This is a genomic window from Streptomyces sp. NPDC048002 (assembly GCF_040653275.1).
Classification (GTDB): Bacteria; Actinomycetota; Actinomycetes; order Streptomycetales; family Streptomycetaceae; genus Streptomyces.
Genome location: NZ_JBEZNL010000010.1, coordinates 56869 through 145846, shown reverse-complemented (window position 1 = coordinate 145846; position 88978 = coordinate 56869). Strand labels below are relative to the sequence as shown.

The 88978-nt window shown below is 72.0% G+C and carries 78 protein-coding genes, 3 tRNA genes, 2 pseudogenes and 1 riboswitch (1 of these 84 cut by a window edge); of the genes and pseudogenes, 33 read left to right on the top strand and 50 right to left on the bottom strand.

Annotated features, from left to right (window positions below):
• Positions 1–189 precede the first annotated feature (189 nt).
• Positions 190–1383, bottom strand: a complete 1194-nt coding sequence (locus tag AB0E07_RS15945; RefSeq protein WP_362251159.1) for an MBL fold metallo-hydrolase — start codon at positions 1381–1383, stop codon at positions 190–192.
• A 151-nt stretch (positions 1384–1534) separates the two neighbouring features.
• Here AB0E07_RS15945 and AB0E07_RS15940 point away from each other — a divergent pair, with 151 nt between their 5' ends.
• Positions 1535–2713 carry a Glu/Leu/Phe/Val dehydrogenase dimerization domain-containing protein gene (locus tag AB0E07_RS15940; RefSeq protein ID WP_362251156.1) on the top strand — a complete coding sequence of 393 codons (1179 nt, stop codon included), beginning with the start codon at positions 1535–1537 and terminating at the stop codon, positions 2711–2713.
• A 63-nt stretch (positions 2714–2776) separates the two neighbouring features.
• Positions 2777–3397, top strand: a complete 621-nt coding sequence (locus AB0E07_RS15935; RefSeq protein ID WP_362251153.1) for a TetR family transcriptional regulator C-terminal domain-containing protein — start codon at positions 2777–2779, stop codon at positions 3395–3397.
• A gap of 37 nt (positions 3398–3434) precedes the next feature.
• Here AB0E07_RS15935 and AB0E07_RS15930 read toward each other — a convergent pair whose 3' ends face one another.
• Both AB0E07_RS15930 and AB0E07_RS15925 read right to left on the bottom strand, forming a co-directional pair.
• A complete protein-coding gene (locus AB0E07_RS15930) occupies positions 3435–4220 on the bottom strand; it encodes an SGNH/GDSL hydrolase family protein (protein WP_362251401.1) in 786 nt (261 codons plus the stop codon).
• A gap of 283 nt (positions 4221–4503) precedes the next feature.
• Positions 4504–5499, bottom strand: a complete 996-nt coding sequence (locus AB0E07_RS15925; RefSeq protein WP_362251149.1) for a LysM peptidoglycan-binding domain-containing M23 family metallopeptidase — start codon at positions 5497–5499, stop codon at positions 4504–4506.
• A gap of 4 nt (positions 5500–5503) precedes the next feature.
• Positions 5504–5663: riboswitch (cyclic di-AMP (ydaO/yuaA leader) on the bottom strand.
• Between the two features lie 490 nt (positions 5664–6153).
• Between AB0E07_RS15925 and AB0E07_RS15920 the strand changes: the two genes are divergently transcribed.
• Positions 6154–6939 (top strand): tyrosine-protein phosphatase, encoded by a 786-nt coding sequence (locus tag AB0E07_RS15920; protein ID WP_362251146.1) that lies wholly within the window; start codon positions 6154–6156, stop codon positions 6937–6939.
• A 12-nt stretch (positions 6940–6951) separates the two neighbouring features.
• Here the strand turns inward: AB0E07_RS15920 and AB0E07_RS15915 are convergent, their stop codons facing one another.
• From AB0E07_RS15915 to AB0E07_RS15820, 20 genes are all read right to left on the bottom strand, one after another.
• Complete coding sequence (locus AB0E07_RS15915) at positions 6952–7074, bottom strand: DUF6126 family protein (protein ID WP_362251144.1); 123 nt, start codon at positions 7072–7074, stop codon at positions 6952–6954.
• A complete protein-coding gene (locus tag AB0E07_RS15910) occupies positions 7071–7676 on the bottom strand; it encodes an XRE family transcriptional regulator (RefSeq protein ID WP_362251140.1) in 606 nt (201 codons plus the stop codon). Before AB0E07_RS15910 ends, AB0E07_RS15915 begins: the two co-directional genes overlap by 4 nt.
• A gap of 61 nt (positions 7677–7737) precedes the next feature.
• Positions 7738–9126, bottom strand: a complete 1389-nt coding sequence (locus AB0E07_RS15905; RefSeq protein ID WP_362251137.1) for an aspartate aminotransferase family protein — start codon at positions 9124–9126, stop codon at positions 7738–7740.
• Entirely contained in the window at positions 9123–11015 is a 1893-nt protein-coding gene (gene dxs / locus AB0E07_RS15900) for a 1-deoxy-D-xylulose-5-phosphate synthase (RefSeq protein WP_362251134.1), read from the bottom strand. The genes AB0E07_RS15905 and dxs overlap by 4 nt, the downstream gene beginning before the upstream one ends.
• Before the next feature lie 27 nt (positions 11016–11042).
• Positions 11043–12200, bottom strand: coding sequence for a flavodoxin-dependent (E)-4-hydroxy-3-methylbut-2-enyl-diphosphate synthase (gene ispG, locus AB0E07_RS15895; protein WP_362251131.1), 1158 nt, complete (start codon positions 12198–12200; stop codon positions 11043–11045).
• A gap of 4 nt (positions 12201–12204) precedes the next feature.
• On the bottom strand, positions 12205–13227 hold the full coding sequence (hpnH, locus tag AB0E07_RS15890; protein WP_362251128.1) for an adenosyl-hopene transferase HpnH: 1023 nt from the start codon (positions 13225–13227) through the stop codon (positions 12205–12207).
• 5 nt (positions 13228–13232) lie between these two features.
• Entirely contained in the window at positions 13233–13874 is a 642-nt protein-coding gene (locus tag AB0E07_RS15885; protein WP_362251125.1) for a 1-hydroxy-2-methyl-2-butenyl 4-diphosphate reductase, read from the bottom strand.
• Entirely contained in the window at positions 13874–15868 is a 1995-nt protein-coding gene (gene shc, locus AB0E07_RS15880; protein ID WP_362251122.1) for a squalene--hopene cyclase, read from the bottom strand. Before shc ends, AB0E07_RS15885 begins: the two co-directional genes overlap by 1 nt.
• A 115-nt stretch (positions 15869–15983) precedes the next feature.
• Positions 15984–17048: a polyprenyl synthetase family protein gene (locus tag AB0E07_RS15875; RefSeq protein WP_362251397.1), complete on the bottom strand. Its 1065-nt coding sequence runs from the start codon at positions 17046–17048 to the stop codon at positions 15984–15986.
• A gap of 68 nt (positions 17049–17116) precedes the next feature.
• A complete protein-coding gene (gene hpnE, locus AB0E07_RS15870; RefSeq protein ID WP_362251119.1) occupies positions 17117–18511 on the bottom strand; it encodes a hydroxysqualene dehydroxylase HpnE in 1395 nt (464 codons plus the stop codon).
• Positions 18508–18648: a DUF6380 family protein gene (locus AB0E07_RS15865; protein ID WP_362251117.1), complete on the bottom strand. Its 141-nt coding sequence runs from the start codon at positions 18646–18648 to the stop codon at positions 18508–18510. Before AB0E07_RS15865 ends, hpnE begins: the two co-directional genes overlap by 4 nt.
• Entirely contained in the window at positions 18648–19598 is a 951-nt protein-coding gene (gene hpnD, locus AB0E07_RS15860; protein WP_362251113.1) for a presqualene diphosphate synthase HpnD, read from the bottom strand. The genes AB0E07_RS15865 and hpnD overlap by 1 nt, the downstream gene beginning before the upstream one ends.
• Positions 19595–20497, bottom strand: coding sequence for a squalene synthase HpnC (hpnC, locus tag AB0E07_RS15855; protein WP_362251110.1), 903 nt, complete (start codon positions 20495–20497; stop codon positions 19595–19597). Before hpnC ends, hpnD begins: the two co-directional genes overlap by 4 nt.
• A 387-nt stretch (positions 20498–20884) precedes the next feature.
• Positions 20885–21661 carry an ABC transporter ATP-binding protein gene (locus AB0E07_RS15850; protein ID WP_362251107.1) on the bottom strand — a complete coding sequence of 259 codons (777 nt, stop codon included), beginning with the start codon at positions 21659–21661 and terminating at the stop codon, positions 20885–20887.
• Positions 21654–22583, bottom strand: a complete 930-nt coding sequence (locus tag AB0E07_RS15845) for an ABC transporter permease (RefSeq protein ID WP_362251104.1) — start codon at positions 22581–22583, stop codon at positions 21654–21656. The genes AB0E07_RS15850 and AB0E07_RS15845 overlap by 8 nt, the downstream gene beginning before the upstream one ends.
• A gap of 97 nt (positions 22584–22680) precedes the next feature.
• Complete coding sequence (locus AB0E07_RS15840) at positions 22681–23559, bottom strand: glycosyltransferase (RefSeq protein WP_362251394.1); 879 nt, start codon at positions 23557–23559, stop codon at positions 22681–22683.
• Between the two features lie 8 nt (positions 23560–23567).
• The gene (locus tag AB0E07_RS15835; protein WP_362251101.1) at positions 23568–24347 is read right to left on the bottom strand and encodes a CDP-alcohol phosphatidyltransferase family protein; all 780 of its coding nucleotides are present in this window, start codon (positions 24345–24347) and stop codon (positions 23568–23570) included.
• Positions 24325–25386, bottom strand: a complete 1062-nt coding sequence (locus AB0E07_RS15830; RefSeq protein ID WP_362251098.1) for an iron-containing alcohol dehydrogenase family protein — start codon at positions 25384–25386, stop codon at positions 24325–24327. The genes AB0E07_RS15835 and AB0E07_RS15830 overlap by 23 nt, the downstream gene beginning before the upstream one ends.
• Positions 25374–26126 carry a phosphocholine cytidylyltransferase family protein gene (locus AB0E07_RS15825; protein WP_362251095.1) on the bottom strand — a complete coding sequence of 251 codons (753 nt, stop codon included), beginning with the start codon at positions 26124–26126 and terminating at the stop codon, positions 25374–25376. The genes AB0E07_RS15830 and AB0E07_RS15825 overlap by 13 nt, the downstream gene beginning before the upstream one ends.
• Entirely contained in the window at positions 26123–27925 is a 1803-nt protein-coding gene (locus tag AB0E07_RS15820) for a DUF5941 domain-containing protein (protein ID WP_362251092.1), read from the bottom strand. Before AB0E07_RS15820 ends, AB0E07_RS15825 begins: the two co-directional genes overlap by 4 nt.
• A gap of 278 nt (positions 27926–28203) precedes the next feature.
• Here AB0E07_RS15820 and galE point away from each other — a divergent pair, with 278 nt between their 5' ends.
• From galE to idi, 3 genes are all read left to right on the top strand, one after another.
• Positions 28204–29169 carry a UDP-glucose 4-epimerase GalE gene (galE, locus tag AB0E07_RS15815; protein ID WP_362251087.1) on the top strand — a complete coding sequence of 322 codons (966 nt, stop codon included), beginning with the start codon at positions 28204–28206 and terminating at the stop codon, positions 29167–29169.
• Between the two features lie 135 nt (positions 29170–29304).
• Entirely contained in the window at positions 29305–30243 is a 939-nt protein-coding gene (locus AB0E07_RS15810) for a cation diffusion facilitator family transporter (protein WP_362251084.1), read from the top strand.
• A gap of 164 nt (positions 30244–30407) precedes the next feature.
• Positions 30408–31001, top strand: a complete 594-nt coding sequence (gene idi, locus AB0E07_RS15805) for an isopentenyl-diphosphate Delta-isomerase (protein ID WP_362251081.1) — start codon at positions 30408–30410, stop codon at positions 30999–31001.
• Positions 31002–31216: 215 nt separating this feature from the next.
• Here idi and AB0E07_RS15800 read toward each other — a convergent pair whose 3' ends face one another.
• On the bottom strand, positions 31217–31693 hold the full coding sequence (locus tag AB0E07_RS15800) for an ATP-binding protein (RefSeq protein WP_362251392.1): 477 nt from the start codon (positions 31691–31693) through the stop codon (positions 31217–31219).
• Positions 31694–31942: 249 nt separating this feature from the next.
• On the opposite strand from AB0E07_RS15800, the gene AB0E07_RS15795 reads away from it, so the two are divergent.
• On the top strand, positions 31943–32698 hold the full coding sequence (locus tag AB0E07_RS15795; protein ID WP_362251079.1) for an enoyl-CoA hydratase-related protein: 756 nt from the start codon (positions 31943–31945) through the stop codon (positions 32696–32698).
• Here the strand turns inward: AB0E07_RS15795 and AB0E07_RS15790 are convergent.
• Both AB0E07_RS15790 and AB0E07_RS15785 read right to left on the bottom strand, forming a co-directional pair.
• On the bottom strand, positions 32685–33320 hold the full coding sequence (locus tag AB0E07_RS15790) for a DJ-1/PfpI family protein (protein WP_362251076.1): 636 nt from the start codon (positions 33318–33320) through the stop codon (positions 32685–32687). The two genes, AB0E07_RS15795 and AB0E07_RS15790, sit on opposite strands and share 14 nt — an antisense overlap.
• Before the next feature lie 94 nt (positions 33321–33414).
• Positions 33415–34383 (bottom strand): DJ-1/PfpI family protein, encoded by a 969-nt coding sequence (locus AB0E07_RS15785; RefSeq protein WP_362251073.1) that lies wholly within the window; start codon positions 34381–34383, stop codon positions 33415–33417.
• 116 nt (positions 34384–34499) lie between these two features.
• Here AB0E07_RS15785 and AB0E07_RS15780 point away from each other — a divergent pair, with 116 nt between their 5' ends.
• The 4 genes from AB0E07_RS15780 to AB0E07_RS15765 all read left to right on the top strand — a co-directional run bounded on the left by AB0E07_RS15780 (position 34500) and on the right by AB0E07_RS15765 (position 39376).
• On the top strand, positions 34500–35369 hold the full coding sequence (locus tag AB0E07_RS15780; protein WP_362251070.1) for a hypothetical protein: 870 nt from the start codon (positions 34500–34502) through the stop codon (positions 35367–35369).
• A 79-nt stretch (positions 35370–35448) separates the two neighbouring features.
• On the top strand, positions 35449–35580 hold the full coding sequence (locus AB0E07_RS15775; RefSeq protein ID WP_362251067.1) for an LPFR motif small protein: 132 nt from the start codon (positions 35449–35451) through the stop codon (positions 35578–35580).
• 111 nt (positions 35581–35691) lie between these two features.
• Positions 35692–38070 carry a Tex family protein gene (locus tag AB0E07_RS15770; protein WP_362251064.1) on the top strand — a complete coding sequence of 793 codons (2379 nt, stop codon included), beginning with the start codon at positions 35692–35694 and terminating at the stop codon, positions 38068–38070.
• A gap of 127 nt (positions 38071–38197) precedes the next feature.
• A complete protein-coding gene (locus tag AB0E07_RS15765) occupies positions 38198–39376 on the top strand; it encodes a serine hydrolase domain-containing protein (protein ID WP_362251061.1) in 1179 nt (392 codons plus the stop codon).
• On the opposite strand, the gene AB0E07_RS15760 is transcribed toward AB0E07_RS15765, so the two are convergent.
• Positions 39373–41013 carry an ABC-F family ATP-binding cassette domain-containing protein gene (locus AB0E07_RS15760; protein WP_362251058.1) on the bottom strand — a complete coding sequence of 547 codons (1641 nt, stop codon included), beginning with the start codon at positions 41011–41013 and terminating at the stop codon, positions 39373–39375. The two genes, AB0E07_RS15765 and AB0E07_RS15760, sit on opposite strands and share 4 nt — an antisense overlap.
• 44 nt (positions 41014–41057) lie before the next feature.
• On the bottom strand, positions 41058–42080 hold the full coding sequence (locus AB0E07_RS15755) for an oxidoreductase (RefSeq protein WP_362251055.1): 1023 nt from the start codon (positions 42078–42080) through the stop codon (positions 41058–41060).
• A 66-nt stretch (positions 42081–42146) separates the two neighbouring features.
• Between AB0E07_RS15755 and AB0E07_RS15750 the strand changes: the two genes are divergently transcribed.
• A complete protein-coding gene (locus tag AB0E07_RS15750; protein WP_362251052.1) occupies positions 42147–43094 on the top strand; it encodes an FAD-dependent oxidoreductase in 948 nt (315 codons plus the stop codon).
• 4 nt (positions 43095–43098) lie between these two features.
• Here the strand turns inward: AB0E07_RS15750 and AB0E07_RS15745 are convergent, their stop codons facing one another.
• The 3 genes from AB0E07_RS15745 to AB0E07_RS15735 all read right to left on the bottom strand — a co-directional run bounded on the left by AB0E07_RS15745 (position 43099) and on the right by AB0E07_RS15735 (position 48086).
• A complete protein-coding gene (locus AB0E07_RS15745) occupies positions 43099–44802 on the bottom strand; it encodes a BCCT family transporter (protein WP_362251049.1) in 1704 nt (567 codons plus the stop codon).
• Between the two features lie 87 nt (positions 44803–44889).
• Entirely contained in the window at positions 44890–46137 is a 1248-nt protein-coding gene (locus AB0E07_RS15740; RefSeq protein ID WP_362251046.1) for a M14 family metallocarboxypeptidase, read from the bottom strand.
• The gene (locus AB0E07_RS15735) at positions 46134–48086 is read right to left on the bottom strand and encodes a Xaa-Pro dipeptidyl-peptidase (protein WP_362251043.1); all 1953 of its coding nucleotides are present in this window, start codon (positions 48084–48086) and stop codon (positions 46134–46136) included. Before AB0E07_RS15735 ends, AB0E07_RS15740 begins: the two co-directional genes overlap by 4 nt.
• Positions 48087–48377: 291 nt before the next feature.
• Here AB0E07_RS15735 and AB0E07_RS15730 point away from each other — a divergent pair.
• Positions 48378–48630 (top strand): annotated as a pseudogene (locus AB0E07_RS15730) (hypothetical protein).
• A gap of 50 nt (positions 48631–48680) precedes the next feature.
• On the opposite strand, the gene AB0E07_RS15725 reads toward AB0E07_RS15730, so the two are convergent.
• Positions 48681–49259, bottom strand: coding sequence for an HD domain-containing protein (locus AB0E07_RS15725; protein WP_362251040.1), 579 nt, complete (start codon positions 49257–49259; stop codon positions 48681–48683).
• A 13-nt stretch (positions 49260–49272) separates the two neighbouring features.
• On the bottom strand, positions 49273–50385 hold the full coding sequence (locus AB0E07_RS15720) for a helix-turn-helix transcriptional regulator (protein WP_362251037.1): 1113 nt from the start codon (positions 50383–50385) through the stop codon (positions 49273–49275).
• 125 nt (positions 50386–50510) lie between these two features.
• Between AB0E07_RS15720 and AB0E07_RS15715 the strand changes: the two genes are divergently transcribed.
• The 4 genes and pseudogenes from AB0E07_RS15715 to AB0E07_RS15700 all read left to right on the top strand — a co-directional run bounded on the left by AB0E07_RS15715 (position 50511) and on the right by AB0E07_RS15700 (position 53746).
• Positions 50511–51041 carry a DUF6415 family natural product biosynthesis protein gene (locus tag AB0E07_RS15715; RefSeq protein ID WP_362251034.1) on the top strand — a complete coding sequence of 177 codons (531 nt, stop codon included), beginning with the start codon at positions 50511–50513 and terminating at the stop codon, positions 51039–51041.
• A gap of 221 nt (positions 51042–51262) precedes the next feature.
• The gene (locus AB0E07_RS15710) at positions 51263–52435 is read left to right on the top strand and encodes a methyltransferase domain-containing protein (RefSeq protein ID WP_362251031.1); all 1173 of its coding nucleotides are present in this window, start codon (positions 51263–51265) and stop codon (positions 52433–52435) included.
• Between the two features lie 53 nt (positions 52436–52488).
• A pseudogene (locus AB0E07_RS15705) lies at positions 52489–52817 on the top strand (M1 family aminopeptidase); the annotation flags it as partial.
• Between the two features lie 224 nt (positions 52818–53041).
• Complete coding sequence (locus AB0E07_RS15700) at positions 53042–53746, top strand: MerR family transcriptional regulator (RefSeq protein ID WP_362251028.1); 705 nt, start codon at positions 53042–53044, stop codon at positions 53744–53746.
• Between the two features lie 14 nt (positions 53747–53760).
• Here the strand turns inward: AB0E07_RS15700 and AB0E07_RS15695 are convergent, their stop codons facing one another.
• The 6 genes from AB0E07_RS15695 to AB0E07_RS15670 form a co-directional block, all read right to left on the bottom strand.
• The gene (locus tag AB0E07_RS15695) at positions 53761–54165 is read right to left on the bottom strand and encodes a thiamine pyrophosphate-binding protein (protein ID WP_362251024.1); all 405 of its coding nucleotides are present in this window, start codon (positions 54163–54165) and stop codon (positions 53761–53763) included.
• Between the two features lie 182 nt (positions 54166–54347).
• Positions 54348–56516, bottom strand: coding sequence for a 3-hydroxyacyl-CoA dehydrogenase NAD-binding domain-containing protein (locus tag AB0E07_RS15690; RefSeq protein ID WP_362251021.1), 2169 nt, complete (start codon positions 56514–56516; stop codon positions 54348–54350).
• 41 nt (positions 56517–56557) lie between these two features.
• The gene (locus tag AB0E07_RS15685) at positions 56558–57772 is read right to left on the bottom strand and encodes an acetyl-CoA C-acetyltransferase (RefSeq protein WP_362251018.1); all 1215 of its coding nucleotides are present in this window, start codon (positions 57770–57772) and stop codon (positions 56558–56560) included.
• Between the two features lie 21 nt (positions 57773–57793).
• Positions 57794–58936 carry an acyl-CoA dehydrogenase family protein gene (locus AB0E07_RS15680; RefSeq protein WP_362251016.1) on the bottom strand — a complete coding sequence of 381 codons (1143 nt, stop codon included), beginning with the start codon at positions 58934–58936 and terminating at the stop codon, positions 57794–57796.
• On the bottom strand, positions 58933–60063 hold the full coding sequence (locus AB0E07_RS15675) for a CaiB/BaiF CoA-transferase family protein (protein ID WP_362251013.1): 1131 nt from the start codon (positions 60061–60063) through the stop codon (positions 58933–58935). Before AB0E07_RS15675 ends, AB0E07_RS15680 begins: the two co-directional genes overlap by 4 nt.
• Positions 60064–60199: 136 nt before the next feature.
• On the bottom strand, positions 60200–60580 hold the full coding sequence (locus AB0E07_RS15670; protein ID WP_362251010.1) for an MmcQ/YjbR family DNA-binding protein: 381 nt from the start codon (positions 60578–60580) through the stop codon (positions 60200–60202).
• A gap of 92 nt (positions 60581–60672) precedes the next feature.
• On the opposite strand from AB0E07_RS15670, the gene AB0E07_RS15665 reads away from it, so the two are divergent.
• Entirely contained in the window at positions 60673–61851 is a 1179-nt protein-coding gene (locus AB0E07_RS15665; protein WP_362251007.1) for a saccharopine dehydrogenase NADP-binding domain-containing protein, read from the top strand.
• Positions 61852–62049: 198 nt separating this feature from the next.
• Here AB0E07_RS15665 and AB0E07_RS15660 read toward each other — a convergent pair whose 3' ends face one another.
• Together AB0E07_RS15660 and AB0E07_RS15655 are read right to left on the bottom strand one after the other, a co-directional pair.
• Positions 62050–62757, bottom strand: coding sequence for an endonuclease V (locus AB0E07_RS15660; protein WP_362251004.1), 708 nt, complete (start codon positions 62755–62757; stop codon positions 62050–62052).
• Positions 62758–62801: 44 nt separating this feature from the next.
• Positions 62802–63815 carry an oxidoreductase gene (locus AB0E07_RS15655; protein ID WP_362251389.1) on the bottom strand — a complete coding sequence of 338 codons (1014 nt, stop codon included), beginning with the start codon at positions 63813–63815 and terminating at the stop codon, positions 62802–62804.
• Positions 63816–64118: 303 nt separating this feature from the next.
• Here AB0E07_RS15655 and AB0E07_RS15650 point away from each other — a divergent pair, with 303 nt between their 5' ends.
• From AB0E07_RS15650 to AB0E07_RS15630, 5 genes are all read left to right on the top strand, one after another.
• Entirely contained in the window at positions 64119–64535 is a 417-nt protein-coding gene (locus tag AB0E07_RS15650) for an SsgA family sporulation/cell division regulator (protein WP_362251002.1), read from the top strand.
• A gap of 285 nt (positions 64536–64820) precedes the next feature.
• Positions 64821–66443 (top strand): ABC-F family ATP-binding cassette domain-containing protein, encoded by a 1623-nt coding sequence (locus AB0E07_RS15645; protein ID WP_362250999.1) that lies wholly within the window; start codon positions 64821–64823, stop codon positions 66441–66443.
• A 665-nt stretch (positions 66444–67108) separates the two neighbouring features.
• Positions 67109–67885, top strand: a complete 777-nt coding sequence (ddaH, locus tag AB0E07_RS15640) for a dimethylargininase (protein ID WP_362250996.1) — start codon at positions 67109–67111, stop codon at positions 67883–67885.
• 218 nt (positions 67886–68103) lie between these two features.
• Positions 68104–69081 carry an acyl-ACP desaturase gene (locus AB0E07_RS15635; protein WP_362250993.1) on the top strand — a complete coding sequence of 326 codons (978 nt, stop codon included), beginning with the start codon at positions 68104–68106 and terminating at the stop codon, positions 69079–69081.
• A gap of 59 nt (positions 69082–69140) precedes the next feature.
• A complete protein-coding gene (locus AB0E07_RS15630; RefSeq protein ID WP_362250991.1) occupies positions 69141–69980 on the top strand; it encodes a hypothetical protein in 840 nt (279 codons plus the stop codon).
• 19 nt (positions 69981–69999) lie between these two features.
• On the opposite strand, the gene AB0E07_RS15625 is transcribed toward AB0E07_RS15630, so the two are convergent.
• Positions 70000–70073: transfer RNA gene (locus tag AB0E07_RS15625), tRNA-Trp, on the bottom strand.
• Between the two features lie 87 nt (positions 70074–70160).
• Here AB0E07_RS15625 and AB0E07_RS15620 point away from each other — a divergent pair.
• Together AB0E07_RS15620 and AB0E07_RS15615 are read left to right on the top strand one after the other, a co-directional pair.
• The gene (locus AB0E07_RS15620; RefSeq protein ID WP_362250988.1) at positions 70161–71573 is read left to right on the top strand and encodes a hypothetical protein; all 1413 of its coding nucleotides are present in this window, start codon (positions 70161–70163) and stop codon (positions 71571–71573) included.
• Positions 71574–73367 carry an AAA family ATPase gene (locus AB0E07_RS15615; protein ID WP_362250986.1) on the top strand — a complete coding sequence of 598 codons (1794 nt, stop codon included), beginning with the start codon at positions 71574–71576 and terminating at the stop codon, positions 73365–73367.
• Positions 73368–73385: 18 nt separating this feature from the next.
• Here the strand turns inward: AB0E07_RS15615 and AB0E07_RS15610 are convergent, their stop codons facing one another.
• The 6 genes from AB0E07_RS15610 to AB0E07_RS15585 form a co-directional block, all read right to left on the bottom strand.
• Positions 73386–74714, bottom strand: a complete 1329-nt coding sequence (locus AB0E07_RS15610; RefSeq protein ID WP_362250983.1) for an SDR family oxidoreductase — start codon at positions 74712–74714, stop codon at positions 73386–73388.
• 28 nt (positions 74715–74742) lie between these two features.
• Positions 74743–74817 (bottom strand) — tRNA-Glu (locus AB0E07_RS15605).
• Positions 74818–74827: 10 nt separating this feature from the next.
• Positions 74828–74902, bottom strand: a tRNA-Gly gene (locus AB0E07_RS15600).
• 100 nt (positions 74903–75002) lie between these two features.
• Complete coding sequence (locus AB0E07_RS15595) at positions 75003–75248, bottom strand: WhiB family transcriptional regulator (RefSeq protein ID WP_362250980.1); 246 nt, start codon at positions 75246–75248, stop codon at positions 75003–75005.
• A gap of 213 nt (positions 75249–75461) precedes the next feature.
• Positions 75462–76253 (bottom strand): VOC family protein, encoded by a 792-nt coding sequence (locus tag AB0E07_RS15590; protein WP_362250977.1) that lies wholly within the window; start codon positions 76251–76253, stop codon positions 75462–75464.
• A 123-nt stretch (positions 76254–76376) separates the two neighbouring features.
• Complete coding sequence (locus AB0E07_RS15585; RefSeq protein ID WP_362250974.1) at positions 76377–77411, bottom strand: multicopper oxidase domain-containing protein; 1035 nt, start codon at positions 77409–77411, stop codon at positions 76377–76379.
• A 163-nt stretch (positions 77412–77574) separates the two neighbouring features.
• On the opposite strand from AB0E07_RS15585, the gene AB0E07_RS15580 reads away from it, so the two are divergent.
• Both AB0E07_RS15580 and AB0E07_RS15575 read left to right on the top strand, forming a co-directional pair.
• Positions 77575–80052 carry a ThuA domain-containing protein gene (locus AB0E07_RS15580; protein WP_362250971.1) on the top strand — a complete coding sequence of 826 codons (2478 nt, stop codon included), beginning with the start codon at positions 77575–77577 and terminating at the stop codon, positions 80050–80052.
• Positions 80053–80099: 47 nt separating this feature from the next.
• On the top strand, positions 80100–82250 hold the full coding sequence (locus AB0E07_RS15575; RefSeq protein WP_362251386.1) for a family 16 glycoside hydrolase: 2151 nt from the start codon (positions 80100–80102) through the stop codon (positions 82248–82250).
• Positions 82251–82300: 50 nt separating this feature from the next.
• On the opposite strand, the gene ligD is transcribed toward AB0E07_RS15575, so the two are convergent.
• Positions 82301–83317, bottom strand: a complete 1017-nt coding sequence (gene ligD, locus AB0E07_RS15570) for a non-homologous end-joining DNA ligase (protein WP_362250968.1) — start codon at positions 83315–83317, stop codon at positions 82301–82303.
• A gap of 74 nt (positions 83318–83391) precedes the next feature.
• On the opposite strand from ligD, the gene AB0E07_RS15565 reads away from it, so the two are divergent.
• Positions 83392–84456 carry an ATP-dependent DNA ligase gene (locus AB0E07_RS15565; RefSeq protein WP_362250965.1) on the top strand — a complete coding sequence of 355 codons (1065 nt, stop codon included), beginning with the start codon at positions 83392–83394 and terminating at the stop codon, positions 84454–84456.
• A 149-nt stretch (positions 84457–84605) separates the two neighbouring features.
• The gene (locus AB0E07_RS15560) at positions 84606–85595 is read left to right on the top strand and encodes a DUF3048 domain-containing protein (protein ID WP_362250962.1); all 990 of its coding nucleotides are present in this window, start codon (positions 84606–84608) and stop codon (positions 85593–85595) included.
• An 8-nt stretch (positions 85596–85603) separates the two neighbouring features.
• On the opposite strand, the gene AB0E07_RS15555 is transcribed toward AB0E07_RS15560, so the two are convergent.
• The gene (locus AB0E07_RS15555) at positions 85604–86068 is read right to left on the bottom strand and encodes a MarR family transcriptional regulator (protein ID WP_362250959.1); all 465 of its coding nucleotides are present in this window, start codon (positions 86066–86068) and stop codon (positions 85604–85606) included.
• Between the two features lie 190 nt (positions 86069–86258).
• Here AB0E07_RS15555 and pcaH point away from each other — a divergent pair, with 190 nt between their 5' ends.
• The 4 genes in view from pcaH to pcaD are tightly spaced (at most 6 nt apart) and all read left to right on the top strand, a layout consistent with a single transcriptional unit that may run on beyond the window.
• Positions 86259–87032, top strand: a complete 774-nt coding sequence (gene pcaH, locus AB0E07_RS15550) for a protocatechuate 3,4-dioxygenase subunit beta (protein WP_362250956.1) — start codon at positions 86259–86261, stop codon at positions 87030–87032.
• A 6-nt stretch (positions 87033–87038) separates the two neighbouring features.
• Entirely contained in the window at positions 87039–87644 is a 606-nt protein-coding gene (pcaG, locus tag AB0E07_RS15545) for a protocatechuate 3,4-dioxygenase subunit alpha (RefSeq protein WP_362250953.1), read from the top strand.
• Positions 87641–88954 (top strand): 3-carboxy-cis,cis-muconate cycloisomerase, encoded by a 1314-nt coding sequence (gene pcaB, locus AB0E07_RS15540; protein WP_362250949.1) that lies wholly within the window; start codon positions 87641–87643, stop codon positions 88952–88954. Before pcaG ends, pcaB begins: the two co-directional genes overlap by 4 nt.
• Positions 88951–88978 carry the beginning of a 3-oxoadipate enol-lactonase gene (pcaD, locus tag AB0E07_RS15535; protein WP_362250946.1) on the top strand. It continues 1097 nt past the right edge of the window, so only the first 28 of its 1125 coding nucleotides appear in the window; the start codon lies at positions 88951–88953; its stop codon lies beyond the right edge, outside the window. Before pcaB ends, pcaD begins: the two co-directional genes overlap by 4 nt.

The window sequence follows — 88978 nt, the reverse complement described above, 5'->3', positions numbered from 1 at the left end:
CACGTAACACCTAACCGACCTGCCCAGCTGGGGTCTCGCACAGACCGGGGGGGCCGGGGAGCATCGCGCTCCCCGGCCCCCGTCGCCCGCCGCACGCAGGGCCGTCGGTCAACCTGCCGACAACGTTTTCACTCCCCGGAGGGTTCTGGCCCCTACCTCACTCTTCGTGTCGGTGGTCTCCGCCGCCGCTCAGCGGTCGCCCGCCAGGTCGAGGTCGCTCCGCGCGCCGTCCTCGGGCGAGGCGGCGGGCTCCGGACGGTGCCACGGTGTCGAGAGGGGCGCGGAGACCGCACGCCACCAGGGCTGCACGGGCAGCAGCCCGGCCGGCTCGAAAGGCTCGCCGGGACGCGGGAAGGCCGCCGCCTGACCGGCCTCGTCGGCGGCGTCCCGAGTCCACTCCCCCGGCTCCGCCCAGGCGTGCGCGGCGAGGTTGAAGGTGGCCCAGTGGATCGGCAGCAGCACACCGTGCGGCCGGCCGCCCTGCAGGTCGAGGTGGGCCCGCAGGCCCTCCGCGGGCGTCATGTGGATGTCGGGCCAGAATTCGCTGTACGCCCCGATCTGGATCATCGTGGCGTCGAACGGGCCGTACGTGGCGCCGATCTCCTGGAAGCCCTCGAAGTAGCCGGTGTCCCCGCTGTGGAAGATCCGGTGCTCGGATCCGGCCACGGACCAGGAGGCCCACAGGGTGTGCTGGGTGTTGCGCAGGCCGCGGCCGCAGAAGTGCCGGGCCGGGGTGGCGGTCAGGGTGAGGCCGCCGATCCTCGCCGACTCGTGCCAGTCCAGCTCGCGCAGCCGGTCCGGGGATACGCCCCAGCGCTCCAGGTGGGCGCCGACGCCGAGCGGCACGGCGAACACCGTGTCCGTGCCGGCCAGCGCCTTGATCGAGGGCAGGTCGAGGTGGTCGTAGTGGTCGTGGGAGATCACGACGACGTCGACCGGGCCGAGCGCGGCCAGCGGCAGCGGCGCGGGGTGCAGCCGCTTGGGTCCGGCGAAGGAGAAGGGGGAGCAGCGCTCGCCCCACACGGGGTCGAAGAGCACCCGGTGCCCGTCGATCTCCGCGAGCACGCTGGAGTGGCCCATCCAGGTGAGGCGCAGTCCGGTGGCGGGCGGCCGGGCGATGTCGGCGAGCGTGGTGGCGTGCAGGGGGACGGTGCCGCGCGGGGCTCGCCGCGCCCGCTCCTCCTTCGCGAAGAAGACCTTCGCGAACTCCAGCATCGACCCGGACGGCCGGGTCCGGGCCACGCCCCCGGGGTTCTGGAAGACCCCGTCCTTGAAGTGGGGCGATCTACGGATGCGCGCCATGCGCTCGCCGGTCGGGTCCGCACCGAAGGCCGCGGGCTCCAGCGTGCGGAGCACGGAGCTCAGGGAACGGGAACCGGTCACGGTACCTCCAGGTGGAGTCGTAGAGGCATCCCATTATGGTCGGCCCCTGCGACAACGACCGCCGCCGTTTTCCGGCCGAAGATCCGTTGAGCGGATTGACAGCGCCGGGAACCCGTCCCGATACTGAACGGCGATTCAGTAAGGAGCACCCATGACCGCCCCACTTCTGTCGTTGACCTGGACCGATGACATCACCGGCCGCCAGGGCTTCGTCGTGATCGACCGGCTGGTGCGCGGGGTGTGCAGCGGCGGTCTGCGAATGCGTCCGGGCTGCACGCTGGAGGAGGTCACCGGCCTCGCCCGCGGCATGTCCATGAAGGAAGCACTGCACTACGACCCGGACGGCCGCTACGTCCCGCTCGGTGGCGCCAAGGGCGGCATCGACTGCGACCCGCGCGATCCGGCGGCCTACGGCCTGCTGGTGCGCTACCTGAAGGCCGCACGCCCCTACGTCGAGGGCTTCTGGACCACCGGCGAGGACCTCGGGCTCAGCCAGGACCTGGTGGACCGGGCGGCCGCGGAGGCGGGCCTGGTGTCGTCGATCCAGGCCGTGTACCCCCTGCTCGACGACGAGGCCGCGGCCCGGCGCCGGCTGGCCGACGCCTTCGCCGTGGAGGTGGACGGCATCGGCCTCGACGAACTGGTCGGCGGCTGCGGAGTCGCGGAATCGGCGCTCACCGCCCTGGACCGGGCCGGGGTGCCGTACGCGGACACGCGGGTGGCCGTGCAGGGGTTCGGCACGATGGGCGGGGCCACGGCACGCTTCCTCGCCCGCGCGGGGCTGACCGTGGTGGCCGTCGCCGACCTCAAGGGCACCGTCGTCAACCCCGCCGGGCTGGACGTGGAGGCCCTGCTCGCCGCGCGGGACGCCCACGGCACCGTGGACCGCGGCGCGCTGCGCCCCGGGGACCGCGAGCTGCCCGGCGACGCCTGGCTGTCCACCGAGGCGGAGGTCCTGGTGCCCGCGGCCGTGTCGTACGCGATCGACACCACGAACCAGCGGCGGGTGACCGCCCGCTGGATCGTCGAGGCGGCCAACATGCCGGTGCTGCCGGAGGCCGAGGCGCTGCTGGCGGCGCGCGGCGTGACGGTGCTGCCGGACGTGGTGGTGAACTCCGGGACGAACGCCTGGTGGTGGTGGACGCTCTTCGGTGACATCGGGCCCGAGGCGGACGGGGCGTTCGCCCACACCCGCCGTTCGATGCGCGCCCTGACCGAGCTGATGCTCACCCGCGCCGAGGCCGACGGCACGACCCCGCGCGCGGCGGCCCACGCCATCGCCGCCGACCGGCATCCGGTGATCGCCGCGCGGTTCGGCCAGTACCGCTGACGGTGTCCCCGCCGGTCGGGGCGGCCCTGGGTGCTCGCGTACCGAGGGTCTAGGGTGTGCCGCGTGACGAGGGTGCGGTTGAGCGTGGCGGAGCGGCGCGAGGAGTTGCTGCGGGCCGCCGTGGGGCAGATCGAGGCGCGGGGCGTGGCGGCGGTCAGGATCGCCGACGTGGCCGCGGCGCTCGGGGTCAGCAACGCCCTGGTGCTCTACCACTTCTCCACCAAGGAGAAGCTGGTCGCGGCCGCCTTCGCGTACGCCGCCGAGGACGATCTGGCGCATCTGCGCAAGCTGCTGGGCCGCCGTACGACCGCGCTGCGCCGGCTGCGCACGGCGGTGCGCTGGTACGCGCCGACCGGGCAGGCCAAGGGCTGGCGGCTGTGGATCGAGGGCTGGGCGGCGGCCCTGCGCGAGCCCGCGCTCCGCGAGGTCACCCAGGCACTGGACAAGGAGTGGAAGGCCGCGCTGTCGGAGGTCATCGCCGAGGGCGTGGCCGCGGGCGAGTTCCACTGCCCCGACCCCGCCGCGTCGGCCCTGCGCCTGACGGCCCTCCTCGACGGGCTGGCCGTCCAGCTGACCTCCTACCAGGGCGCCCTCTCCCGAGCCCGCGCCCAGGAGTGGGCCGACGAGGCGCTCGCCGGCGAACTGGGCCTGAACCGCGAGGCGTTGACAGCGACGGCCCGCTGACCGGCAGCGGACCGCTCCCGACCGGAGCCCGGCCGCCTCAGACCGCCGTCCCGATGCGCATCTTGATGTCGTCCGGGGACAGCGCGCCCTTGGCCGTCACGTGGTCGCCCGAGGACTCGCCGCGCAGTCGGCGGCCGATCCACGGCACGAGGTACTCGCGCGCCCAGTGCACGTCGTCCCGCCGGACCGCCAGCGTGCCGCGCGGCGGGAGCAGCGGCCAGGGCTGGTCCGGGTCGGCCGGGACCTGGAGACCGAGCACCTGGCCGGCGCGGAGCGCCACACGCGTGTGCCCCTCCGCCGAGAGGTGGAGCCGGTCGCCGTCCCAGGCCCGCCGGTCCTGCACGGTCCGCAGGGACCACAGGTCCAGCACCGGGCAGCCGTACCGGTCGGCGACGGCCCGGACATGCAGGTTGTACGTGGCGATCTTGCCGCGCAGATGCTTGAGCACCGGCACGCCCCGGGTGTCGAAGCCGGTGGTGACCATGACCGTGCCGGCCACCTCGGTGAGCCGGGCCACGCCCCGCTCGAAGCGCTCGGCGACCTCGTCGGGGTCGGTGCCGGGCCGGATGATGTCGTTGCCGCCGGCGCAGAAGGAGACCAGGTCCGGGGCGAGTTCCAGGGCCCGCGGAAGCTGGTCGGCCACGATCTGGTCGAGCAGCTTGCCGCGCACGGCCAGGTTCGCGTAGCTGAAGTCGCCCTCGGGCCGACGGTCCGCGAGGAGTACCGCGAACCGGTCGGCCCAGCCGACGAACGCCCCGTCGGGCCCGGGGTCGCCCACCCCTTCGGTGAAGCTGTCCCCCAGCGCCACGTACGACCCGATCACTGCCCTGTCGTCACTCTTCGCATCGTCTGCCACATCGGCTCATGATTCACCTTCCAATGTGACCTACGCGACCGTAAGGAAGGGTTGACGGGCGGTGAGATAGGCCACTCGCAAAGGGTTGACCAAGCCCGGAATACGTCTCCGATCAGGGATGTTGAGGGCTCAGCCGACTTGCCGCGAGGCGGCGGTCAGCGGTGCGCGGGAACACCGAAGGCCGGACCCGGGGATCGGGGGTCCGGCCTTCGGCGGCGTGTCAGGCAGGTGGTCGTGCGCGGGGGCTCCGTCAGCCGACGGTGACGCCCTTCGCCCGCAGGTAGGCGACCGGGTCCACGTCCGAGCCGTAGTTCGGGGTGGTGCGGATCTCGAAGTGCAGGTGGGGGCCGGTCACGTTGCCGGTGGCACCGGAGAGGCCGACCTGCTGGCCCGCCGTCACCGTCTGACCGCTGGAGACGGACAGCGAGGACAGGTGGGCGTACTGCGCGTAGTGGCCGTCGGCGAGCTGGATGACGACCTGGTTGCCGTAGGCGCCGCCCCAGCCGGCCGAGACGACGGTGCCCGCGCCGACGGCCTTCAGGGAGGTGCCGGTCGGGATCACGAAGTCGACGCCGGTGTGGTAACCGCTGGACCACATGCTGCCCGCGACCTTGTACTGGGTGCCGACACCGGCACCGGAGACCGGCGCGGCGAAGCCCGAGGCGGAGGACTGCGCGGTCTGCGTGGCGGTGGTGGTGGACTCCGAGGAGTCGGCGGACTGCTCGGTCTGCGCGGACTGCGTGGCCTCGGAGGACTTCGCGGTGTCCGACGAGTCCGACTTCGCCGCGTCCGACGAGGACTTGGTGGACGGCTTGGCCGCGGACTTCCCGGCGTCGCCCGTCGCGGCGGCCTTGGCGCCGATCGACAGCTTCAGGCCGGGGTGGATCAGGGACGGGTCGGAGCCGACGGCCTCACGGTTGTCCTGGTACAGCTTCTCCCAGCCACCGCTGACGTTCTGCTCGTCGGCGATCTTCGAGAGATAGTCCCCGGAAACCACGGTGTAGGACTTGGTGGCGGTCTTGGCGGACTTCTTCGCCGCCTTCTTCTCGACCGACTTCTTCTCGACCGACTGAACCGACTGGACCGACTGAACGGCCTTTTCCGAAACCGACTGGGACGGAGCCGCGTGCGCGCCGGTGGCTCCCAGGAGCGGGAGGGCGAGCGCGGCGCCACCGGTTCCGGCGACGGCGATCGATCGGGTGAGACTCAGGGTCTTGGGACGACGGTGCTTACCCTTCGCGGGCATGGCGCATTCCTCTCCGGCGCCTGCGAGGTGAGCTGTCGGGTTCGGACTGGAGATGTCCGGCCGCGCGCTGGGCGCGACTTGACCCCGAGCCTGTTCCGGAGACCGGACCAGGCGGTGATGCCTGTGGGTCCCCCGCTCCTGCCGAGTACGGGTGAGTGTGCGGATTCCGGGCGGTGGCAGGATTCGGCGTCCGCTCGGATTGGTGGCGAACGTAAGCGACCAAGACGCAAACGGACAAGCAGAAGGTTCCGCCCGAAGGCGTCCTTCTTGATCCCTTGCGGGAATTCGCCGTCACTTTCCGTGCATTGGCCGGGCGCGGATTCCCGTAAATCCCCTTGAAAAGCATGCGCATTACGTGAACATGACGGGCGACGCACCGTCACGGTTATGACCCTGCTCACGTGACGTTGCTCCAGACTCCTTTATTCCGCAGCGAGTTGGAATGAAGACAGCAATTCGGACAGAACACCCAGACAGCCCTTAGCGGGGAGAACCGTTACATCACAGCAGGCTCACAAACTCGCTGGAAATCGCGGGACTTTCACCACTCTTAGTCCGTTTTGAGGCATTCCATGGTCGGCCGGACCGGATGTCGTATCGTCAGAGCGTGCCCGCCGGACACCGGAGTCGGCGGGACCGGTGGGAGGAGCCCAAGTGACGCAGCAGGTCCCGTCGACCGAGCCCGAGCTGGCCGGAGTTCGCAATTTCCGTGACGTGGGCGGGCTGCCCACCGTCGACGGACGGCGGGTACGGCACGGTGTGCTGTTCCGCAGCGGCCATCTCGCGCACGCGACCGCCCAGGACGCCGCGTTCCTGGCCGGGCTCGGGCTGCACACGATCTTCGACTTCCGCAACGCGGCGGACCAGAAGCTGGAGGGCCCCGACGTCGAGCTGGCGGGGGTCCGCAATGTGAACCTGCCGCTGAGCGACCCCGCGGACGGCGCGGAGTTCTGGAAGATGGTCCGCGACGGCGAGATCGAGCAGCTGCGGGAGATCCTGGACGACGGCAAGGCCGCGAACCGGATGATCGAGTCGTACCGCACGATCGTGAAGGAGCGCACCGCCGAGCACTCCCGGGTCCTGCACTCCCTCGCCGAGGACAGCGTCCCGGCCCTGATGCACTGCGCGGCGGGCAAGGACCGCGCCGGTCTGTCGGTGGCGGTCACCCTGCTCGCCGTGGGCGTGGAGCGCGAGGCGATCCTCGCCGACTACCTGGAGTCGAACGCCAAGCACCGCCGCTACAAGGTGCAGCGCAACAACGTGTACACGCCCGAGATCATGGAGCTGCTCAGCCCCCTGTTCGACGCCCGCGCCGAGTACCTGAACGCGGCCTTCGAGACCATCGAGGAGACCTGGGGCGACGTGGACTCCTACCTGGCACGCGGGCTGTCCGTCACCCCCGAGACCCGTGAACGCCTCCGCGACCGCCTGCTCGACTGAGCGGGCGCCCGTCTACTGCTTGGCGCCCAGTTCGAAGAGCAGGTAGATGAAGGCGGCGAAGACGTGTCCGACCGCGATGTAGATGAAAAGCCGGACCCACAGCGCGCGGGGGAACTTCTCCTCCATGTCCTTCATGGCATGACTCCAGGGTTCGGGCCCAGGCACAGGGCGGCCGTCGGGCTCTGCAGCAGGGTGTGGACGAAGAGCAGCTCGGCCCCGCCCCGGTCCGCGGCGATCCGGTGCGGGGTGAGCGAGTCGAAGTGGGCACTGTCGCCCGGGGCGAGCAGGTGCGCGGTGTCCCCGAGGCGCAGCCGGAGCCGCCCGGTGAGGACGTGGAGCCACTCCTCGCCGGGGTGGACCCGGACGATGTCGCCCTGGGAGCCGAAGGGGACGTGCAGCCTGAGGGCCTGCATACCCCGGCCGGGGGCGCCGGCCTGCCGGTAGGTCCAGCCGCCGGCCTCGGTCGGTTCCATGTCGGCGGCGCGCACCACGGCGTCCCGGTCGGCGACCGTCTCGCCGAGCAGCTCCGAGACCGTCGTACCGTAGACGCGGGCGAGCGCGAGCAGCATCGGCAGCGAGGGCTGGCGCAGTCCGGTCTCCAGCCGGGAGAGGTGGGCCGGTGACAGGCCGGCCGCCCGGGCGGCGGCCTCCAGGGTGAGGGCGGCCCGGTGGCGCAGGGCGCGCAGCTGGGGCGCCACCACGGGCAGGTCCTCCGGGCCGGTCTCGGGAGAGCTCATGCTCCCCATTCAGCCCGATCGTTGCCTCAGGGGCAAATTTCTTGCCTCTGAGGCAAATGGGCTACTGCCGGTTGGCGACGGCCTGCTTGACCAGGGTCTTTCCGAAGTCCCACATCAGTCCGCCGCCGCTGTGCGCGTCGTCCATCACCTCGGTGAAGGCGTCCAGGAAGCGGTCCACCTCGCGCTCACCGATGGTCAGCGGCGGGATGAGCTTGATCACTTCCAGGTGGTCGCCGGAGACCTGGGTGAGGATGCGGTGCCGCTGGAGCAGCGGCACGACGACCATCTGCGCGAACAGGCCCTTGCGGGCGGCCTGGAGCATGGTCCACCGGCCGCGCAGCTTCAGCGAGGAGGGCCGGCCGAACTCGACGCCGATCATCAGGCCCCGGCCGCGCACGTCGGCGAGCAGCTCGTACTTGCCGACCAGGGCCGCGAGCCGGGACCTCAGCAGCTCGCCCGTGGCGCGGGCGTTCGCGACGATCTGCTCGTCCTCCATGACCGCGAGCACGGCGAGCCCCGCCGCCATGGCCTGGGCGTTGGAGCCGAAGCTCGCCGAGTGGACGAGCACCCGGTCCATCGACGAGTAGACCTTCTTGAAGATCCAGTCCTTGCCGAGGGTGGCGCCGACCGGGACGTAGCCCCCGGAGAGCGCCTTGGCCACGCAGACCAGGTCCGGTTCGACGCCGTCCTCGTGCTGGTAGGCGTAGAAGTCCCCGGTCCGGCCGAGCCCGGTCTGCACCTCGTCGGCGATGAGCAGGGCCTTGTGCCGGTGGAGCAGTTCCTGGGCGGCCCGGAGGTAGCCGGGCGGAGCCTCGTGCACGCCCTTGCCCTGGATCGGCTCGACGATCAGGGCGGCGACGTCCCCCTTCTTCAACTCCCTTGCCAGGGCGTCGAGATCACCGAGGGGTACGGCCGTGTCGGGCAGCAGCGGGGCGAAGCCGTCGCGGAAGCCGTCCTCGCCGTTGACGGAGAGGGAGCCCGTGGTCAGACCGTGGAAGGCGTGGTCGCAGTAGAGGACGCGGGGCCGGCCGGTGGCGCGGCGGGCGAACTTCAGCGCGGTCTCCACCGCCTCGGTGCCGCTGTTGCCGAAGAACACCCGGTCCAGGTGCGGGCTGTGCACGAGGAGCCGCTCGGCGAGCAGGCCCGGCAGGGGCTGGCAGTCGAAGCGGGTGAGGTCGGCGAGCTGTGCGTCGAGGACGTCGTGCAGGGCCTTGCGGACCACGGGGTGGTGGCGGCCCAGGCCCATCACCCCGAACCCGGCGAGCATGTCCAGGTAGTCGGCGCCGTCCGCGTCCCAGAAGTAGGCTCCCTCGGCCCGTTCGTAGACCTTGTCGAAGCCGATGGTGTGCAGCATGCGCGGGAGCTGGTGGTTGAGGTACCTGCCGTGCAGCTCGTAGCGCTCGGCGCCGCGCTCGGCCAGCAGTGCGCCGAGGTCGAACTCCGTGGTCATTCCGCTGTCTCCTTGGCTTGCTCCTGGACGGCCAGGCTCGCGCTGATCCGTCCGGCGACCTCGACGGGGGTGAGGCCGATGTCCGCGAGCACCTCGGCGCGTTTGGCGTGCGCGAGGAACTGCTCGGGGATGCCGAACCGGCGTACGGGCACGTCGACATCGGCGTCACCCAGCGCGAGGGCCACGGCGGCGCCCACCCCGGCGGCCCGGCTGTTGTCCTCCACCACGGCCACCAGCCGGTGCCGCGCGGCCAGGCCGGGCAGCGCCGGGTCGACGGGCTTGATCCAGCGGGGGTCGACGACCGTGCAGGGGATGCCGCGGGCGCGCAGCAGTTCGGCGGCCTGGAGGCAGACCGGCGCCATGACGCCGACGGCGACCAGGAGTACCTCGGGCCACTCGTCGCGGTGCAGCACGTCCATGCCGCCGACCCGGTCGACGGCCGGGACCGCCGGGCCCACCGACTCCTTGGGGAAGCGGATCAGCGTGGGCGCGTCGTCCACCGCGACGGCCTCCCTGAGCTGGGCGCGCAACTGGTCGGCGTCGCGCGGCGCGGCGATCCGCAGTCCGGGGACGACCTGGAGGATCGACAGGTCCCACATGCCGTTGTGGGAGGCGCCGTCGACGCCGGTGACGCCGGCCCGGTCCAGGACGAAGGTGACCCCGCAGCGGTGCAGGGCGACGTCCATCAGGAGCTGGTCGAAGGCCCGGTTGAGGAAGGTGGCGTAGACGGCGACGACGGGATGGACGCCGCCGGTGGCGAGGCCGGCCGCGGAGACGGCCGCGTGCTGTTCGGCGATCCCGACGTCCCAGACCCGGTCGGGGAAGCGGGCGGCGAACGCGCCGAGGCCGACCGGGTGCAGCATGGCCGCCGTGATCGCCACGACGTCCTGGCGCTCCTCCCCGATCCGCACGATCTCCTCGCCGAACACCGAGGTCCAGGAGGGGGCCGCGGAGGGGGCGAGCGGGGCGCAGGTGAGGGGGTCCATCACGCCGACGGTGTGGAAGTGGTCCTCCTCATGGGCGAGGGCGGGTTCGTAGCCGCGGCCCTTCTCGGTGAGGCAGTGGACCAGGACCGGCCCGTGGAACCGTTTGGCGCGGCGCAGCGCGGACTCGACGGCGCCGATGTCGTGTCCGTCGATGGGGCCGACGTACTTCAGTCCCAGGTCCTCGAAGAGTCCCTGCGGGGCGAAGGCGTCCTTGAAGCCCTTCTTGGCGCCGTGCAGGGCCTCGTAGACGGTGTGGCCGACGACCGGGGTGCGCAGCAGGACGTCCTTGCCCCAGGCCAGGACCTTCTCGTAGCTGTCGGTGGTGCGCAGGGTGGCGAGGTGGTTGGCGAGGCCGCCGATGGTGGGCGCGTAGGAGCGCTCGTTGTCGTTGACGACGATGATCAGCGGGCGGTCCTTGGCGGCCGCGATGTTGTTCAGCGCCTCCCAGGCCATGCCGCCGGTCAGCGCGCCGTCCCCCATGACGGCGACGACATGCCCCTTCTCGCCCTGTACCTGGCGGGCCTTGGCGAGTCCGTCGGCCCAGCCCAGCGCGGTGGAGGCGTGGCTGTTCTCGACGATGTCGTGCTCGGACTCCTCGCGCGAGGGGTAGCCGGACAGGCCGCCCTTGCCGCGCAGCTTGGAGAAGTCCTGACGTCCCGTCAAAAGCTTGTGCACATAGCTCTGATGGCCGGTGTCCCAGACGATGCGGTCGACCGGCGACTCGAAGACCCGGTGGAGCGCGATGGAGAGTTCCACCACCCCCAGATTGGGCCCGAGGTGGCCGCCGGTCCTGGCGACCGCGTGCACCAGGAACTCCCTGATCTCGTCGGACAGTTCACCGAGTTCCGGCTCGGACAGCGCCTTCAGGTCGCGTGGTCCTCGGATGTTCTCCAGAATCGTCACGATCGGGCCCCCTTCGGTCCGTGCTGCTCAACTCACGGTGACGGCCGGCTCCCCCGACGCGACGCCGTCCTGCTCCATCTGCTCGGCGATCCTCATCGCCTCCTCGATGAGGGTCTCCACGATCTTCGACTCGGGCACCGTCTTCACGACCTCGCCCTTCACGAAGATCTGCCCCTTGCCGTTGCCGGAGGCGACCCCCAGATCGGCCTCCCGGGCCTCTCCGGGACCGTTCACCACACACCCCATGACGGCGACCCGCAGGGGTACCTCCATGCCCTCCAGGCCCGCCGAGACCTCGTCGGCGAGCTTGTAGACGTCGACCTGGGCCCGCCCGCAGGAGGGGCAGGAGACGATCTCCAGCCGCCGCTCGCGCAGGCCGAGCGACTGGAGGATCTGGAGGCCGACCTTGATCTCCTCGGCGGGCGGGGCGCTGAGCGACACCCGGATCGTGTCGCCGATGCCCCTGCTGAGCAGGGCCCCGAAGGCCACGGCCGACTTGATGGTGCCCTGGAACGCCGGGCCCGCCTCGGTGACGCCGAGGTGCAGCGGGTAGTCGCAGCTCTCGGCGAGCTGCTGATAGGCGTTGACCATGATCACGGGGTCGTTGTGCTTCACGGAGATCTTGATGTCCCTGAAGCCGTGCTCCTCGAAGAGAGACGCCTCCCACAGGGCGCTCTCCACCAGCGCCTCCGGGGTGGCCCGGCCGTGCTTCTTCAGCAGCCGCCGGTCGAGGGAACCCGCGTTGACCCCGATCCGGATCGGCGTGCCGTGGTCGGCGGCGGCCCGCGCGATCTCCCGCACCTTGTCGTCGAACTGCTTGATGTTGCCGGGATTGACGCGTACGGCGGCACAGCCCGCCTCGATCGCGGCGAACACGTACTTGGGCTGGAAGTGGATGTCCGCGATCACCGGGATCCGGGACTTGCGCGCGATGGTGGCGAGCGCGTCCGCGTCGTCCTGCGTGGGACAGGCGACCCGGACGATCTCACAGCCGGACGCGGTGAGTTCGGCGATCTGCTGGAGCGTCGCGCCGATGTCCGAGGTACGGGTCGTGGTCATCGACTGCACCGACACCGGGGCCCCGCCCCCGACCGCCACCGGTCCGACCTGGATCCGGCGCGACACGCGCCGCTCGGCGATGGGCCGGACCGGTACCTCGGGGACGCCCAGGGAGACGGCGGTCATGGCCTCACTCCCGGTTCCCGTTGACCGTCTCGCGCATGGCGCGCAGCGACTCCTTCAGGGAGCCCATGGTGGCGAGGACGGCGGTGGGCTCGTAGCCGCAGTGCGCCATGCAGTTGGCGCAGCGCGGGTCCTTGCCGCGGCCGTACTTGTCCCAGTCGGTCTCCTCGATGAGTTCGCGGTACGTCGGCACGTAGCCGTCGCTCATCAGGTAGCAGGGGCGCTGCCAGCCGAAGAGGGAGTAGTTCGGGATCGCCCACGCGGTGCAGGGGAAGTCGACCTTGCCCTCCAGGAAGTCGAGGAACAGGGGCGAGTGGTTCAGCCGCCACTTGCGGCGGTTGCCGCCGGCGAAGGCCTTCTTGAACAGCTCGCGGGTCTGCTCCACGCCCAGGAAGTGCTCCTGGTCGGGCGCCTTCTCGTAGGCGTAGGCGGGCGAGATCATCATCTCGTCGACCTTCAGGTCGTCGTTGAGGAAGTTCAGCACCTCCACCACGGTCTGCGGGGTGTCAGTGTTGAAGAAGGTGGAGTTGGTGGTGACCCGGAAGCCGCGCCGCTTGGCCTCCTTGATCGCCTCCACGGCCTCGTCGAACACGCCTTCCTTGGCCACCGACTCGTCGTGGCGTTCGCGCAGGCCGTCGATGTGCACGGCGAACGCGAAGTACGGGGAGGGCTTGAACTTGTCCATCTTCTTACGCAGCAGCATGGCGTTGGTGCACAGGAAGACGTACTTCCGCTTGGCCACCAACTGCCTCACGATCTCGTCGATCTGAGGGTGCATCAAGGGCTCGCCCCCGGCGATGGAGACCATCGGCGCCCCGGATTCGAGCACCGCCCCCACGGCCTGTGCGACCGGCATGCGCTGCTTGAGCACCCCCGCCGGGTGCTGGATCTTCCCGCAGCCCTCGCACTTGAGGTTGCACGCGAACAACGGTTCCAGCTCGACGATCAGCGGGAACTTGTCGCGCTTGCGGAGCTTCTGTTCGGCCAAGTAAGTAGCGACCTTGATGGACTGGCGCAGCGGCATGGCCATCTGGCTCACCTCCTGGGGAGCAGCAAAGAACGGTGCCATTCGAAGAAAGCGGGAAGGACCGACCTGAGAACACGGAATGCTGATATTCCCCCGCGCACTGTGCCGATCCGGACCAGTTCATGTTCTGGAGCGTCCACGACCACCCGGACGGCCGCAACGGGGCGCTCGGCCCCGCGCACGGCGCTCAGGAGCGTCGCGGCCGACTCCATGTCGACGGCGATTGCGCCGGTGGAGAGCAGGTCGGACCGTTCCTGGCCCCGGACCACATGATCGGATCCGGTGAGCGGTCCGGTGTGCACGGTCCGCCCGGGGACGGCGCGCACGAGTTCCTTCACGAGCAGTTCGGTGCCCACGCACTCGGTGGTGCCGCGGGGATCCCGGGTCTCCTCCGCGACGACCAGGTCGCCGGGGTGCATCCCGGGCGCGAGCCCCGCGCAGAATCCGGTGGCGAGGACCGCGGCCGAGGCGTACGCCGGGTCGGCCAGGACCCGCCCGACCGAGCGCTCGGCCGCCTTCGGCCCCATGCCGGTGCGCACCACGGTGACCGGCCCGCCGGCCTCCCCGCGCGCGCCGGTGCGCAGCGCGAGGTGCTCGATGCCGAGCGCGCAGGCGATCAGCAGCGGAGCGGGGACCGGCTGGGTGCTCATCAGCCCTCCTCGGCCCGGGTGAAGGGCTCGCCGTGCACGTACCGGCCGAGCGCGGTGAGCGGGAAGACCTGCCGGTAGAGGTGGTAGTTGATGGAGAAGTCCCAGGGGAAGCCGGTGCCGGTGAACTGCTGCTCGTCCCAGGAGCCGTCCTCGCGCTGGGTCGCCGCCAGCCACTCGACCCCGCGCTGCACCGACTTGGCGTCCCGCTCCCCCGCGGCCAGCAGCGCCATCAGCGCCCAGGCGGTCTGCGAGGGGGTGGATTCGCCCCGGCCGCTCCAGCCCTCGGCGTCGCCGTAGGAGCGCAGGTCCTCGCCCCAGCCTCCGTCCTCGTTCTGCACGGACTCCAGCCAGGTCACCGCCCGGCGGATCGCGGGGTGCGAGCCCGGGAAGCCGGCGGCGACGAGGGCGGGGACCACCGACCCGGTGCCGTAGATGTAGTTGACGCCCCAGCGGCCGAACCACGAGCCGTCCGGCTCCTGTTCGGCGAGCAGCCACTGGATGCCCCGCCGGGTGCGCGGGTCGTGGGCGAGGCCCTCGACCGCGAGCATCTCCACGACGTGCGCGGTGACATCGGCCGACGGCGGGTCGATGACCTCGCCGAAGTCGCAGAACGGCAGCCGGTTGGGGAAGGGACTGGTGTTGTCGACGTCGAAGGCTCCCCAGGCCCCGTTGCGGGACTGCATGCCGAGGCTCCAGCGCACCCCGCGCCCGATGGCCTTCTCCACCCGCCCGGGTTCGGGGTGCCGGACCCGGCGCAGGGCCAGCACCACCTCGGCGGTGTCGTCGATGTCGGGGTAGTTGTCGTTGTGGAACTCGAACGCCCAGCCCCCGGGCGGCAGTCCGGGCCGGCGCACGGCCCAGTCCCCGGGGCGGACGATCTCCTCGCCGAGCATCCAGTCGGCGGCCTTGACCAGTTGGGGATGGTCGGCGGGCACCCCCGCGTCGGCCAGCGCGATGGTGGCCAGACAGGTGTCCCAGACCGGTGACTGGCAGGCCTCGATCATCCGGGCGCCGTCCTCGCGCCAGATGGCGAAGCGGTCCAGCGAGGCCAGCCCCTCGCGCATCACCGGGTGTTCGAGGTCGTAGCCGACCAGGTGCAGCGCGATGATCGAGTACACCGCGGGCGGCTGGATACCGCCCCAGCAGCCGTCGTTCTCCTGCCGTTCGATGATCCAGCGGGCGGCGGTGTTCATGGCGGCCCGGCGCAGCCTGCGCGGCGCGACCTTGCGCAGTTGGTGCAGCGCCCTGTCGAGCCGCTGGAAGGCGCCGTCCCAACTCGCCGCGGGGGCGAGGCGCCTGGGCGGGTTGGGGTGCGCGGGATCGGTGTGCAGTTCGTCCAGCGGGAACGGCGCGGGCCGTACCGGGCGCGTGGCGGAGACGATCGTCAGCGGGACGATGGTCTGCCGGGCCCAGCACCCGAAGTCGTAGATGTTGAGCGGCACCCAGGTGGGGAAGTAGATCAGCTCGGGCGGCAGCTCGGGCAGGTCCTCCCACTTCCACCAGCCGAACAGGGCCAGCCAGATCCGGGTGAAGACCCGGGCGGAGGCGATGCCGCCGCGGGCCCGGATCCACGCCGAGGCGCGCGCCATGTGCGGGGCGTCGGGGGCGTCCCCGGCCAGGCGCAGGGCGACGTACGCCTCGATGGTGGTGGAGAGTTCGCCCGGTCCGCCGTGGAAGGTGGCCCAGGTGCCGTCCTCCCGCTGCTCGCCCCGGATGAACAGGGCGGCGGCACGGGTGACGGACTCGTCCTGGATGCCGAGGAACTGGCGGAGCAGGAGATCCTCGGCGTCCATGGTGACGTTCGTCTCGAGGTCGCCCTTCCACCAGCCCTCGGCGTCCTGCCGGGCGAGCAGGTAGTCGGTGGCGCGTCGGACGGCGTGCGCGGCGTGGTCGTGAACCCCCGCCGCCACGGGGGCGGTGCTTGCGGTTTCGCTGGCCGCGGCAGACCGGGGAGGCAGGGCCGCCCCGGTGCTTCCGTCGGTCGTCGCTGTCATGGCTTCCCCTTCGTGCAGTGTGCAAGTGGTGCGTCTGCTGTGGGTCCGCCGTCGGCCGGTGGCGCGTGAGAGCCACCGGCCGGCGACTACGCGAGGGCTATTCGACCGATAGTGATCATCTCTTTCGTACGACGACGAAGTCCGCGAGCGCCGCGAAGCGGTCCCGTACCCGGTCGGGCATGTCGACGGCGTCGAGGGCCTCGATGGCGATGGCGTGCTGACGACGCGCCTCGTCGGCGGTCCACTCCCGTCCGCCGGCCTCCTCGATGAGGGCGGCCCGGACGGCGAACTCCTCCTCGGAGAAGTTCTCGAAGTCGCTGCTGCGGGCGTCGGCGGCGAGCAGTTCGCCGAGCCGTTCGGAGGCGGCGCCGCCCGCCGCGAGCGCGGCCACGACCGGCAGGGACTTCTTGCGCTGGCGCAGGTCGCTCCAGGTCTGCTTGCCGGTGGACTCCGGGTCGCCCCAGATGCCGAGCAGGTCGTCGACCGCCTGGAAGGCGAGGCCGAGGTGATAGCCGTACTTCTCCAGCGTGTCGGCGGTGCGGTCGTCCGCGCCGCCGAGCACGGCGCCGATGGAGCTGGCGCAGGCCAGCAGGGCGCCGGTCTTGTTGCCCTCCATCTCCAGGCACTCCTCGACGCTGACGCGGTCGCGGTGCTCGTAGGAGATGTCCTGGGCCTGTCCGTCGATCAGGGCCCGGGTGGCGGTGGTCAGCCGGCGGGTGGCGCGGCCGGCCTCGACGGTGCCGAGTTCCAGCAGCAGTTCGTTGGCGAGGGCGAACAGGGCGTCGCCGACCAGGATGGCCTGGGCGGGCCCGTGCACCTTCCACACGGTGTCGCGGTGGCGGCGCTGCTCGTCGCCGTCCATCAGGTCGTCGTGCAGGAGCGAGAAGTTGTGGACGAGTTCCACGGCGACCGCGCCGGGGATGCCGGTCTCCGGCGGGGCGCCGGTGACCTCGGCGGAGAGCACCGCGAGGGCGGGGCGCACGGCCTTGCCGCCGTCGCCGGCCGTCGGCCGGCCCTGGGCGTCGATCCAGCCGAAGTGGTAGGCGGAAACGGTGTCCATGGGAGCTGCCAGGCGGTCGATCGCCGCCCTCAGTACCGGAGTGGCCAGGGTCCGGCCGCGCTCCAGGAGCGCGGTGACGTCCACCGCGGTCTCTCGAGCGGCCTTCGAGGCCGGGGGCACAGTGGGCACAGTCTCTCCTCTTGTTGCGGTACCGGGGGTGCGGGAGCCTGCCGCGCGCCGGCCGAGCATCAGGCCGCCTCCTCGACGTCGAAGAGGTGGCGGGGGCGGGGCCGGCCCAGGGCGCTCAGCGCGGCGTCCGCCGCGCTCACACCGCTGCGGACCGCACTCTCCATGGTCGCGGGCCACCCGGTGGCGGTCCACGCTCCGGCCAGGTACAGGCCGGGTGCCTTGGTGCGGGTGCCGGGCCGCAGCCGCCCGACACCGGGGGTGGGGGCGAACGTCGCCGTGCGCTCCCGGGTCACGAAGAAGTCCTTCACCCCGGCCCCGCGGGCCAGGGGAAGCAGCCGGGACAGCTCCGGCAGGTAGCGCTCGCGCAACCGGGCCACGGGCGCGTCGATCTCGTCGTGCGCGGCCGACTGGGAGACCGCGAGGTACTGGCCCTCGCGCAGCCCGGAGGAGTCGGTCCGGTCGAACACCCACTGCACCGGGGTGCCGAGGGCGGCGAAGAAGGGGGCGTCGAGGACCTTGCGGTCGTAGACGACATGGACGTTGAGGATCGGCGCGGTGTGGATGCCGAGCAGCCGTCCGGGGTCGTCCAGGGCGCCGTCGGGCAGCAGGTCGTGGGCCTCGCCCTGCGGTACGGCGAGGACGACGGCGTCCGCCCGGAGGGTCTCCCCGGGAACTTCCACGGTCCAACGGCCGTTGTCGTCCTGGGAGACGGAGGTGACCCGTGTACGGACCTCGGTACGCACGCCCGCGGAGTCGAGCGCCTTGCGGGCCAGCCGGTCGTGCAGGTCGCCCAGCGGGACGTGCGCCCATCCGATGTCGGCCGCGCCCGGGTCGGACAGCAGACCGGTCTTGAACACCATCGCGGCGAGCCCCAGTGAGGAGTCGTCCGCGACCGCGTTGAGCGTGGCGATCCCGACCAGGTTCCACAGCGCCCGGACGGCGCGCGGGGTCTGGCCGTGCGCGGCCAGCCAGCTGCCGAAGTCCTGGTCGTCCAGGGCCGGGTCGTCGAGGTCGAGCCCCTTCAGCGCGAGCGCGGCACGGCCGACGGCGGCCCGCTCGGTGAGGGAGAGGTGCGGATAGGCGGCGAGGCTGCGTCCCAGGTGCAGCGGCACCGGCAGCGGGTCGCGCCGGATCCTGCCCAGCCGTCGCCCCTCGGGCTTCGCCACGTCGAGAACGGGCACGTCGAGACGATCCTGCAGGGGCGCGAGCGCCGTCCCCTCGATGCGGTCGAGGAACCAGCGGTAGGCGGTGCAGCAGCGCAGGTACACATGCTGGCCGTTGTCGACGGTGAGGTCGCCGCGCTGGAAGGAGAAGGCGAGCCCGCCCAGGCGCGGCCGTCCTTCGAGGAGCGTCACCCGCACCCCGGCGTCGGCGAGCGCCAGCGCGGTGGTGATGCCGGCCAGTCCGCCGCCCACCACGACGGCGTCGCCGCCGGTCGTCCTGCCGTCGGTCATCGCGTGCCCTCCCCCGAACGGTCGCCGCGGTGTTCGAACGGTGCGCGGCCGGCCGTCTCAGTCAGGGACGCCGTCCGGGACCGGAGGGTTGCGTGCCGTTTTTCTCCGGTGGCATCACCTTGGACCGGATTGTCCATCAGGCACGCCTCCTGACGGTCCGCCGCGTCATGTGCCGGGTGTCCAGACCCGAGAGCCCGCGCACCGCGACGTACGCCTTCTCCCGGCCGGGCAGCGAGACCCGGCCGCGCAGCACGGCCTCCGGTTCGCGCTCGATGCGGTCCAGCAGCCGCCGGTAGATGCCGGCCATCGCGGCGACGCAGGCGCCGCTGCGCCGGTCGAGCATCGGCAGCAGCCGGTAGCCCTCGGCGAAGAGGGCACGGGCCCGGCGCACCTCGAAGTGCACGAGTCCGGCGAAGTCGGCGCCCTCGGGCACGGTCGGCGAGGCGAACCCCGCCGAGCAGCCGAACTTGGCGAGATCGTCGGCGGGCAGATAGGTACGGCCGCCCTCGGCGTCCTCCCGGACGTCCCGGAGGATGTTGGTGAGCTGGAGCGCGAGCCCGAGCGTGTCGGCGTACTCGGGCGCCCGCTCGACGCCGCGCGCCCCCGGCTCGGTGCCGAACACGCCGAGCGAGAGCCGGCCGATGGCGCCCGCGACGCAGCGGCAGTAGACCTTCAGGTCGTCCCAGGTCTCGTAGGTCTCGCCGCGTACGTCCATCAGCACGCCGTCGATCAGCTCGTCCAGGCCGTCGAGCGGGATCGGGAAGACCTCGGCGGCGTGGGCGAGGGCGACCGCGACCGGGTCGGTGTCGTCCTCGTGGACCTCGCCGGCCCGCACCCGGGCCAGCAGCGCCCGGGTGTCCTCCAGCCGGGCGGCCTTGACCTCGTCGGCCAGCGCCCCGTCCCCGATGTCGTCGACGCGGCGCGAGAACGCGTACAGCGCCGACATCGCGCGGCGCTTCGGTGTGGGCAGCAGCCGGATGCCATAGGCGAAGTTCCGGGCCTGCTGCCCGGTGACGGCCTCGCAGTAGCTGTAGGCGGCGAGTACCGGTGCGGACGCATGTGGTGCGAACTCCACGGTCCGGATCACCCCTTTCCTCGCAGAGTCACGCCCGCCTCGCGCAGCAGCTGAACCTTGCCGGGCTTGGGCGGGCCGGGAAGTACGTCGAAATCGGCGGCGGCGATCGCGCGGATCGCCGCCCTTCCCCCCGCCACGAACCCTGCGAGCAGCAGTCTCAGCCTGCCGTGGACGCTACCCACCAGGGGGGCGCCTTCATTCAGGAGATCGCGGGCGCGTTGGGCTTCGTATGCAACCAGTGCGCGCACCGATGCGCCCGCGGTGTTCGTGGCGAGATCCGCCTCCTGGACATGAAAGCGCTTCATGTCGGCGGCGGGCAGGTAGATGCGGTCGCGGCCGAGGTCCTCGGCGACGTCCTGGAGGTGCTCCACGATCTGGAGCGCGGTGCAGACGGCGTCGGAGCGGCGGATCCGCTCCGGGGTGGCGGTGCCGGTGACGGCGAGGACCAGGCGTCCGACGGGGTTCGCGGAGAGTTCGCAGTAGGCAAGCAGGTCGTCGTAGGTCTCGTAGCGGCTGACGAGCTGGTCCTGGCGGTTGGCGCCGATCAGGCCGAGGAAGGGCTCGGGGGTCAGTCCGCGGCGCCGGACCGTCGGCTGGAGACGGCGCAGCAGGGGGTGGCGCGGGGTCGACGCGAAAACCCGGTGGAGGTCGGCCTCGAAGGCGTCCAGCATCACCAGGCGGTCCTCGGCGTCCTTGGCCGAAACGCCGAGGAAACGGGCGTCGGCGCCGCCGGGGGTCAGATCCCCGTCCCCGATGTCGTCGACGAGGCGGGCGAAGCCGTAGACGGCCATCAGGTCGGTGCGCCAGGCCCCGGGCAGGAAGAAGGGGGCCACGGGGAAGTTCTCATGCGCGGCCTTGTCGAGCGTGCCGCGCTCCGCCTCGGTGGCGTGCGACGTGCTGGTTCGCGTCACCACGGGCCGCCCTGGGCGGGGACGGCGCACGCTCCGCTGAGCTGGGGAGTCTCCGTAGCCATTGCCGTCACATCTCCCGTTCTACACTGCCTACCCAATACGCACTATTTCGGACACGCCGCCCAGCCGTCGGCGCGGACTCCCGGGCAGTGGGTGTGGGGCATTATTGCCCCACTTGCCGCGATTGGGGACCGGAACAGCTTACGTTGTACAACGCACAGCGGTTCGCCGGGGTGTCCCACGCATCACAAGAACACACCGATTGGTCCCAAGATTCCTACGCACAGGCGAAGTTGACGTTTCCTTTGCAGACGCGGAGCCCCGCCGGAAGGGTTCCGGCGGGGCCGTGGGAAGCGGGCTGGGCCGGGTGCACCGGACCGGGGTGGACTACTTGCCCGTGAACTTCTCGTACTCCTTGAGGACCTCGTCCGTGGGGCCGTCCATGCGCAGCTCGCCGCGTTCCAGCCACAGCACCCGGTCGCAGGTGTCCCGGATGGACTTGTTGTTGTGGCTGACCAGGAAGACCGTGCCGGCCTCCTTGCGCAGTTCCCGGATGCGGGCCTCGGAGCGCTTCTGGAACTTGCGGTCGCCGGTGGCCAGGGCCTCGTCGATCATCAGGACGTCGTGGTCCTTGGCGGCGGCGATGGAGAAGCGCAGACGGGCCGCCATGCCGGAGGAGTACGTCCGCATCGGCAGGGTGATGAAGTCGCCCTTCTCGTTGATCCCGGAGAAGTCGACGATGTCCTGGTAGCGGGCCTTGATGTCCTCGCGGGACATGCCCATGGCGAGGCCGCCGAGGATGACGTTCCGCTCGCCGGTCAGGTCGTTCATCAGGGCCGCGTTCACACCCAGCAGCGAGGGCTGACCGTCCGTGTAGACCTTGCCCTCCTCCGCCGGGAGCAGGCCCGCGATGGCCCGCAGCAGCGTCGACTTGCCGGAGCCGTTGGAGCCGATCAGGCCGATGGCCTCACCGCGATAGGCGGTGAAGGAGACCCCGCGGACGGCGTGCACCTTGCGCACGCCCCGGGCCGAGTCGTCGGAGCCCCGCTTGAGCATCCGGCTGAGCGCGGCGGTGGCGCTGCCCTTGCCGGTCTTGGCGCCGTTGACGCGGTAGACGATGTGCAGCTCGTCGGCGATGACGGTGGGAATACGGGTGTCAGCCACGGCCGTACCTCTCCTCCGCCTTCCAGAAGTACACGAAGCCCCCGAGCGCGAACAGCAGGGCCCAGCCGCCCGCGGCCGCCCAGACGTGGTCCGGGAGGTTCTCGGAGCCGTAGCCGTCGATCAGCGCGAAGCGCATCAGGTCCATGTAGATCGCGGCCGGGTTCCACTGGAGGACCGTCGCGATCCACTGCGGCTTGTCCGCCAGCATGATCGGGATGGAGTACATGACACCGGAGGCGTACATCCAGGTACGCATCACGAACGGCATCAGCTGCGCCAGGTCCGGGGTCTTGGCGCCGGCCCGGGCCACGATCAGGGCGAGGCCGGTGTTGAAGAGGAACTGCAAGGCCAGCACCGGCACGATCAGCAGCCAGGACAGATCGGGGTAGCTGCCGAAGACGCAGGTCACCGCGAACAGCACGATCATCGAGAAGAGCAGCTGCTGGAGCTGCTGGAGCGCGAAGGAGACCGGCAGGGAGGCGCGCGGGAAGTGCAGGGCGCGGACCAGGCCGAGGTTGCCGGAGATCGCCCGGACGCCCGCCATCACCGAGCTCTGCGTGAAGGTGAACACGAACACGCCGGTGACCAGGAAGGGGATGTAGACCTCGCGGGACATGCCCCGGTCGGCCTCCAGGATGACGCCGAAGATGAAGAAGTACACGGCCGCGTTGAGCAGCGGCGTCACGACCTGCCAGAGCTGGCCGAGCTTGGCCTGGCTGTACTGGGCGGTCAGCTTCGCCCGGGAGAAGGCGAGGATGAAGTGACGCCGGTCCCAGAGCTGGCGGACGTACTCGACGAGCGAGGGGCGGGCGCCGCTCACGCTGAGCCCGTACTTGGCGGCCAGTTCGGCGGCCGTGAGTCCCTCGTCGGGCGACGGGGGCGCGGTCACCGCGACCTGGCCGTCCTGCGTTGTCTCACTCACTGGTGGAAACTTTCGTCTTCGGGATGCGCAGCCTGTGCGGGCGTGCCGTGAACCATGAGGCCTGGGTGTGGGCCCCCTGTGTGCTGGGTGCAGCTTGTCAGATCACAGGAGGACGGCCCAGCCGGGTCAGCCGCCACACCGTACGCCACTTCATGGGCCGGCGGGGTCCGCACGGGCTCGTCCAGCCTTCCCGGAAACCGCCGAACCATGCCCTGAGGGCGGGCCGGGAGGGGCGGCGCAGCAGGGTGAGCAGCATCCAGACGCCCAGGTAGACGGGGACCAGGGGCGCGGGGAGGTTGCGGCGGGCGAGCCAGACCCGGTTGCGGGCCACCATGCGGTGGTAGACCGCGTGCCGGGAGGGGGCGGTGGTGGGGTGGTACAGCACCATGTCGGACCGGTAGTCGATCATCCAGCCGGCGTCGAGCGCCCGCCAGGCCAGGTCGGTCTCCTCGTGCGCGTAGAAGAACTCGTCCGGCAGCCCGCCGACCTCGACGAGGACCTCGGTGCGCACCGCGTTGGCGCCGCCGAGGAAGGTGGTGACCCGGGAGGAGCGCATCGGGTCCTTGGCGCGCAGCCGGGGGACGTGGCGGCGCTGGGTGACACCGGTCTCCGGGTCGGCGATGCGGAAGCTGATGATGCCGAGCCGGGGGTCGGCGGCGAAGGCCTCGCGGCAGAGCTCGGCGGTGTCGTGCCGGGCGAGGAGCCCGTCGTCGTCCAGGAAGAGCAATATGTCGACATCGCGGCCGCCGGGGCCGAAGGCCTCGATGCCGACGTTGCGGCCGCCGGGGATGCCGAGGTTCTCGGGCAGCTCGACGGTGCGGACGGCCGGGAACTCGGTGACGTCCGGGACGGGCGAGCCGTTGCCGACCACGACCACCTCGACGCGGTCGCCGTCCTGCTTGGCGACCGATTCGAGCAGGGCGCGCAGCTCGTCGGGGCGGTTGCCCATGGTGATGATCACCGCGCCGACCTTCATGGGCGTGCTCACTTGAGCCTGCTCGACGCGAGGATCGACACCAGGTGCAGCAGCGTCTGGAGCAGCGCGATGCCGGCGAGCACGGCCACGCCGAGGCGCGTGAAGAACAGGTCGCCGCGGACCTGGTCGACGACGGCCAGCGCCAGGATCAGCAGCGAGGCCTCGATGCCGAGGATCAGCCGGTGGAACTTGAGCATGGCGGCGGCCCTGCGGGCCAGGGCCATGCCCGAGGAGCGCATCTCGGAGGCGGACTCCTGGACCGGCGGCTTGCCGGCCTGGTGCCGGGCGACGCCGACCAGGTCGGTCTCGGCCTTGATCAGGATGGCGCCGAGGGCGGCCAGGGTGCCGAGGAAGGCCCACAGCCAGTCGATGCGGCCGCTGCCCCACAGGTCGGCGGCGCGCAGTCCGAAGCCGACCAGGACGGCGGCGTCGGTGAGGTAGGCGCCGACCCGGTCGAGGTAGACGCCGTTGAGCGAGTACTGCTTCTTCCAGCGGGCGATCTCGCCGTCCACGCAGTCGAGCAGCAGGTACATCTGGACGCAGACCACGCCGAGCACGGCGCCCCAGATCCCCGGCACGAGCAGTGCCGGGGCCGCCAGGACGCCGAAGACGGTCATCAGGTACGTGAGCTGGTTGGGCGTGACCCTGGTGTTCACCAGGTAGCGGTCGACCCGCAGGGACACCTCACGCATGTAGAGGCGTCCCATCCAGTGCTCACCGCTGCGCCGGTCCTTCACCCCCGCGGGGTGAACGACCGGACGGAGTTCAGCTACTGATGGCCTTGACATAGTCGGCGTAGATGTCCTTGATCTGGTCGGTTGTCAGGTCGAGGTGTTCGAGGATCGTGTAGCGGCCGGGGCGGGTCTGCGGAGCGAACTCCACCGCGCGGACGAATTCGTCCGGGGTGAAGCCGATCTCCTCCGGCAGCACCGGAAGTCCGTGCCGCCGCAGCACCTCGGCCATGTGGGCGGATTCCTCATGGGCCCCGCGCAGGTACATCGCGAAGGCCGCGCCCAGTCCGCACTGCTCGCCGTGGGCGGCGGCACGCCTGGGGTAGAGCAGGTCGAACGCGTGGTTGATCTCGTGGCAGGCGCCGGAGGAGGGGCGGGAGTCGCCCGACACCGACATCGCGATGCCGCTGAGCACGAGCGCCTCGGCGAGCACCTGGAGGAAGTCGGTGTCGCCGATGCCGCCCGGGTGCCGGAGCACGGCCTCGCCGGCCTGCCGGGCGATGGCGGCGGCCAGGCCGTCGATCTTCTCGCCCTTGACCCGGTTGGCCAGCTCCCAGTCCGCGATGGCGGAGATGTTGGAGACGGCGTCCCCGATCCCGGCGCGCACGAAGCGCACCGGGGCCTCGCGGATGACGTCGAGGTCGATGACGACCGCGATCGGGTTGGGCACGCCGTAGGAGCCGCGGCCCGCGTCGTTGTCGAGGGTGGCGACGGGCGAGCAGAGACCGTCGTGCGCGAGGTTCGTGGGCACGGCGACCAGAGGGAGGCCGACCCGTGCCGCGGCGAACTTGGCGCAGTCGATGATCTTCCCGCCGCCGAGGCCCACGACGGCGTCGTAGTGGCCGGCCTTTATGTCGCCGGCCAGCCGGACCGCGTCGTCGAGGGTGCCGCCGCCGACCTCGTACCAGGAGGCGCCGGGCAGTGAGGGGGCGAGCCGCTCGCGCAGCCGGGCGCCCGAGCCGCCGCTGACGGCGACGGCGAGCTTGCCGGAGTGCGAGACGCGCTCGTCGGCGAGCACGCAGCCCAGGTCGTCGAGGGCACCCGGGCGGATGTCCACGACGACCGGCGAGGGGATCAGCCTGGTCAGTACCGGCATGCGATCTCCCGTCCCCGGGCGAGATCGTCGTGGTTGTCGATCTCCACCCAGTCGACGTCACCGATCGGCGCGGTGTCGATCCTGAAGCCGCGGTTCACGAGCTCCTGGTAGCCGTGCTCGTAGAACTGCTGCGGGTCGGTCTCCCAGACCGTCTTCAGCGCGTCGGCCAGCTCCGGGGCGGCGGCGCCCTCGATCAGGGTGACGCCGATGTACTCACCGGTGGCCTCGGCGGGGTCCATCAGCTTGGTGATCCTCGTGACGCCCTTGTCGGGGTCGACGACGACCTTCATCTCCTCGTCCGCGAGGGACTTCACGGTGTCCAGGGCGAGGATGATCCGCTTGCCCTCGCCGCGGGCCGCGAGCAGGGTCCGCTCGACGGAGACCGGGTGGACGGTGTCGCCGTTGGCGAGGATCACGCCGTCCTTGAGGGCGTCACGGCCGCACCACAGGGAGTAGGCGTTGTTCCACTCCTCGGCCTTGTCGTTGTCGATGAGGGTGAGTTTGAGGCCGTACTTCGCCTCCAGCGCCTCCCGGCGCTCGTACACGGCTTCCTTGCGGTAGCCGACGATGATCCCGACCTCGGTCAGGCCGATCTCGGCGAAGTTCGCGAGGGTCAGGTCGAGCACCGTGGGCTCGCCCTCTATGCCCGCGGGGCCCACCGGCACCAGAGCCTTGGGAAGGCTGTCGGTGTAGGGGCGCAGACGCCGTCCGGCGCCGGCCGCGAGCACGAGGCCGATCATGCGGTTTCTCCTTCATCGTGTACGGCAGGGGCTCCAGCGGAGACCCAGAAGCGGATGCTCTCGACGAGCACCACGAGGGCGACGGCCACGGCGAGCACCGTGAGCGCGGCCTTGAACTGCGAGGCGGTGAGCACCGCGGCCAGGACGGTGACGAGCAGCGTCCGTCCTTCGTGCCCCCCGATGACGCGCACCAGCCAGGCCGGGGGCGCTCCGGCGTCACCGCGGATGCGGTACACCGTGTCGTAGTGATGGTAGGCGACGGCGGCCACCAGGCCGAAAGCCGCAGGAAGGGCTCCGTTCACCTCCGCGTTGGCGGCGAGGGCCAGCACGGTGCCGTATTCGGCGGCCCGGAAGAACGGCGGGACCAGCCAGTCGAGGGCGCCCCTGAGCGGGCGGGCCACGGCCAGGGCCGAGGTCGCCGTGTAGAGGAGGGCGGCCAGCACCGGCCAGGGGCCGCCGAAGTCGGTGAGGGCGGCGGTGGCGACCAGCACCGCGCCGCCGAGCAGGGCGAGGGCCGGGGCCGCGAAGCCGGGCAGCCTGCGGGCGGTGCTCCCCAGGGCCCGGGCGAGGTTCTGGGCGAGCGGGCCGGAGTCCGCGAGGTCGGCGAGGGCCTCAGCGGCCCGGTCGGTGCGGGGGGCCTTGCGGGTCAGGGACCGCAGCACCCGGCCGGCCGTGGTGTACGTCGCCGCGAAGGCGCAGCCGACGAGGAGCGCGTAGAAGGTGATGCGGGGGGTGGTGAGGGCGGTGAGGACCGCGATCATCGCCCAGCGTTCACCGATCGGCAGCACGATCATGCGGCGCACCCAGACCGTCCAGCCGACGCTGTCCAGCTTGTCGGAGAGGGCGGCGGTGGGGCTGGTGTTGGCGGTCGCGTCAGTGCCTACGACGTGCGCCTCGTGGAAGGAGAAGTCCACGACATGGCGGCAGGTCTGGAGGACCATCGCGCCCAGGGCGAGGGCCCAGACGTCGTCGCCGCCGCGGGCCGCGCCGAGCGCGAGGCCGGCGTAGTAGGCGTACTCCTTGGCGCGGTCGAAGGTGGCGTCGAGCCAGGCGCCGAGGGTGGAGTACTGGAGGGAGTAGCGGGCGAGCTGGCCGTCGGTGCAGTCCAGCACGAAGGAGAAGAGCAGCAGCAGTCCGGCCGCGACGAAGCCGCCGCGGGTGCCGGTGGCCGCGCAGCCCGCCGCGACGAGCGCGGTGAGCAGGGAGGCGGTGGTGACCTGGTTCGGGGTGAGGCCGCGGCGGGCGCACCAGCGCGCGAGGTAGCGCGAGTAGGGGCTGATGCAGTAGGTCGTGAAGAAGCCGTCGCGGGCCTTCACCGCGGACTTCAGGCGTACGGCCTCGTCGTCGACGGCGGCGACGGCCTGCCGTGCCTCGTTGCGGGTCTGCGGGTCGGTGGGGACCTCGGCGACCAGGCTGCCCAGTTCGGGCCGGTGCACCTCGGTGTCGAGGCCCTCCACGAGCCGGTCGGCGAGGCTGTCCACGAGGGTGCTGCCGGTGCCGGAGGTCTCCCGGGCCAGCGCGCGGGTGAGGGCCTGGCGGGCGGCGGGCTGGGCCGTCACGGCGCCGGGGATCGCGGCGAGCGGGAAGCGGGGGTCGGTGAGGCCGAGGCGCAGCGCGTGGACATGGCCGACGAAGCGGGCGTCGACCACGGCGACCCGCTGCCCGCTGTCCACGGCGGCCAGCAGGGTCTCGGCCTCCGCGGCGTCGGCGGCGGTCCGGACGTCGAAGCCGAGGGAGCGCAGCTCGCCCTCGATCGGCGATCCGGGCACCGGCTGACCGGTGAGGATGGCGGTCGACAACCGAACTCACTCCCTGGGTGCCGACGCGCTGGCGTCGGTCGTTGACACGTGGGGACGCCCCTGGTCCGTGACACCCCGGGCGGCATGTCGGCAGAGGCTATCGGATACCGGGAACGCGGCGTTCACCGCCTGTTTCACGGCCCGATCGGCGCAGTTGGCCCGCGCCGTTTCCGCGATCATCATCAGCTAAACGGGGCCCGGCCCACAAACCGCGTCACCAGAGCGGGCATACGGCACATTTCCTTCGCCTCGGAGGGCTGCGCATAGGGTGGGTGACCATGACTTGGCTGATCACAGGTGGGGCCGGATACATAGGGGCGCACGTGGCCCGCGCCATGGCCGATGCCGGAGAACGGGTGCTGGCGCTGGACGACCTCTCCGCGGGCGTGCCGGCGCGGCTTCCCGCCGGGGTGCCGCTGGTCCAGGGGTCGTCCCTGGACGGCGACCGGCTCAAGAGCGTCCTGGCCGAGCACGGGGTGACGGGTGTGGTGCACCTCGCGGCGCGCAAGCAGGTCGCCGAGTCCGTGGCCCGGCCCACCCACTACTACCGGGAGAACGTCGGCGGTCTCGCCACGCTCCTGGACGCGATGGCGGAGGCCGGGGTGCGCAGACTGGTGTTCTCCTCCTCGGCCGCGGTCTACGGCAACCCCGATGCGGACCTCATCACCGAGGACACCCCCTGCGCGCCGGTGAACCCCTACGGCCAGACCAAGCTCACCGGCGAGTGGCTGGTGCGGGCCGCCGGGCAGGCGCACGGCATCTCCACCGTCTGCCTGCGCTACTTCAACGTGGCCGGAGCGGCCGCGCCCGAGCTGGCCGACACGGGTGTGTTCAACATCGTCCCCATGGTCTTCGACCGGCTCACCCGGGGCGAGGCCCCGCGGATCTTCGGCGACGACTACCCGACACCGGACGGCACCTGCATCCGCGACTACATCCACGTCGCCGACCTCGCCGAGGCGCATCTCGCGGCCGCCCGCCGGCTCGGGGACCTGGACGGCGACCTGACCCTGAACATCGGCCGGGGCGAGGGGGTCTCGGTGCGGGAGCTGATCGACGTCATCGGCGAGGTCACCGGCGACACCCGGCGGCCGGTCGTGGAGGGCCGCCGGCCCGGTGACGCGCCGCGGGCCGTGGCCTCGGCCGCCCTGGCCGGGCGGGAGCTCGGCTGGACCGCCTCCCGCCCGGTGCGCGAGATGGTCGAGTCGGCGTGGCTCGGCTGGCGCCTGCACCACGGCAGCTGACCGCCCGGCGCCCTGACCTGCGGATCGTTTCCGCAGGTCAGGGCATATGACAACGGTGTTCAGTGCCGCGTTGCCCGATACCCCCCACCCGTAGTTCACTGTGATCCCGGAAGCGATGACAGGAGGCGGCTTTCCATGGGGGCTGGGCACGATCACGGTCACGCGCACGGCGGTCACGGCGGCGGCACCGCGACCGCGGCGTACCGCGGCCGACTGCGCGTCGCCCTGGCCATCACGCTCACCGTCATGGTGGTGGAGATCGTCGGCGGTGTGGTCGCCGACTCGCTCGCGCTGGTCGCGGACGCGGCCCACATGGCGACCGACGCGGTGGGGCTCGGCATGGCCCTGCTGGCGATCGGCTTCGCGAGCCGGCCGGCGACCGGCAACCGCACCTTCGGCTACGCCCGCGCCGAGATCCTCGCCGCGCTCGCCAACTGTCTGCTGCTGCTCTGCGTCGGCGGCTATGTGCTGTACGAGGCGATCCAGCGGTTCGTCACCCCCGCCGGCACCGAGGGCGGGCTGACCCTGGTGTTCGGCGCGATCGGCCTGGTCGCGAACATGATCTCGCTCACGCTCCTGATGCGCGGCCAGAAGGAGAGCCTGAACGTGCGGGGCGCGTTCCTGGAGGTGGCGGCGGACGCGCTGGGCTCGGTGGCGGTGCTGATCTCCGCGGTCGTGATCCTCACCACCGGCTGGGAGGCCGCCGACCCGATCGCCTCGCTCGTCATCGGCCTGATGATCGTGCCGCGCACCGTGAAGCTGCTGCGCGAGACCCTCGACGTGCTGCTGGAGGCGGCCCCCAAGGACGTCGACATGACCGAGGTACGGGCCCACATCCTGGCGCTGGACGGCGTCGAGGACGTCCACGATCTGCACGCCTGGACCATCACCTCCGGGATGCCGGTGCTCTCCGCGCACGTGGTGGTCACCTCGGAGGCGCTCAACGCCATAGGGCACGAGAAGATGCTCCACGAACTCCAGGGCTGCCTCGGCGACCACTTCGACGTCGAGCACTGCACCTTCCAGCTGGAGCCCGGCGGGCACGCCGAGCACGAGGCGCGGTTGTGCCACTGACGGGGTCGCGCCGGAGCGCAGCCGTCCGGCGCGCGGGCGCGTCCTCACTCCCGTAGCCGGACGCCGTCAGGGTTCCGCCGTCGCCGCGCCGGGCACGATCAACTGCCGGGAGTGCCGGATTCGTGCGGCACACTTGGGGCGCAAGAACGATGTGAAGGATGGGTATGCCGATCACACCTGCCGCCGCGACGCACACTCCGTCAACCGGCACCGCAGAGGAGATTTTGCTCGAACTGGTCGACGAGAACGGTGTGACGATCGGCACCGCGGAGAAGCTCGCCGCCCACCAGCCGCCGGGCCTGCTGCACCGCGCCTTCTCCGTGTTCCTCTTCGACGAGCGGGGCCGGCTGCTGCTCCAGCAGCGCGCGCTCGGCAAGTACCACTCCCCCGGTGTGTGGTCCAACACCTGCTGCGGCCACCCGTACCCGGGTGAGGCGCCCTTCGCCGCGGCGGCCCGGCGGACCTTCGAGGAGCTCGGGGTCTCCCCGTCGCTGATGGCCGAGGCGGGCACGGTCCGCTACAACCACCCGGACCCGGACTCGGGCCTGGTGGAGCAGGAGTACAACCATCTCTTCGTGGGCATGGTGCAGTCCGCTCCGCGGCCGGACCCGGAGGAGGTCGGCGACACCGCCTTCGTGACGCCCGAGGAACTGGCGGAGCGGCACGCCAAGGAGACCTTCTCGTCCTGGTTCATGACCGTGCTGGACGCGGCCCGCCCCGCGGTGCGCGAGCTGACGGGCCCGTCGGCCGGCTGGTGAGCCGCCTGGCGTACCGCGTCCAGAGGCGCCCAGCGGCGTCTAGGGCGTGTTTTGAAAGTCCCGTCGTCCGCCCGAAGGGTGGGCCCCGCGGCGTCTGGTGCGTGCGATCGCAAGGCGCCGGAGCGCCCTAATAGCGGAGCTATTCGGGCGTTTCGGCAACGCGGCGAGCGTGCGTGCCAGGCGCCGCGGGGCAGGCGGGACTTTCAAAACACGCCCTATAGGACGTGTGCGGGGGTGAGCGGCAGGGCGGCCCAGATCACCTTGCCGCCGCTCGCGGTGTGCTCGACGTCGCACACCCCGCCCGCCTCCCGGGTCACCTCACGCACCAGCAGCAGCCCCCGGCCGCCGGTCTGCCCGTGGTCGGCCTCCAGGGCGGTGGGGCGGTAGGGGTGGTTGTCCTCCACGGACACCCGCACCCACTCGGCGCCGACGGCGACCTCCACGGCGAGCATCGGCGACAGCAGCGCCGCGTGCCGGACGGCGTTGGTCACCAGCTCCGAGACGATCAGCAGCAGGCCGTGCAGCCGGTCGTCGGTCAGCGGAACTCCCTGGCGGTACAGCAGGTCCCGTACGGCGTGCCGCGCCTGCGGGACGGACGCGTCGACGGCCGAGGCGGTGAACCGCCACACTCCCTCGTAGGGCAGTGGGTCGTCGGTTGGGCGTGGGGCGGGCCCGCGCCCGGGATCGTCCATCGTCCGGTCGCCACCCTTGCGCTCGATTGTCACCACGCGTCGAGTGTTGGTAACGAGCCGCTCCGGCCCAGGGAACTGAGCAGAAGTGTGCGCTTTTCGAGCGCTTTCCGACCGGGAGCGTATGACGTCGTCAGATGGGGGACCGCTCCTGTCCCACCTGTGCCGACTTTACGAACTATTCGGGTTGTACGGGTTTGGCGGCCCGGCCCGCCCGCGGCGGCGCGCGGCCCTGCGGATAGCATCCGGCGCATGGAGCCGCAGTTGCTGCACGGCGTCGCCGACTCGGTGGCCACCGTCGTCGTCCACCACCCCGAGAAGCGCAACGCGATGACGTCGGCGATGTGGGCGGCGCTGCCGCCGCTGCTCGACACGCTCGCGGCCGACCCCCGGGTACGGGCCCTGGTGCTGACCGGATCCGGCGCGACCTTCTGCGCGGGCGCCGACATCTCCGCGCTGCGGGACGACCCCGAGCAGGCGCAGCTCCTCGCCCGGCGGGCCGAGGACGCGCTCGCCGCCTTCCCCAAGCCGACCCTGGCCGCCGTACGCGGGCACTGCGTGGGCGGCGGCACCCAGTTGGCGGCCGCCTGCGATCTGCGGTTCGCCGAGGAGGGCGCGCTGTTCGGGGTGACCCCGGCCAACCTGGGCGTGGTGTACGCGGCCTCCTCGACCCGCCGGCTGGTGGCGCTGACCGGCCCTTCCGCCACCAAGTACCTGCTCTTCTCCGGCGAGTTGATCGACTCGGCGCGCGCCCTGCGCACGGGCCTGGTCGACGAGGTGCTGCCCGCGGGCGAACTGGACAAGCGGGTCGTGGAGTTCACCCGCACGCTGGTGAGCCGTTCCCGGCTGACCCAGGCCGCGGCCAAGGAGTTCGCCGACGGCCGACGGGACCGGGACGAGCACTGGAGGGAGCAGGCCCTCGCCAGCGGCGACCTCGCCGAGGGGGTCACCGCCTTCCTCCAGCGCCGCCGGCCGGAGTTCACCTGGAACGTGCCTACGTCAGGATGAACCGGCTGCCGGCGCGGAACTCCTCGACCAGGTGCGCGGGCGCCTTGTCGGGCGAACCGGCGTCGTAGGGCGGCTGCGGGTCGTACTCGGTCAGCAGTTGCACCGCCCGCGCGTGATCGTCGCCCGCGATGCGGCCCAGCAGGGTCAGGCCCATGTCGATGCCGGAGGAGACCCCGGCGGCGGTGACGTACTTGCCGTCGGTGACGACCCGCTCCCCCGTGGGCTCCGCGCCGAACCGGGGCAGGAAGTCCAGGGCGAGCCAGTGGGAGGTCGCCCGCCGCCCCCGGAGCAGTCCGGCGGCGGCCAGCAGCAGGGAGCCGGTGCACACGGACGTCGTCCAGGCGCTGGTGGCGTCGGCGGCGCGCAGCCAGTCCAGCAGCGCGGGGTTCTCCATCTGCGCGGTCTGTCCGGGGCCGCCGGGCACCACCACGATGTCCGGGTGCGGCACCTCGGCCAGGGTGCGGTCGGCGGTGAGCGCGAGGTCCCCGGTCTCGTTGCGCACGGGCCCGGTCCGCTCGGCCACGAAGACGGTCTCGGAGTCCGGGAGGCGGCCGAGGGTCTCGTAGGGGCCGACGGCGTCGAGAGCGGTGAAGCGGTCGAACAGGACGATGGCGATCTGCATCGGGAAGCCCTTCTCGTCGGTCGGACGAACTCAGGTCGGGTCGGTCAAGGTCGGGTCGGATCGGTCAAGGTCGGGTCGGGTCAGGTCGGGGCAGTCAGGCAAGGGGGGCGGGGCGGAAGCGGCGGCGGTACTCCGCGGGGGCCGCGCCGAGCGCCTTCAGGAAGGCGCGGCGCATGGCCTCGGGTGTGCCGTAGCCGCTGGCGCGGGAGATCTCCTCGACGCCGCCCGCGGTGTCCTCCAGCAGCCGCCGGGCGTGTTCGAGGCGGACCCGGTCCACGTAGCGGCCGGGTGTGGTGCCGGTCTCGGCGCGGAAGGCCCGGGTGAAGTGGCGCGCGGAGAGTCCCGCCCGTGCGGCGAGGGCGTCGACACCCAGGTCGGAGGCCGGGTGCTCGGTGATCCACTGCTGAACGTCCCGGAGCGGCTCGCGCCGGGCGGTCTGGGCGGCGAGCTGCGCGCTGAACTGGGCCTGGTTGCCCGGCCGGCGCAGGAAGACCACCAGATGGCGGGCGATGGTCAGGGCGACGTCCCGGCCCAGGTCCTCCTCGACCAGGGCGAGCGCCAGGTCGATGCCGGAGGTGACCCCGGCGGAGGTGGCGACGGTGCCGTCCCGGATGTAGATGGGATCGGGGTCGACCTCCAGCTCCGGGTGGTCATGGGCGAGCCGGGCGCAGTACGCCCAGTGGGTGGTCACCCGGCGGCCGTCGAGCAGGCCGGCCCGGGCGAGCAGGAGGGCGCCGGTGCAGACGGAGACGAGGCGCTCGGCGCGCGGCCCGTGCGCGCGCAGCCAGTCCGTCAGCCGGGGGTCGGGGCTCCGGGTGCCCTGGCCGCCCGGGACCACCAGGGTGTGCGGGGCGGGTGCGTCGGGGGCCGGGTCCAGGGCGGTGTCCGGGGCGATCCGCAGGCCGCTCGACGTGACGACGGGCGCGCCGTCCAGGGAGGCCGTACGGATCCGGTAGGTGCCCGGGACCTGCGCCTCCGCCCCCGTGAAGACCTCCAGGGGGCCGGTGACGTCGAGGCTCTGCACACCGTCGAAGAGGACCAGGAGAACCGTTCGCTGCGCCATGCACACGATTCTTCGCGGGCGGGCGGATGTCCGCAACGACGAGTTCCCCACCTTTTCCGCCCTGTGCCGTCACCCGCCTGGACCTGGGATACCAAGCGGTCGGTAACCTGCCGGGCATGACTACAGCCGCCCTGGACCCGCGCGCGGGCCGCCGCTGCCACAACGCGCTCAACACCCTGCACTCCATGCACTACTTCGCGCCCGAGCTGGGCGCGGAGGCGGGCGCCCTGGGGATCACCCACCCCAAGGCCGTGAACTTCGCGGTGCGGGCCGCCGCGCTCGGCGCCGTCGGGCCGGGCACGGTCGCGGCGACCTTCTACAACTACAAGTACGAGGCCGTCGCCCGGCACGTGCCCGCCGTGTGGCGGACCGCCTCCCCCGAGCAGGTGCTGGCGGCCCGCGCGCGGGCGGTCGACGCGATGCTGCGCCGGCTGCTGGGCGAGGAGGCCCTCGCCTCCGCGGAGATGGCCGAGGCGGCGCGGCTGGCGCTGCGGGCCACCGAGGTCTGCGAGCGGCACGCGCGCCCGCTGTTCGCGGCCCACGCCGACCTGCCGGTTCCCGGGGAACCGCACATGGCGTACTTCCACGCGGCGACCCTGCTGCGCGAGTACCGGGGCGACGGGCATCTCGCCGCGCTGCTCTCCGCCGGTCTCGACGGGCTGGAGGCACTGGTCACGCACACCGCGACCGGCCGGGGCTTCACCCCGAAGTGGCAGCTGATGACGCGCGGCTGGAGCGAGGAGGAGTGGGAGGCGGCCCGCGAGCGGCTGCGCGGACGCGGTCTGCTGGACGACTCCGGTGAACTCACCGAGGAGGGCGTGGCGCTGCGGGCCTCGGTCGAGGCGGACACGGACCGGCTGGACCGGGCGCCGTACGCACACCTCGGCGCGGACGGTGTGGCCCGGCTGACGGAACTCGGCTCGGGTTTCGCGCGCACGGCGCTGGCCGCGGGCGCCTTCCCGGCGGACCTGATCGGCAAGGGCTGATCCCGGCAGGAATGATCGCGCGCTCGGGAGGTACCCGAACCGAACCGGCCGGAGCGGCCGGGGACGAAAGGGGAAGCTAGTGTTCCGCGCCATCGCAGACGTTCTGCGCCAGATAGGTTCCGCCATCGCCACCGTCGTGACGCTGCCGTTCCGGGCCCTGGCCCGCCTCTTCGGCGGCGCGTCCGGCACCGCGCGCGGCCGGCGGGCCTGACTCACGGGCCCGCCCTGATCCCCGCCTGCCGGTGCCACCTGCCACAATTGCCGCGCAACCTCAGTGAGAAGGCGGTACCGGATCGTGACGACACCCGGGTCCAGCGGGTCCATGGCAACAGGGTCCATCGAAGGCAGGATCGCCGAGGAGCTCGGCGTACGGGAGCGGCAGGTGAGGTCCGCCGTGGAGCTGCTCGACGGCGGTTCGACGGTGCCCTTCATCGCCCGCTACCGCAAGGAAGCGACCGAGATGCTCGACGACGCGCAGCTGCGCACGATCGAGGAGCGGCTGCGCTACCTGCGGGAACTGGAGGAGCGCCGGACGGCGATCCTGGAGTCGGTGCGCGAGCAGGGCAAGCTCACCGACGAGCTGCGGGCGCAGATCCTCGGCGCGGAGACCAAGGCGCGCCTGGAGGACATCTACCTGCCCTACAAGCCCAAGCGGCGGACCAAGGCGCAGATCGCGCGCGAGGCGGGCCTCGAACCGCTCGCCGAGGGCCTGCTGGGCGATCCCGGGGTGGATCCCCTCGCCGCCGCTGCCGCGTTCGTCGACGCCGACAAGGGCGTCGCGGACCCGCAGGCCGCCCTCGACGGGGCGCGCGCCATCCTCACCGAGCGGTTCTCGGAGGACGCCGACCTGATCGGCGAGCTGCGGGAGCGGATGTGGGTGCGCGGGCGGCTGGCCGCCAAGGTGCGCGAGGGCAAGGAGGAGGCCGGCGCCAAGTTCGCCGACTACTTCGACTTCGCCGAGCCGTTCACCGAGCTGCCCTCCCACCGGATCCTGGCGATGCTGCGCGGTGAGAAGGAGGAGGTCCTCGACCTGGTCCTGGAGCCGGAGGAGCCGACGGACGGGCCGTCCTCGTACGAGGGGATCGTGGCCTCGAAGTTCGGTGTCGCCGACCGGGGCCGGCCGGGCGACAAGTGGCTGAAGGACACGGTCCGCTGGGCCTGGCGCACCCGGATCCTGGTGCACCTCGGCATCGATCTGCGGCTGCGGCTGCGGACCGCCGCCGAGGACGAGGCCGTGAACGTCTTCGCGGCGAACCTGCGGGACCTGCTGCTCGCCGCGCCGGCCGGGACACGCGCGACGCTGGGCCTGGACCCGGGGTTCCGCACGGGTGTGAAGGTCGCCGTGGTCGACGCGACCGGCAAGGTCGTCGCCACCGACGTCATCCACCCGCACGTCCCGGCCAACCGGTGGGACGAGGCCATCGCGAAGCTCTCCCGGCTGGCGCGGGAGCACGCGGTCGAGCTGATCGCGATCGGCAACGGCACCGCCTCCCGCGAGACCGACAAGCTCGCCGCTGAACTCGTCGCCAAGCACCCGGAGCTGAAGCTCACCAAGGTGATGGTGTCGGAGGCCGGCGCCTCCGTGTACTCGGCCTCCGCGTTCGCCTCGCAGGAGCTGCCCGACATGGACGTGTCGCTGCGCGGCGCCGTGTCCATCGCGCGCCGGCTCCAGGACCCGCTGGCCGAACTGGTGAAGATCGACCCGAAGTCGATCGGCGTCGGCCAGTACCAGCACGACCTGTCCGAGGTGAAGCTGTCGCGGTCGCTGGACGCGGTGGTGGAGGACTGTGTGAACGGCGTCGGCGTCGACGTGAACACCGCCTCGGCGCCGCTGCTCTCCCGGGTCTCCGGCATCACCTCCGGCCTCGCCGAGAACATCGTGGCGCACCGCGACGCCAACGGCCCGTTCCAGTCGCGCTCGGAGCTGAAGAAGGTGTCCAGGCTCGGCCCGAAGGCGTACGAGCAGTGCGCGGGCTTCCTGCGGATCCGGGGCGGCGACGACCCGCTGGACGCCTCCAGCGTGCACCCGGAGGCGTACCCGGTGGTGCGGCGGATGGTGAAGACCTCCGGTCAGGAGGTGGCCTCGCTGATCGGCAACACCGGGGTGCTGCGGTCGCTCAGGCCGCAGGAGTTCGTGGACGAGACCTTCGGTCTGCCGACCGTGTCGGACATCCTGAGGGAACTGGAGAAGCCCGGACGCGACCCGCGGCCCGCCTTCAAAACGGCCACCTTCAAGGAGGGCGTCGAGAAGATCTCCGACCTGTCGTCGGGGATGGTGCTGGAGGGCGTGGTCACCAATGTGGCCGCGTTCGGGGCGTTCGTGGACGTCGGTGTCCACCAGGACGGGCTGGTGCACGTCTCCGCGATGTCGAAGACCTTCGTCAAGGACCCGCGGGACGTCGTCAAGCCCGGTGACATCGTCAAGGTGAAGGTGCTCGACATCGACATCCCGCGCAAGCGGATCTCGCTGACGCTGCGTCTGGACGACGAGGCGACAGCGCAGGGCCAGGGCCAGTCCGGCGGCGGTGAGCGGCGGCAGCAGCGCGGCGGCGGGCGCCCGCCGCAGCAGCGGCAGAGCCGGGGTGGCGGTGGCGGTGGGGCCGGCGGCGGTTCGCGCCAGGCACCGCCCCCGGCGAACAGCGCGATGGCCGACGCACTGCGCCGCGCGGGTCTGGTGGACCCGAAGAAGGGCAGGCGCTGACGCGCGGCCCGGCCCCTTCGCCAGGAGGGGCCGGGCCGTTGGGCCGTGTGCAGCAACACGAGCGGCCCGTGGCAGGCCGGCGGGCGAGGCTGGACGGCGACCAGCCTCGCGCCTCCCGGGAGTGCCCATGCCGATCCGCCGTGCGTCCCGCCGTCCCCGCCTGGGAACGGTCCCGCTCGTAGCCCTCTGCCTGACCAGCCTGTCCCCCGCCGTCGCGGGCGCCGCCACGCACCCCCGGCCGGACGCCGACTCCGCCCTCAAGCGCCGGCTGGCGGAACTGGTCCGCAGTCCGGGCGGTCCACCCGGGGTGATCGCCGTGCTCAAGGACGGCCACCGGACCCGGGTCGTACGGGCCGGGGTGGCCGATCTCGACACCGGGCGCGAGCCCCGGCCGAACGACCACATGCGGATCGCCAGCGCCGCCAAGGCGTTCAGCGGCGCGGTGGCGCTGTCCCTCGTCGACCGCGGCGACCTGAGCCTGGACGACACCCTCGGCGAGCGCCTCCCGGACCTGCCGGACGCCTGGGGCGCCGTGACCCTGCGTCAGCTGCTGAACCACACCAGCGGCCTGCCCGACTACTCGGAGTCGCCCGCTTTCCTGGAGATCCTGTTCGCGGATCCCCGGCACCGCTTCGACTCCCGCAAGCTGCTCGACTTCGTCGCCGACCGCCCCCTGAACTTCCCGCCGGGCAGCCGCTACCGGTACTCCAACTCCGACAACATCGCCGTCGCCCTGATGGCCGAGGCCGCCACCGGCACCCGGTACGAGCGGCTGCTGCGGAAGCTGGTGTACGTGCCGCTCGGCCTGCGCGACACCAGCCTGCCGCAGGGCTACCGCATGCCGAGGCCGTTCCTGCACGGCTACGACGTCTCCCCGCCCGACCCGACCGAGGACGTCAGCGAGCTGATCAGCATGTCCGGGGTCTGGGCCTCGGGCGGCATCGTCTCCACGCCCGCCGACATGACCCGCTTCGTCCGCGGCTACGCCGGCGGCAAGCTCTTCGGCCGCGACGTCGTCCGGGAGCAGCGCGCCTGGATCGACGGCGCGTCCGAACCCGCCGGGCCGGGGAGCAACAAGGCGGGCCTCGCCCTCTTCCGGTACACCACCCGCTGCGGTGTGCTCCTCGGCCACACCGGCAACACCCCCGGCTACACCCAGCTCGTCGCGGCGACCCCGGACGGGAAGAAGTCCCTGACCTTCTCCACCACGACCCAGATCAACCAGACGCTCAAGCCGGATCTCCTGCGGCAACTGCGCGCCGTCCAGGAGGACTTCGCCTGCGCCCTCCTCAAGGGCAAGGGCTAGCGTTCGGTGACCTTGCCGTCGCCGACCTCCAGGCGGCGGTTCACGCGGACCGCGTCCAGCATGCGCCGGTCGTGGGTCACCAGCAGCAGCGTGCCCTCGTAGGCGTCGAGCGCGGACTCCAGTTGCTCGATGGCGGGGAGGTCGAGGTGGTTCGTCGGCTCGTCGAGGACGAGGAGGTTGACGCCCCGGCCCTGGAGCAGGGCCAGGGCGGCCCGGGTGCGCTCGCCGGGTGAGAGGGTGGCCGCCGGGCGCAGGACGTGGTCCGACTTCAGGCCGAACTTGGCCAGCAGGGTGCGTACCTCGACCGGCTCGGTGTCGGGGACCGCCGCGCAGAAGGCGTCCAGCAGGGCCTCCTCGCCGTGGAAGAGCTTGCGAGCCTGGTCGACCTCGCCGATCAGGACGCCGGAGCCGAGCGCCGACTGTCCCGAGGTGAGGGGGACCCGGCCCAGCAGGGCGCCCAGCAGGGTCGACTTGCCCGCGCCGTTGGCGCCGGTGACGGCGATCCGGTCGGCCCAGTCGATCTGGAGCGAGACCGGGCCGAGGGTGAAGCCGCCCCGGCGCACCTCGGCCTCGCGCAAGGTCGCCACCACCGCTCCGGAGCGCGGGGCGGAGGCGATCTCCATGCGCAGGTCCCACTCCTTGCGCGGCTCCTCGACGACCTCCAGGCGCTCGATCATGCGCTGGGTCTGGCGGGCCTTGGCGGCCTGCTTCTCGCTGGCCTCGCTGCGGAACTTGCGGCCGATCTTGTCGTTGTCGTTGCCCGCCTTGCGGCGCGCGTTCTTCACTCCCTTGTCCATCCAGGAGCGCTGGGTCTGGGCCCGGTCCTGGAGGGCGGCCCGCTTGTCGGCGTACTCCTCGTAGTCCTCGCGCGCGTGCCGGCGGGCGACGTCGCGCTCCTCCAGGTAGGACTCGTAGCCGCCGCCGTAGAGGTTGATCCGCTGCTGGGCGAGGTCGAGTTCGAGGACCTTGGTGACGGTGCGGGTGAGGAACTCGCGGTCGTGGCTGACCACCACGGTGCCGGCGCGCAGGCCGGTGACGAAGCGCTCCAGGCGTTCCAGGCCGTCCAGGTCGAGGTCGTTGGTGGGCTCGTCGAGGAGGAAGACGTCGTAGCGGGACAGGAGCAGCGAGGCGAGGCCCGCGCGGGCCGCCTGGCCGCCCGAGAGGGAGGTCATGGGCTGGTCGAGGTCGACGGCGAGGCCGAGGCCGTCGGCGACTTCCTCGGCGCGTTCGTCGAGGTCCGCGCCGCCGAGGTCCAGCCAGCGCTCCAGACTGTTCGCGTAGGCGTCGTCCGCGCCGGGGGCCCCGTCGACCAGGGCCTGGGTGGCCTCGTCCATGGCGCGCTGGGCCTCGGCGACACCGGTGCGCCGGGCGAGGAACGCGCGGACGGTCTCGTCGGGCCTGCGTTCCGGCTCCTGCGGCAGATGGCCGACGGTCGCGCCGGGCGGGGAGAGCCGCAGCTCGCCCTCCTCCGGCGCGAGCAGCCCCGCGAGCAGCCGGAGCAGGGTGGACTTCCCGGCGCCGTTGGCACCGACGAGGCCGATCACGTCCCCGGGCGCGACGACGAGGTCGAGCCCGCTGAACAGGGAGCGGTCGCCGTGTCCGGCGGCGAGGTTCTTCACGACGAGGGTGGCAGTCATCAGGCCCCGATCCTAGTCGGCCGGGTGCGCCGGCCTTCCTCCTCTCATCCGGCCATCGCCTCCACCAGCACGTGGCCCGAGGTCCGGGCCACCACGAAGGACTCGCCCCGCACCGCCTTGGCGTCGAGGGCGATGCGGTGCCGGCCGGCCTCCAGGACGCCGTCGAAGACCTCGTGGGCGTGGGTGCGGTAGAGGCGGTCCAGGCGGTACGCGGTCAGCCGGACCCGGCAGGGCGAGGTGACCTCCACCCCCGCCTCGCCGTCGGCCGCGACCAGCCGGGTCAGCCTGCGCTGCTGGACCGGGCTGCGGTCCAGGGCGTGTTCGATCTGGGCGACCAGGAGCGGGACGATCGGGGCCAGGCCGTCGACATAGGCCACCTCGACGCCGGCGCGGTCGAAGGCCCGGCGTACGGCGGCCCGTTCCCCCTCGCCGACCGCGCGGCCGAAGGCGACGGCGCCGTAGGCGCGCAGTTCGTCCGCGGGGACGCCCTCGGCGTCGCGGGTGATGTCGGCGCCGATGCCGATGGTGCGCAGGGCGGCGGCGAGCTTGGCCAGCACGGCGACGCGGGCGCCGATCAGCAGGACCCGGCGCCGGGAGGCGTCGGGGTCCCGGTCGAGCAGGGCGGCCAGTGCCGCCCGGTACTCGCCGCCCCGGAAGCGGAAGGGGCCTATGCCGTGGTAGCCGTTGAGCTGGAGGTCGGCTCGTTCCTCGGTCTGCCAGGCGAAGTCACGCCAGACGACGTCGTCGCCGTCGGGTTCGATGGCGGCGGTGACCGCCCCGCAGGCGAGGTTCTCGCAGTCGGGGCAGCCGTAGATGACGTAACGCCCGCCCGGAAGGGGCGCGTCCGCCTCCAGCAGCAGGCTGCGGACCTGGGCGGTGAAGATCGCGGGCGGTACGTCGGAGGCCAGGGGGGAGACGGCGTCGAGGTCGGAGAGCTGGAACAGCAGCGGGCGTCCGTCGACGATGAAGTCCACGAAGTCCCGGTGCGCCTGGTAGTCACCGTTGGCGAGGACGCCACCGGCGCGGATCGCCGGTGCCAGGCCGAAGGTCGCGTACTCGGCAGACATGCTGTGAGTATCCCCAGCGCGGGACCGATGTGAGCACGGCATGACATATTCCGCTACCGTCCACGGGTGGAGATCGGGCGGAACGACGAAGTCATCGTGGTCGGCGGCGGGGTCATCGGCCTGACCACGGCGGTGCTGCTGGCCGAACGCGGCCGCCGGGTACGGGTGTGGACGCGCGACCCCGTCGAGCGGACCACCTCGGCGGTCGCGGGCGCGCTGTGGTGGCCGTACAAGATCGAACCGATCGCGCTGGCGCGGGACTGGGCGCTGCGCTCCCTGGAGGTCTACGCGGAACTGGCGGACCGCCCCGAGGCCACCGGCGTACGGATGGTCGAAGGCGTACTGGGCGAGGGGGACCTGGACGGGGCGGACTCCTGGACGGCCGGGCGGGTGCCGGGCCTCCGGCGTGCCACGGCGGAGGAGTCCGGCGGGACGGGGCTGTGGGCCCGGCTGCCGCTGATCGACATGCCGGCCCATCTGCCCTGGCTGCGGGAACGATTCCGCGCCGCGGGCGGCTCGATCGAGACCCGTACGGTGTCCTCGCTCACCGAGGCCGGGGCACCGGTGGTGGTCAACTGCACCGGGCTCGGCGCCCGCACGCTGGTGCCCGATCCGGCGCTGCGGCCCGTGCGCGGACAGCTCGTGGTCGTCGAGAACCCGGGCATCGACACCTGGCTCACCTCCAGTGACGCCTCAGGGGAGATGGCGTACTTCTTTCCGCAGCCGGGCCGGCTGCTGCTGGGCGGGACGGCGGAGGACGGCGCCTGGTCGCTGGAGCCGGACCCGAAGGTGGCCGATGCGATCGTGCGGCGCTGCGCCGAGGTGCGGCCCGAGATCGCCGGGGCGCGGGTGCTGGAGCACCGGGTGGGGTTGCGGCCGGTGCGGGACGCGGTCCGGCTGGAGCGCGAACTCCTGCCGGACGGGCGGGTGCTGGTGCACAACTACGGTCATGGCGGCGCCGGTGTGACGGTGGCCTGGGGCTGCGCTCAGGAGGCGGCCGCCCTCGCCTCCTGAGCCCTCAGGAGTGCTCGTGGCCGAGCGGGTCGCCCTCCGTTCCGGTGCCCGGGCCGGGGCCGACCTTGATCTCGAAATCGCCGTCGTACCTGCGGTGGCCCTCGATCACCGCGAGTTCGACCGCCTCGCTTCCCATCTCACCGCGCACGATGACCGGGTCCTGGCGCAGATCGCGCATGAGTGCGGCGCACATGCCGATCATCACCAGGACGAAGGGCGCCGCGGCGAGGATGGTGAGGTTCTGCAGGCCGGTCAGGGCATCGCCCTGCTCGCTGCCGACCAGCAGCATGATGGCGGCGACCGCGCCGGTCACCACGCCCCAGAACACCACGACGAGCCGGCCGGGTTCGAGCGAGCCCTTCTCGGACAGCGTGCCCATCACGATGGAGGCCGCGTCGGCGCCGGAGACGAAGAAGATGCCGACCAGGATCATCACCAGCAGGCTGGTGGCCGTGGTGATGGGAAACTCCTGCAGCAGGCCGAAGAGTTGTCCTTCCGGAGTGTCCTCGCCGGCCAACCCGCCGCCTTCCCTCAGCTTCATGGCCGAGCCGCCGAAGACCGCGAACCAGACGAGGCTGACCGTGCTGGGCACCAGGATGACCCCGCCGACGAACTGCCGGATGGTGCGGCCGCGGCTGATCCGGGCGATGAACATGCCGACGAAGGGCGTCCAGGAGATCCACCAGGCCCAGTAGAAGACGGTCCAGCTGCCGAGCCAGTCGGCGACGCCCTCGCCGCCGCCGGCCTCGGTGCGGCCGGCCAGCTGGGGCAGGTCGCCGAGGTAGGCGAAGATCGAGGTGGGCAGCAGGTCCAGCACGATGATCGTGGGGCCCGCGACGAACACGAACACCGCGAGCACCAGCGCGAGCACCATGTTGATGTTGGACAGCCACTGGATGCCCCGCTCGACCCCGGAGACGGCGGAGGCGACGAAGGCCAGGGTCAGGACGGCGATGATGGCGACCAGCAGTCCGTCGCTGACGTCGTCCATCCAGTCCAGCTCCTGGAACCCGGAGCCGATCTGGAGCGCGCCGAGGCCGAGGGAGGCCGCCGAGCCGAAGACGGTGGCGATGATGGCGAGGATGTCGATCACCCGGCCCGCGCCGCCGTTGGCCTGCCGCTCGCCGATGAGCGGGGTGAAAACCGCGCTGACGGTCTGGCGGCGGCGCTTGCGGAAGGTGCTGTAGGCGATGGCGAGGCCGACCACCGCGTAGATCGCCCAGGGGTGCAGCGTCCAGTGGAACAGGGTGGTCGCCATGGCCGTCTCCATGGCCTCACCGGAGTCGGCCGGGTCGGTGCCCGGTGGCGGGGTGGTGTAGTGCGCGAGGGGCTCGCTCACCCCGTAGAACATCAGGCCGATGCCCATGCCGGCGCTGAACATCATCGCGATCCAGGACACCGTGCGGAACTCCGGCTTCTCGCCCTCGGCGCCGAGGTGGATGCGGCCGTAGCGGCTGATCGCGAGCCACAGGGCGAAGACGACGAAGCAGGACGCGGCCAGCATGAAGGCCCAACCACCGTTGTGGATCAGTCCGTCGAGCATCCTCGTCGAGACGCTCTCCAGCGAGTCGGTCGCCGTCGAGCCCCAGATCACGAAGGCCACGGTGATGGCGGCGGTCACGCCGAACACCACCCGGTCCGGCGGCCGGTGGCCGGGAACGTCCGAGGGGCCTTCCCGGCCACCCCTCTTCTTCAGGTCGTCCGTCAACTGCGGCACCTTCCATGGAAAGCCGTAGGTTTGCCCCGTTTCGCGGGTTCCTACGGCCTACCACAGGTGCCGCCCTTCCGAGCCGTTTCAGCAGTCGGTGTCGGGCTCCGCGACCGTGAGGCGGTACGGCGCCCGCTCGTCGAGGAGCAGCGGGACGAGGGCGCGCAGGGACTGCCGCAGCGGGACGTAGGTGCCGTGCGTCCGCACTCCGTGCAGCGCCAGTTCGTCCTTGACCTCGGCGTACTGTTCGTCCGTCAGGCGGTAGCCGCAGGGCGGGTCCTGGAGCACCTCGGCGGGTTCGGGCGGGTCGTTGTCGGCGCCGCCGAGGTAGACCGGCCCGGTGTCGCGCAGGCCGGCCAGCCGGGCCGCCGAGGTGGCGCGGTCGACCTTCGCCCCGCGCTCGTCGGCGAAGGCGAACAGGCCCTGCAGTGCGGTGAGTTGGGAGTTCACCCGGCGCAGGTTGTTGACCTGTTCCGGCACTTCGGACAGGGGTTCGACACGGCTCTCGATCAGCAGGCCGACGGTGTGCTTGATTCCGGACATGTTCCGCAGGATGCGCTCCTGCCCGTCCCCGGCGACCTGCCGGATCGGCTCGCCGGTGACGGGATCGGTCCAGATGCCGTACGTGCCGGTGGTGTACCCCTCGGCCTCGGCCGCGGGACGCACGTGGTCCAGGGAGAGCGAGCGGGCCTCGGCGTGCACGGCCGGGGCGGTGTTGAGGTTGCGCGGCCAGAGGTCGAACAGGTCCTTGTCGTAGTACGGGGGCGTCCCGCCGTACTCGTGCAGGTCGTAGACCACGTCCGGCCGGCGGTCGCGGATCACGGCGGCCAGCGCCCGGCCCTCGGCGGTGCGCAGGGCGAGGTGGTCGCGGTTGATGTCGACGCCGTCGCTGTTGCCCCGGGTGTTCGCGGCCCGGCCGTCGGGGTTGGCGGTGGGCACGACCAGCACGGTGGTGGTGGCGAGCAGTTCGCGGGTGCGCGCGTCCCGGCCGAAGGCCAGGTCGCGGACGGTGGTCAGGCACGCCTCGCGGCCGGACGGCTCGTCGCCGTGCTGACTGCACACCAGCAGCACGGTTCGGGTGGTGGGGCGGGTGCCGATCCGCACCAGCTGGAGCGGGCGGCCCTGTGCGGTGGTGCCGATCCGGCTCACCGACACACGGTCGCTGCCCCGGTCGACGGCGGCGAGGAAGTCCTGTTCCTCGGGCTGCGCGGTCCAGCGGGCGCCGCCGGACTCCTCGAACCCGGTGCGGGGCGGGGTGTCCGCCGCGTGCGCCGGGAGGGAGAGCAGGGGGGCGGTCAGGGCGGCCGCGATCAGCGCGGCGATACGGGACTTCACGATGCCTCCGGGACTCGCTGGGCGGTGCGCGGCTCGGACACGCCGTCCAGGACGGCCCCGCCCGGCACCGCGGCCGTGCCCGAGGTCGCCCGGCGGAACGCCTCGGCGCCGCCGACCAGCGGCAGCCGGGCCGAGGTCCGGGCCAGGTCGAGGGTCAGGGTGGGCCGGGTGGACGGCGGTTCGATGAGGTCCCGGTCGGTGCCCGCGACGATCAGCGCGAGCCGGTGACCGGCCGGGACGACGTGGTCGGTGGCGGCCAGGTGGAGGGTGACGGTGTACGGCGTGCCCGGGGTGAGCGGGGTTCCCTCGCGGCCGGAGCCGTGGTGGCCGAGATCGGCCCAGCCGCGGCTGACGACCGTGAAGTCGACGTCGGTGGTCCGGGCGGCGGTCTCCTTGAAGCAGGCGCTGTCGCCCGCGGTGCTCGCGCCCCAGCAGGTGCGCTCGGTGAGGGTGATGATGCCCTCGCCCGCGGCGGCGTAGTCCCGGATGGTGTCCGGGCCCAGGTCCACCAGGACGGCCGAGAGGTGGGCCGTCCCGGTGGTCGGGGTGGCGGTGACGGTGACCGCGGAGGTGCCGGACAGCCGCAGGTCACGGGTGAGCGGGCCGGTCGTGAAGCCGGCCTTGGCGGGGGTGGCCCGGTCGATGTGGGCGGCCCAGTCGGTCTCGTCGAGCGCCGGGTCGTCGGTGAAGGTCTCGGTGCCGGTGCCGCGGGCCTGGCCGAGGCGGCCGACGCCCTCCTCGGCCCCCTCGGCGGGGCGCAGGGTCGCGGTTTCGGTGCCGCGGGGCGGCCACACCTTCGAGGTCTCCCACTGCTCGGGGCCGCGTTCGATGTCGGCCATCGGTTCGTCGTCGATGCCGTTGTCGTAACCGAGGAGTTCGTGGTCGAACCAGCGGTGCAGGGTCTTCACCCATGCGGCGCGCCGGAAGTCGAAGGGGTCGACGTGACCGGCCTGGGTGAGCCAGATCTTGCGGTCCACGCCGTTGCGGGCGAGCGCGTCCCACCACTGGCCGAAGTGCTTGGCGCGGACGTTGAGGTCCTGCATGCCGTGGATGACGAAGACGCTGGCCTCGACGCGGTCGGCGTCCGGCACATGGTTGCGCTCGCTCCACAGGGGTGTCCAGTCGCCGCTGCGCGGGGCGCCGTCGACGAGCTTCTGCTGGACGGCGGCGCAGCGGGCGCGGGCCTCGGGGCTCTCGACGTAGTTCGACAGCCATTCGGGGCCGGAGTCGTAGAGCGGGGCGCCCTGGGCGAAGTAGTAGTCGTACCAGGAGGAGATCGCGCCGATGGGGACGATCGTCTCCAGGCCCTCGACGCCGGTCGCGGCGACGCCGTTGGCGATCGTGCCGTCGTAGCTCTTGCCGATCATGCCGGTCCGGCCGTTGGTCCAGCCGGTGGCCTTGGCGCGGGTGATGCCGGTGCGCGTGGTGTACGCCTTGGCGCGTCCGTTCAGCCAGTCCACGACCGCCTTCGCGGACTGGACGTCGGAGCGTCCGCCGACGTCGACGCAGCCGTCGGAGCGGTTGGTGCCGGCGAGGTCGACGCCGACGAACGCGTAGCCGCGGGGCACGAAGTAGTTGTCGTAGAACAGCGGCATCTGGACGACTTCGCCGTCGGCGTCGTACGTCTTGCGCTGGCTCTCGTTGCCCCGCCCGCAGCAGGCGTAGTAGGGGCTGGCGTCCATGATGACGGGCACCTTGCGGCCCTGGCGGGCGGTTTCGCGCGGGCGGACGATGTCCACGGCGACCCGGTCGGCGCGTCCGTCGCCGTCGCCGTCGAGTCCGGTGTCCACCCATACGGCTTCGCGGATGGCGTCGTCGTAGGAGTAGCGGGGCTCACTCGTGCGTGGGCCCGCCTGGGCGGTCGCGGGGGTGAGAAGGGTGGCCATCAGGGCGGCCGCGGCCGCCGTCGCGAGCGGTCTCCAGATCGTGAAGCGCATGCGTATCGGCATGCGCGGGACGGTACATCGGTCAACTCCCGTGCAGAAGAGGGCAACCGGACGCGTGAGGGGCCGGTGGGAGGGGCGGGGCGGGGTGACTCGTGGCGGCCGAATGGCGATCGTGTGACAGGCGCGGCGGTGGACACCTGCGGTGACACAGGGAGTGAATAGGGTCCGAACAGACTTCGGTCCCCAACGACTTGGAGCTTTCGTGCACCGCAGATTCTTCGCGCCCGGCGCGCTCGCGGCGGCCTCCGTACTGCTGGCACACGACGTGGGCGCGCTGGTCCGCGCGAGTCGCTCGTGACGGTCCCCGAGACCTCCGTAGCTGTCGATCTGGAGCGCCCTCCGGGGGACGGTTGAGACTGGTTTCGCGCGGGTTGACGGCAAGCTCGATCTTCTGTCGCAGCGTGGTGACCAGACGGACCGGAGACTCGACGACCACGAACAGCGCCTGGACGCGATCGAGCGGTCACGCTGGCCGCTTCCCACCATTGCCGCTCTCGCGGGTGTCGCGGGAGCGGCCACGGGCGCTGTTGCACTGTTCACACGATGACTGCGGCCCGCTCTCCTCCGGGAGGGCGGGCCGCTTTCGTGTGTCTGGACTCAGTGAATTTCGCCGAGGCTACTGCGTAGCCAGTCGAGTGGATCCGACGCGAGGAGTTGGTCCGCGAGCGCGATGGCCGTCTTGGTGACAAGGCGGCCGCGGCTGTTGTCGATCCAGCGCTGCGCCAGTTCGTAGCCCTGGGCCTTGTACTCGATGCCCTGCAGCATGCACTCCAGCTTGTCCGCATCGCGGGCGCAGATCGCCTCGGCGGATTCCCGGCCCTCGTACTCTGCCACCAGGTCCCGGACTGTTGATGCCAGGACTTCTGGCCAGCCTGCGACCTGGTCGGCGGTCACGGCCTGCGGATCGGGTTCGTCTGCGTATCGCTTGGCGAGGTGGTTCAGGTCGCCGGTACGTGTCTCCTGCGAGTCGTGCCACACCGCGAGGAACGCCGCGCGCGCCGGATCGGCACCTTCCAACTTGGCGATCACGGAGGCGATCAGCGAGGTTCGCCATGCGTGCTCGGCAACGCTCTCCGGGTCGCGTACGCCGGCCATCCACCAGCCGGTCCGCTTCGACTGCTTCAGCGTTCCCGCTTCGAACAGGAACCGCGCCACCTGGGCCAACTCGTCGGCCACCGTCGGTCTCCTCTCACGCCTCGGCGAGGCGGATTGCGTATGCGATGCTCTCCAGCTCGCGGCGGCCGCGAGCTGACAGCCCACGGCTATCCAACATGATCGGCAGCCGATCGTGCAGGGCCCGGCTAGCAGCTCCGGACGTGAGCAGGTTCGGGCGGATGGCGAGCAGAGACCATAACGAGTGGATGTTCAGGTCCACGTAGCCGTGGTGCGGCGCGAGCCCCTGCGCCAGGTGCAGGAGCAGCTTGTCACCAGGCCACGGCATCGGCGACGACGAGGCGATGAAGTCATCCGACAGCTCCAGGTTCGTGGCCTCGCCCACCCAGTACGCCCAGTAGCGCAGGTTCGCCGACTCGCCGTTGTCGTCCCCGACAAGCTCCGTGTCGATGAAGTGGCCCATGCGGTCCCGGTCCCCGTGCCGGGCCGCGACGGCCGCTACGGAGCGCGCGTTCAGCCAGTCGATGAGCCAGCTGCTAGGCCGTTCCGTGCCCTGCTGGTGCGCGAGCCACTCGGCGGTGTCCGCCTCGTCGTCGTAGCCCGACAGGTACAGGGCCTGACGCCGCAAGAGGAACTGGTCCGCACGGCGGGCCCGTTCGGCGGTCTGCCGCATGCGGTCGAAGAACCGGCGCCGGTCGCCAGCAGCGAGTTCGGGTGCCGACGGCACCGGGCCGCGACGCGGCCGCGGCGGGGCAGGTGCCTCGCGCACGGGCTGAGGCGGGATGCCGTTGAGCGGCCAGGCCAGTACGGCGACCAGGTCGCGCTGCATGACCCAGGCCCCGAGGGGGCTCTCATCGACGGGCATCTCGTCGTCCAGGGCGCTGGCCAGGAGGACATCCGCTTCCATCCCGCGTTCGAGGGCCTGCAGGAGCGTTGGCGCGGTGCCCATCTGCATGAGGCGGTGGCGCAGTACGAGCATCTGCCCGACAGGGATCGCCGTGAGCGGCCGCCGCCCGGACTCCCACCCGGCGACCGTGTCCGGGGACAGCCTGAGCTGGGCCGCGGCTTCCTCCTGGGTGTAGCCGAGTTGCTCTCGGATGACCCGGAACACGTACCCGCTGATGACCCCGATCCGGGGACGCGCCGAACCCCGACTGCCAGTCGGGGTTTCGCTCGGTCTCGACGGCATGAACCCACCAACCCCCGCGCGCTACCACGTGCTTACCCGTACTCGCGGTCACTTCAGGCCGCGATCGCCGCTTCCTACCGTTGAGGTAGTCAGCTAGCCACCGAGCGTATAGGGAAGGCGCGGCCGTGGACTCCCTCGTGCCCAAGACGACCCGACCGGGCGACCCGCCCCCGACCGCCGAGCGGACGACACAGCGGGTTGACGTCTCCGCCGCGCGGAAGACCGTGTCGGCGGTGCTCCCGCCGGATACGACCCCTGCCGATCCGGCCACGCTGGCGGAGATCACCGCGACACTGCGAGGGCACATGCAGCGCCTCATTCCGGCAGTCGAGCAGGCAGCCAGGCAGCAGCCCCCCGATGACGTGCCGCGGCTCGTGGCTCTCGTCTGTGTCCGCGAGGCCCGCGGGAAACTGGGCGCCAGGCCCGGGCTGCTGCCCGGCGACCCCGCGGCGTACGCCCGCAGACTCGGCCGGTCCCTGCTGGCACTGTGCGACCACTACGACGCGCTCACCGGCGTCCGTGCGTGCCTCGCCTGCGACCAGCCCATCCGCGACGGCGAGGACAGCCAGCCCTACAGCCAGGACAGCGCCTCCGGGGGCGCGATCACCCCGGGCCGGATCCACGCGCGGTGTGCCAACACCGTGCGCGTCCACTGAAACGGCCGTACCGCCCAACCTGAAGTTGCGGCGGCACGGGGCCGATCGCCTTCCCACACGAGTGGGTGGCGATGAAGATGAACGAATCGACAAGGAGACCCACATGGACATGATGCGGATGGCCGGCGGTGGCGGGGACGGCGACGGTCTGCCCGGTGAGCCGTGGCCCGGCCCGGAGGAGCCCCCGTCCCCCGACGGTGGCCCGAGGGTCACCGGCTGACATGCCAGTCGACGAGATGTCGGAGGAGCGGTCCGCCCTGGGCCGCTCTCTCCTGGAGCGCAAGGCGTTGGCGTCCGACTGGGCGCCCAGCTTCGCGGCCGTGCCCCGGGCGCAGTTCCTGCCCGAGGTGATCTGGCCCTACGAGATGGTTACCGGCAACTCCGCCACCGTGGACCGCCGCGAGGACCCCGCGGCATGGGCCGGGTACGCGGACTCGGACGTGCCGATCGTGACCCAGTGGGACGACGGAACGTCGGACGAACCGGGCGGTACGGCGACGTCGTCGGCGAGCATGCCGAGCGTGGTGTTCCGCATGCTCGACGACCTGGCGGTGATGCCCGGGCACCGCGTGCTGGAGATCGGCACGGGGACAGGCTGGAACGCGGCCCTCCTCGCCCACCGCCTCGGGAAGGACTCGGTGGTCAGCATTGAGGTGGATCCGGTCGTCGCGGCCGAGGCACGGGCCCGCCTCGCCCGTGCAGACCTGCCGATCGTCGTGCTCACCCGGGACGGCGCCGAGGGCGACCCAAGCGGGGGACCGTATGACCGGATCATCGCCACCGCCGGCGTTCGAAGGATCCCGCCCGCGTGGATCGACCAGACCGTCCCCGGCGGCCTGATCGTCGCCCCCTGGGGCACGCACTACGGGCACCAGGACGCCATCGTGCGCCTGGAGGTAGCCGCCGACGGGGCCACCGCGTCCGGGCGGTTCCGGCGGCCGGCGGAGTTCATGAAGTTGCGCGAGCAGCGGCTGGAGTTCGCCGGGCACCACGCCTACGCGCCAGAGGGCCTGGGCGACGCCGACCGCAGCACGACCGATGTCACCGAGGCCGACCTCCTCGGCGGGGACCAGTTCGCCGCGTGTCGGTTCGCGGTGGGTCTGCGGGTGCGCGACTGCCACCACCGTGCCGCCGAGCGGCGCGACGGGGCACGGCCGGTCTGGTTCTACAGCCTGTCCGACAGCAGTTGGTCGTGCGTCATGTTCCGCGAGGGGAAGGAGCAGGCGCACGTCTGGCAGTCCGGCCCGCGCCGCCTGTGGGACGAGGTGGCGGCCGCGCTGCAGTGGTGGCACGAGCAGGAGCGGCCCGGGCACGAGCGGTTCGGGTTGACGGCCACGGTCGAGGGCGCCCAGCGGGTGTGGCTCGACGAGCCCACGAACAGCTGGGCAGTCTGAGAAACGCCTCGGCCCGCCCGCCCTTTCCTGGCGCGGGCGGGCCGAGGTCAGTCGACCAGTTCCACATCGCCGTCTACGACCGGGGCGCGCTGGCGATCCAGGCGCTGCGCAACGAGATCGGCGACGAGGACTTCTTCGCGATCCTGAAGGGCTGGACGCAGGAGCACGCCTACGGCAACGCGTCCGTGGCCGACTTCCGGTCCTATGCGGAGGAGGTCTCGGGGCAGCCGTTGGGGCGCTCTTCGACACGTGGCTGTACCAGCCGTCGAAGCCGGGGTCAGCCGCGGCGAGGACCGCGTCCGTCGCGCGGGACGCGGGCGTGCCGGTGCGGCCGGAGTCGTGGGTGAAGATCGCGGCGACGAACGGCGTGCACGCGCACTGAGCGCTCCGCCGGGGGTGCGGGGAGGCGTGGGTCGGGTGCGGGTGAGTCGTGGCCGGTCGCGCAGTGCCCCGCGCCCCTGGGTTGCCTCTGGCGGTCGAGGGGGCCGTGCGGGTGCGTCGTGGCCGGTCGCACAGTTCCTCGCGTCCCTCAACGCGCTGTTCGTCGCGGCCCTGAAGGGGGTGCGTGGGTTTCGCAGTGGTGGTGGGACAGTGATACTGCTGCATATGACGACCGACGCCGAGGGCCCGACCCTCACCATCGACGAACTGGCCGCGCGGGCGGGCGTCACGGTTCGTACCGTGCGGTTCTACGGGACCAAGGGCCTGTTGCCGCCGCCGGTGATCGGTCCGCGGCGGGTCGGGCACTACGGGCGGGACCACCTGGCGCGGCTCGCGCTGATCGAGGAGCTTCAGCAGCAGGGGATGACGCTGGCGGCGATCGAGCGGTACATGCAGCGGCTGCCGGCCGGGCTGGGTCCGGAGGACCTGGCCATCCACCGGGCCGTGGTGGCGTCCTGGACCCCGGACGCGGTCGAGACGGTGGACCGGGCCGAGCTGGAGCGGCGGGCGGGGCGGGGGCTGACCGGCGACGACCTGGCCCGGCTGGCCGCGATGGGCATGATCGCGGCGGACGGCGAGGTGTACCGGGTGGACGTCGGGGTGCTGCGGCTCGGGGTGCGGCTGCTCGACATGCCGCTGTCGCAGGAGGCGATCCTGGCCGCGCGCGAGGTGCTGATCGAGCATTCGCGGGCCGCCGCGCGGGAGTTGTCGCTGCTGTTCCGCGGCGAGGTGTCCGAACGGGCCGCGCACGACGTGAAGTCCCTCTCCGCCGACATGCAACCGCTGGTCGTGCAGGCCCTGTTGACTACCTTCCAGCGGTCGCTCAAGGAGGAGCTGCGGGAATGGGTGAAGGTCTCTGAGGTGGACTGACCAGCCTGAGACGTTCAGGGTGTGACCGGTGAGGAAGCCGCTGCCCTCGTCCACGACGTACAGCAGCGTTGACACCAGGTCGGACGGCTCCTGGGTGCGGGCCACCGCCTGTCGTGCCCGGACCTGCTCGAAACCGCCGTGCGGGAGCAACGAACGTTGAGCAGGCCGATGAGACCGTTGGCGAGGCCCGCGGCGATGTGCAGGCTGACGAAGGCGGGGCGGCGGGTGCCGCGGGCGTAGCCGTCGGCCATGGCGACGACGGTGCCCTCGTGGACGCCGAGGACGTACTCGGGGGGTTCCGGGGCGGCCGACAGGGCGGCCAGGAAGGGCAGTTCCGTGGTGCCGGGGTTGCCGAAGACGCGGTCCACGCCCTCGCCTCGGAGGATCTCCAGAAGGGCGAGGGCGGGACGGGTTCCCATACGGGACTCCTCGGAGGCGGGGACGGACCGGTGAGCGGTTCGCCGGTCAGCCTGCGGGGCGGTGGGGCGGGCGGCAAGCCGCCCGTATCGCTCAGCGGTACGCCCCCTTCCCCGGTTCCGAGAGCGCGGTTCCCGGGGCGGTCCGCCGGCCCGTTCTTCCGCCCGCCCCGGTCCCCGTCGCGTCAGGCGTCCCGGAACGTCTCCCCCCGGTCCGCCTTCTCCACCAGCAGGGCCGGCGGCGTGAAGCGGTCGCCGTAGCGTTCGGCGAGTTCCCGGGCGCGGGCCACGAAGCCCGGCAGGCCGCCCTCGTAACCGTTGACGTACTGGAGCACGCCGCCCGTCCAGCCGGGGAAGCCGATGCCGAAGATCGAGCCGATGTTGGCGTCGGCCACCGAGGTCAGCACGCCCTCCTCCAGGAGCCGGACGGTGTCCAGCGCCTCGGCGAAGAGCATCCGCTCCTGCATGTCGCGGAAGGGGATCTCCGCGTCCTCGCGGGTGAAGTGCTCGCGCAGGCCCGGCCAGAGCCCGGCCCGCCTGCCGCTCTCGTCGTAGTCGTAGAAGCCCGCTCCCCCGCTGCGGCCCGGCCGGTCGAACTCGTCGACCATGCGGTCGATGACGGCCTCCGCGGGGTGGGTGTCCCAGGTGCCGCCGGCTTCCTCCACGGCCCGCTTCGACTCGTTGCGGATCTTGCGCGGGAGGGTGAGCGTCAGCTCGTCCATCAGGGACAGGACCTTCGCCGGGTAGCCGGCCTGGGCGGCGGCCTGCTCCACGGACGCGGGCTCCACGCCCTCGCCGACCATCGACACGCCCTCGTTGATGAAGTGGCCGATGACGCGGGAGGTGAAGAAGCCGCGGGAGTCGTTGACGACGATCGGGGTCTTCTTGATCTGGCGGACCAGGTCGAAGGCGCGGGCGAGGGCCTCGTCGCCGGTGCGCTCGCCCTTGATGATCTCCACCAGGGGCATCTTGTCGACCGGCGAGAAGAAGTGCAGTCCGATGAAGTCGGCCTGGCGTTCGACGCCTTCGGCGAGCGCGGTGATCGGCAGCGTGGAGGTGTTGGAGCACAGCAGCGCGTCCGGCTCCACGAGGTGCTGGATCTCCTGGAAGACCTTGTGCTTCAGCTCCGGGTTCTCGAAGACGGCCTCGATGACCGCGTCGCAGCCGGCCACGTCCTGCGGGTCGGCCGTGGGTGTGATCCGGGCGAGCAGCGCGTCCGCCTTCTCCTGGGTGGTGCGGCCCCGGCTCACGGCCTTGGCGCACAGCTGCTCGGAGTAGGCCTTGCCCTTGGCCGCGGCTTCGGCGGTGACGTCCTTGAGGACCACGTCAATGCCGGCACGGGCGCACGAGTAGGCGATGCCGGCGCCCATCATCCCGGCGCCGAGGACGGCGACCCTCCGGACCGGGCGCGACTCGATCCCCCGGGGGCGGTTGGCGCCGGAGTTGACGGCCTGGAGGTCGAAGAAGAACGCCTGGATCATGTTCTTCGAGGTCTGTCCGGCGGCCAGTTCGACGAAGTAGCGCGCCTCGATGACCTGCGCGGTCTCGAAGTCGACCTGGGCGCCCTCGACCGCCGCGGCGAGGATGTTGCGCGGCGCCGGGTAGGGGGCGCCGCCCGTCTGCTTGCGCAGGTTGGCCGGGAAGGCGGGGAGGTTGGCCGCGAACTTGGGGTGGGCGGGGGTGCCGCCGGGGATGCGGTGTCCGGGGCGGTCCCAAGGCTGCTGGGACTCGGGGTTGGCCTCGATGAAGGCCCGCGCCTTGGCGAGCATCTCCTCGTGGGTGGCGGCGACGTCGTCGACGAGGCCGTTGTCCAGGGCGCGCCGCGGGGTGTACTGGGTGCCCTGGAGGAGGACCTTCAGCAGGGCGTCGGCGATGCCGAGCATGCGGACCGTGCGGACGACGCCGCCTCCGCCGGGGAGCAGGCCGAGGGTGACCTCGGGGCAGCCGATCTTGGAACCGGGCGCGTCGAGGGCGACGCGGTGGTGGCAGGCCAGGGCGATCTCGTAACCGCCGCCGAGCGCGGCGCCGTTCAGCGCGGCGACCACGGGCTTGCCGAGGGTCTCGATGCGGCGCAGGTTCCGCTTGATCGCCATCCCGCCGTCGAAGAGCTGCTGGGCGGTGTCGGGGGTGACCCGGATGAGGTCGCGCAGGTCGCCGCCGGCGAAGAAGGTCTTCTTGGCGGAGGTGATGATGACACCGCGGACGGTGTCCTTCTCGGCCTCCAGGCGGTCGGTGACCGCGGCGAGGGAGTCGCGGAACGCCTGGTTCATCGTGTTGGCGGACTGGCTGGGGTCGTCGATGACGAGGGTGACGACGCCGGTGCGGTCCTGTTCCCAGCGGATGGTCGTGGTCATGAGGGGATCTCCGTAGAAGTCGGTGGTGTCCGCTGGGCTGTTCAGATGCGTTCGACGATCGTGGCGATGCCCATGCCGCCGCCGACGCAGAGGGTGGCGAGGCCGTACCGCTTGTCCTGGCGCTCCAATTCGTCGACGAGCGTGCCGAGGATCATCGCGCCGGTGGCGCCGAGCGGGTGGCCCAGCGCGATGGCGCCGCCGTTGACGTTGACCTTGTCCAGCGACAGGCCCATGTCCTTCACGAAGCGCAGGACGACCGCCGCGAACGCCTCGTTGATCTCGACGAGGTCGATGTCGTCGATGGTCAGTCCGGCCTTGGCGAGCGCCTTGCGGGTGGCGGGGGCGGGACCGGTGAGCATGATGGTCGGCTCGGAGCCGGAGACGGCCGCGGAGACGATCCGCGCGCGGGGCGTGAGGCCGCCCCGCTCGCCGGCCTCCTTGGAGCCGATGGCGACCAGCGCCGCGCCGTCGACGATGCCGGAGGAGTTGCCCGCGTGGTGGACGTGGTCGATCTTCTCGACCCAGTGGTACTTCTGGAGCGCCACGGCGTCGAATCCGCCCAGTTCGCCGATGTCGGCGAAGGACGGCTTGAGCTTGGCCAGGGAGTCCGCGGTGGTGCCGGGGCGCATGTACTCGTCGTGGTCGAGGACCACCAGGCCGCCGCGGTCCCGGACGGGCACCACGGACCTCTCGAACCGGCCGTCCTTCCACGCCTCGGCCGCGCGCTCCTGCGACAGCTCCGCGTACTCGTCGACGTCGCGCCGGGAGAAGCCCTCGATCGTGGCGATCAGGTCGGCGCCGATGCCCTGGGGCACGAAGTTGGTCGCGAGGTTGGTCATCGGGTCGTTGAACCAGGCGCCGCCGTCGGAGGCCATCGGCACCCGGGACATGGACTCCACGCCACCCGCGAGGACGAGGTCCTCCCAGCCCGAACGGACCTTCATGGCGGCCATGTTGACCGCTTCCAGACCGGACGCACAGAAGCGGTTCTCCTGCACACCGGCGACGGTGTCCGGGAGCCCGGCGGCGACGGCGGCGATCCGGGCGATGTCCGAGCCCTGGTCGCCGACCGGCCCGACGACGCCGAGCACGATGTCGTCGATCGAGGCGGGGTCCAGGCCGGGGAACCGGTCGCGGAGTTCGTGGATGAGTCCGACGACCAGGTCGATGGGCTTGGTGCCGTGCAGGGCGCCGTTCGCCTTGCCGCGTCCGCGCGGGGTGCGGATCGCGTCGTACACGTACGCTTCGGTGCTCACAGGGAAGCCTTTCGGTGAGGGTCAGCCCAGGAGGGAGCGGCCGATGATCTCCTTCATGATCTCGGTCGTCCCGCCGTAGATGGTCTGGATGCGGCCGTCGGTGAAGGCCCGGGCCACGGGGTACTCGCTCATGTAGCCGTAGCCTCCGTGCAGTTGGAGGCAGCGGTCGGCGACGCGCTTCTGCAGTTCGGTGGCCCACCACTTGGCCATGGAGGCGTCCACGGCGTCGAGTCCGCCGTCCGCGTGCTCCTCCACGCAGCGGTCGAGGAAGGTGCGGGTGACGGCGCACTCGGTGGCCATCTCCGCGATCTCGAACCGGATGTGCTGCTTGGTGGCCAACGGCCGCCCGAACGCCTCGCGTTCCTTGACGTACCGGGTGGTGATCTCCAGCAGGTGCTCGGCGCCCGCTATGGCCGCGACCGCGATGCTCAGCCGCTCCTGGGCGAGGTTGGTCATCAGGTGGACGAAGGCGCCGTTGAGTTCGCCCAGGAGGTTCTCCTTGGGGACCTTCACGTCGCGGAAGAACAACTCGGCGGTGTCCTGGGCCTTCTGGCCGATCTTGTCGAGGTTGCGGCCGCGCTCGAAGCCCTCCGCGCCGCGCTCCACGACCAGCAGGGACAGTCCGTGCGCGCCGCCCTCCGGGGTGGTCCGGGCCACCACGATCACCAGGTCGGCGAGGATGCCGTTGGAGATGAAGGTCTTGGAGCCGTTGAGCAGCCAGTGGTCGCCGCGGTCCTCGGCCCGGGTCCTGATGCCCTGGAGGTCGCTGCCCGCGCCGGGCTCGGTCATGGCGATGGCGGTGATCAGCGAACCGTCGCAGAAGCCGGGCAGCCAGCGGCGCTTCTGCTCCTCGGTGCCCAGGCCGGTGAGGTACGGGCCGATGATGTCGTTGTGCAGTCCGAGGGCCAGCCCGGGGGTGCCGGCGCGGGTGAACTCCTCGGCGAGGACGGCGCTGTGGCGGAAGTCCGGGGTGCCGCCGCCCCCGTACTCCTCGGGGACCGCGAGGCCGAGCAGGCCCTGCCGGCCCGCCGCGAGCCAGGCGTCCCGGGAGACGACGCCGTCCTTCTCCCACTGCTCGTAGTGGGGCAGCACCTCCTTGGCGAGGAAGCCGCGCACGGTCTCCCGGAAGGCGTCGTGCTCGTCGGAGAGGATCCGGCGCTTCATTCGAGGCCCTTCGTCAGTTCGGGTACGTCCCAGTCGCGGGCCACGTCCGCGGTGTCGGCGCCGGGCAGCGCGGGCCCGGTGCGGACGGCGGTGGGGGTGGCGGAGAAGCGGGGCGCGGGGGCGGGCTGGGTGATGCCGTCGTGGTCGGTGAAGGTGCCCCGGGCGGCCAGGTGCGGGTGGCCGGGCGCCTCGCGCAGGGTGAGGACGGGGGCGACGCAGGCGTCGGAGCCCTCGAAGACGGCCGTCCACTCGTCGCGGGTACGGGTCAGGAAGCGGGCGGCGACCGCCTCGCGCAGCTCGCCCCAGCGGGTGAAGTCCCGGCGGGTGTCGGTGTGGCCCTCGATGCCGAGCAGGTGCAGGAACTCCTCGTAGAACCGCGGTTCGAGGGCGCCGACCGCCATGTACGCGCCGTCGGCGGTCTCGTAGGTGCCGTAGTAGGGGCAGCCGCCGTCGAGGAGGTTGGCGCCTCGGCGGTCCTGCCAGCCGCCGGCGGCGAGCATGCCGTGGATCATCGCGGAGAGGTGGGCGGTGCCGTCGACGATGGCGGCGTCGACGGTCTGGCCGGTGCCGGTCGCGCGGGCGTGGTGCAGGGCGGCGAGGACGCCGACGACGAGGTAGAGGGAGCCGCCCGCGTAGTCGCCGAGCAGGTTGGCGGGGGCGGGCGGGGGTTCGCCCGGGGCGCCGATCATGCCGAGGGCGCCGGTGACGGCGATGTAGCCGATGTCGTGTCCGGCGCGCGGGGCGAGCGGGCCGTCCTGGCCCCAGCCGGTCATCCGGCCGTAGACCAGCCGGGCGTTGCGGGCCCGGCAGGCTTCGGGGCCGACGCCGAGCCGCTCGGCGACGCCGGGGCGGTAGCCCTCGATCAGGATGTCGGCGCGGGCGACGAGGTCGAGGACCCGGGCGGGGCCGTCGGGCGCCTTCAGGTCGACGACCACCGAGCGCTTGTTGCGGTTGGTGACGTCGAACGCGGGGTCGATCGCGAGTCCGGGGCCGCCGGGGCGGTCCACGCGGACGACGTCGGCACCGAGGTCGGCGAGGAGCATCGCGGCGAACGGGCCGGGCCCGATGCCGGCCAGCTCCACGACGCGTACGCCGGTGAGCGGGCCGTGTGCTGGCGTCTTTGCCATCCGGTCCCCAGAGTCGGTGTGACACTACTGATGTAACACCAGGGATGTTAGGAAGTTGTCCCAGTGAGCACAAGACCTGAGCGAGCAAGCGCTTAGTCGACCTTACCGGAGGAGTGCCCGGGGGCTCCCGGACGCGTCACCGCCCGTCGAGTTCGGCCAGCAGCCGCTTCGGCGCGATCGTGCGGTAGCTCTCCTCCACCCAGTCGCACAGCAGTTCGGCGGCCGGGGCGCCCTTCCGCTCCAGCGGCACGCTGACCCAGCCCGATCTGCCCAGGCCGTAGCCCGCCGGCTCGGCGCCGGGGCAGGTCAGCGCGTGGGCGTGGGCGGCCTCGTCCTTGAGCTTCACGGTGACGCCGAGCGGATGACTGCCGTCGTCCACGCCGAGGAAGACGAACACCTTCTTGTTGACCTTCGCGACGGTCTCCCCCCAGGGGAACTCCTCCGTCGCGCCGGGCATGCCCAGGGCGAACTGGCGTACTTTCTCCCACTTCTTCAGGGCGTTCCGGTCCACGGCCATCCGCTGCCTCCCAGGTTGGTGGTCGGGCTCCGCACGGCTCACGCTAGCCTCGGCCACCGACAACGGCGCGTGGTGCGGGACCGAGAGGTGTCATGAGCAGGCTGAGCAGGACGGACCGTCCCTACGACATCGTGCTCTTCGGGGCCACCGGCTTCGCCGGCGCGCTCACCGCGGAGTACCTGGCGGCGCACGCGCCCGACGGGCTGCGCTGGGCCGTCGCCGGGCGCGACGAGGCGAAGCTGGAGCGGCTGCGCGGGAGACTGCCCGGCGGGGAGGGCGTCGGCGTGCTGCGCGCGGACGTCGCCGACCCCGCCTCGGTGCGTGAACTCGCCCGGCGGGCACGGGTGGTCGCCACGACGGTGGGCCCCTATGTGCTGCACGGCGAGGAACTCGTCGCCGCGTGCGCGGAGCACGGCACCGACTACCTCGACATCAGCGGGGAGCCGGAGTTCGTGGACCTGATGTACGTCCGGCACGACGCACGCGCGCGGGAGACGGGCGCCCGGCTGGTGCACGCGGCGGGCTTCGACTCCGTACCGCACGACCTGGGCGCCTACTTCACGGTGCGGCAACTGCCCGAGGGCGTGCCGCTCACCGTGGACGGGTTCGTGACCGCGGACGCGATGTTCTCCGGCGGCACCTTCGCCTCGGCGCTCGGTCAGTTCGCCCGGGGACGGCACATGATCGCCGCCGCCCGGGACCGGGCCCGGCACGAGCCACGTCTGGTGGGCCGCCGGGCACAGGCGCCCACGGGCGCGCCCCGGTTCGCCGGGGAGGTCGGCGCCTGGGCCGTCCCGCTGCCGACGATCGACCCGCAGATCGTGCGCCGCTCCGCCAGGGCGCTGGACCGCTACGGCCCCGACTTCCGCTACCGGCACTACGCGGCCGTGCGGCACCTGCCCGTCGCGGTGGCCGGTGTCCTCGGCACGGGCGCCCTGTTCACCGCCGCCCAGCTGCCGCCCGCCCGCCGCTGGCTGTCGGACCGGCTCAGGCCCGGGGACGGCCCGAGCGCCGAGAAGCGCGCGAAGAGCTGGTTCTCGGTCCGGTTCGTCGGGGAGGGTGGCGGCCGGCGGGTCTTCACCGAGGTCTCGGGCGGCGACCCGGGCTACGACGAGACGGCGAAGATGCTCGCCGAGTCGGCGCTCAGCCTGGCCTTCGACGACCTCCCGCCGACCGCCGGCCAGGTCACGACGGCGGCGGCCATGGGCGACGCGCTGATCGCCCGGCTCCGCCGCGCGGGCATCGCCTTCCGACTGGCCGCCGAACGCTAGCCCCCTACAGGGACCACCGCGCGACGGCCCACACCATCCCGCAGATCCACCCGACCCCGGCGAGCACGGCCGCCACGAGCGCGACGGCCACGGCCCGCCCAACGGGACGACCGGAATCGGCAAGCGACTGCGGAGCACGATGCGAGGCCATGCGCCGAGCCTCCCGGACGGACGGCACGAGCACATCCGTACGGGTACTCAGTCGGGTACTCGGTGCCCGGCGGTCGCCTCGCGGAGGGCCTGGCGGCACAGGGTGTCTGCTCTGCGGGTGGTTTCGGGGAGGCGGTAGGTCGGGGTCAGGGCGAGGGTGTGGGCGCAGGCGTCGGCGAGGGTGACACGGTGGCCCACGGAGACGAAGACCGGCTTGACGGAGGTCCGGGTACGCAGGGCGCGGCCGACCTCCTCGGTGCCGGAGAGCAGCGGGGACCAGGAACCGCGGGCGGCGGCCGGCTCCTCGTGGGCGAAGGTGAAGGGGTTCTTGGCCACGCCGATGGTGGGCAGCCCGGTGAGGACGCCCAGGTGGCTGGCGAGGCCGAAGCGGCGGGGGTGGGCGAGACCGTAGCCGTCGCAGACCACCGTGCCGGGTGCGCAGGGCAGGGCGTCGAGCGCGGCGAGGACGGTGGGGATCTCCCGGAAGGCGAGCAGGCCCGGCACGTAGGGGAAGGAGATCCGGCCGACGGCGGTCGCCTCCGCGACGACGTCCAGGGTGGCCGCGTCCAGGACGACCGCGGCGGCGGCCACGACGTCCAGTCCGTCGTCGTAGGCCACGTCGACCCCGGTCACGTGACCGGTGCCGGGCGGTGGTCCCGGCTCGTCCAGGACCACCCGGCCGCGCAGTTCGTCCTGGACGGCGCGGGCCTCTTCCTCGGTCGCGGGCCAGCCCGCGGGGATGCGTACGGTCGTCATGATGCGCACGAGCGTACGGGCCCCGCGGCCGTGGCGGCCCGGCCTCACCGCTCCAGTCGGGCCACGCGCCCCTTCTCCCCCGCCGCCCAGCAGCTCAGGTCGGGGGTGCAGTCCACGGTGTCGTACGAGCCGGTGTCCACGGTCCGCCAGGTGCGGCCGCCGTCGGTGGTCAGGTCGGTGCCGGTGGGGCCGACCGCCAGGGCCGCGCTGCGGCTGTGCGGGAGCCAGGCGACGCCGGAGCGGTAGGCGCTCACCGGGGTGGCGGCGGGCCGCCACCCGGCGCCGCCGTCCCGGGTGCGGGCCGCCGCGTCCGGGGAGCTCTGGTCGGGGCGGTAGTCGCCGCCCACGGCGAGGCCGTGCGCGCGGTCCCGGAAGGCGAGGGCGAAGACACCGCGGGCCGGGTCACCGGCCGGGATCATGCTGTCGGCGGCCGTCCAGGTGCGGCCGCGGTCCGCGGAGTGCAGGACACGCGCGCGTGCGGCACCGCCGGTGGCCAGCCAGACGTCCCGGGACCCGGCGGTCACCAGGCACTGGCCACTGGCCGCGAACCCGGCCTCGCCCTCCAGCGCGGCGGGCATCCCCGCGCTGGGCAGGACCGTCCAGGTGCGGCCGCCGTCGGCGGTCGACAGGATGCGGAACCTCCCGTCCACCGGGTCGCTCATGGCCAGCCCGTGGCGCCGGTCGAAGAAGGCCACGCAGTCGTAGAAGGCCCGCGCGTCGGTGTTGCGGAAGGTCTCCGTCCAGGTCGCGCCGCCGTCCTCGGTGCGGTAGATCCGGGACGCCTCGCCCTCACCGATGGCGAGCACCACGGCCCGGCGCGCGTCGAAGGCCTCCACGTCCCGGAACTGGAGGTCACCGGCGCCGGGCGGGGAGACGTTCCGCCAGCTCGCGCCGCCGTCGGTGGTGCGCAGCACGGTGCCGGCGCTGCCGGCCAGCCACGCGGTGTCCCGGTCGACCGCGGCCAGCCCGCGGAAGCGTACGGTCGGGCTCGCGGTGTCCTTCGGCTCCCAGTGCGCGGGCTCGTGCGCCCGCGCGGGCACGGCCGTCAGCGCGGCCAGCGCCGCCGCGCAGACCACCCCCGCGGCCGTCGTGCGAAACGTGCGTCCCCTGCGTCGCGTGTTCCCCAAGGCCCTCATGGCGGGCGAAGCTAGTCCACGCCCCGGACCCCGTCCAGACCGCCTCACCGGCCCCGCGCCACCTCCGGGGGAACAATGGACGAACGCCGCCCCGCGCCTGTGTGAAGCGCGGTGACCGAGGTCACTCGCCCCCCGGATGCACGGATCGGCGCGTTCCGTCGTCTTCCGAGGTGTCCGGCCGCGTCCGCGCGCGGGTCCGTCCAGCCGTCGCAGAGGAGCAAGGCGTTGTCCTACGTCATCGAGCAGCCCGTAGAGGCCCGTCTCGTCGCCGCCGCGCCGCGGATGGCGAACATTCCGGCCACCCTGCACTACGAGCGGAACGACCCGTTCGCCGTGCGCATGACCTTCCCGGCGCCGGCCACGCTGGAGGGCGTGGACGTCTGCTGGACCTTCGGCCGCGAGCTCCTCACGGACGGCCTCGACGAGAGCGTCGGGCACGGCGACGTACGGGTCCGGCCCTACGGCTACGACCGCACCGTCCTGGAGTTCCACGCCCCCGAGGGCACGGCCGTCATCCATGTCCGCACCGGGGAGGTGCGGCGCTTCCTGGAGGCCACGGCCGAGCTGGTGCCGGTCGGTCTGGAGCACCTCCAGCTGGACCTGGACCACGATCTGGCGGTCCTGATGCGGGACGCCCACTGAGACCGGGCGCCGCCCGCCTCCGGTCTTTATTCCGTTGACAGCCCGTCCCGCCCTTTCCTAACGTGTACAGCGGTCCTGTTGCCGTCGATTGGAGAAGGACGTTGCTCGTCTGAGGTCCTGAGACACCGCGTCACACCCCGTGAGGTGTGTGCGCAGCGTGCGACCTCGGCGTTCGAGCCGTCCTCCGGTACAGGGCTTTTCTCATGCCCTCCGAGCCCCGACGTGGTCGCAAGTGTCTCGATACGCGCTTGCCCTTGATCACTTCGAGCAACCGCGGAGACCCGCATGTCACGTTCCATCACCTGTACTTCCCTCGCCTTCGCCTGGCCGGACGGCACGCCCGTCTTCGAGGGGCTCGACACCGCCTTCGTGCCCGGCCGCACCGGGCTCGTGGGAGTGAACGGGTCAGGAAAATCAACCCTGTTGAAGCTCGTCGCCGGGGAACTCACCCCCGCCGACGGCACCGTCCGCGTGGCCGGCGAGGTGGGCTACCTCCCGCAGAACGTCACGCTCGACACCGCGCTGCGCGTCGACGAGGCGCTCGGCATCGCGTCCCAGCGGGCCGCCCTGCACGCGATCGAGTCCGGCGACGTCGCGGAGGAGCACTTCGAGACGGTCGGCGACGACTGGGACGTGGAGGAGCGCGCCCTCGCCACCCTCGGCGAACTCGGGCTCGGCCATATCCAGTTGGACCGCACCGTCGGGGAGGTCTCGGGCGGGGAGTCGGTGCTGCTGCGGCTCGCCGCGCTGCTGCTGCGCCGGCCGGACGTCCTGCTGCTGGACGAGCCGACCAACAACCTGGACCTGTACGCGCGCCGCCGGCTGTACGCGGCGGTCGCCTCCTGGCCGGGGGTCCTGGTCGTGGTCAGCCACGACCGTGAACTCCTCGACCTGGTCGACCAGATCGCGGATCTGCGGTCCGGGGAGATCACCTGGTACGGCGGCAACTTCTCGGCCTACGAGGAGGTGCTGGAGATCGAGCAGGAGGCCGCCGAGCGGATGGTGCGCGTCGCGGAGGCCGATCTGAAGAAGCAGAAGCGCGAACTGACCGACGCCCAGGTCAAGCTGGCCCGCCGCAAGCGGTACGGCCAGAAGATGTTCGAGCAGAAGCGCGAACCGAAGATCGTCATGGGGGCGCGCAAGCGGTCGGCGCAGGAGTCCGCGGGCAAGCACCGGATCATGCACGAGGAGCGGCTGGCCGAGGCCAAGGAGCGGCTCGACGAGGCGGTGGAGGCGGTGCGGGACGACGACGAGATCCGTGTCGACCTGCCGTTCACGGCCGTGCCGCCGGGCCGTCAGGTCCTCACGCTCCAGGATCTGGACCTGCCCTACGGCGCGAAGGTGGCCGGCGGGCTCGACCTGCGCGGGCCGGAGCGGATCGCGTTGATCGGGCGCAACGGCGCGGGCAAGACCACGCTGCTGCGCACGATCGCGGGGGAGCTCCAGCCCCTGTCGGGCGAGGTCACGGCGCATGTGCCGATGCGGTTCCTGCCGCAGCGGCTCGATGTGCTGGACGGTGAGCGGACCGTCGCCGAGAACGTGGCCCGGTTCGCGCCGGGCGCCACCAACAACCGGATCCGGGCGCGGCTGGCCCGCTTCCTGTTCCGGGGTGGCCGGGCCGACCAGAAGGCGGCGACGCTCTCCGGCGGCGAACGCTTCCGGGCGGCGCTGGCGGCGCTGATGCTGGCCGAGCCGGCACCGCAGCTGCTGATGCTGGACGAGCCGACGAACAACCTCGACATGGCGAGCGTCCGGCAGCTCACCACGGCGCTGGAGTCGTACGAGGGCGCGCTGATCGTGGCCAGCCACGACCTGCCGTTCCTGGAGTCGCTCGGCATCACCCGCTGGCTGCTGCTCGACGGGGAACTCCGGGAGACCTCGGCGGAGGAGGTCGCCCGCCCCGCGTAACCACCACGCACCCGAGCCGGACCCGGCCGCGGTCGCCCCAGCACCGGGGCCGCGGCCTCGGCCGGGGGCCGGGGCCGGGATCCCAAGCCGGAGCCGGGATCCCAAGCCGGAGCCGGGATCCCAAGCCGGGGCCGGGGTCCCAGGCCGGGGCCGGGCGCGGGTCTCCAACCATCGGGGCCGGACTTGGCCGCCCCAGCACCGAGGCCGGAACCGCGGGCCGAGGGCCAGGACCGGGGGCTGAGAGCCGAGGCCGGGGCCGGGCGCGGGTCCCCAACCATCGGGGCCGGACTTGGCCGCCCCAGCACCGAGGCCGGAACCGCGGGCCGAGGGCCAGGACCGGGGGCCGAGAGCCGGGGGCCGAGAGCCGAGAGCCGGGGGCCAAGGGCCGAGGGCCAAGGGCCGAGAGCCGAGAGCCGAGGGCCGGGGGCCGGGGGCCGGGTGTGCGGCCGGGTGTCGGGCGCCGGGGACTCGCGCCCGGTCTCACCTGGGGATCTTCACCGGGCCCACGCCGGAGGCCCGCCGTCTCCCGGGGTCCTTCACAGGGCACGTCTCAGGTGGGGCACAGCCTGGTGACGGGGGTTTTGTCCGGGCGGGCCAGGACTGCATGATGGCGGACCGGCGTCGCGTCACGGGCGCCGGGCCAGGTCGCCGATTCGGAGAAGCTCGTGCCCAGCAAGAAGGCCCTCGTCCGCCGCCCCAGCCCGCGCCTCGCGGAGGGGCTGGTGACGCACATCGAGCGGGAGAAGGTCGACGTCGATCTCGCCACCGAGCAGTGGGAGGCGTACACCGAGGCGCTGCGCACCCACGGCTGGGAGACCGTCGAGGTGGACCCGGCCGACGACTGCCCGGACTCCGTGTTCGTCGAGGACACGGTGGTCATGTACAAGAACGTCGCGCTGATCACCCGCCCCGGCGCCGAGGCGCGCCGCCCCGAGACCGCGGGCGTCGAGGAGGCCGTCGCCGCCCTCGGCTGCTCGGTGAACTGGGTCTGGGAGCCGGGCACCCTGGACGGCGGCGATGTGCTGAAGGTCGGTGACACGATCTACGTGGGCCGCGGCGGGCGCACCAACGCGGCCGGGGTCCAGCAGGTACGGGCCGCCTTCGAGCCGCTCGGCGCCCGGGTGGTCGCCGTACCCGTCAGCAAGGTGCTGCATCTGAAGTCCGCGGTGACGGCGCTGCCCGACGGCACGGTCGTCGGGCACATCCCCAAGGTCGACCGGCCGTCCCTGTTCCCGCGCTTCCTGTCGGTGCCCGAGGAGGCGGGCGGCCATGTCGTCCTGCTCGGCGGCCACCACGTGATGATCTCCGCCGGCGCGCCGAAGACGGCGGAGCTGCTCACCGACCTCGGCCACGAGCCGGTCGTGGTCGACATCAGCGAGTTCGAGAAGCTGGAGGGATGTGTGACGTGTCTCTCGGTGCGGATGCGGGAGCTGTACGCCTGACCGGGTGAACCGCTCACTCCACCGGCCCCGGGACCTGCGCCTCCCGGGGCTGTTCCGCATCCCCTCAGGCACCCCGGGAAACCTGGCTGATCAGCAATCTTTACAGCGTTCTTAACCTACGGCTTCGTAACCTACGGATTCGTAGCCTACGATCCCGTAGGTTCACCCGACCGCCCGCCGGTCCGCTTCCGCTCGTGTTACGTCCCCCTGGAGTTCCCGTGACGATCACCTCCCCGCACCTCGGCAGCCCGTCCTCGGCCTGGACCGACGCCAAGCTGCTCTACGCGCTGGAGGAAGTCGTCGAGAAGGAACTCAACCGGCACATGCAGGTCGCCAAGGACTGGATGCCGCACGAGTACGTGCCGTGGGCCGAGGGCCGCAACTTCCCCGGCTTCTTCGAGGACGGCGAGTCCTGGGACAAGGAGCAGTCCAAGGTCACCGAGATCGGCCGGATCGCGCTGGTGGTGAACCTGCTCACCGAGGACAACCTGCCCAGCTACCACCACGAGATCGCCAGCCTGTTCGGCCGGGACGGCGCCTGGGGCACCTGGGTGCACCGCTGGACCGCCGAGGAGGGCCGGCACGGCATCGTGATGCGCGACTACCTGCTGACCTCGCGCGCGGTGGACCCGGACAAGCTGGAGCAGTTCCGCATGGCCCACATGAGCGAGGGCTTCGAGTCGGACAACCGGCACTCGATGCTCCACTCGGTGGCCTACGTGGCCTTCCAGGAGCTCGCCACCCGCATCTCGCACCGCAACACCGGCCACCAGTCCGGCGACCCGGTCTGCGACCGCATGCTGGCCCGTATCGCGGCCGACGAGAACCTGCACATGATCTTCTACCGGAACCTGCTGAAGGCCGCGTTCGAGATCGCCCCCGACCTGACCATGCAGGCGGTACGGGACGTCGTCGTGAACTTCCGGATGCCCGGCCACGGCATGCCCGGCTTCGAGCGGTTCGCCGCGCAGATGGCGATCGGCGAGGTCTACAACCTGCGCATCCACCACGACGACGTGCTCGCGCCCGTGCTGCGCTTCCTGAAGGTCATGGAGATCGACGGTCTCGGCCCCGAGGGTCAGCAGGCGCAGGACGAACTCGGCCTGTTCATGGGCGGTCTGGACGCCGAGGCGAGCAAGTTCGACGAGAAGCTCGCGGCGCGCAAGGCACGTATGGCGGCGCGCGCGGCGGGCTGACTTTCGCCGCCCCGTTTTCCGTTGGGCCAAGACGCATGGCCTGCGGCATCATGCAGGCCATGCGCGAGAACAGCAGTTCGCAGCGGGCGGTCGGATTCCTGCTCGGCCTGGTCGACGAGCCAACCGCCGAGCGGGTCAGGGCCCGTACCGGGCTGCCCGCGCCCGACGGCCCCGAGGCCCATCTGCGGCGGATCCGGCGGCCCTGGGCGTGGCCGGGCCGCCTGCCGGTCTCGGTGGCGCTGTGGATCCTGGAGAACGACGACCCGGCCCTCAACTCGGCGGTCTGCCGTCATCTGACCACCGAACCCGGTCTGTACCGGGCCGTGCTGCGCGGGATCCCGTTCGGTCCGGGCCGCACCGCGCGCGTCCCCGTGGAGTCCGCGCTGTCCGGTGAGGAGCCGGAGGTGCCCGAGGGCTACGCGCGCCTCGGGCTCGTCGGCTGTCTGCGCGCGGTCGCCTCGATGGGCACGGGCCGTACCGCCGCGTCCATGGTCCTCACCGCCGACGACTGGCGGACGGTCGGCGAGGCGGACCGCGAGCGGCCGCTGCCCGGGTACGCGCGCTGGGCGCTGTCGGTGCGCCCGGACTGCCCGCCCGACGTGCGCGCCGGGTTCGGCTCTCACCCCAAGTTCACGCACCGGCTGCGGCAGGCGGGTGTGCTGGAGGGACCGGCCCTGTACGCGCTGTCGTACGAGCCGGCCGTCGACGTGCTGGAGATGCTGGCGATGGGCGGGCTGCTGTTCCCCCGGCGGGTGCGCGAGGCCGAGGACGCGCTGCGGCCCCTGGTCCGGGAGCACTTGGGCGAGCGCGAGGAGGCGTGGGCGGTCCTGGCCCAGCTGATGGAGACCTTCCACGGCACGGCGCCGGAACTGGTGATGACCGCGGGCGCCATCGCCTGACCCGAGGCAGGGAAGGGGGACGGGGCGGCCGGATTCGAACCGGCGTGTTCTGGTTTTGGAGACCGGCGCGCCTGCCTCTGCGCTACGGCCCCGTCCTTGACACGGATCGTAATGCCTTGGCCCCTTGTCGGTGACTCCTGGTACCAATGATCCACGGGGAGAACGGCACGGGGGTGGCACATGGCCTACGGGGACGACGGCGAGCGGGGGCGGCGCGTCCCCGTGGTCGAACTGGCCGACCGCCGGGCGCTGGAGCGGTACCGCCCGGCCCATGCCGGGGTGGTCGAGGAGGCGCGGCGGCTGAAGGAGGCCGCGCTGCTGGACTTCGGGCTGACCGAGTCGTCCGTGGCGTCCTGGCTGTACACCAAGTGCCGGCACCAGATCCCGACGACGGCGGTGGACACGGCGGCCGTGGTCGCCTCCGGGGACGGCACGTGCCTGCTCCTGTACAACCCGGACTTTTTCGTCCGACTGGGCCTGGACGGAGTGAAGTTCGTGCTCTTCCACGAGGCCCGGCACCTGGTGCACCGGCATCTGTTCGCCGACCCCGAGCTGCGCGCCGACCCGGTCTTCGAGCTGGCCACCGAGGTGTCCGTCAACCATGTGGCGCTGGTCCGGCTGGGCCGGAGTGGTCTGCCCCTGCTGGACGGCCGGCCCACGGGTGTCGATCCCCGCGAGGTGTACGAGCGGTACCGGGCGGACCTCACGGCGCACGGTCTGGAGCCGCTCACGTACGCGGGGTTCGTGGAGACGGACCTGCGCGTCCACGGCGAGCTGAAGCGGATGCACCGCCCTCCGGTGCCCGAGCGGCGGCTGTGCGTGCACCTCGGGGAGGACGGGGTTCCCGCCGACCAGGAGACCGTGGACGTGATCGTCTCCTCCGCGCTGCTCAACTCCCTGCTGGCGGCGCGGCGCGGGCACACGGGCGCGGAGGCGGAACTGCTGGACCTGATGGGCCGCACCGAGGACGACAACGCCCGCGCCGCCCGCATCTGGGGCAGCCTCGGCGCCGGGATGCTCCGCGGCGAGACCTCGCCGACCCGCTCCGTCGCGTGGTGGCAGCGCTGGCTGGTCGACGTCCTCGCCTCCCGGCTGCGCGAGGGCGAGCGGCTGGTGTACCCGAAGAAGCGCGGGGCGCTGCTGACCGCCCTCGGCCAGGACCCGATGCTCTCGCGCCGCGGCCCGGTCCGGGACAAGGTCCTGGTCATCGCCTTCGACACCTCCGGCTCCATGCCGCAGCACGTGATCACCTGGCTCACCGCGTTCGTCGGCCGGATCGACGGGGTCCGGGCGCACTGGCTGTCCTTCGACGGCGTGGTGATGCCCTTCGCCCCGGGCGAGCGGGTCTACGGCGGTGGCGGCACCAGCTTCCAGGCGGTCGCGGACTACGTGGAGGGCCGTACCGAGGTCAACGGCGCCCCCTTCGAGGAGAATCCGGACGCCGTCGTGATGCTCACCGACGGATACGCGCCGCCGATCACGCCCGCCGAGCCGGAGAAATGGATCTGGCTGATCACCGAGGGCGGCGACGAGTGGCCCGAGCGACACACCCCCGCGATGGCCTGCCATCGCGTCACCACAGGATCGCGGTAGATGAACAAGGAAGCGACCGAGCAGCCCCTCTCCCGCCTGGAGTCCTTCATCGACGCGATGATCGACCTGCGGCAGACCGGGCAGATCTTCGGCGAGCACGGCATCGGAAAGACGGCGACGTTCTTCACCCACCTCGCCAAGGCGCATCCCGGCACGGCCCTGGTGTACGTCCCGGCGGCGAACCTGACACCGGACGACCTGCTCGTCAACGCGCCGGTGCGCGACCCGCACACCGGTGAACTGGTGCTGCGCCAGCTGGTGATGAGCCAGCTCAAGCCGGGGCGGCCGTTCGTGCTGCTGATCGACGACTCGCTCCAGGCGGGCGACACGATCCAGTCGCAGCTGATGCAGGTCGCCTGCGACTGGACGCTGGGCGAGCACGATCTGCGGGCCCTCGGCTGCGTCGGCGTCTTCCTCACCGACAACGAGTCGCTCGCCGAGACCTCGGCCCGGCGCAGCGATCTGGCGCTGCTGGACCGCATGGTGACGATGCGGATCACCGCCGACGACACGTCCTGGCGGCGGCATCTGGCGGCCAAGTACCGTCCCTGGGACCTGCGTCCGGTCCTCTCGCTGTGGGCGTCGCTGCCGTCCGCGCTGCGCGAGACGCTCTCCCCGCGCACCCTCGACCACGTCCTCGCCAACGCGCGCGAGGGCTTCCCCCTGCGCTGGGGCCTGCCGCTGGTCGACGGGGAGCGGCTGCGCCTCGCGGAACCGGGGCCGGACGGCAGACCGGGGCGGAACCGCACCGCCGAGATCCTGGACGGCATCGCCAGGGCGCTGGGCGTGCCCAACCCCTCGGCGGTCCCCGACCCGGTGCGCCAGGTGGTGCGGGCGGCGCTGCGCAACCGCTGGCAGGTGCTGCTCCAGGGCCCGCCGGGGTGCGGTAAGACGGAACTGGTGCGCCAGACGCTGCGCGAGGGCCTCGGCCGGGACGCCCTCTACTTCTCGCTGCCGGTGACCAACGTCGAGGACCTGTGCGCGCCGATCCCCTCGGCCGACGGCACCCTGGACAACCTGCTCGCCGCGCCGTTCACCGGGCCCGAGCCCAAGGCGATCATCTGGGACGAGTACAACCGCCCCAAGGACAGGGCCGCGTTCGCCAAGCTGATGGAGGTCACCCAGGAGTGGTCGCTGGCCGGACGGCCGATCGAGAACCTGCGGGCGCAGATCGCGGTCCAGAACCCGCCCTACCACCTGGGCCGCAAGCTCCTGGTGGCGCGGAACAACATCGCGCAGGCGACCCGGTTCACGGCCTCGCTCCAGGTGGAACCGCAGGACATCCCCGCCAACGAGTGGCTGCTCGCCCGGTACGGCGCGGACGCCGAGACGGTGCTGGAGTGGTGGAAGCACGACATCGACGACGAGGGCCGGGCCTGGATCACCAAGCGCACCCTGGAGCGGCTGATCAAACTGCACCGGCGGGGCCTGCCGCTGGAGATGGCGACGGTCTACCTCGGTGACGGCGAGTACGCGCCGGTGCCGCTGACCGCCCTGATCGACCGGTTCCGGGGCCGTCCGGTGACGGGCCTGCGCGAACTCGCCCGCGACATCCACGCCTGGGAGGCCCGGCTGCGCAGCGCGGCGGAGGCCGGGGACGAGGGTGCCGACGACAGTGACGTGGTCCACCAGATCCTCGCCAACGCGGAGCTGTCCCAGCTGAAGAAGCACCGCACGGCGGTGGTCAGGCTGGTGCCACTGCTCCCGCCGAAGCTGCGCGCCACCTATCTGGTGGGGGCGTCGCGCCAGCAACAGCGGTTCTGGACCGAGGTGTTCGTGGGGATGCGAAGGTAGCGCGAGCCGGGCCGGGGTTCACCACTGGGCCTCCCGGTAGTCCTTCAGGAACACTCCGGACACCGGGTCGCCCGCCTCGCCCCGCACGATCGGGTCGTACACGCGGGCCGCGCCGTCCACGATGTCCAGCGGGGTGCGGAAACCCGACCGGGTCATGCGGTCCTTCTTCGGCGCCGGGTTCTCGTCGGTGATCCAGCCTGTGTCGACGGCGCACATGTGGACTCCCCGGTCGGCGAGTTCGGCGGCGCTGGTGCGGGTGAGCATGTTGAGGGCGGCCTTGGCCATGTTGGTGTGCGGATGGCCGGGCATCTTGTTGCGGACGGCGAACCGGCCCTCCACCGCGGTCACGTTGACGACATAGCGGCGCGGGCGGGGCGAGGCGAGCAGCAGCGGCAGCAGCCGGTCGCAGAGCAGCGCCGGGGCGAGCGCGTTGACCAGCTGGGTCTCCAGGACCTCGGCAGGATCGAGCGCGCCGAGCCGGGCCGACCAGGAGTTCTCCGGCGAGGGGTCGGGCAGCAGTCCGGCCTCGTCGGCCTCGCGCAGGGCGGCCGGCAGCGCGGCGGCCCCGCTCCCGAGCGACCGCATCGGGGTGAAGCCGGGCGCCTGCCGGGCGCCTTCGGGCAGCGCGTCGTACTCGCCGGCGGTGAGCAGGGCGTACGACTCGGGCGGGCGGCGGACCGTCTGCGCCGCGTTGTTGACGAGGATGTCCAAGGGCTCGCCCTCGGCGCGCAGTTCCTCGCACAGCCCGAGCACCTGGCGCGGGTCGCGCAGGTCGACGGCGAGGACGGTGAGCCGGTCGAACCACTTCTCGCTGCCGGGGGCGGCCCGGTAGCGGCGCACGGTGTCGTGCGGGAAGCGGCTGGTCACCAGCAGTTCGGCGCCGTCCCGCAGCATCATCAGGCCGAGCTGGAAGCCGATCTTGACCCGGCCGCCGGTGAGCAGCGCGCGGCGGCCGGTGAGGTCGGTGCTCAGGGCGCGGCGCGCGCGGTTGTCGGCGGCGCAGTCGGGACACAGCCGGTGGTAGAACGCGTCGACCTGTCGATAGGGGGACTTGCAGACATAGCAGCCGCGGGGTTTGCGGAAGACTCCCGAGGTGCCGGGGTCGGCCAGCGGCGCGTCCTCGCGCCGTTCCGCCGCCCCGGTGGCGGTGGCGGCCATGGCGGCCGCGTCGGCGGCGGAGCGCTCCTCGCCGCGGGTCCTGCGGCGCCGCAGCCGTCCGTCGCGGGCGAAGGAGGCCGCGACCTGTTCGGCGCGCAGCCGCACCGGGTCGTCGACGGGCAGCGCCCGCAGCCTGCCCACCGTGCGGTGGAAGGCGGCCAGTTCCTCCTCGTCGATGCCCTCGCCCATGTCCTCGCCCCGTGTGCCGCCGTGTCCGTGGTGGCCCCGGCCGGATTCGAACCGGCGTATCCGCCCTGAGAAGGCGGCGAGTCTGCCTCTGCTCTACAGGGCCCCCGACGCGGTCCCGGGGATCGGATTCGAACCGATGTGTTCCGCCTTGGCAAGGCGGGTGCGCCTGCCTCTGCGCTACGCCCGGGGTGCGCGCCCCCGGATCCTATCCGCACCCCGGCCGACGGGTCGCACGCATTTACGATCAAGGGCGCGGGCCGGCTGATGCGGGCTCCGACGGCAAGGGGTTCAGTGGGACGCGCGCCGCAGGGCCAGGCGTTCCTTCTCCGACAGTCCGCCCCAGACGCCGAAGCGCTCGTCGTTGGCGAGGGCGTACTCCAGGCAGGCGGAGCGGATGGGGCACAGGCCGCAGATCCGCTTGGCCTCCCGCACGGAGCTGCCCGGCTCGGGGAAGAAGAAGTCCGCCCCGGTCTGCGCGCACAACGCCTCCTGCTGCCAGGCGAGGTCGGGCATGGGGACTGTGTCGATGAACATGGCCTGAAGCGTGCCGGGCGGCGAAAAACGTTCGATCAACGCCGGATCAACGCCGGCCACGCGGGACTCCGGGCACCGCACGATGATGCCCGCGCGCCGCCCGCGAAAGCACGGCGGCGCGCGGGGTGTCCGCCGGGATGTGCGCGGCTGCTCCGACGGACTGTGCGCGGCGTGTTGTCCGCCGGGACGGGCGCGGCGTGTCGCCCTCAGGCGTCAGTTCTCCGGCGGCAGGAACCTCATCACCGCGAAGCGGGCCCCGTAGGGGTCGTCGAGCTTGGCCATGCGGCCGACGCCCTCGATGTCGGTGGCGGGCATCCGCACCTTCCCGCCCAGCTCGCCCGCCCGCGCGACGACGCCGTCGACGTCCTCCACGGCGAAGTACGGCAGCCAGTACGGCTCGGTCTCGGTGCCCGAGGGGTCGTCGGCCAGGTCTACGAGGCCGGCGAACATGGCGTCCTCGCCCGCGCCCGCGGGATTGACGCAGGTGTAGACGCCACCGGGGAAGGACACTCCCGAGGTCTCCCAGCCGAAGACGGCGGCGTAGAAGGCGGCCCCGCGGGCGACGTCCCGGGTGTACAGCTCGGCCCAGGACAGCGAGCCGTTCTCGGCCACCACGTCCAGACCGGTCAGGACGTCCGGCTGCCACACGCCGAACCGCACCCCCGAGGGGTCGGCGAACATCGCCACTCTGCCCTTGTCCATGACATCGCCCGGCGGCATCAGCACGGTGCCCCCGGCCCGCTCGACGGCCCGCGCGGTGGCGTCCGCGTCCTGGCTCCGGAAGAACACGTTCCAGCCGGGTGGGCCCTGCTCGGGCGTGATCTGCATGCCCCCGGCCGCGGTTCTGCCGTCGAGCTGGAAGAAGCCGTAGCCGCCGGACTCGGAGCCCGCCGACCGGAACTCCCAGCCGAACAGGGCCCGGTAGAAGGACGTGGCGCCCGCGATGTCGGAGGTGCCGACATCCACCCAGTTGGGAGCGCCGTTGACGAAACGGGTGGTGAGCATCGTGCCCTCCTCCAAGAGGTGCCTGGCCTGCTCTCCCGAGTCTTCCACCGCCCACTGACAAGCGCCGTCGGGGCGCGCCACCCCGGGCCCGATCGACAGCGCGTTCGCCCGGTCGGACCGCGCTCAGTGCTGGTGGGACGCGCCGTGGCCGTGGACCGCGTCGGCCTCGGGCGCCGCACCGGCCTCGGGCGCCGCGTCGCGCTCCGGCGCCGCGGTGTGCTCGTGCGGTTCGTAGCCCGGGATCGTCCCGTCCGTCTTCTTCACCAGGAACAGCCCCACCATCCCCATGTCGGAGTGGCTCTGCACATGGCAGTGGTACATCCAGGCGCCCGCGCCGACCCCCTCCCCCGCGATCACCTGGAAGCCGAAGGAGTCCGCCGGGCCGACGATCTTGTTGTCGATGACCTGGCTGGGGTCGTCGGGCCCGGTGAGCATGCCGGTGCGGTTGTCCGCCCAGCGGTGACCGTGCAGGTGGAAGGTGTGGTAGTACTCGCCGTGCGTGATCATCACGAACTCGATCCGGTCCCCCACGGTGGCCTCGAAGTTCGGCCCGGTGTGCGCCGGCTTGTTGTTGATCAGCAGGTCGTTGAAGACGATCGTGTACGTCCGGTCCGGCAGGACGTCGCCCGCGCGGCGCACGATCACCGGGCCGTAGAGGCCCTTGCGGATGCCGCCCGTTCCGTGTTCCGTCCCGACCACGTGGTCGTGGTAGTGCCAGTAGCCGGCGCTGCCCGCGCGCCAGGTGCCGTCCTTGCGCCGGCCGGGTGCGTGGGTGCGCCAGGTGTAGGTGCGGGTGCCGCCCGGTTCGACGTCGCTCTTGTTCATCCGGGTGCCGTCGCTGGAGATCTCGTAGTCCAGGCCGTGCACATGGAGGCTGGCGGTCACGTCCATGGTGTTCTCGAACTCGATGTGCAGGGTGTCGCCCTCGTTCAGCTCGATCAGCGGCCCGGGGATCGATGCCTTGCCCTTCTCCAGGCCGTAGCCCATCTGCCCGTCGGCGAGTTTCTCGGCGTACAGCTTGAGGTGTCTGACCTCGCCCCCGGCGGCGGCCGTAGACGCCGCGCGGCTCGCGTCGGCCGCCTCCGGCGGGAAGGACAACGATGTCGTGAGGGCCGCGCCGCCCAGCAGTACCCGCCGGTTGAAGCCACGTCTGTCCATGCCGAACTCCCCTGCTCCGGTACGGAGTTCGAGACAGTAGCGGGACCACACCCGTTTATCCACACTCAGGACAAAGTTCGGCTCAATGCGGTCATAGGTATTGGCGAGTGACGCGAAGAGGTCTAACTTCCTTGGCGCTGTTGCTGTGACCGAGGAGGTGCCCATGCACTTACGAGGGTTGAGCGCAAGAAGACGCGGCTGGGCGGCGACCGTCGCGGCCGGGGTCGTCGCCGCCGGACTGGTGTCGGGACCGCCCGCAAGCGCGCGGCCGGCCCCGGACCCGTCCCTGACAACGATGTCCATCAAGTCGCCCCCGGGCGGCGCCGACGTACGAGTGCTGATCTTCTACGACTCCGCCGCCGCCGGGGAGGAGTCGCCGCTGGTGAACGCCGCGATCGAGGCGATCGAGAGGATCGGTCTGTCCGGTCCGGCGGACCGGCGCTTCAAGGTCGTGGCGACGGACGACGCCTCGGTCTTCACCGACGGGACCCGGCTGGGCCGTTTCAACGCCGTGGTCTTCCCGACCGGCGGCGGAGACGTCCTCGACCCCGAGCAGGAAGCGGGACTGGAGGCGTACATGGAGGCGGGCGGCGGATTCGTCGGCCTGCACGACGCGGCGCGGGCGGAACCCTACTCGGACTGGTTCACCGGTCTGATCGGCGCCCGTCCGGCGGCCGGCGGTCCCACCACCGCGCAGCGCGCGACCGTGGAGGTCGGCGACCGCGCCCACCCGGCGACCAAGGACCTGCCGGTCGAGTGGAAACGCCCCGACCGCTGGCTGAACTGGGTGAAGAACCCGACCGGCACGGTCCACACCGTGGCCCGGGTCCGCGAGACGACCTACCAGCCCGGCACCGGGGCCAACGGCTGGGACCATCCGGTCAGTTGGTGCCGGGACTACGACGGCGGCCGGTCCTTCTACACCGGCATGGGCGGCACGGTGTCCTCGTACGACGAGACCGACTTCCGGGCCCACCTGCGGGGCGCGCTGCTGTGGACGACCCGGCTGGTACGGGCCGACTGCAAGGCCACCGTCACCGGCAACTACCGGGCCGAGCGGCTCACCCGGCCCAACCAGCCGGGGCAGAACGACCAGATCGGCGAACCGCACGGACTGGTCACCGCGCCCGACGGGAGGGTCCTCTACATCGGGCGCGGCGGCGCGGACTCCAGCCGGCCCGTGATCACCGACTGGAACAACCCCGACATCGGCAAGGGCCGGGGCGAGATCCACGTCTACGACCCGGCGACGAAGCAGGTCACCCTGGCGGGCGCGCTCTCCGTCTTCGGCAACAAGGGCGGCGGGGACGAACTGGTCAAGGTCGAGGAGGGGCTGCTCGGCATCGAGCTGGACCCCGGCTTCCCGACGAACGGGTGGGTGTACCTGCACTACACCCCGCACGACCGGATCGACCGGGACACCCGCACGGCCGAGCGGCGCGTCTCCCGCTTCACTCTCGACCGGGCCACCGACAAGCTCGACCTCGGCAGTGAGAAGGTGCTGCTGAAGTGGCCGGTGCAGATCCACAGTTGCTGCCACGCGGGCGGCGGGATGGCCTGGGACTCCAAGGGCAACCTGTACATCGCCACCGGTGACAACAACTCCAGCCGGTTCAGCGACGGTTACTCGGGCAACAACCCCGAGCCGAACTACAAGGGGGTGTCGTTCGCTGACGCGCGGCGCACGGCGGGCAACACCAACAACCTCAACGGCAAGATCCTGCGCATCCATCCGGAGCCGGACGGCACGTACACCCTGCCGGAGGGCAATCTGTTCACCGGCCGGGAGACCGACGAGGGCGGCGGCAAGACACGCGGCGAGATCTATGTGATGGGTGTGCGCAACCCGGCCCGGATCTCCGTCGACAAGTCGACCGACACGCTTTACGCGGGCTGGGTCGGACCGGACGCGGGCGCGCCGTCCCCGACCTGGGGTCCGGCCAAGTACGACACCTTCGCGGTGATCACCAAGGCGGGCAACCGCGGCTGGCCGTACTGCATGGGCAACAAGCAGCCCTACCGGGACCGCAATCTGCCCGATCCGACCAAGCCGCTCGGCTGGTACGACTGCGACCACCCGAGGAACGAGTCACCGAACAACGACGGCCTGGTCAATCTGCCGCCGGTGACCGGCAACAACATCTGGTACTCGCCCCAGGGCGGCGGCCCGGACTTCCCGCGCGACGCGAACGGCGTCCCCTCCTACCAGCAGGCGGAGTCGACGTACCGGCTGCCGTGGCTCAAGGGCGGCGGACAGGCGGCGATGAACGGTCCCGTCTACCGATTCGACGCGGGCAGCGCGAGCGAGGTGAAGTGGCCCGCCTACTGGGACGGCAAGTGGTTCGTCGGTGACTTCTACGACGCCGACCAGCCGCGCAACGCCGTGATCACCGACCCGGCGAACCATGGCGAGGGCGGACTCCCGGTCCACTCCGAGTCGTTGAAGAAGATCGTGCCGGTCGGCAACGACGGCATCAAGAACCTCATGGACTGGAGGTTCGGTCCGGACGGCGCGCTCTACGTGCTCGACTACGGGCGGGGCTTCTTCACCTCGGACGCCAAGTCCGCACTGTGGCGGGTGACTTACACGGGCGGCGCTCCGACACCGGCCGCCGGCCAACTGGCGAGGGGAGCACAGTGACAGGGCAGCGAAGACTCTGGACGGCCCTGCTGGCCGCCGTACTGATCATGCTCGGGCTGCAGGCCGCGCCGTCCACCGCGCGGACCGACGGGGCCGAAGGGACCGGTCAGCGGGCGGCGCAGGTGCTCACCTGGACCGCGGGCGACGACATCACCCAGTACAACTCGGCGCCCGCCACGGCCGTCGCGGGCACGGCGACGATCGTCTTCGAGAACAGCGCGGCGACCGGCAACACCACCGGCATGCCGCACACGCTGACGTTCGCCACCAGCGACCCGGAGTTCAACAGCGACGTCCAGTTGAACATCCTCGCGAGCCCCAACGACGACATGGACGGGCGCCACACCGCCGAGGTGACCCTCACCCCGGGCCGGTACTTCTACTCCTGCACGATCCCCGGCCACGGCCAGATGCAGGGCATCCTGGTCGTCACCGAGGGGACGGGCGAGGACACGACGGCGCCGGAGACCTCGGCGCACGTCAGCGGCACGCAGAACTCCGCGGGCGAGTACGTGGGTTCGGCGAGCGTCGCGGTCCACGCCACCGACGAGGGCGGCTCCGGCGTGGACCGCACCGAGTACGCGATCGGTGACACGGGCGCCTGGCAGCCGTACACCGCGCCGGTGGTGGTCGACCAGGTGGGCGGCCACGAGGTGCGCTACCGGGCCACCGACAAGGCGGGCAACACGGCCGCCGAGAAGAGCGTCTCCTTCACGGTGGTCGCCCCACCCACCGACGACACGACACCGCCTCAGACCTCGGCGACGGTGAGCGGCGAACGCAACCCCGACGGCACCTATGTCGACATGGCGACGGTGACCGTCTCCGCCTCCGACACCGGATCCGGCGTCAACACCATCGAGTACGCGGTCGGTTCGGGCGCCTGGCAGCCCTACACCATGCCGGTGATGGTGCATCAGGTGGGCACGCACAGCGTCCGGTTCCGTGCCACCGACAAGGCGGGGAACGCGGCGGCGGAGAAGAGCGTGGAGTTCACCGTGGTGGCCGCGCCGCCGCAGGACACCACACCGCCGGTGACGGGCGTGACCGTCGAGGGCACGCGCGACTCCGACGGGGCGTACGTGGCACGGGCCCAGGTCATCGTGAGCGCCACCGACGAGGGGGGCGTGGCGAGCGTGGAGTACTCGCTCGACGGCGGCCCCTACCTCGCCTACGGCGGGCCGGTGCTCGTCGACCGCGCGGGCGCGCACACTCTGGCCTACCGGGCGACCGACCGGGCCGGGAACACCTCGGCGGCCCTCACCGTGAGCTTCACGGTGGTCGCGGGCGGGGTGCCGGCGCCGCCCTGCCCGGAGTACGACGAACGGCTGACGGTGATCGTCGGGACGGTCGACTCCGGGGTGCCCAACCGGCTCACGAACAACCGGTGCCGGGTCAACGAGCTGATCGAGGACGAGAAGGAGTGGACCTCCCACGCCCTCTTCCTCAAGCATGTGCGCACGGTCCTGGACCGGCTGCTGCGCGAGGGCGTCGTCGACCAGCGCGAGTACGATGCCGTCACCAGGGCGGCCCGCCAGTCCGGCATCGGCAAGCCGGGCCAGACCGAGGGCTACCGTTCGCTCTTCGACGGCAGCTCCGGCTCCTTCGCCAAGTGGCGTCACGTGGGCGGCGGTTCGTTCGCACTGAACGCCGACGGTTCGATGACCAGCGGCACCACCCGGGCCGGACTCGGCATGCTGTGGTTCCCCGAGCGCAAGTACGGCGACTTCTCGCTGCGCCTGCAGTGGCGCGACGACGCCCCCGGCACCGGAAACGCCAACTCGGGTGTCTTCGTGCGCTTCCCGTCGGTCCACGACCACCCCGAGGAGACCCGGCCGGAGTGGGTCGCCATCAAGTACGGGCACGAGGTGCAGGTGCTCGACCGCCCCGACGGCGACCTGTACAAGACGGGCTCGGTCTACGGCTTCGACCGGGTGGGCCTGGCCGGCGCGGGTGTCACCCAGAAGGGCACCTGGAACGACTACGAGATCCGGGTGGTGGACCAGCACTACTCGGTCTACCGCAACGGCGTGCTGATCAACGAGTTCGACAACCTCGGCGGCCAGGTCTTCTCCCCGCCCCGCTCGGACGACCCGGGCACGGACGGGCGGCGGTTCGCCTCCGGCTACCTCGGGCTCCAGGTGCACGGCACGACGGACGTGGTCTCGTACCGGGACATCCGGATCAAGGAGTTGTGAGGAAGGAGAGGTGAACACGCGTGAGGGCGGGGCTCGTTCGGGCCCCGCCCTCACGCGGTGTCGTGCCGGGCCCTGCTCGGCTGCACCCGCTTGGGCTCTCCCGGCATCTTGGGGTACTCGGGCGGGTAGGGCAGGTCGCCGAGGTCGTGGTCGCGTTCGTCCTTGTCTGCCAGTTCCAGCAGGGCGTCGAGGGAGAAGCGGTGGTCGTCCATGTCCGCGTGGACGTCGCCGAGTTCGGCGAAGCGCTGCGGCATGGTGGCCAGATCGAAGTCACGGGGGTGGGCGACCCCCACCTCGTCCCAGCGCAGGGGCGCGGAGACGGGGGCGTGCGGGCGGGGGCGGACGGAGTAGGCGGAGGCGATGGTGCGGTCGCGCGCGGTCTGGTTGTAGTCGACGAAGATGCGCTCGCCCCGCTCCTCCTTCCACCACTTGACGGTCACCTGTTCCGGCATCCTGCGCTCCAGCTCCCGCCCGACGGCGATGGCGGCCCGCCGGACCTGGGTGAACGTCCAGCGCGGTTCGATGGGCACGAAGACATGCAGCCCGCGCCCGCCGGAGGTCTTGGGCCAGCCCGTCAGTCCGCCGAACTCCGCCAGCACCTCGCGCAGTTCGTGGGCGGCGCGGACCGCGTCGTCGAAGTCGGTGCCGGGCTGCGGATCGAGGTCGATGCGGAGTTCGTCGGGGCGGTCCACGTCGTCCCGGCGCACGGGCCAGGGGTGGAAGGTGAGGGTGCCGTACTGGGCGGCCCACAGCACGGCCGCCTCCTCCGTGGGGCACATCTCGTCGGCGCTGCGCCCGCTGGGGAAGGCGATGTGGGCCCTCGGGATCCAGTCGGGCATGTTCTTCGGCGCCCGCTTCTGGAAGAAGTGCTCGCCGTCCACCCCGTCTGGGTAGCGCTCCAGGGTGGTGGGCCGGTTCCGCAGGGCGCGCAGGATGCCGGGTCCGACGGCCTGGTAGTACCGGGCGAGGTCGAGCTTGGTGAACCCGCGCTCCGGGAAGAAGACCTTGTCGGGGCTGGACAGCCGTACCGTGCGTCCGCCCGCCTCCAGCTCCACCGCTTCGCCCATGCGAGCCACGGTAGGCGCACCTCCCACGGCCCGCACACCGGGCGAGGCGCCGTCCGCGCGCGCAGAATCGGGGCATGGACCTGCCCGTGATGCCGCCCGTGAAGCCGATGCTCGCCAAATCGGTGGCGAGGATCCCGCCCGGGATGCAGTACGAGGCGAAGTGGGACGGGTTCCGGGCGATCGTGTTCCGCGACGGCGCCGAGGTCGAGCTGGGCAGCCGTACCACCAAGCCGCTGACCAGGTACTTCCCCGAGCTGGTCGAGGCACTGAAGGACCGTGTCCCCGAGCGGTGCGTGCTGGACGGAGAGATCGTGATCGCCCGGGAGGGGCGGCTGGACTTCGACGCGCTCACCGAGCGGATCCATCCGGCGGCCTCCCGGGTGCGCACCCTCGCCGAACGCACTCCGGCCTCCTTCGTCGCCTTCGACCTGCTCGCCCTGGACGGCGAGTCCCTGCTGGACGAGCCGCTGTCCGACCGGCGGGCGCTGCTGGGCCGGGCGCTGGAGGGGGTCACCGCGCCCGTGCACCTGGCGCCGGCGACGACGGACGTCGAGGTGGCCGCGCGGTGGTTCGAGCAGTACGAGGGGGCGGGCCTGGACGGGGTGATCGCCAAGCCGCTCGACTCGCGCTACCGCCAGGACGAACGGGCCATGTTCAAGATCAAGCACGAGCGGACGGCCGATGTCGTGGTGGCCGGCTACCGGCTGCACAGGAGCGGGCCGGTGGTGGGCTCGCTGCTGCTCGGTCTCCACGACGACGCGGGCACCCTCCAGCACGTCGGGGTGTCCGCCGCCTTCACCATGAAGGTCCGCGCCGAGCTGGTCGGGGAGCTGGAGCCGCTGCGGATGGACGACCCCGCGGGCCACCCCTGGGCCGCCTGGGCGGAGGAGGCGGCGCACGAGAAGGCCCGGCTGCCGGGGGCGCCGAGCCGCTGGTCCGGGAAGAAGGACCTGTCCTGGGTGCCGCTGCGGCCGGAGCGGGTGTGCGAGGTGGCCTACGACCACATGGAGAACGGGGCCCGCTTCCGGCACACCGCCCGGTTCCGCCGCTGGCGCCCCGACCGGACACCGGAGAGCTGTACGTACGCCCAGCTGGAGGAGCCGGTGCGCTACGACCTCGACCAGATCCTCGGCGGCTGACCGGGGCGGGGGCGGAACACCTCTGTGCCAGGAGGTCGATCGGTGTGCGCCGATCGGCCCATTCGGCGCGCGCGATCAGTTTCGAGCGGGTAGGGGCACCAATGAACGTACAAGCGGACAATCATTAACAGGAGAACGGGGTGGCGCCGGTGAACGAGGGACGCAGGGCCCGTAGGAGACGCGTCGCGACGACCGCGGCACTGCTGGCCGCGGTGACGGCCCTCTCCCTGACCGCGGGCTGCGACTCGCCCGACGGGGGCCGCGACGACGGGCGCGCACCCGATCAGGAGCAGCGGCGGAGCCCCGAGCAGCCCCCTCCGGCCACCGGCCCGGTCCTCGCCGTGAAGATCGACAACGTCCGCCAGGCCCGGCCCCAGACCGGCATCGACGCGGCCGACATCGTCTACGTCGAACCGGTGGAGGGCGGGCTGAGCCGTCTGATGGCGGTGTTCGCGACCGAGCTGCCCGAGGCGGTCGGCCCGGTGCGCAGCGCCCGCGAGTCGGACCTCGAACTGCTGCGCCAGTTCGACGAGCCGAAGCTCGCGTTCTCCGGCGCCCAGCACAAGCTGCTGCCGCTGATCGACCGGGCGCCGGTCGACGCCCAGCCGCCCGGGGAGACCTCCGGCGCCTACTACCGCGGCGACGGCCGGCCCGCCCCGCACAACCTCTACCTGCGCCCCGACCGGCTGCTGCCCTCCGCCCCCGGCGCCGACGCGCTGACCACCGGCTTCCGCTACGGCGCCGCTCCCGCGGGAGGAACGGCCGACACCTCGGAGACGGTCCGCTACCCGGCCGCCCGCTTCACCTTCACCTGGTCCGGGAGCCGGGAGCGGTGGCTGGTCTCGCAGGACGGCACGCCCACCGTGACCACCGACGGAGAGCGGCTCGCCCCGGCGACGGTCGTCGTGCAGTACGTGAACATCCGCACGTCCGAGTTCCACGACTCGCTCGGCAACCACACCCCGTACACCGAGACCGTGGGCACGGGGAAGGCGAAGGTGCTGCGCGACGGACGGGCCTGGGAGGCCGACTGGAAGCGGGCCGAGGCCGGCGACGGCACCGAGTTCACGGCCCCCGACGGCAGCCCGCTGAACTTCGCCGAGGGCCAGGTCTGGGTGGTCCTGGTCAAGGCGCCCTGAGCGCCGGGTCAGCCCTGGGGTACGAGGGGTTCCGCCGGATTGCGGAGCCCCTCGGCCGCGTCCGCGACCCGGCGGATCAGGTCGAAGAACAGGGACTGCTCCTCGGCGGAGAGGGGCGCCAGGAAGACCTGGTTCATCCGGGCCGTGCGCACGGCCAGCTTGCGGTGGGTGCGGGCCCCGTCGTCCGTGAGGCGCAGCAGGAAGCGGCGGCCGTCCTGCGGGTCCCGGACCTTGTCCAGCAGCCCGCGGCGGCCGAGCCGGCTGATCACTTCCGCGATGGTGGACCGGTCCAGGCCCACCCGCTCCCCCACGGTGCGCTGGTCGAGGCCCGGCTCGGCGACCAGCGCGTTGAGCACCGCGAACTGCGGTGAGGTGGTCTCCTCCGAGACCATGGTGTTCCACAGCAGGTAGTGCGCCTGCTGCAACCGCCGGGCCAGATGCCCGGGGTGGGTGGTCAGATCCACCGCGGCCATGTGCACTCCAGTCCTCGATTTCGTTGGTGCACTGAACGATACCTGCCCGCCCGGACACCATCTGCCGCTACGACCTGCCCTTCTCCGCAGCTCTTGACGGTTGGCCTCTCCGGTGGCAGCGTGAAGAACACCTCGCTCAAATACTCAGTGCCCTGACTAATTGCGACCGGGCGAACCTCTGAGGAAACCCATGACTCTCACCCAGCACGACATCGACCAGGAGATCGCCGCCGAGCACGCGGCGTACGAGAAGCGCCTCGCCGAAGGCGCGCCCGTGGAGCACCAGCCGCGGCGCGACTACGCCCCCTACCGCTCCTCCGTCCTGCGCCACCCCAAGCAGCCGCCGGTCGCGATCGACGTCAGCAAGGACCCGGAGCTGGTGGAGCTGGCCTCCCCCGCCTTCGGGGAGCGGGACATCACCGAGATCGACAACGACCTCACCCGGCAGCACCAGGGCGAGCCGATCGGTGAGCGCATCACCGTCTCCGGGCGGCTCCTGGACCGGGACGGCCGCCCGGTCCGCGGCCAGCTCGTCGAGATCTGGCAGGCCAACTCGGCGGGCCGCTACGCCCATCAGCGCGAGCAGCACGACGCCCCGCTGGACCCGAACTTCACCGGCGTCGGCCGCACCCTGACCGACGACGAGGGGCACTACCGCTTCACGACCGTGCAGCCCGGCCCGTACCCCTGGCGTCAGCACCTCAACGCCTGGCGGCCCGCGCACATCCACTTCTCGCTCTTCGGCTCGGCGTTCACCCAGCGGCTGGTGACGCAGATGTACTTCCCGAGCGACCCGCTCTTCCCCTACGACCCGATCATCCAGTCGGTGACCGACGACGCGGCCCGGCAGCGGCTGATCGCCACCTACGACCACGACCTGTCGGTGCCGGAGTTCTCCATGGGCTACCACTGGGACATCGTGCTCGACGGCCCGCACGCCACCTGGATCGAAGAAGGGCGCTGACCAGCCATGACGAAGATCGACACCAGCCGCCCCGAGACGGTCCTGCCGACCCCGTCGCACACCGTCGGCCCCTTCTACGGCCACGCCCTGCCCTTCCCCGGCGGCGGCGACATCGCCCCCGTCGGGCACCCGGACACGATCACCCTCCAGGGGTACGTCCGCGACGGCGCCGGCAACCCGCTGCCGGACGCGTTCCTGGAGCTGTGGGGCCCCGACCCCGAGGGCCGGCTGGCCCGGACCGACGGCTCGATGCGGCGCGATCCGGCCACCGGCGGCTTCCTGGGCCGCAACGGCGTGGAGTTCACCGGCTGGGGGCGCGTCCAGACCGACGCGAACGGCCACTGGAGCGCGCGGACCCTGCGGCCCGGCGCCCGCGGCGACAGCGCGCCCTACCTCAGCGTGTGCCTGTTCGCCCGGGGACTGCTGGTGCACCTGTACACCCGGATCTACCTGCCGGGCAACGACACGGCGCTCGCCGCCGACCCGCTGCTCTCCCGGGTGGAGCCGGAGCGACGCGCCACGCTGATCGCCGCCGAGGACCACCCGGGCGCCTACCGTTTCGACATCCGCCTTCAGGGCGAGGGCGAAACGGTCTTCCTGGAGTTCCAGTGAGTTCTGCCGATACCGACAGCCTGCTCGGACCCGGGTGGGCGCAGTGCGCCGCCGCCACCGCGACGGCTGACGCCGCCTACCTCCAGGCCCTGCTCGACGCCGAGGCCGCGCTGACCCGCGCCCAGGGCCCGGCCGCCGCCGCGGCGGCGGTGACCGCGGCGGCCGACGCGGGCCGGTACGACGTGGCGTCGATCGCCCGGCGCGCCCGTTCGGGCGGCAACCCGGTCATCCCGCTGGTCGCCGACCTCACCCGGGCCGTGGGCGAGGAGTACGGGCCGTACGTCCACCGGGGCGCGACCAGCCAGGACATCATGGACACCGCGACCATGCTGGTCGCCCACCGCTCGCTCGGCGCCGTCCTCGACGACCTGGCCCGCACCGCCTCGGCGCTGGCGCGGCTGGCCGCGGAGCACCGGGACACCGCGCTGCCCGGCCGTACCCTCACCCAGCACGCGGTACCGACGACCTTCGGTCTGAAGGCGGCGGGCTGGCGCGCACTGGTCCTCGACGCCCGGGACCGCGTGACCGCCGTACGGGACTCGCTGCCCGTCCAACTCGGGGGCGCGGCGGGCACCTTGGCCGCGTTCACGGCGTACGGCGCCGAGGACGCCACCGAACTGGTGGCGGCGTACGCCCGGGAGGCCGGGCTGGCCGCGCCGACGCTGCCGTGGCACACCCTGCGCACCCCCGTCGCCGACCTGGCCGGCTGTCTGGCGTTCACCGCCGGGGCGCTCGGCAAGATCGCGGCGGATGTGCTGACCCTGTCCCGCACCGAGATCGGGGAACTCGCCGAGGGCAGCGGCGGCGGTTCCTCCGCCATGCCGCACAAGGCCAATCCCGTGCGGTCCACGCTGATCGCCGCGGCGGCCCGCCGGGCACCGCAGCTCGCGGCCACCCTCTACGGGTCGCTGGCCGCCGAGGACGAGCGGCCGGCCGGGGCCTGGCACGCCGAGTGGGAACCGCTGCGTGAGCTACTGCGGCTCACCGGAGGTGCCGCCCGGGACGCCGCCGAACTCACCGAGGGACTGCGGGTCAACACGGATGCCATGCGCGAACACCTCGGCCTCACCCACGGGTTGATCGTCTCCGAGCGGCTCTCCGCCGCCCTCGCCCCGGTACTGGGCCGCGCGCGGGCCAAGGAGCTGCTCACCGAGCTGGCCCGGCGTACCCACACCGAGGGCCGCGACCTGCTGGAACTCCTCTCCGCGGAACCGGAGTTGAAGGATGTCGACCTCGTCGAGCCGACCGACCCCGCCCGCTACACCGGCAGTGCCGCCGCCCTCACCGACCGCGCTCTGGAGCGACGTTGAACGACCATCTCCTCAACCACCGGG

Excerpts from the sequence above, each read along its gene's own strand:
- AB0E07_RS15690 (WP_362251021.1), bottom strand. The coding sequence starts at position 56,516 with ATGACCACGACCATCCGCTGGGAACAGGACCGCACCGGCGTCGTCACC.
- AB0E07_RS15940 (WP_362251156.1), top strand. The coding sequence starts at position 1,535 with ATGACCGCCCCACTTCTGTCGTTGACCTGGACCGATGACATCACCGGC.
- AB0E07_RS15915 (WP_362251144.1), bottom strand. The coding sequence starts at position 7,074 with ATGAAGGACATGGAGGAGAAGTTCCCCCGCGCGCTGTGGGTCCGGCTT.
- idi (WP_362251081.1), top strand. The coding sequence starts at position 30,408 with ATGCCGATCACACCTGCCGCCGCGACGCACACTCCGTCAACCGGCACC.
- AB0E07_RS15710 (WP_362251031.1), top strand. The coding sequence starts at position 51,263 with ATGCCAGTCGACGAGATGTCGGAGGAGCGGTCCGCCCTGGGCCGCTCT.
- AB0E07_RS15615 (WP_362250986.1), top strand. The coding sequence starts at position 71,574 with ATGAACAAGGAAGCGACCGAGCAGCCCCTCTCCCGCCTGGAGTCCTTC.
- AB0E07_RS15770 (WP_362251064.1), top strand. The coding sequence starts at position 35,692 with ATGGCAACAGGGTCCATCGAAGGCAGGATCGCCGAGGAGCTCGGCGTA.
- AB0E07_RS15565 (WP_362250965.1), top strand. The coding sequence starts at position 83,392 with ATGGACCTGCCCGTGATGCCGCCCGTGAAGCCGATGCTCGCCAAATCG.
- AB0E07_RS15660 (WP_362251004.1), bottom strand. The coding sequence starts at position 62,757 with ATGACGACCGTACGCATCCCCGCGGGCTGGCCCGCGACCGAGGAAGAG.
- AB0E07_RS15780 (WP_362251070.1), top strand. The coding sequence starts at position 34,500 with ATGACTACAGCCGCCCTGGACCCGCGCGCGGGCCGCCGCTGCCACAAC.
- AB0E07_RS15720 (WP_362251037.1), bottom strand. The coding sequence starts at position 50,385 with ATGCCGTCGAGACCGAGCGAAACCCCGACTGGCAGTCGGGGTTCGGCG.
- AB0E07_RS15630 (WP_362250991.1), top strand. The coding sequence starts at position 69,141 with ATGCGCGAGAACAGCAGTTCGCAGCGGGCGGTCGGATTCCTGCTCGGC.
- AB0E07_RS15665 (WP_362251007.1), top strand. The coding sequence starts at position 60,673 with ATGAGCAGGCTGAGCAGGACGGACCGTCCCTACGACATCGTGCTCTTC.
- galE (WP_362251087.1), top strand. The coding sequence starts at position 28,204 with ATGACTTGGCTGATCACAGGTGGGGCCGGATACATAGGGGCGCACGTG.
- AB0E07_RS15700 (WP_362251028.1), top strand. The coding sequence starts at position 53,042 with ATGACGACCGACGCCGAGGGCCCGACCCTCACCATCGACGAACTGGCC.
- AB0E07_RS15585 (WP_362250974.1), bottom strand. The coding sequence starts at position 77,411 with ATGGACAGACGTGGCTTCAACCGGCGGGTACTGCTGGGCGGCGCGGCC.
- AB0E07_RS15825 (WP_362251095.1), bottom strand. The coding sequence starts at position 26,126 with ATGATCGGCCTCGTGCTCGCGGCCGGCGCCGGACGGCGTCTGCGCCCC.
- AB0E07_RS15675 (WP_362251013.1), bottom strand. The coding sequence starts at position 60,063 with ATGGCAAAGACGCCAGCACACGGCCCGCTCACCGGCGTACGCGTCGTG.
- ligD (WP_362250968.1), bottom strand. The coding sequence starts at position 83,317 with ATGGGCGAAGCGGTGGAGCTGGAGGCGGGCGGACGCACGGTACGGCTG.
- AB0E07_RS15910 (WP_362251140.1), bottom strand. The coding sequence starts at position 7,676 with ATGAGCTCTCCCGAGACCGGCCCGGAGGACCTGCCCGTGGTGGCGCCC.
- AB0E07_RS15865 (WP_362251117.1), bottom strand. The coding sequence starts at position 18,648 with ATGGACAATCCGGTCCAAGGTGATGCCACCGGAGAAAAACGGCACGCA.
- AB0E07_RS15760 (WP_362251058.1), bottom strand. The coding sequence starts at position 41,013 with ATGACTGCCACCCTCGTCGTGAAGAACCTCGCCGCCGGACACGGCGAC.
- pcaH (WP_362250956.1), top strand. The coding sequence starts at position 86,259 with ATGACTCTCACCCAGCACGACATCGACCAGGAGATCGCCGCCGAGCAC.
- AB0E07_RS15645 (WP_362250999.1), top strand. The coding sequence starts at position 64,821 with ATGTCACGTTCCATCACCTGTACTTCCCTCGCCTTCGCCTGGCCGGAC.
- shc (WP_362251122.1), bottom strand. The coding sequence starts at position 15,868 with ATGACAGCGACGACCGACGGAAGCACCGGGGCGGCCCTGCCTCCCCGG.
- AB0E07_RS15905 (WP_362251137.1), bottom strand. The coding sequence starts at position 9,126 with ATGACCACGGAGTTCGACCTCGGCGCACTGCTGGCCGAGCGCGGCGCC.
- AB0E07_RS15800 (WP_362251392.1), bottom strand. The coding sequence starts at position 31,693 with ATGGACGATCCCGGGCGCGGGCCCGCCCCACGCCCAACCGACGACCCA.
- AB0E07_RS15610 (WP_362250983.1), bottom strand. The coding sequence starts at position 74,714 with ATGGGCGAGGGCATCGACGAGGAGGAACTGGCCGCCTTCCACCGCACG.
- AB0E07_RS15670 (WP_362251010.1), bottom strand. The coding sequence starts at position 60,580 with ATGGCCGTGGACCGGAACGCCCTGAAGAAGTGGGAGAAAGTACGCCAG.
- pcaG (WP_362250953.1), top strand. The coding sequence starts at position 87,039 with ATGACGAAGATCGACACCAGCCGCCCCGAGACGGTCCTGCCGACCCCG.
- AB0E07_RS15835 (WP_362251101.1), bottom strand. The coding sequence starts at position 24,347 with ATGTCAAGGCCATCAGTAGCTGAACTCCGTCCGGTCGTTCACCCCGCG.
- AB0E07_RS15785 (WP_362251073.1), bottom strand. The coding sequence starts at position 34,383 with ATGGCGCAGCGAACGGTTCTCCTGGTCCTCTTCGACGGTGTGCAGAGC.
- AB0E07_RS15790 (WP_362251076.1), bottom strand. The coding sequence starts at position 33,320 with ATGCAGATCGCCATCGTCCTGTTCGACCGCTTCACCGCTCTCGACGCC.
- AB0E07_RS15680 (WP_362251016.1), bottom strand. The coding sequence starts at position 58,936 with ATGAAGCGCCGGATCCTCTCCGACGAGCACGACGCCTTCCGGGAGACC.
- AB0E07_RS15795 (WP_362251079.1), top strand. The coding sequence starts at position 31,943 with ATGGAGCCGCAGTTGCTGCACGGCGTCGCCGACTCGGTGGCCACCGTC.
- hpnE (WP_362251119.1), bottom strand. The coding sequence starts at position 18,511 with ATGACCGACGGCAGGACGACCGGCGGCGACGCCGTCGTGGTGGGCGGC.
- AB0E07_RS15595 (WP_362250980.1), bottom strand. The coding sequence starts at position 75,248 with ATGTTCATCGACACAGTCCCCATGCCCGACCTCGCCTGGCAGCAGGAG.
- AB0E07_RS15555 (WP_362250959.1), bottom strand. The coding sequence starts at position 86,068 with ATGGCCGCGGTGGATCTGACCACCCACCCCGGGCATCTGGCCCGGCGG.
- AB0E07_RS15695 (WP_362251024.1), bottom strand. The coding sequence starts at position 54,165 with ATGGGAACCCGTCCCGCCCTCGCCCTTCTGGAGATCCTCCGAGGCGAG.
- AB0E07_RS15765 (WP_362251061.1), top strand. The coding sequence starts at position 38,198 with ATGCCGATCCGCCGTGCGTCCCGCCGTCCCCGCCTGGGAACGGTCCCG.
- AB0E07_RS15620 (WP_362250988.1), top strand. The coding sequence starts at position 70,161 with ATGGCCTACGGGGACGACGGCGAGCGGGGGCGGCGCGTCCCCGTGGTC.
- AB0E07_RS15840 (WP_362251394.1), bottom strand. The coding sequence starts at position 23,559 with ATGAAGGTCGGCGCGGTGATCATCACCATGGGCAACCGCCCCGACGAG.
- AB0E07_RS15830 (WP_362251098.1), bottom strand. The coding sequence starts at position 25,386 with ATGCCGGTACTGACCAGGCTGATCCCCTCGCCGGTCGTCGTGGACATC.
- AB0E07_RS15580 (WP_362250971.1), top strand. The coding sequence starts at position 77,575 with ATGCACTTACGAGGGTTGAGCGCAAGAAGACGCGGCTGGGCGGCGACC.
- AB0E07_RS15885 (WP_362251125.1), bottom strand. The coding sequence starts at position 13,874 with ATGAGCACCCAGCCGGTCCCCGCTCCGCTGCTGATCGCCTGCGCGCTC.
- AB0E07_RS15810 (WP_362251084.1), top strand. The coding sequence starts at position 29,305 with ATGGGGGCTGGGCACGATCACGGTCACGCGCACGGCGGTCACGGCGGC.
- ispG (WP_362251131.1), bottom strand. The coding sequence starts at position 12,200 with ATGACCGCCGTCTCCCTGGGCGTCCCCGAGGTACCGGTCCGGCCCATC.
- AB0E07_RS15575 (WP_362251386.1), top strand. The coding sequence starts at position 80,100 with ATGCTCGGGCTGCAGGCCGCGCCGTCCACCGCGCGGACCGACGGGGCC.
- hpnH (WP_362251128.1), bottom strand. The coding sequence starts at position 13,227 with ATGGCCATGCCGCTGCGCCAGTCCATCAAGGTCGCTACTTACTTGGCC.
- AB0E07_RS15735 (WP_362251043.1), bottom strand. The coding sequence starts at position 48,086 with ATGCCGATACGCATGCGCTTCACGATCTGGAGACCGCTCGCGACGGCG.
- AB0E07_RS15925 (WP_362251149.1), bottom strand. The coding sequence starts at position 5,499 with ATGCCCGCGAAGGGTAAGCACCGTCGTCCCAAGACCCTGAGTCTCACC.
- AB0E07_RS15755 (WP_362251055.1), bottom strand. The coding sequence starts at position 42,080 with ATGTCTGCCGAGTACGCGACCTTCGGCCTGGCACCGGCGATCCGCGCC.
- AB0E07_RS15590 (WP_362250977.1), bottom strand. The coding sequence starts at position 76,253 with ATGCTCACCACCCGTTTCGTCAACGGCGCTCCCAACTGGGTGGATGTC.